This window comes from Anaerotaenia torta (assembly GCF_050433395.1).
Taxonomy (GTDB): domain Bacteria; phylum Bacillota; class Clostridia; order Lachnospirales; family Lachnospiraceae; genus Mobilitalea; species Mobilitalea torta.
This window is the reverse complement of the sequence record NZ_JBNPXH010000001.1, coordinates 456,881-572,223: the sequence shown is the minus strand read 5'-3', so window position 1 is coordinate 572,223 and position 115,343 is coordinate 456,881. Positions and strand designations below refer to the sequence as shown.

Annotated in this window: 107 protein-coding genes and 1 tRNA gene (1 of these 108 cut by a window edge); 24 read left to right on the top strand and 84 right to left on the bottom strand. The window is 43.7% G+C overall.

Features of this window, described 5'->3' with window-relative positions:
• The 3 genes from HNQ56_RS02515 to HNQ56_RS02505 all read right to left on the bottom strand — a co-directional run.
• Window positions 1-603: the beginning of an extracellular solute-binding protein gene (locus HNQ56_RS02515; protein WP_429142431.1), read on the bottom strand. The gene continues 1,104 nt to the left of window position 1, outside the view; only the first 603 of its 1,707 coding nucleotides appear in the window; its start codon is at window positions 601-603; the stop codon falls past the left edge of the window.
• A 113-nt stretch (window positions 604-716) separates the two neighbouring features.
• Complete coding sequence (locus HNQ56_RS02510; RefSeq protein ID WP_429142429.1) at window positions 717-1,586, bottom strand: carbohydrate ABC transporter permease; 870 nt, start codon at window positions 1,584-1,586, stop codon at window positions 717-719.
• 17 nt (window positions 1,587-1,603) lie between these two features.
• The gene (locus HNQ56_RS02505; RefSeq protein WP_429142427.1) at window positions 1,604-2,578 is read right to left on the bottom strand and encodes an ABC transporter permease; all 975 of its coding nucleotides are present in this window, start codon (window positions 2,576-2,578) and stop codon (window positions 1,604-1,606) included.
• A 379-nt stretch (window positions 2,579-2,957) separates the two neighbouring features.
• Between HNQ56_RS02505 and HNQ56_RS02500 the strand changes: the two genes are divergently transcribed.
• The 7 genes from HNQ56_RS02500 to HNQ56_RS02470 all read left to right on the top strand — a co-directional run bounded on the left by HNQ56_RS02500 (window position 2,958) and on the right by HNQ56_RS02470 (window position 10,324).
• Entirely contained in the window at window positions 2,958-3,755 is a 798-nt protein-coding gene (locus tag HNQ56_RS02500; protein ID WP_429142425.1) for an AraC family transcriptional regulator, read from the top strand.
• 101 nt (window positions 3,756-3,856) lie between these two features.
• Window positions 3,857-4,741: an AraC family transcriptional regulator gene (locus HNQ56_RS02495; RefSeq protein ID WP_429142423.1), complete on the top strand. Its 885-nt coding sequence runs from the start codon at window positions 3,857-3,859 to the stop codon at window positions 4,739-4,741.
• A gap of 14 nt (window positions 4,742-4,755) precedes the next feature.
• Window positions 4,756-8,301 (top strand): glycoside hydrolase family 2 TIM barrel-domain containing protein, encoded by a 3,546-nt coding sequence (locus tag HNQ56_RS02490; protein WP_429142421.1) that lies wholly within the window; start codon window positions 4,756-4,758, stop codon window positions 8,299-8,301.
• Between the two features lie 222 nt (window positions 8,302-8,523).
• Window positions 8,524-8,793, top strand: coding sequence for a type II toxin-antitoxin system RelE family toxin (locus tag HNQ56_RS02485; protein WP_429142419.1), 270 nt, complete (start codon window positions 8,524-8,526; stop codon window positions 8,791-8,793).
• Between the two features lie 17 nt (window positions 8,794-8,810).
• A complete protein-coding gene (locus HNQ56_RS02480; protein ID WP_429142417.1) occupies window positions 8,811-9,023 on the top strand; it encodes a hypothetical protein in 213 nt (70 codons plus the stop codon).
• Between the two features lie 256 nt (window positions 9,024-9,279).
• Window positions 9,280-10,032 carry a hypothetical protein gene (locus tag HNQ56_RS02475; protein ID WP_429142415.1) on the top strand — a complete coding sequence of 251 codons (753 nt, stop codon included), beginning with the start codon at window positions 9,280-9,282 and terminating at the stop codon, window positions 10,030-10,032.
• Between the two features lie 130 nt (window positions 10,033-10,162).
• Window positions 10,163-10,324 carry a hypothetical protein gene (locus HNQ56_RS02470; protein WP_429142413.1) on the top strand — a complete coding sequence of 54 codons (162 nt, stop codon included), beginning with the start codon at window positions 10,163-10,165 and terminating at the stop codon, window positions 10,322-10,324.
• 129 nt (window positions 10,325-10,453) lie between these two features.
• On the opposite strand, the gene HNQ56_RS02465 is transcribed toward HNQ56_RS02470, so the two are convergent.
• From HNQ56_RS02465 to HNQ56_RS02440, 6 genes are all read right to left on the bottom strand, one after another.
• The gene (locus HNQ56_RS02465) at window positions 10,454-12,427 is read right to left on the bottom strand and encodes a right-handed parallel beta-helix repeat-containing protein (protein ID WP_429142412.1); all 1,974 of its coding nucleotides are present in this window, start codon (window positions 12,425-12,427) and stop codon (window positions 10,454-10,456) included.
• A gap of 90 nt (window positions 12,428-12,517) precedes the next feature.
• Window positions 12,518-14,290, bottom strand: coding sequence for a sugar ABC transporter substrate-binding protein (locus HNQ56_RS02460; protein ID WP_429142410.1), 1,773 nt, complete (start codon window positions 14,288-14,290; stop codon window positions 12,518-12,520).
• Window positions 14,291-14,329: 39 nt separating this feature from the next.
• Entirely contained in the window at window positions 14,330-15,247 is a 918-nt protein-coding gene (locus HNQ56_RS02455; RefSeq protein WP_429143002.1) for a carbohydrate ABC transporter permease, read from the bottom strand.
• Between the two features lie 39 nt (window positions 15,248-15,286).
• Window positions 15,287-16,216, bottom strand: coding sequence for an ABC transporter permease subunit (locus HNQ56_RS02450; protein WP_429142408.1), 930 nt, complete (start codon window positions 16,214-16,216; stop codon window positions 15,287-15,289).
• 246 nt (window positions 16,217-16,462) lie between these two features.
• Window positions 16,463-17,230, bottom strand: a complete 768-nt coding sequence (locus tag HNQ56_RS02445) for an AraC family transcriptional regulator (protein WP_429142406.1) — start codon at window positions 17,228-17,230, stop codon at window positions 16,463-16,465.
• A gap of 314 nt (window positions 17,231-17,544) precedes the next feature.
• Window positions 17,545-18,963: a family 43 glycosylhydrolase gene (locus tag HNQ56_RS02440; protein ID WP_429142404.1), complete on the bottom strand. Its 1,419-nt coding sequence runs from the start codon at window positions 18,961-18,963 to the stop codon at window positions 17,545-17,547.
• Between the two features lie 302 nt (window positions 18,964-19,265).
• Here HNQ56_RS02440 and HNQ56_RS02435 point away from each other — a divergent pair, with 302 nt between their 5' ends.
• From HNQ56_RS02435 to HNQ56_RS02410, 6 genes are all read left to right on the top strand, one after another.
• Window positions 19,266-19,994 (top strand): ThuA domain-containing protein, encoded by a 729-nt coding sequence (locus HNQ56_RS02435; RefSeq protein ID WP_429142402.1) that lies wholly within the window; start codon window positions 19,266-19,268, stop codon window positions 19,992-19,994.
• Window positions 19,995-20,256: 262 nt separating this feature from the next.
• Entirely contained in the window at window positions 20,257-22,254 is a 1,998-nt protein-coding gene (locus tag HNQ56_RS02430) for an ABC transporter substrate-binding protein (protein ID WP_429142400.1), read from the top strand.
• Window positions 22,255-22,352: 98 nt separating this feature from the next.
• Window positions 22,353-23,354 (top strand): ABC transporter permease, encoded by a 1,002-nt coding sequence (locus tag HNQ56_RS02425; RefSeq protein ID WP_429142397.1) that lies wholly within the window; start codon window positions 22,353-22,355, stop codon window positions 23,352-23,354.
• On the top strand, window positions 23,354-24,481 hold the full coding sequence (locus HNQ56_RS02420; RefSeq protein ID WP_429142395.1) for an ABC transporter permease: 1,128 nt from the start codon (window positions 23,354-23,356) through the stop codon (window positions 24,479-24,481). The genes HNQ56_RS02425 and HNQ56_RS02420 overlap by 1 nt, the downstream gene beginning before the upstream one ends.
• Before the next feature lie 14 nt (window positions 24,482-24,495).
• Window positions 24,496-25,500, top strand: coding sequence for an ABC transporter ATP-binding protein (locus HNQ56_RS02415; protein ID WP_429142393.1), 1,005 nt, complete (start codon window positions 24,496-24,498; stop codon window positions 25,498-25,500).
• 1 nt (window position 25,501) lies between these two features.
• Entirely contained in the window at window positions 25,502-26,512 is a 1,011-nt protein-coding gene (locus HNQ56_RS02410; RefSeq protein ID WP_429142391.1) for an ABC transporter ATP-binding protein, read from the top strand.
• Between the two features lie 119 nt (window positions 26,513-26,631).
• On the opposite strand, the gene HNQ56_RS02405 is transcribed toward HNQ56_RS02410, so the two are convergent.
• The 18 genes from HNQ56_RS02405 to HNQ56_RS02320 all read right to left on the bottom strand — a co-directional run bounded on the left by HNQ56_RS02405 (window position 26,632) and on the right by HNQ56_RS02320 (window position 44,644).
• Entirely contained in the window at window positions 26,632-26,934 is a 303-nt protein-coding gene (locus HNQ56_RS02405; protein ID WP_429142389.1) for a type II toxin-antitoxin system RelE/ParE family toxin, read from the bottom strand.
• On the bottom strand, window positions 26,927-27,190 hold the full coding sequence (locus HNQ56_RS02400) for a prevent-host-death protein (protein WP_429142387.1): 264 nt from the start codon (window positions 27,188-27,190) through the stop codon (window positions 26,927-26,929). The genes HNQ56_RS02405 and HNQ56_RS02400 overlap by 8 nt, the downstream gene beginning before the upstream one ends.
• 154 nt (window positions 27,191-27,344) lie before the next feature.
• Entirely contained in the window at window positions 27,345-27,956 is a 612-nt protein-coding gene (locus HNQ56_RS02395; protein WP_429142386.1) for a DNA-3-methyladenine glycosylase, read from the bottom strand.
• Between the two features lie 26 nt (window positions 27,957-27,982).
• Window positions 27,983-29,032, bottom strand: a complete 1,050-nt coding sequence (locus HNQ56_RS02390; protein ID WP_429142384.1) for a hypothetical protein — start codon at window positions 29,030-29,032, stop codon at window positions 27,983-27,985.
• A 15-nt stretch (window positions 29,033-29,047) separates the two neighbouring features.
• Complete coding sequence (locus tag HNQ56_RS02385; RefSeq protein ID WP_429142382.1) at window positions 29,048-31,255, bottom strand: DEAD/DEAH box helicase; 2,208 nt, start codon at window positions 31,253-31,255, stop codon at window positions 29,048-29,050.
• Entirely contained in the window at window positions 31,249-33,159 is a 1,911-nt protein-coding gene (locus HNQ56_RS02380) for a site-specific DNA-methyltransferase (protein ID WP_429142380.1), read from the bottom strand. Before HNQ56_RS02380 ends, HNQ56_RS02385 begins: the two co-directional genes overlap by 7 nt.
• 208 nt (window positions 33,160-33,367) lie before the next feature.
• Complete coding sequence (locus tag HNQ56_RS02375; RefSeq protein ID WP_429142378.1) at window positions 33,368-33,961, bottom strand: uracil-DNA glycosylase family protein; 594 nt, start codon at window positions 33,959-33,961, stop codon at window positions 33,368-33,370.
• 26 nt (window positions 33,962-33,987) lie between these two features.
• Window positions 33,988-34,545, bottom strand: a complete 558-nt coding sequence (locus tag HNQ56_RS02370) for a flavodoxin family protein (protein ID WP_429142376.1) — start codon at window positions 34,543-34,545, stop codon at window positions 33,988-33,990.
• A 434-nt stretch (window positions 34,546-34,979) separates the two neighbouring features.
• Entirely contained in the window at window positions 34,980-36,107 is a 1,128-nt protein-coding gene (locus tag HNQ56_RS02365; RefSeq protein WP_429142374.1) for a beta-galactosidase trimerization domain-containing protein, read from the bottom strand.
• Window positions 36,094-36,828: a pyruvate formate lyase family protein gene (locus HNQ56_RS02360; RefSeq protein ID WP_429142372.1), complete on the bottom strand. Its 735-nt coding sequence runs from the start codon at window positions 36,826-36,828 to the stop codon at window positions 36,094-36,096. The genes HNQ56_RS02365 and HNQ56_RS02360 overlap by 14 nt, the downstream gene beginning before the upstream one ends.
• Window positions 36,829-36,840: 12 nt before the next feature.
• Window positions 36,841-37,794, bottom strand: coding sequence for a phosphotransferase family protein (locus HNQ56_RS02355; RefSeq protein ID WP_429142370.1), 954 nt, complete (start codon window positions 37,792-37,794; stop codon window positions 36,841-36,843).
• Between the two features lie 30 nt (window positions 37,795-37,824).
• Window positions 37,825-38,166, bottom strand: a complete 342-nt coding sequence (locus HNQ56_RS02350) for a hypothetical protein (protein WP_429142368.1) — start codon at window positions 38,164-38,166, stop codon at window positions 37,825-37,827.
• Between the two features lie 168 nt (window positions 38,167-38,334).
• A complete protein-coding gene (locus HNQ56_RS02345) occupies window positions 38,335-39,699 on the bottom strand; it encodes a phenylacetate--CoA ligase family protein (protein WP_429142366.1) in 1,365 nt (454 codons plus the stop codon).
• Entirely contained in the window at window positions 39,699-40,436 is a 738-nt protein-coding gene (locus tag HNQ56_RS02340) for a TetR/AcrR family transcriptional regulator (RefSeq protein WP_429142364.1), read from the bottom strand. The genes HNQ56_RS02345 and HNQ56_RS02340 overlap by 1 nt, the downstream gene beginning before the upstream one ends.
• A 174-nt stretch (window positions 40,437-40,610) precedes the next feature.
• Complete coding sequence (locus HNQ56_RS02335) at window positions 40,611-40,913, bottom strand: hypothetical protein (protein WP_429142362.1); 303 nt, start codon at window positions 40,911-40,913, stop codon at window positions 40,611-40,613.
• Between the two features lie 122 nt (window positions 40,914-41,035).
• Complete coding sequence (locus HNQ56_RS02330; protein WP_429142360.1) at window positions 41,036-41,926, bottom strand: carbohydrate ABC transporter permease; 891 nt, start codon at window positions 41,924-41,926, stop codon at window positions 41,036-41,038.
• Window positions 41,927-41,938: 12 nt separating this feature from the next.
• Window positions 41,939-42,790, bottom strand: coding sequence for an ABC transporter permease (locus tag HNQ56_RS02325; protein ID WP_429143000.1), 852 nt, complete (start codon window positions 42,788-42,790; stop codon window positions 41,939-41,941).
• 171 nt (window positions 42,791-42,961) lie between these two features.
• The gene (locus HNQ56_RS02320) at window positions 42,962-44,644 is read right to left on the bottom strand and encodes an extracellular solute-binding protein (RefSeq protein ID WP_429142358.1); all 1,683 of its coding nucleotides are present in this window, start codon (window positions 44,642-44,644) and stop codon (window positions 42,962-42,964) included.
• Between the two features lie 383 nt (window positions 44,645-45,027).
• Between HNQ56_RS02320 and HNQ56_RS02315 the strand changes: the two genes are divergently transcribed.
• Together HNQ56_RS02315 and HNQ56_RS02310 are read left to right on the top strand one after the other, a co-directional pair.
• On the top strand, window positions 45,028-46,785 hold the full coding sequence (locus HNQ56_RS02315) for a sensor histidine kinase (RefSeq protein WP_429142356.1): 1,758 nt from the start codon (window positions 45,028-45,030) through the stop codon (window positions 46,783-46,785).
• Entirely contained in the window at window positions 46,786-48,435 is a 1,650-nt protein-coding gene (locus HNQ56_RS02310) for a response regulator transcription factor (protein ID WP_429142354.1), read from the top strand.
• Between the two features lie 255 nt (window positions 48,436-48,690).
• Here the strand turns inward: HNQ56_RS02310 and HNQ56_RS02305 are convergent, their stop codons facing one another.
• Window positions 48,691-49,980 carry a glycoside hydrolase family 27 protein gene (locus HNQ56_RS02305; protein ID WP_429142352.1) on the bottom strand — a complete coding sequence of 430 codons (1,290 nt, stop codon included), beginning with the start codon at window positions 49,978-49,980 and terminating at the stop codon, window positions 48,691-48,693.
• A 237-nt stretch (window positions 49,981-50,217) separates the two neighbouring features.
• Between HNQ56_RS02305 and HNQ56_RS02300 the strand changes: the two genes are divergently transcribed.
• Window positions 50,218-50,985 carry an AraC family transcriptional regulator gene (locus tag HNQ56_RS02300; RefSeq protein ID WP_429142350.1) on the top strand — a complete coding sequence of 256 codons (768 nt, stop codon included), beginning with the start codon at window positions 50,218-50,220 and terminating at the stop codon, window positions 50,983-50,985.
• A 23-nt stretch (window positions 50,986-51,008) separates the two neighbouring features.
• Here HNQ56_RS02300 and HNQ56_RS02295 read toward each other — a convergent pair whose 3' ends face one another.
• From HNQ56_RS02295 to HNQ56_RS02240, 11 genes are all read right to left on the bottom strand, one after another.
• A complete protein-coding gene (locus tag HNQ56_RS02295) occupies window positions 51,009-51,575 on the bottom strand; it encodes a GNAT family N-acetyltransferase (protein ID WP_429142349.1) in 567 nt (188 codons plus the stop codon).
• A gap of 153 nt (window positions 51,576-51,728) precedes the next feature.
• Window positions 51,729-52,316 carry a plasmid pRiA4b ORF-3 family protein gene (locus HNQ56_RS02290; RefSeq protein ID WP_429142347.1) on the bottom strand — a complete coding sequence of 196 codons (588 nt, stop codon included), beginning with the start codon at window positions 52,314-52,316 and terminating at the stop codon, window positions 51,729-51,731.
• 423 nt (window positions 52,317-52,739) lie between these two features.
• Window positions 52,740-53,651 carry a flavodoxin family protein gene (locus tag HNQ56_RS02285; RefSeq protein WP_429142345.1) on the bottom strand — a complete coding sequence of 304 codons (912 nt, stop codon included), beginning with the start codon at window positions 53,649-53,651 and terminating at the stop codon, window positions 52,740-52,742.
• 466 nt (window positions 53,652-54,117) lie between these two features.
• Window positions 54,118-55,071, bottom strand: a complete 954-nt coding sequence (locus HNQ56_RS02280) for a GNAT family N-acetyltransferase (RefSeq protein WP_429142344.1) — start codon at window positions 55,069-55,071, stop codon at window positions 54,118-54,120.
• Entirely contained in the window at window positions 55,058-56,089 is a 1,032-nt protein-coding gene (locus HNQ56_RS02275) for an aminoglycoside phosphotransferase family protein (protein ID WP_429142342.1), read from the bottom strand. The genes HNQ56_RS02280 and HNQ56_RS02275 overlap by 14 nt, the downstream gene beginning before the upstream one ends.
• 140 nt (window positions 56,090-56,229) lie before the next feature.
• Window positions 56,230-56,454: an RNA polymerase sigma factor gene (locus HNQ56_RS02270; RefSeq protein ID WP_429142340.1), complete on the bottom strand. Its 225-nt coding sequence runs from the start codon at window positions 56,452-56,454 to the stop codon at window positions 56,230-56,232.
• 93 nt (window positions 56,455-56,547) lie between these two features.
• The gene (locus HNQ56_RS02265) at window positions 56,548-57,660 is read right to left on the bottom strand and encodes an aldo/keto reductase (protein ID WP_429142338.1); all 1,113 of its coding nucleotides are present in this window, start codon (window positions 57,658-57,660) and stop codon (window positions 56,548-56,550) included.
• A gap of 315 nt (window positions 57,661-57,975) precedes the next feature.
• Window positions 57,976-59,193, bottom strand: coding sequence for an MFS transporter (locus HNQ56_RS02260; RefSeq protein ID WP_429142337.1), 1,218 nt, complete (start codon window positions 59,191-59,193; stop codon window positions 57,976-57,978).
• Window positions 59,194-59,749: 556 nt separating this feature from the next.
• On the bottom strand, window positions 59,750-60,481 hold the full coding sequence (locus HNQ56_RS02250) for a permease (RefSeq protein ID WP_429142335.1): 732 nt from the start codon (window positions 60,479-60,481) through the stop codon (window positions 59,750-59,752).
• Window positions 60,478-60,960, bottom strand: a complete 483-nt coding sequence (locus tag HNQ56_RS02245) for a permease (protein ID WP_429142333.1) — start codon at window positions 60,958-60,960, stop codon at window positions 60,478-60,480. Before HNQ56_RS02245 ends, HNQ56_RS02250 begins: the two co-directional genes overlap by 4 nt.
• 23 nt (window positions 60,961-60,983) lie before the next feature.
• Window positions 60,984-61,298: a cupin domain-containing protein gene (locus HNQ56_RS02240; RefSeq protein ID WP_429142332.1), complete on the bottom strand. Its 315-nt coding sequence runs from the start codon at window positions 61,296-61,298 to the stop codon at window positions 60,984-60,986.
• A 114-nt stretch (window positions 61,299-61,412) separates the two neighbouring features.
• Here HNQ56_RS02240 and HNQ56_RS02235 point away from each other — a divergent pair, with 114 nt between their 5' ends.
• Entirely contained in the window at window positions 61,413-62,060 is a 648-nt protein-coding gene (locus HNQ56_RS02235) for a Crp/Fnr family transcriptional regulator (RefSeq protein ID WP_429142330.1), read from the top strand.
• 73 nt (window positions 62,061-62,133) lie between these two features.
• Window positions 62,134-62,742 carry a cupin domain-containing protein gene (locus HNQ56_RS02230; RefSeq protein ID WP_429142328.1) on the top strand — a complete coding sequence of 203 codons (609 nt, stop codon included), beginning with the start codon at window positions 62,134-62,136 and terminating at the stop codon, window positions 62,740-62,742.
• Between the two features lie 207 nt (window positions 62,743-62,949).
• Here the strand turns inward: HNQ56_RS02230 and HNQ56_RS02225 are convergent, their stop codons facing one another.
• The 24 genes from HNQ56_RS02225 to HNQ56_RS02110 all read right to left on the bottom strand — a co-directional run bounded on the left by HNQ56_RS02225 (window position 62,950) and on the right by HNQ56_RS02110 (window position 88,303).
• The gene (locus HNQ56_RS02225; protein WP_429142326.1) at window positions 62,950-63,339 is read right to left on the bottom strand and encodes an arsenate reductase ArsC; all 390 of its coding nucleotides are present in this window, start codon (window positions 63,337-63,339) and stop codon (window positions 62,950-62,952) included.
• A gap of 6 nt (window positions 63,340-63,345) precedes the next feature.
• On the bottom strand, window positions 63,346-64,401 hold the full coding sequence (arsB, locus tag HNQ56_RS02220; protein WP_429142324.1) for an ACR3 family arsenite efflux transporter: 1,056 nt from the start codon (window positions 64,399-64,401) through the stop codon (window positions 63,346-63,348).
• Window positions 64,388-64,714 (bottom strand): ArsR/SmtB family transcription factor, encoded by a 327-nt coding sequence (locus HNQ56_RS02215; RefSeq protein ID WP_429142322.1) that lies wholly within the window; start codon window positions 64,712-64,714, stop codon window positions 64,388-64,390. The genes arsB and HNQ56_RS02215 overlap by 14 nt, the downstream gene beginning before the upstream one ends.
• Window positions 64,715-64,839: 125 nt before the next feature.
• Entirely contained in the window at window positions 64,840-65,283 is a 444-nt protein-coding gene (locus tag HNQ56_RS02210; RefSeq protein WP_429142320.1) for a DUF3021 family protein, read from the bottom strand.
• Window positions 65,280-65,714, bottom strand: coding sequence for a LytTR family DNA-binding domain-containing protein (locus HNQ56_RS02205; protein ID WP_429142318.1), 435 nt, complete (start codon window positions 65,712-65,714; stop codon window positions 65,280-65,282). Before HNQ56_RS02205 ends, HNQ56_RS02210 begins: the two co-directional genes overlap by 4 nt.
• 406 nt (window positions 65,715-66,120) lie before the next feature.
• Window positions 66,121-67,425, bottom strand: a complete 1,305-nt coding sequence (locus HNQ56_RS02200) for an alpha/beta hydrolase family protein (protein WP_429142316.1) — start codon at window positions 67,423-67,425, stop codon at window positions 66,121-66,123.
• A 57-nt stretch (window positions 67,426-67,482) separates the two neighbouring features.
• On the bottom strand, window positions 67,483-67,722 hold the full coding sequence (locus HNQ56_RS02195) for a hypothetical protein (RefSeq protein ID WP_429142314.1): 240 nt from the start codon (window positions 67,720-67,722) through the stop codon (window positions 67,483-67,485).
• A gap of 229 nt (window positions 67,723-67,951) precedes the next feature.
• Complete coding sequence (locus HNQ56_RS02190; protein ID WP_429142312.1) at window positions 67,952-70,138, bottom strand: ABC transporter permease; 2,187 nt, start codon at window positions 70,136-70,138, stop codon at window positions 67,952-67,954.
• 5 nt (window positions 70,139-70,143) lie between these two features.
• Window positions 70,144-70,824 carry an ABC transporter ATP-binding protein gene (locus tag HNQ56_RS02185; RefSeq protein ID WP_429142310.1) on the bottom strand — a complete coding sequence of 227 codons (681 nt, stop codon included), beginning with the start codon at window positions 70,822-70,824 and terminating at the stop codon, window positions 70,144-70,146.
• Between the two features lie 74 nt (window positions 70,825-70,898).
• Entirely contained in the window at window positions 70,899-72,083 is a 1,185-nt protein-coding gene (locus tag HNQ56_RS02180) for a sensor histidine kinase (RefSeq protein ID WP_429142308.1), read from the bottom strand.
• Complete coding sequence (locus tag HNQ56_RS02175; protein WP_429142306.1) at window positions 72,080-72,751, bottom strand: response regulator transcription factor; 672 nt, start codon at window positions 72,749-72,751, stop codon at window positions 72,080-72,082. Before HNQ56_RS02175 ends, HNQ56_RS02180 begins: the two co-directional genes overlap by 4 nt.
• Before the next feature lie 149 nt (window positions 72,752-72,900).
• Complete coding sequence (locus tag HNQ56_RS02170; RefSeq protein ID WP_429142304.1) at window positions 72,901-74,703, bottom strand: M56 family metallopeptidase; 1,803 nt, start codon at window positions 74,701-74,703, stop codon at window positions 72,901-72,903.
• A gap of 56 nt (window positions 74,704-74,759) precedes the next feature.
• Window positions 74,760-75,122: a BlaI/MecI/CopY family transcriptional regulator gene (locus HNQ56_RS02165; RefSeq protein WP_429142302.1), complete on the bottom strand. Its 363-nt coding sequence runs from the start codon at window positions 75,120-75,122 to the stop codon at window positions 74,760-74,762.
• A 281-nt stretch (window positions 75,123-75,403) separates the two neighbouring features.
• Window positions 75,404-76,165, bottom strand: coding sequence for a Fic family protein (locus HNQ56_RS02160; RefSeq protein ID WP_429142300.1), 762 nt, complete (start codon window positions 76,163-76,165; stop codon window positions 75,404-75,406).
• A 76-nt stretch (window positions 76,166-76,241) separates the two neighbouring features.
• Window positions 76,242-77,063, bottom strand: coding sequence for a CPBP family glutamic-type intramembrane protease (locus HNQ56_RS02155; protein WP_429142298.1), 822 nt, complete (start codon window positions 77,061-77,063; stop codon window positions 76,242-76,244).
• Between the two features lie 14 nt (window positions 77,064-77,077).
• On the bottom strand, window positions 77,078-78,046 hold the full coding sequence (locus tag HNQ56_RS02150; RefSeq protein WP_429142296.1) for a phosphotransferase family protein: 969 nt from the start codon (window positions 78,044-78,046) through the stop codon (window positions 77,078-77,080).
• Between the two features lie 170 nt (window positions 78,047-78,216).
• A complete protein-coding gene (locus HNQ56_RS02145; protein ID WP_429142294.1) occupies window positions 78,217-78,777 on the bottom strand; it encodes a hypothetical protein in 561 nt (186 codons plus the stop codon).
• Between the two features lie 139 nt (window positions 78,778-78,916).
• Window positions 78,917-79,219 carry a hypothetical protein gene (locus HNQ56_RS02140; RefSeq protein WP_429142293.1) on the bottom strand — a complete coding sequence of 101 codons (303 nt, stop codon included), beginning with the start codon at window positions 79,217-79,219 and terminating at the stop codon, window positions 78,917-78,919.
• Between the two features lie 240 nt (window positions 79,220-79,459).
• Window positions 79,460-79,711, bottom strand: coding sequence for a DUF5131 family protein (locus HNQ56_RS02135; protein WP_429142292.1), 252 nt, complete (start codon window positions 79,709-79,711; stop codon window positions 79,460-79,462).
• A 117-nt stretch (window positions 79,712-79,828) separates the two neighbouring features.
• The gene (locus HNQ56_RS02130; RefSeq protein ID WP_429142290.1) at window positions 79,829-83,122 is read right to left on the bottom strand and encodes a TrmO family methyltransferase domain-containing protein; all 3,294 of its coding nucleotides are present in this window, start codon (window positions 83,120-83,122) and stop codon (window positions 79,829-79,831) included.
• A gap of 16 nt (window positions 83,123-83,138) precedes the next feature.
• Window positions 83,139-84,050 (bottom strand): AraC family transcriptional regulator, encoded by a 912-nt coding sequence (locus HNQ56_RS02125; RefSeq protein WP_429142288.1) that lies wholly within the window; start codon window positions 84,048-84,050, stop codon window positions 83,139-83,141.
• A gap of 18 nt (window positions 84,051-84,068) precedes the next feature.
• Window positions 84,069-85,499, bottom strand: coding sequence for a 23S rRNA (uracil(1939)-C(5))-methyltransferase RlmD (rlmD, locus tag HNQ56_RS02120; protein ID WP_429142286.1), 1,431 nt, complete (start codon window positions 85,497-85,499; stop codon window positions 84,069-84,071).
• A gap of 52 nt (window positions 85,500-85,551) precedes the next feature.
• Entirely contained in the window at window positions 85,552-86,496 is a 945-nt protein-coding gene (locus HNQ56_RS02115) for a 3'-5' exoribonuclease YhaM family protein (RefSeq protein WP_429142284.1), read from the bottom strand.
• A 418-nt stretch (window positions 86,497-86,914) separates the two neighbouring features.
• Window positions 86,915-88,303, bottom strand: a complete 1,389-nt coding sequence (locus HNQ56_RS02110) for a S1C family serine protease (RefSeq protein ID WP_429142282.1) — start codon at window positions 88,301-88,303, stop codon at window positions 86,915-86,917.
• Window positions 88,304-88,687: 384 nt separating this feature from the next.
• Here HNQ56_RS02110 and HNQ56_RS02105 point away from each other — a divergent pair, with 384 nt between their 5' ends.
• The 3 genes from HNQ56_RS02105 to HNQ56_RS02095 are packed head-to-tail and all read left to right on the top strand — an operon-like array spanning window position 88,688 to window position 93,287.
• Window positions 88,688-91,066, top strand: a complete 2,379-nt coding sequence (locus tag HNQ56_RS02105; RefSeq protein WP_429142280.1) for an endonuclease MutS2 — start codon at window positions 88,688-88,690, stop codon at window positions 91,064-91,066.
• Between the two features lie 25 nt (window positions 91,067-91,091).
• On the top strand, window positions 91,092-91,820 hold the full coding sequence (locus HNQ56_RS02100) for a response regulator (RefSeq protein WP_429142278.1): 729 nt from the start codon (window positions 91,092-91,094) through the stop codon (window positions 91,818-91,820).
• Window positions 91,821-91,874: 54 nt separating this feature from the next.
• Window positions 91,875-93,287, top strand: coding sequence for a sensor histidine kinase (locus tag HNQ56_RS02095; RefSeq protein ID WP_429142276.1), 1,413 nt, complete (start codon window positions 91,875-91,877; stop codon window positions 93,285-93,287).
• 159 nt (window positions 93,288-93,446) lie between these two features.
• Here HNQ56_RS02095 and HNQ56_RS02090 read toward each other — a convergent pair whose 3' ends face one another.
• The 6 genes from HNQ56_RS02090 to HNQ56_RS02065 all read right to left on the bottom strand — a co-directional run bounded on the left by HNQ56_RS02090 (window position 93,447) and on the right by HNQ56_RS02065 (window position 98,954).
• The gene (locus HNQ56_RS02090; protein WP_429142274.1) at window positions 93,447-93,944 is read right to left on the bottom strand and encodes a tRNA (cytidine(34)-2'-O)-methyltransferase; all 498 of its coding nucleotides are present in this window, start codon (window positions 93,942-93,944) and stop codon (window positions 93,447-93,449) included.
• Between the two features lie 120 nt (window positions 93,945-94,064).
• Window positions 94,065-94,532, bottom strand: a complete 468-nt coding sequence (locus tag HNQ56_RS02085; protein WP_429142272.1) for a chemotaxis protein CheX — start codon at window positions 94,530-94,532, stop codon at window positions 94,065-94,067.
• 70 nt (window positions 94,533-94,602) lie between these two features.
• Window positions 94,603-95,772: an aminotransferase class I/II-fold pyridoxal phosphate-dependent enzyme gene (locus HNQ56_RS02080; RefSeq protein ID WP_429142270.1), complete on the bottom strand. Its 1,170-nt coding sequence runs from the start codon at window positions 95,770-95,772 to the stop codon at window positions 94,603-94,605.
• Complete coding sequence (locus HNQ56_RS02075; protein ID WP_429142268.1) at window positions 95,769-96,251, bottom strand: Lrp/AsnC family transcriptional regulator; 483 nt, start codon at window positions 96,249-96,251, stop codon at window positions 95,769-95,771. Before HNQ56_RS02075 ends, HNQ56_RS02080 begins: the two co-directional genes overlap by 4 nt.
• A gap of 61 nt (window positions 96,252-96,312) precedes the next feature.
• Window positions 96,313-97,326, bottom strand: coding sequence for an AIR synthase family protein (locus HNQ56_RS02070; protein WP_429142266.1), 1,014 nt, complete (start codon window positions 97,324-97,326; stop codon window positions 96,313-96,315).
• 17 nt (window positions 97,327-97,343) lie between these two features.
• Window positions 97,344-98,954 carry a VanW family protein gene (locus tag HNQ56_RS02065; protein ID WP_429142264.1) on the bottom strand — a complete coding sequence of 537 codons (1,611 nt, stop codon included), beginning with the start codon at window positions 98,952-98,954 and terminating at the stop codon, window positions 97,344-97,346.
• A 400-nt stretch (window positions 98,955-99,354) separates the two neighbouring features.
• Here HNQ56_RS02065 and HNQ56_RS02060 point away from each other — a divergent pair, with 400 nt between their 5' ends.
• Complete coding sequence (locus HNQ56_RS02060; protein ID WP_429142263.1) at window positions 99,355-99,915, top strand: hypothetical protein; 561 nt, start codon at window positions 99,355-99,357, stop codon at window positions 99,913-99,915.
• A gap of 37 nt (window positions 99,916-99,952) precedes the next feature.
• Here the strand turns inward: HNQ56_RS02060 and nth are convergent, their stop codons facing one another.
• The 3 genes from nth to HNQ56_RS02045 form a co-directional block, all read right to left on the bottom strand.
• Complete coding sequence (gene nth / locus HNQ56_RS02055; protein WP_429142261.1) at window positions 99,953-100,633, bottom strand: endonuclease III; 681 nt, start codon at window positions 100,631-100,633, stop codon at window positions 99,953-99,955.
• A 104-nt stretch (window positions 100,634-100,737) separates the two neighbouring features.
• The gene (locus HNQ56_RS02050) at window positions 100,738-102,549 is read right to left on the bottom strand and encodes a B12-binding domain-containing radical SAM protein (protein WP_429142259.1); all 1,812 of its coding nucleotides are present in this window, start codon (window positions 102,547-102,549) and stop codon (window positions 100,738-100,740) included.
• Between the two features lie 78 nt (window positions 102,550-102,627).
• Entirely contained in the window at window positions 102,628-102,852 is a 225-nt protein-coding gene (locus tag HNQ56_RS02045) for a sporulation initiation factor Spo0A C-terminal domain-containing protein (RefSeq protein WP_429142257.1), read from the bottom strand.
• A gap of 187 nt (window positions 102,853-103,039) precedes the next feature.
• On the opposite strand from HNQ56_RS02045, the gene HNQ56_RS02040 reads away from it, so the two are divergent.
• Both HNQ56_RS02040 and HNQ56_RS02035 read left to right on the top strand, forming a co-directional pair.
• The gene (locus tag HNQ56_RS02040) at window positions 103,040-103,297 is read left to right on the top strand and encodes a helix-turn-helix domain-containing protein (RefSeq protein WP_429142255.1); all 258 of its coding nucleotides are present in this window, start codon (window positions 103,040-103,042) and stop codon (window positions 103,295-103,297) included.
• Between the two features lie 140 nt (window positions 103,298-103,437).
• Entirely contained in the window at window positions 103,438-104,328 is an 891-nt protein-coding gene (locus HNQ56_RS02035; protein ID WP_429142253.1) for a DUF2156 domain-containing protein, read from the top strand.
• Here HNQ56_RS02035 and HNQ56_RS02030 read toward each other — a convergent pair.
• From HNQ56_RS02030 to mazG, 12 genes are all read right to left on the bottom strand, one after another.
• Window positions 104,325-104,816, bottom strand: coding sequence for a putative ABC transporter permease (locus tag HNQ56_RS02030; protein WP_429142251.1), 492 nt, complete (start codon window positions 104,814-104,816; stop codon window positions 104,325-104,327). The genes HNQ56_RS02035 and HNQ56_RS02030 overlap by 4 nt on opposite strands.
• Window positions 104,817-105,115: 299 nt before the next feature.
• On the bottom strand, window positions 105,116-106,948 hold the full coding sequence (gene ftsH, locus HNQ56_RS02025) for an ATP-dependent zinc metalloprotease FtsH (protein ID WP_429142996.1): 1,833 nt from the start codon (window positions 106,946-106,948) through the stop codon (window positions 105,116-105,118).
• Window positions 106,949-107,025: 77 nt separating this feature from the next.
• Window positions 107,026-107,550 carry a hypoxanthine phosphoribosyltransferase gene (hpt, locus tag HNQ56_RS02020; protein WP_429142249.1) on the bottom strand — a complete coding sequence of 175 codons (525 nt, stop codon included), beginning with the start codon at window positions 107,548-107,550 and terminating at the stop codon, window positions 107,026-107,028.
• Window positions 107,504-109,030, bottom strand: coding sequence for a tRNA lysidine(34) synthetase TilS (gene tilS, locus HNQ56_RS02015; RefSeq protein WP_429142247.1), 1,527 nt, complete (start codon window positions 109,028-109,030; stop codon window positions 107,504-107,506). Before tilS ends, hpt begins: the two co-directional genes overlap by 47 nt.
• Window positions 109,031-109,135: 105 nt before the next feature.
• Window positions 109,136-111,427 carry a stage II sporulation protein E gene (spoIIE, locus tag HNQ56_RS02010; RefSeq protein WP_429142245.1) on the bottom strand — a complete coding sequence of 764 codons (2,292 nt, stop codon included), beginning with the start codon at window positions 111,425-111,427 and terminating at the stop codon, window positions 109,136-109,138.
• A gap of 434 nt (window positions 111,428-111,861) precedes the next feature.
• Window positions 111,862-111,935 (bottom strand) — tRNA-Met (locus HNQ56_RS02005).
• A gap of 48 nt (window positions 111,936-111,983) precedes the next feature.
• Complete coding sequence (locus HNQ56_RS02000) at window positions 111,984-112,271, bottom strand: FtsB family cell division protein (RefSeq protein WP_429142243.1); 288 nt, start codon at window positions 112,269-112,271, stop codon at window positions 111,984-111,986.
• Window positions 112,272-112,438: 167 nt separating this feature from the next.
• Window positions 112,439-113,119, bottom strand: a complete 681-nt coding sequence (gene yabQ, locus HNQ56_RS01995; protein ID WP_429142241.1) for a spore cortex biosynthesis protein YabQ — start codon at window positions 113,117-113,119, stop codon at window positions 112,439-112,441.
• 9 nt (window positions 113,120-113,128) lie between these two features.
• Window positions 113,129-113,416: a sporulation protein YabP gene (gene yabP / locus HNQ56_RS01990; RefSeq protein WP_429142239.1), complete on the bottom strand. Its 288-nt coding sequence runs from the start codon at window positions 113,414-113,416 to the stop codon at window positions 113,129-113,131.
• A gap of 97 nt (window positions 113,417-113,513) precedes the next feature.
• The gene (locus tag HNQ56_RS01985) at window positions 113,514-113,753 is read right to left on the bottom strand and encodes an RNA-binding S4 domain-containing protein (RefSeq protein WP_429142237.1); all 240 of its coding nucleotides are present in this window, start codon (window positions 113,751-113,753) and stop codon (window positions 113,514-113,516) included.
• 190 nt (window positions 113,754-113,943) lie between these two features.
• Window positions 113,944-114,219, bottom strand: coding sequence for an HU family DNA-binding protein (locus HNQ56_RS01980; RefSeq protein WP_429142235.1), 276 nt, complete (start codon window positions 114,217-114,219; stop codon window positions 113,944-113,946).
• A 119-nt stretch (window positions 114,220-114,338) separates the two neighbouring features.
• Window positions 114,339-115,040 (bottom strand): nucleoside triphosphate pyrophosphohydrolase, encoded by a 702-nt coding sequence (gene mazG, locus HNQ56_RS01975; protein ID WP_429142233.1) that lies wholly within the window; start codon window positions 115,038-115,040, stop codon window positions 114,339-114,341.
• Window positions 115,041-115,343: the final 303 nt, after the last annotated feature.

Sequence of the window (115,343 nt, the reverse complement as noted above, 5' to 3'; positions counted from 1 at the left end):
ATTGGCCAGACGCGCTTCCAGTGCCCAGATTGTTCCTTTCTCCGGATCCCTGTCCCAATACATATTGGATTCCTGCAGCCATCCCCACAGATTGGGAAGCATATCCTTATAGTCTTCAACATAAGTGCTTAAATCCATTACTCCGCCCATATTAGCATAGGTCTGAATGGTGGGATAATCATAGGTCAGGCAGACGTCCGGTGCATCGCCGGCGGCCAGCAGGTTGTTGATCTGATCCTTCTCTGTCCAGCGGGGAACCGGTACATAGGTTACTTCCACGTTATGGTCGCGGAGCATTCCCTCCTTGATGAAATCAGTGAAAAAATTATCCTCCGGTTTGGAGCCGCCGTCATTGCCGCGCTCATAAATCTCAACCGTTATTTTTCTTGTTTCTACAAATCTGCCGTTTACAATTTCCGCATTCTCCTCAGGCTCCTGCACCTCAGGCGTAGCCTCTGCTTCCGGCTGTTTTTTCTCTTCTTCCTTCGCACCCTGGGTGACCGTCTGATTACCCTGATCCTTAGGGGTTTCCTTGCTGCCACATGCACTCATCATTGAGACGGCCAATGCACAAGCCAACAAGATAGATAGCATTTTTTTCATAAGATACCTCCTGACCATTATTTATATTATTTGACCAATTACGTCCATACTCAGTGCCGGCAATGTCGGCAGGGCTACTCCTTTACCTAAGAAATATCCAAAACTGTATCTTACTATTCTTTAATCGCTCCCAGCGTTACGCCAGCTATGAAATACCGCTGCAGCCATGGATAAATCATTATAATAGGTATGATTGCAATCATTACGGCTGCTGCCTTCAGAGTCTCTGAGAGTCCCGGCGTGGTAAAGCCCTCCTGGGCTGCGACCTCCACTTGCATCATACTGTTCAATATGTTATATAGAAGAAGCTGAATGGGATAGAATTTTCTATTGTTCATATACATTAAGGCATCGGAAAATCCGTTCCAGCGGCCTACGGCATAGAATAGGGAAAGGGTAGCCAGCACCGGTGTGGACAGGGGAAGATAAATCTTCATCAATATTTGCACAAAGCCTGCGCCGTCAATCTGGGCCGATTCCCGAAGACTCTCCGGGATGCCGAACAAAAAACTCTTCATGATGATCATGTTAAACACGCTGAGACATCCGGGAATAATTAAAACCGCAGGCTTATTCATCAGGTCCAGATCCTTCATCAGAAGAAAGTTGGGAATAGCACCTGCATTAAAATACATGGTGAGAATGATCAGTCCGTTAAAAAATCTCTTTCCTTTGAAATTATCATAGATCAGAGGATATGCACAAAAAACGGTCATAATCATGGCAACGACTGTATAGATAACAGTGAGTATGGCTGTCCAGGCCAGAGACCATATATATTTGACATCCGACAATACCGTCTCATAAGCGTCCAGATTTAGACCAACAGGAAACAGCAGCACTTCATTTTTAATCAGAGCTTCCGCCGAGCTTAGGGAACGTGCAAAAACATTGAGAAGCGGAACGATACAAATGATTATAATGATGACACAGATAGCAGCAACGATCCAATCTCCCAGTTTGGTTGATTGCGATTTAATCATGATTCTTACCTCCCATATTACCAGACTCCCCGCTCACCGAATTTCTTAGCAATGGCATTGGCCATAAACAAGAAAATTACACAGATTACCGATTGGAACAGACCGACTGCGGTAGTTAAGGAGAATTGCAGACCTTTTATACCGTTTGTATAGACAAAGGTGGATATCACATTGCACACACCGTTCACAAGCTTATTACCCAGGGCAAAGGGACGGTCAAATTCGCTGCCCAGAATGCGTCCAAGGCTCATGATCAGCAGAGTTACAATGGTTGGGCGCAGCCCCGGCAGAGTAATATGCCATATCTTTCTGATACGTCCCGCCCCATCCACGGCAGAGGCCTCATAAAGTTCCGGATTGATTCCGGTAATTGCTGCCAGATAAATGATGGTATTCCAGCCAACGCTCTGCCAGATTCCAAGAAATATATAGGTGAAAACCCAATGTGTGGGATCATTCAAAAAAGGTATGCTCTCCAGTCCGATACGATTCAATAATATATTTACAAAACCGTTAGTGGGGGCAAACAATTGCAATGCCAGACCCGATATAATAATCCAGGACAGGAAATGAGGCATGTACACAATGGTCTGGGTAATCCGCTTAAACCGTTTGAAGGCCAGCTCATTCAGCAGCAGAGCCAGAATAATGGGAGCAGGAAATCCGATCGCCAGATCAAGAAAATTAAGGAGCAGGGTGTTCCGCAGGGCATAGATAAAATCCCTATTGGAAAAGGCTTTGATAAAATATTCAAAACCGTTGTTTTTTGCCCATTCCATCTTCCAGGCACTCTGGACGATACTGAACTTTTTAAATGCAATCTGGATATAATGCATTGGAATATACTTAAAAATCACAAAATATATAAGCGGAATTGCAAGCAGTACATAAAGGGTCCAATAACGCCTGATATAGCTCATTGATCTTCGAATTTTTACCGAAATAGTTCTCTTCGGAGTAGGTCCCATTGATACACCTCTTTCTTTACTCATCCAATATCCTCCGGTTACAAATTGCCGCCCCCGCTAAGACTGTATTTCAGAGGCCCAAACACCTTTAGACATAATGCACATCTATCCGTTTGTGTAATATATACATAAAATCATTTTAAATTATTGATTTTTAATTCATTATAACAACAAACTTTATAAAAGAACATGGTTAAACTATTGAAATAATGTAAAAATCAAGGATAATTTATTCAATTTTAATCTCAGACAGGACAGTATACATAAGTAAAATGATTGACACAGTCTGTTTATTCATATAAACTTAACGATAGTGATGATTGCTATTTTACGCTTATCTTTTCCGAATTCTATTTATAGAGGAACTTGTATATATTAAATCTGTATGTAAGGAGGGCTGCCGGTGGATGACGAATTCTTAGATAATATTATGGTGACGATTGAATATTTTAACCACAGGATTTGTACCCCCGCATGGTCAATCAGTGACACTGTTATTTCCTTTGTTGACATTACCTATGTAGTAAAGGGGCAGGCGGAGTACACAATAAACGGCATCAAATATACCGTATCCTCCGGTGATCTTCTTTGTATCCCGCCAGGAAGCCAACGCTCCGCCGTAAGCTGTCCGGAGGATTTGATGGAATGCTACAGTATTAATGGAATGGTTCGGGATATTAACGGTAAAGATTCCGCTATCCCATTACCTCTCCTTTGCAATATCGGTCTGCATAAGGATATTATCGCTTTATATAATGATCTGAGCTCTGTTTGGAGGCTGCGGGATCCCGGATACCATCTTAAAGCCCGGGCTTTGTATATGATGATACTTCAGCGGTATTTTCAGCTTATCGTATATAAGAAAGACACAAGCATCATCGACAAACGGATCAAGAAAGTTTTGCATTATATGTCAAACCATTATAATGAACCTATCACCGTCCAGCAGATGGCCGAACTGATCAATTTAAGCGATATGTATTTCGGCAATCTATTCAAACAGGAAACAGGCATGTCATTCCGTAAGTTTCTGACCATGATCCGGATGAACCGTGCCGAAGATATGTTATACAGCGGCGAGTATAGGATTACAGAAATTGCAGATGCCTGCGGTTTTTCAGACGTGTTTTATTTCAGTAAGATATTTAAAGAAAACCGTGGCTATGCTCCCTCCACCGCCCTTCGGTCAAAGAAAAAATAAATTGTTGTTTTTTGTATAATCTCAAATTACCAGAAACAATCAGTTTCACTTTACTAATTTAAATATGACAATATTTAATAATTTAATAGGAGGAGAAGGATATGATTGAAATACTGAATGGTATTAGAGAGACGGTCTCTTACTCCGGCAATCTTGGAGCCCGCCTTTTTCTTAACCAGGAAGCAGAGGATTACCCCATTCATTGGCATACCGCAGTAGAACTCATCATGCCCCTGGTCAATTATTATACCGTAGTTGTGAACGAGGTTCCCTATGTCTTGCAGCAAGGGGATATTATCATTATTCCCTCCGGTGAATTGCATCAGCTCTTTGCTCCTGAGGAGGGGAAACGGATTATATTTCAGTTTGACTATTCCCTGCTGAACCGCCTCCACGGCTTTGATTCCACCTTTCAGATGTACCATCCCTGCCATGTTGTGACCGCAGATAAATATGGGGACATTCACGATATCCTATACCAGTTCCTGCTGGATATGAAGAAAGAATTCGAGAGCAATGCCGTATTGAAGGAGGCATCCATCTATTCCATGATAATACAGTTTTTTGTAGCTCTGGGCAGAGTATTTGTAAACGGAGATACCCGCTTTCCCAATATCAAAAGATCGAAGCATCATGAATATATTGAGAAGTTCCTTACCGTCTGCAATTATATACACGAGCACTGCACCGAGAATTTAAGCGCGGATGATCTGGCCGAACTGGCCGGCTTCAGTAAATTCCATTTTACACGGCTGTTCAAGCAGTTTACCGGCATGACCTTCTACAATTATCTTAATCAACAGCGGATCATGTATGCGGAAAAGCTCCTTGGTGATCCAAATCTCTCTATAACGGAGGTGGCCATGTGCGCAGGTTTTACCAGCATTTCAACTTTTAACCGCTTATTTAAGGCTTATAAAAAATATACGCCCTCGGAATACAGGAACCTTCACGGCCCCCATTCCAATATGTCTGTGAATTTTTAAGAAGGAGATTATCCATGAACAGCACAAGATTATTTAACGACAATTGGTATTTTTCCAAACAGCTCCTGTATACCAGCCTTGAGAAAATAAACGGACCGGAGATTCTCTGGGAGCCTGTAAGCCTGCCCCATGATTGGCTTATCTATGATACGAACAATCTTTATGAAGACGGTGAGGGCTGGTATAAGAAAGCCTATGAGATAACAGAGCTTGGGCCGGATACTCTGACGGTTCTCCGTTTTGAAGGGGTCTATATGAACTGTTCCGTCTATGTCAACAACAGTCTGGCCGGAAGCTGGAAATATGGTTATTCCACCTTTGAAATTGATATCAGCCGCTATCTTACGGTCGGAACCAATCTGATTCTGGTACAGGTAATGCATGAATCTCCTAATTCCAGGTGGTATTCGGGAGCAGGTATCTATCGCAATGTCTGGCTGAAGACCCGTCCCTCCACCCACTTGGCCTCAGATGGAATTTATATCTCTACCAAACAGGATGGCACGGAGTGGTTGGTGGAGATCACTGCAGAGATTAGCTTGGGCGCACAGAATACACCGGACGGCCTGGAACTGCGGCAGTGGATTGCCGATGAGAAGGGGCAGATTATCGCCCGTTCCGAGTCGTTGATTTCATCCGACCATAAGGGGGCAGGTGTTATAAATGACGAAATGTTGCTGACAACCTGCCATCAGCTTAAAGTTTCCAATCCCAGGCTATGGGATATTTCCTCGCCCGCTCTCTACCGTTTAAACATCCAGTTAATCTCAGCGGGTCGGGTAATCGGCGAGGAGCATCAGACCTTCGGCTTCCGAAGCATTGCCTTTGACAGTAAGAAGGGCTTCTTCCTCAACGGCTCTCCTCTCAAGCTCTATGGTGTATGCCAGCATCACGATCTGGGATGCCTTGGCGCGGCGGTTAACCGGACCGCTCTCAAGAGGCAGCTTCTGCTCCTGCAATCCATGGGCACCAATGCTATCCGCACCGCACACAATATGCCTGCGGTGGAGTTAATGGAGCTGGCAGATGAGATGGGGTTTCTGATCGTATCCGAAGCCTTTGACATGTGGGAAAGGAAGAAGACCACCTATGATTATTCCAGGTTCTTCAACGAGTGGGCTCCCAGGGATGTGGCCAGCTGGATACGCCGTGACCGCAATCATCCCAGCGTAATCATGTGGAGCATCGGCAATGAAATTTATGACACTCATGCAGATGAACGCGGCCAGGAATTGACCCGTTGGCTGATGGAGCTGGTAAAGGAGCATGATCCAAGGGGTAATGCTCCGGTTACCATAGGCTCCAATTATATGCCCTGGGAAAACGCCCAGAAATGTGCGGATATCGTCAAGCTGGCCGGTTACAATTATGCCGAGAGATATTATAATAAACATCACAAAGAGCATCCGGACTGGATTATCTACGGAAGCGAAACCTCTTCCACAGTACAGAGCAGGGGAATCTACCATTTTCCTCTGGTTCAGCCTGTTCTATCGGATGATGACGAACAGTGCTCCTCTCTGGGCAACAGCTCCACCAGCTGGGGTGCCAAAAACACGGAGCAATGTATCATTGATGACCGTGATGCCCCCTATTCCCTGGGACAGTTCATCTGGAGCGGGTTTGATTATATCGGTGAGCCCACACCCTATCATACGAAGAATTCCTATTTCGGCCAAATCGACACCGCAGGCTTTCCCAAGGATTCTTATTATATATACCGGGCAGAATGGACCAGTTATAAGGAGTATCCGATGATTCATATTTTCCCTTACTGGGATTTTTCAGAGGGACAGTTGATTGATATCCGGGTATGCTCCAACGCTCCCAAAATCGAACTCTTTTTTAACGATATCTCCCAAGGGGTATGCTTCATTGACCATGCCCATGGGGACCGGCTGCTGGGCGAATGGCAGCTCCCTTACTCCAGGGGAATTCTGAAAGCAGTCGCCTATGATGAAAATGATCTCATGATCGCAGAAGAAATAAAATCCTCCTTCGGTGATGCCGCCGCCCTGATACTGACACCGGATAAAAAAGAGGTCAATGCCGACGGACAGGATCTGGTTTTTATTGAAATAAGTGCCGTGGACCATCAGGGTCTCCCGGTGGAAAACGCCAATAACAGAGTACACATTACCCTGGAAGGGCCGGGCTGCCTGCTGGGCCTTGATAACGGCGACAGCACGGATTACGACCAGTACAAGGGAACCAGCCGGAGAATGTTCAGCGGAAAGCTCCTGGCTGTGGTGTCAGGCACCTTCTCTCTCGGAGAGATTACCATAACAGCGGAATCGCCCGGCCTTGCGCCTGCGCGGATGACCATCAGCGCGATTCCCGCTCCCATCACCCCCGGAAGCTGTGAACCCATGGTCTCCCGAACCAGAGGCAAAATGACAGGGTGTGCAGACACATCCTCCGACGATATCCCGCGGGACAATGAGGAGCCCTCTGTACACAATGCCGGGAGAGCTTCTGCAGATAATAGCGCAGAAATTCCCATCCGTAAGCTGGAGATCATATGTCCCCAGGGAAACAAGCTGACAAAAGATATGCCTGTCCTCACTGCACAAGCAATCATCCATCCGGCATCTTCCACCTATAAGGATGTCCAGTGGAGGATCACCAACGTTGCCGGAATTGATACTAATATTGCATCTCTTAAGGCGAGCGGCACCATGGCAGAGATAACCGCCCTGGGTGATGGAACTGTCTACCTTCGCTGTTCCGCTAAAAACGGAGCTGATAAGGTGAAGCTCTACTCACAAATGGAAATCTCCATCACGGGAATCGGTACTGCCAGTTTAAATCCCTATGCTTTCCTCTCTGCCGGCCTCTATACCCATGGCAGCGATAATCTGACCAACGGCAATGAACGGGGCGTCGCTACTTCAAGGGATGGCCGGAGTGTGATCAGCTTCGAACGGCTTGACTTCGGGGACTTCGGCTCCGACGTGCTTATCCTGCCGGTCTTTTCCCTGGATAATGAAGAGTTCCCCATTGAAATCTGGGAAGGAATACCGGACAGTTCGAATGCCTCCCTTCTGACAACAGTTACTTATCAAAAGCCTAGCATCTGGAATGCATATCAAGAGGAAACTTATAAGCTTCCAAAGAGGCTGAAAGGTCTTACCACACTGAGCTTTGTATTAAACCGCAAGATTCACCTGAAGGGCTTCTCCTTCATCAATTATGATAAAGCTTATGAGCGCCTGAGTTCTCTGGATCATACCCACATCTACGGAGACAGCTTCGCTATAAAGGAAGATGCCATTGAAGAAATCGGGAATAATGTATCCATTGTATTTGAACATATGAACTTCGGTGAAAAAGGCTCCGACATGCTGACTCTATGCGGCCGCTCTCCTCTTGACAGGAATACCGTCCATGTGCGTTTCCACGGACGGGAGGGGGATCGGATGGAAATTCTTGAATTCCCCTATTCCGCCGACTATACGGAGCGGGAATTTCACCTGCCTGCCATAACCGGAGAACAGACCGTCACCTTCGTCTTTCTGCCCGGCTGCCAGTTTGATTTTCAGTGGTTTCATTTTCAATAAATCCAAAATTCTTAATAATGAAATGATACAAGCCATGGAGCCGTCCTTACAAGACAGCCCCATTGGGCAAGGTCACGGATAATGGAGGTGCCGAGTTTATCGGAACGGGTCATAAGACCAACAATAATAACAACAAACCACTACCGATAAAACTTTTGACTGTCTAGCATGCTAAAGCTTGAAAAATAACTTTCTGTAAACTATACTGTAAGTAGAAAGGCGGTGGATATATTGCAGATAGAATATAGTAAATCAGCAGTTAAAGCAATTAATTCTATGGATAAATCCACAAAGCAGAGGATAAAACTAGGAATTGAGGGATTAACAACACAACCACCAACTGGTGATATAAAGCCGCTGCAAGGTTATTCTGATAATCATTATCGCCTACGAATTGGTGGATATCGCATTATTTACAAACATTTAATGGATAATTCAGTTGTAGTATTGTATATTATGGACATTGGAAGCCGTGGCGATATATACAAATAGAAAGGCAGGTGTTATATATGTCTTCAATAGCAAAACAAACTATTGAACTACTTGAAATGTTACCTGAACAAGAACAAGAACTTGTCAATGCCCTGATAAAACGTATGGTTTTGGCTTGGGATAGCGATTTTACAAAGCTGACACCTTTTGAACGGCAAAGGCTAGAATTAGCTGAAGATGAAATTGTAAAAGGTGAAACCATATCACACAATAACATTAATTGGGAATAATACAATGATTATTTAACATTTATTCGAAACATAGGGATATTGGATATATTCATAATCCGGTATCCCTATGTTAAATATAGTACAGTTTAAATCTGTTGCTCAAAGCTTATCCGCAGTAACAGATGCATCTTACCTCAAATACACTGATGGGCTGACCTTATATGATTTGTGCACACATACATATTATTATTTATAGAAATACTGCACACGATTATATTAATATATTTTAAACTTTCCGGTGCAAAGGATTTAATTTATGAGCAAAAAAAATATCATTATTATTACCATATGCGCATTATTATTCTCAATTATCTTCGTGTCCATCAGATATGACGATGCAAATATGGAGTCCCCTCTTCTGGGTGAAGCTGTTTCAATACCCCCGCGTGATATAATTACGCCAACGAATACTCCTTTTTGTTATCCGCATTGGTTGATGATAAATGAACATCTTGTTGAGGTTGAGTTGGGAGTATATCACAAACAAATTTCTCCAACCATTCAAGAAAAAATAGACTCCTCTGAACCGTTAGGTGTTACGGCGGAGCCGGTTGAAGCGAGCGAGTTTCCAAAAGAAGAAATGCAAACTAATTTTATGAAAAAGGGCTGTCCCATATACTACTATAAGGATGATACCGAAGAGCTTTATATCTTTATAGACTGCGATAGGGATACTTATTGTTATTACGTGTCCCCATGCCAGGATACACCAACCAATCCTCCCGATACCGTTCCTCCCGGATTGGTGCTGAATGGGAGGCTGATTTTACTGACGGGAAGACACGTTCAAATTTCTCCAAGTATTCAAGAAAAAATAGATGCCGCAGAATTGCTGGGGATTACAGTGGAGCCGGTTAGTCCGAGTGAATTTCCCACGGAGGAATTGCAGACGAATTATATAAAGAAAGGCTGTTCTATTTATCACTATAAAACTGATTCAGAAGAAGTCTACATCTTTATAGACTGTGACAGGACAACTTATTGTTTCTATAATACTCCATGGGAATAGATGCAGAAAGAAAAGGTAATCCGCGTTAGCAATCCTCCAATAAGGATGTTTACGAAAATCATAATTGTTTAGCACACAGCCAAACGATCACCGATGAATTGTAAATAATCTTTATTGGAGGGTTTGCCTTATGGCAAGATTTGAATTTGAATACACAGAGATTGATGAACAAAAGCCGGGAATGTACCGGGAACTGTTGCTTACATCAAAATATCAAAGAAAAAGTGATGGATTAAACAATCCATCAACTTTTTCGTACGTTGAATATCGATTTTACGTTAGTCAAAAATAGTTCCATTCAGATATTGACTTCCACCCATCTCATATTGAGGTTCATATAGGAAAAATGGATACGAGGTTCCTATGACCGCAGGCCCATGATACTGCCTTGCCTCTTCTTTATACCGCTTTTTGAAGCCGCCTACAAAGAGCTTTCCTGATGTCTGATATCAATATTGATCACCATCGAGTCCTCTAATTCTGAAAAAGGTCCGGGAAGCCTTTGCTTTCCTTCTGTCTCAATGCCAAAATAATCATTGGGTACCAATTCACAGGAATCGACTTGGTTTATCAGGGTTACTTCGTTTAAATCAGGCTTCCGGCCTTTTTTAAACGGCATTATATTCCCCTGAGAAGATGGTTTCTTAATAGTAAAGGTATACTTTTCCGTATCAACAGATACCTCCAGCCTGCCTTCTGATGAGTTGAGATCAAAACCATAAAACTCTTTCCAGGCAGAAAGGTCCAGACAGGCCTCCGGAGCGGGATATAAAACCCTCAGATATCCCCCCGGCATGTTCAGAAACAGATTGCCGTCCGATTTATTCTTATCCGTCGGGAACTTAATTGCGGCCTCACCGCAATCATAAAATATATTATTATATATTCCTGCATCACGTGAGGTACCCCCGCGGCCTGCCCGGTCAATTCTGAATGCCACGGTTTTAGAGAAATAGCCTGCACTTCTGCATTTTCCTATAAAGTTATTTACAATCCGAAGATGATCCGTGCCCTCGCCATAGACAGCATAGCCGTTCACCGGACTGTTTTCCTCCATCTTATACCACCCGGAGGAACCCGGCTCTGACGACAGCAGGGCTTCGTCAAAACGGCCTTCGATATTCCAGAAGATATTATTATCAATCAAATTGACACCATCCCGGCTGCATTCTATAAATATGGCTTCCCGCTGCTGAATACCGTCAAGGAAAAGATTGGACGTAATACGATTGTTTTCATTTGCAACATCCAGCCATAGGTGATCTGCACGCATCGTCCTGGTAAATATATTCCTTCTGATCAGGCTATTGCGGCAGCAATGAGCCTTCATGCCCCCCGCTTCCCAGGAAAGCTCCATCTTCTGCCATCCGGTTCCCTTAATCAGATTATCCTCAATCAGAATATTCACAACAAATAACGCAGCAATAGCGCATACCCCTGCATCATAAATTTTGCAGTTCCGTATAATATCATATCCCAATATCTGATCTGTCTCCATGGTATGATGCCAGCATTCATTTCCAATATCTATGCCTACCGCGTTAGACCAGTCAATGGTGCAATCCTCGATAATCCAATGGTGTCCCCGGTATGCTGATATCGCTCCCCTTTGAGGTACCGGAGCCCCTGTGGCGGCATGGGAACAGATAAGTCCCTTGACCTTGATATAAGATAAAAACGGTATCTCCGGCGCAAAGCACTGCTCACGGCAAGTCAGCTCAATCAGGTGATTCTCAGGGCAGTCATCATTCTCAAGCCTAAAGTGAATGGTTTGACCATTGGCCTCTACCCAGTATGAGCCGGGTATCCGGGACATATGATGATAGAGAGGAACCTGAACCAAAGGCTTTCCGTCACAGAAAACCATACCACGGCGGTTTAAGTACGTAGTCATATCTGTTTTATCATATTCAATGAATAATCTGTCATGCAGTATATTCACTGCACAAAAAGGATTATAACCTCGAAAAACATCCGGATTCAACTTCGTTTCCCATATCTGGGGAGTGAATTCCGATTTTTCATCCCACGGTTCAGCGCTCTTCCTCCAGCCTTCGCTTTTTTTAAACGTTTCTGCAATCTCGGAAGCCTTAATAACTACTGCTTCTCTATTATAATTTTCATATATAATCATCTTGTCCGGGCCTTCCCCTCCTCTGGCAGGACGGACACACTCCCGGTAAATTCCTTCATGAATGAGCACTCGGGTACCGGGTGCCGCTATGGCTGCAGCAGCATTTATTGTTTTAAAAGGACGCTGAAAGCTGCCGTCATTTTCATCGGAAGCTTCCGAATGGTTTGCGGATACATGAAGCTCGCGGGTGTATTCTGCCGCAACCTCCCAGCTGGTAAAAAAGCTCCCGTCAGGAAGACGTGAAGTAAGATCTTTGCTCATATAACCTCCTTATCCAATGAAAGGGGGGTACTGCACCCAGCCCCCCTTTACACTTAAAGTAACAAAAGTGCTACTCTTTTTGTTCCTTGATTAATTTGCTGCCAATGCCTTTGCTCTTTCATCCACAAGCGCCTTATACTTATTCTTATCAAACTCTACCAGGGTAACCCAGTCAAAGCCCTTTAAGTCTTCCTTCAGATTGTTCCATATCTTGTCAAACTCAGCCTGGTCTTTCGCAAAAATCATCTTCCAGGAAGCATCGCATACTAACGGCTTGCAATTACTTCTAATCAGCGATATATCGGTGGAGTCCGGTACCAGATTAACATTTACAAAGGGAACGACACTTATAGTGCCTGTCTTAGTCAAATAAGCAACCGGGTTCTCTGCACCAAATCTCTCACCCCACTCTTTTATTGTAGTGGTTTTCGCCTTTTCAACCTCTGCGGGCCAATACATTGACGAATAAGTTGTATTGTTCAAAGGGTTCTTTGAGATTCCGGCTACCATCCATTGATTAATTTGGAGCATTCCATCTGCATACAGACCGCCTCCAAACTCTTCCGGTACAGGTGAATTATCCATCAGAGCAGTCTCACCTGCGGCGGTACGAACAAAACCGTTACCATCCGGGGCATTCTCATAGGTAAAGCCATAGATACCTCCATGGATTGCCTCAAGTCCTTCCGGGCTGGACATCCAATCCAAGAGCATCATAACTCTTTCTTTTTTCGCGGGATCATTGGTTCCGCAGGCAAATGCCCTGCCGCTTCCAAAGTAAGGATCTGAGGGTTGGTATATTGACATATCGGCAATCGGCGCCATAATATAGTTTTCACGATTATTACCGCGTCCTGTTGTATTCCAGAAACCCTGCTGCCAGTCATTCCAGATAAGAAATGCACGCTTGGAATTGAACTTATTATTAACCGAATCCCAGTTCTGTGTTCCCGAGTCGGGATCGACAACCCCTGCCTGGTTTGCATCAAAATAGAATTGGAGGATCTTACGGTATGCACCGTTGTCATCTGTCAGCTCAAGCATATTTCCCTTTGCATCCAACAGAATAGAACCGTTTACCTCCTGCCCGTACCACTTGGTAAGCTGATTTACATTCTCGATGGAGGTACCGTCCCAGTCAGGCCAAAGTGTGATACCATAGCTCGGGTCTCCTGCCGCATTGGTCGGATGTTTATCCTGAATGGCCCGAAGTACCGATACCAGATCCTTAAGATTCTTCATCTCCGGAGCGCCGACCTCTGCATAATAATCCCAGGGAATCGTCGGTGCAACACCCGGAATCGTCGGAGAGAAGGTAGTCGGGCTTGTATTGGCCATCTCACAAGGCCATGCATAATAGGAGCCCTCAGCGGTCCCTTCCAGGGAAGCATTATAGTAATCTAACTGGGTCTTGAACATTTCATAGGAAGTTAATTTCTTCATTTCCTCGGTAATGTCAACGATAAGTCCCGATTTAATGCAGGCTTGAATATCCGCATTATCAAGAACTACCAGATCACCCAGAAATCCTGCTGCGGAACGTGCCGCGAATATATCGCCGCCTGCCACCTGAGGGGCAATAATATTAAGGGTTATATTGAACTTTTCCTTTAAAATCTTTGCAGTCCATCCCGGCTGCTCTCCCTGAAAGTTTGCAGGCTGGGAATACACTTCCAGAGTCATTGGCGCTAAATCGGACGGTGCCTTTGTAGCCTCAGGCTCATTCTCTCCGCTTGAGGTGGGAGTATTGGTTCCTGAATTGGGGTCTGATTTCTGGCCTTCCTTCTTTGTGCACGCCGTAGCCAGCATAGAAAGCACCAGCACGGCAGCCATAATAACGGTGAGCTTTTTCTTTAATCTCATTTTTTCTCCTCCTTAAATAGATAATGCATTTCTATTTTGCTATCCCTTAACTGCACCGATCATGATCCCCTTTACAAAAAACCTTTGAAACATAGGATAGATCAGCAGTATGGGTAAAGCCACAATAATTGTCACTGTCATTCTGATCGATGTTTGCGTTTGAGCATTTGCAACCATAGCTTCCGCACTGCCGGAGGTGGCGTTGATGATCGCAGACAAGGATTGTGATGACTGTAAATATCTATACAGAATAAATTGAAGCGTGTAATATTTCTCTTGGGTCATAAGCAGCAAAGTATCTTGAAATGAATTCCACTGTCCGACTGCCGCAAATATTGCAATGGTTGCCAGTATCGGCTTGGAAATAGGTAAAATAATCTTAAAAAAGATTTTCAGAACACCGGCTCCGTCACAATCTGCCGCCTCCTGCAATTCTTTCGGCAGAGATTCTATATATGTTTTCGTTAGTATGATATAAAAGGGAGAAACCACGGCAGGTAAAATATATCCCCAAAAATTATTGGTCAGCTTCAGATTCATCATGGTCAGGTACCAGGGAATAATACCTGCATTGAAATACATGGTTATTACTACAACGCGATACCAAAGCTTCCTTTTCCACATCGTTTCCCGCGTAAACATATATCCCAGGAATGCCGCGAACAGTACAATCATCACTGTCCCGATGACTGTTCTTGAAACAGATATGAATGCAGCCTGACCCAAGCCCGGGATTTTAAAGGCATCCATATAGTTTTGAAGGTGCATCTCCCTTGGAAGCCAGATAATGGCTCCCTTTTCACTTAATTTATTGTTACTGATGGTATTAATAAAAATATAATAAAACGGATAAGCACAGACAAATGCAAACAAGGTAAAGATGGTATAGGTTGCCACATCCAGGATACGGTCACCAATGGAATGACTTTTTATTTTATTTCGTTTATCCCCTATCATAATAATTTTTCTTCTTGCCATCGCTATGTCGACTCCTTTTTAAATAATACTTTGCTTACGTACTATTTTAGAAAATGTGTTAGCGCCAAACAACAGCACCAGACTAACAATGCTCTTCAGCATGCTTAGTGCTGTCGATACAGAATAAACAGGCGGCTTACTGGTGGAGAGGTTATAGACGTAGAGATCCAGAACCTGTATATACTCCCTGTTCCAGGAATTCTGAAAAACAAAATATTGCTCCATACCATTATTCAAAAAATTAGATATATTCAAGAGTAATAGTACGAAAAAGGTAGGCAGCAGGCTGGGTATCGTAATATGCCAGATACTTTTCAGGCGCGTTGCACCATCCACCCTTGCAGCTTCATACATTTCTTCATCAATGCCGGCTATGGCTGCGATATACATAATTGCCGCCCAGCCAAGATTCTTCCAGGTAAGCCACAGCCACATCTTCAACCACATATGATCGCTTGATTTCATAAAATCAATCGGCCTGGAAATCAACCCCAGACTCTGAGCCACCGTATTGAACATGCCGGTATTGCTCATTAAGAGGAATGCGACTGAATAAACTAAAACCCAGCTTATAAAGTTCGGAAGTGTAGTAACTGTTTGTACAAATTTTCGAAAGGGTGTCCACTTTATTTCATTAAGAAATATAGCAAAAAACATTGGGAGCCATGAGAATGCAAGGGAGATGCCGCTCATGGCAAATGTATTTCTCAATACTTCAAGGGTTTGTTTGATGTAGGATTTACTCTGAAAGAGAATCTTAAACCATTTTAAGCCCGCAAAGGAATCCCAGGAAAAGGGCAAGGGCGGTTGATAATCAAAAAAAGAATAGATCCAACCGTAAAGCGGATAATATGAGAAAACTGCTACAAGTAGCAAAAATGGTGTAATGAGTAAAAATTCTTTGTAACCTCGTATTTTCTTTCTATTGCTGATCGTTTTCGTTTTCATTTCTCCTCCTCGCTGATGCATTAGAATTGCTTGCCAGCCGATATAATGCCAATGGCTCCGGTTTATTAAGTATTACTAATGATCTAGTTTATCATTCTCTGGATCATATGTAATAGTGCATCACAAAACTCTATTATCCCTGCATTTTGTTGTAAGATATGAATATACTATGCGATTTTACTTCCATTTTCAATGATATATATATCGTAGTTAATGATGCATCTTCACATTGTTTTTCCCTTTGCTCTACTTATTCCGGCTGTTTCGGAAATGATTCGGAGTGCTTCCGGTTACTTTTTTAAATTGACGGAAAAAATGCTCTGTATTCCGATATCCGCACAAGGATGCAATCTCAGCTATCGTATAGCGATGATATAACAAATATTTTTTTGCCAGGTCGATTCGGCTGTTGATCACATCCTCCATACAGTTAACACCAAAGGTTTTTTTGTACAAATCCTCCAGATATCCGACGCTGATATTCAATTTGTCTGCCATCTGCGTAACCGCCCAATTTTCATTGGGCTTCTGGTATATTTCCTGTTTTAACTCGCACAAACTTTTGTATAGAGGACTTATTTGCTTATAGTTATAAGATTCCAAAAGCTTATAAAATAATGTTCTTAATAAACCGTCTATCGTAATATCCTTATAAGCATTATTCATAATATGCTCTGTAACAAGCAGTTGGAAAAGCTTGTGGCAATAAGAAGGATCGTGAACTGCAAAGGGTATCCCGCTGGGCAGCGGAGATGCGATAACATAGGGTTCATCGGTATCAAACCGTATCCAATCATTGGAATATTGTCTTGCACAAGCCCGGTAATATATCTTTTGCTTCGGTTTATACAGGACTGCACAATTGGGAGGATATTCCTGATATTCATTATCCACATAAAATACAGCCGGGGTATGTGTCAGTACCAGCAGCCAGCAGTCATGTCCTTCGGGAACATCAAATTCAAATGTTTCCGAATGTGTGGCATCATATTCAACGTATCTGATATGATTCATAGTCACCTTCCTTTCTTACAAAGCTCCATACAGAATAGATATATATCCATAAAACGATACCTCATTTTAGCATATATGCACAAATAATAATTCATGCAAATTATATCAAAAACCACTACAAAGTATATATGTGCATAATCTGTAGTGGTTTCATCTCTTTTTTTATTTATTTTTACCAATTGCTTGTAAATTCGGCAAAAGTGTCCGCATCCCGAATAATAATGACGTATTTTCATGTTTTTATGATCTATTTAAAGCTGTGTCATAGATTAAAATTGATGCGCTTATTCAACAGGAAAACCAATAATTGGTATTTATATGCCCAATGTAAAAGAAGCCAGACTCGCGCTTCCCTGACCGGTATAAGTAAAATACAATGCATGAATACCATCCGGAATTTTAATATCAGCCGCATATTCCTTCCATACATTTGAGAACTCAACGGATATTTTACCCAATACCGCTCCGTCCCAGGAAGTTCTCACCTCAAAATCGCCGCGGCAATATCCCCGTACCTTTATTTTGACTGTGTTGATCCCGCTGCAGTTAAAATATTTAAAGCCTGCCGTAGCAGAAGCTTTCATATTTGCAATATAGCCGATTTCTTCATCACCATCTTTTCCATCCTGGGTTATTTTAGGAAATTGATTGTCCATCCAGGAACCGGTAAAATCGGTATAAATCGATTCCTTACTGCAGAACAGATTACAGGCCAGATATGCAGGATACTCTCCGCAGCCATTCAAAGGTCCGTTATTGGAACCGCAGGAGGTCATTTCCACTTGGGGAATCCTTCCATCCTCCAGAAATTCGATCCGTTCCATACAACCCTGTCTGCTGAAATTGGTTCCATTGGTATGTCTGTGATAAAAGATATACCAGGCTCCGTCTATCTCAACGATACTGCCATGATTATTGCCGCCGTAATACATAGGCTTCTCTGCGGGTTTGTAAGAATCGATATGCAGGTCATTGTTACTTACTATCACACCCTTATAAACAAAATCTTTTGTAGGAAACCGGCTGGTGGCATAACATAATTCATGCATCACTACCGAGGAATAAATAAAGTAATAGAGATCGCCCCGTTTTCGGATAGAAGGTGCCTCAAAGAACTCGTGTCCTTCATAACCGCTGCCCTTGCTGTAAGGTTCACTGGGAACGATTATAACCGGGTCCTCGATTATGGTAAGCATGTCCGGGCCAAGCACGGTTGCCATTGCTCCTGTTCTTGATCTGTCACCCCTGCCGCAAAAGCCTGTATAAAGATAGGTTCTGTCACCTTCGGTCAGCACTCCGGGATCAAATTGCGGTTCATCGCCTTCCCTCTCCCCCAGTCTGGTCCCGTCAGAATAATGAACATACCCGTAAAATTCAAATCTGCCGGTTGGCTTATCGTTCACAGCAACGGACACAACAGAACGTTTGCTATCAACATAGAACAGATAATATCTGCCGTCCGGTCCTACCGAAACATCCGGTGCATACAGGCAGCTGTCCCGGTCATCATTGTTTTCTACATCCTCCGTCTTGTAAATAATTCCTTCATACCGCCAGTCGGACAGATCGTTTACGGGTGCCGACCAGGTGACATAATCATTCAAGCAATATGCGTACCCGTTAAAACGATCATGAGAGCCGTAAATATAGACTCTGCCATTAAATACATAAGGCTCGCCGTCGGGTATATATTCCCAGGATGGAAGGTACGGATTAACCCCTTGTTTTCTCATTATTCTACACTCCTTTATTCAATAATCTGTTGATTGCTATGATTACTATTTTAATAAGTATTGATGATTAAAACAATGATATATACTGAGCATATAATGAACTATTTTTAGAAAGCGTTCCGATATTGCTACTTTATGGTGATTATTAGAAGGGTTAAAGTCAATAAATAAAATTTATAATTATGGCACTTATTTTATAATTGATATATAATACAAATTGCCGGAAGCTGCTTTTTACTTCCGATATGGTTTTCTGATATCAGCAGAAAAAATATGGATAGAACAGGGAAAGGAGCTTGTATATGAGTAAGATAAGAGTAACGGTATGGAATGAATATTTGCATGAAATCGAACTGGAAGAGGTTGCGAAAATCTACCCCCAGGGAATACATGGATGTATTGCCGGATTTTTAAGGGAGGCAGGCTATGATACCAGGACGGCTGTTCTGAGACAGCCGGAGCACGGGCTCACCAAAGAGGTACTGGATGAGACCGACGTGCTGATCTGGTGGGGACACGCGGCTCACCATGAAGTGCAGGATGAGATTGTGGATCGTGTCCATGAATATGTTACCATGAAAGGAATGGGGTTAATTGTACTGCATTCGGGGCATGCCTCAAAAATATTCCAGAAGCTTTGCGGAATGGATACCGGTCTGCTGAAATGGCGGGAGGACGGACAGAAGGAGATTCTCTGGGTGACAGATCCCTCCCATCCCATTGCCAGGGGGCTGGATGAGAAGATCATCATACCTGCCGAGGAGATGTATGGGGAGCATTTTAACATTCCTGCGCCGGATGCCCAGGTCTTTATCAGTTGGTTCCAGGGCGGGGAAGTGTTCCGCAGCGGATGCTGCTTCCACCGCGGAAGGGGAAAGATATTCTACTTCAGACCCGGACATGAATCCTTCCCGGTATATCATATGCCGGAAATACAGAAGGTGATTATCAATGCGGTGGATTGGGCACATACCCCGAAGCTGCCTGAATTTACTTACGGAAATACCAAGCCGGTGGTAACCTTTTCATAACAGGATACCCCTTAAAAAACAGAATAACAGCCCCCCTTGGCTTTGCGGCAGTTCAAAAGCCAGGGGACTGTTATTCTGTTTTTTAAATATGCACAAAACAATATATTAAAACTTCAATTAATATACAATATAACGAATAAAATAGCAAGAAATACAATGTATCCCGTCCGATATAGCAAATAGTGCGTAGATTATTCGCTCTATGATTGTTATTATATAACCATAATAAAGGCTAAATCATTTTATTAAAGGAGGAAGATTTATGAAGAAAAAATGGGTTACAGTTTTATCATTTTTATGTGTAGCAATGCTGTTATTTACAGCATGCAAAAAGCCAGATACGCCCTCGGATAATCCGGAACCGCAAAAGAAGGATGAGGCTACGGCAGCCCCTACCAAGGCGCCGGAGGTTACCGTTGATCCGGCAGAGCTTTCACAATTTAAAGAAGCTCCCATGCTTTCAGAATTAGTGAAAAGCGAAGCTATTCCTGTTGTAGAAGAACGTCTTCCAAAGACAGAGGATATTATGGTTGAACCCACTGAAAGCATCGGTGTATACGGCGGAAGCTTAAATCGTACTCTTTCCAGCGCGGGAAATAAGTCCTGGGCTACCGGCAAGCCAATTGAAGAAGGTTTATTCCGGTTCAGGGAGGATGGTACCGTAGAACCTAACGTTGCAAAAGGCTATGATGTAAATGATGACGCAACTGTTTACACCATTTACCTGCGCGAAGGTATGAAATGGTCTGACGGTGTGCCTTTTACTTCAGATGACTGCATCTTTTTCTACGAACACATGGCCTTAAAAGAAACCTTCGGCAAGGCTTTATGGGATTGCTTTAAGGCAGAGGATGGAAGCATCGCCAAATTTGCGAAGGTAGATGATTATACCTTTACGGTATCCTTTGATATAACAAGACCTAATTTTATTGAAAACGTCGCTATTAATGCAAAATGGCTCTATGCACCGGCACATTATCACAAAGAGATACTTGCTGAATTTGTAGGCGAGGAAAAAATGGAGGCGTTAGCAACCTCATTAGGTTATGCGGATGCAGCGACTATGGGTCAATATACAGGATATTACTTCTGGAATATTCCCGGACTTCCTACTTTAAATCCTTATATCCTTTCAACGGAGGAAGGAAAGAGTGATGTAACGGGTACTTATTTTGAATTTGTTCGTAATCCATACTATTGGAAGGTAGATTCCGAGGGAAACCAGCTTCCCTATATGGATAAAATAGCATATACTCTGGTTTCTGCAGAAGGTGACCAGGAATTACTGAACCTGTTGGATGGTACTTCTGATATGATGGCAGTGTCCAGGGCAGATATTGTTAACATACAGGCAAGAGGTAATATTACAATTAATACCTGGAGCTCCGTAGCATGGAGTGATATGGCTTCCCAGCTTCAATTAAACCAAACTGTGAATGATTTAAAGAAGAGAGCACTGTTTGCAGAAAAGGATTTCCGTCAGGCTCTTTCCATCGCAGTGGACAGAACAGAGGTTGCCGCACTTCTCACAGAAGGCTGGATACCAGGGGCACAGGCGGCTCCCCAGGAAGGTCTTTTAGGATATAGTGAAGCATGGAAGCGTAAATGGACGGAATATGACGTGGCAAAAGCAAAATCTCTGTTAGAAGGCTTAGGCTTAGTGATGGGCGCGGACGGATTTTATGATTTTGCCGACGGAACAGATCTGGTTATTAATATGAAAGGCTTTACCGGCTCAGGTGCCAATGAAGCTTATGTCATTCTTGAATCTTATTTTAAAGCAGCAGGTATTAATACAACCTTTAGGGATTACGAAAGAGCAACCTTGGATAATGATTTATTAGCAAATGATTATGACTGTATTCTAGGACCGGTTGCACCCGCGTCAACCATGAGTATTATTCTAAGACCGGATACCATCGTTCCCGTAAGAAACTATGCCGCATGGTACGGCTTAGTGGGTGAATGGTATACCACCAAAGGCGCATCCGGCGTAGAACCTACGGGAGATTTACTTGAGCTGTGCAACCTGTATGATAAACTGAAAGCAGCAGTTACAGAAGAAGAACAGCTTAAAATCGCATTGGAGATGCTGAAATTACATGAAGAAAATGTATGGATTATCGGATATGTAGATGCAGCTCCCACCTATCATGCGGTAAATGATAGAATTAAGAATTTTCCCCAGACTTCTGTTTGGAGCGATGAGTTCCGTGATTTAGGCATCGGACATATCCAGACATGGTATATTGCTGAATAATGAATGAATAACAAGGGGCTGTTGCAATTTTATCCACCTATTGCAATGGCCCCGATGACGAAAAGAAGCAGGTCGGCTTTGGAAGGACAGGTAATTATATGGTACAATATATCCTTAAGAGAATTTCATTATTTATTCCAACCTTAATACTCATATCTCTTATTATCTTTTTTGTTATTCAACTGCCGCCGGGGGATTATGTGAACAGCTTAATATCTGCCAGAACGGCAGAGGGCGAAGTGTTTACAGCAGAAGAAATAGCCCAGTGGAGAGAGTATTATGGTTTAGACGATCCCTGGCATGTACAATATTTTAATTGGACCAAAAATATTATTACAAAAGGGGATTTCGGCTACTCCTTCATTTATGGTCAGCCGGTTTGGGCGGTTATCTCAAGAACTGTCGGGATGACAATTGTATTAACTCTTATTATAACCATTTTTCAATATGGAATTTCTATTCCCATTGCAATTTACAGCTCTACCCATCAATATTCCATCGGAGACTACATCGTTTCATTTATCGGTTTTTTCGGCCAGGCAGTTCCCAACTTCCTTCTTGCCATTGTACTGATGTATTGGTCCTTTCAAATGACGGGAAGTGCAAACCTGGGGTTATATTCCACAGAAATGCTTCAAAATGGAATTCATTTTTATAACCTGGGAGAGTTTTTAAAACGTCTTATCATACCGGTAATTGTAATTGGTACTGCCAGTACCTGCGGTATTATAAGAACTATAAGAGCGCAGATGCTGGATGAGCAGTCAAAGCAGTATGTATTGGCGGCAAGGTCAAAAGGCATTTCAGAAAAGGTTATTATCTATAAATACTGCTTACGGGCTTCCTTAAATCCCGTGGTATCCGGTATCGGAGGAATGCTTTCCCATTTGTTTTCCGGCTCAACCGTAACAGCCATGGTTTTAAACCTTCAGATTTTAGGGCCTGAGCTGTTAAAGGCATTGAAAGCACAGGATATGTACCTGGCAGGAACCATCGTTATGGTTCAGGCAGTTTTAGTAGTGGCAGGAACCCTATTATCCGATATTATGCTGGCCTGGCTGGATCCAAGAATCAGATATACCGCAGGGAGGGATGAATAATGGTATTTGGAAAAAAGAAAGTAAATAAAAGTGAATCCTATTATTTAGCTTCCCAATGGACTCTTATGGCAAGAAAGCTAAGAAAACATAAGCTTGCTAAAATTAGTATGTGGATTTTAGGATTATTATATATCGGTGTTATTTTTGCAGGCTTTATTGCCCCTTACGGATTAGAGGATTACGACAAAACATATCAAAACACAGCTCCCTCTAAAATTCATCTTTTTCATGAAGGAGAATTCGTCGGCCCTTTTGTATATTCCGTAAAAAAATATAATAATCCCGAAACCTTCCGTGTGGAAATCACGGAGGACACTTCCGAATATTACAAATTAAAGCTCTTTGTCAGAGGCGGAGAATATAAGATATTAGGTTTGATTCAGTCTAATATCCATTTATTCGGCACAAGTACAGGCTCTGCCGGCGGCACCGGGGGCAAGGTTATGCTCTTTGGGTCCGACCAGCTGGGAAGAGATATCTTTTCAAGAATACTTTACGGAAGCCAGATCTCTCTAACCATTCCCTTTGCCAGTGCAGCCATAAGCTTTGTACTGGGTATTACCATCGGCAGTATTTCAGGATATTTCGGCGGAGTCATTGACAACGTGATACAGCGGATTATAGAAGTAATCGGAGCGATTCCCAGCATCCCTTTATGGATGGCAATGTCAGCGGCCATTCCGGCAGGTATTTCAACCATCCAGATGTATCTGTTTATTACGGTCATTCTCTCTCTGATCAATTGGTGCGGTATCGCCAGAGTCGTTCGCGGTAAATTTATGTCTTTAAAAAATGAGGACTATGTTATGGCGGCAAGAATCGCCGGAGTTAGGGACGGAGTCATCATATTAAAGCATTTAGTTCCCGGATTCTTAAGCTATTTGATTGTTAGTATTACCCTTAGCATTCCTTCCAGTATTATCGGTGAAACCTCCATGAGCTTTTTGGGGCTGGGCATCCGGACTCCTGCAACAAGCTGGGGCGTATTGCTGGATGAAACCAAGAATATCGCTAACTTCTCACAATATCCTTGGAAGATGATACCGTTATTCTTCGTTATTGTTGCAGTCCTGGCATTTAACTTTTTAGGTGACGGCTTACGGGATGCGGCAGACCCATATAAGTAGACAGGAGGGATCGCTTGAATAATAAAAATGAAACCCTAATTGAAGTGCGTGACTTTAAGGTTAATATAAAATTAGACGAAGGAACCATTAATGCAGTGAGAGGTGTGAACTTTTCCATTAAAAAGGGAGAAACCCTGGGAATCGTAGGAGAATCCGGCTGTGGCAAAAGCCTTACCAGCAAAGCCATATTGGGGATTAATGAGAAAAAATGCGTGTCAGAAGGGCACATTTTCTTTGAATCCGATGAGAAAGGGATGATTGACCTGATCTCTTTAAATCCAAGGGGAAAAGAGATCCGAAATATAAGAGGAAAGCAGATTTCCATGATATTTCAGGAGCCCATGGTATCCTTCTCACCCATGTACACCATCGGCAATCAAATTAATGAGTGTACCAGACTTCATATCACAAAGGATAAAGCAAAATCCAAAGAAATATCCCTGGAGATAATGAAAAAAGTGGGGATTGCCAACGCTGAAAAAAGGTATAACCAGTACCCTCATGAATTTTCCGGCGGTATGCTTCAAAGGGCATTAATTGCCATGGCTCTTGTATGCAAACCCAAGCTTTTAATTGCCGATGAGCCTACAACGGCCCTTGATGTAACCATTCAGGCACAAATATTAGAGCTTATGAAGGAGCTTCAAAAAGAGTTCGGTATGTCCATCCTCTTTATTACCCATGACCTTGGTACGGTATCTAAAATGTGTGACAGGGTTGCTGTTATGTATCTCGGGAAAATAGTAGAGACTGCCCCCATTGATGAACTATATGAAAATCCCCAGCACCCCTATACCAAAGGGTTAATCGGTTCCGTACATAAAATCGGAACAAAGAAGACAGAAAAGCTGTTTTCCATTGAAGGAACCGTACCCCTGGCTATGAATCTTCCTCCCGGATGCGGATTCTATGACAGATGCAGCGAAAGAATCGAAGGGGTCTGCAACAAAAGGGAGCCTGTATTAACAAACGCAGGGAATCAGCACGAGGTAAGCTGCTTTGCCAGAGGAGGGATGTAACGTGGAAAAAGATTATATTTTAGAAGTAAAGAACATCCATAAACGATTCACCTCAAAAAAGGTATGCGTAAAGGCAGTTACCGATGTAAGCTTTCCTGTTAAAAAAGGAGAAACCATTGGCATTGTAGGGGAATCCGGCTGCGGAAAAACCACCTTGGGCAGATGCATTGTAAGAGGAATTGAAGCGTCGGAAGGTCAGGTAATATATCGGGCAAAGGACGGAAGGGAATATGATTTCTTAAGTATCGACAAGAAAACCATGAAGTCCATACGAAAAGAAATCCAGATGATATTTCAGGACCCCTATTCCTCCCTTGATCCCAGAATGACCGTGCTTGATATCATAAAGGAACCGTTAAAGGCCAATTATCCTAAAATGCCAAAGGCGGAGATGGAAGAAAGGGTAAAGGATATTGCCGCAAAGGTAGGGCTGAATACTTCTTATTTGATGAGATACCCTCATGCCTTTTCCGGCGGTCAAAGACAGCGGATCGGAATTGCAAGAGCATTGATATTAAGACCTCAGATTATCGTATGTGATGAGGCGGTATCGGCCCTTGACGTATCCATTCAGGCACAGGTGATTAATTTGCTGCGGGATTTGCAAAAGGAGATGCAGCTGACTTATTTATTCATCAGCCATGACTTATCGGTGGTAGAGCATATCTCTGATAAGGTGGGCGTTATGTATTTAGGGAAATTAGTCGAATTTGCAAAAACAGAAGAGATGTTTCAAAAGCCCATGCACCCTTATACGGAAGCCTTATTATCCGCTGTACCCGTGGCTGACCCTAAAATAAAGTTAGAACGCATCCCTTTAACGGGTGAAATTCCGAACCCTGCAAATCCGCCTTCCGGATGCTATTTCCATGAAAGATGCAGATATTGTATGGATAAGTGTAAGACAGATGTTCCTGAATTAGAGGATGTGGGCGGGGGACGGCTGGTATCCTGCCATAGAGCAACAGAGCTTAAGCTCCGCGGTTTTTCTTACCAGGAGCAGATTTCTTAACTCGTTCCATCCCACATAGAGACAACCCCGGAATAATCAGGCTTTCGCAGCTCTGAAAATCGCCCGGGGTTGTTTTTATATGCGTTGGTTTTGACAGCCTCAATAAGATGCCTGCATAATTATATATTACGTCTTTGGTATTGGATCGTAACAACGTAAACCGTTTTATTTTCTTCCTCTATTTTGAAGATCGCGACGTAATTGTCAATGAGAAGCTGCTTATAACCTTTCCCTGCATATCTTCCTTCCATTCTGTCCTGATGCATTTGTGGAAATGTATCAAGTAATAGTATCGCATTTTTGATTCTTGCTGCCTGTCCTTTTGCGTTTTCCGGAGAAAGCTTATCCACTGCAATATATTTATAGATTTTATCTAACTCATTTATTGCTTTCGGAAAAATTTTGACAGTATATTTATCCAAAGTACTTTTTCTCCAATCCAGCAAAGACATCAGCGGCATCCATCGGCTCGGCTCCTGCAGCTACATCCTTCTCTGCTTCGTAGATTGCTTGGTCAGTTCTATTTATGCCCACAAGCATATCATATAATTCCGAACTCATAACTACAAGATCACTGTATCCATTTTTTGTAATAAAAATAGGTTCCTGTACTTGGTGCGCAATATCTGAAAGTTCACTTGTTTTTCTTAAGTCTTTAATTGGCATAATAAGTGGCATTTACATCAACTCCTTCCGAATGACATAATTATATCATAATTATGTCCGTGTTTCAAGTGAAAAACACGAAAGGCATACTCAGTATTCATGAATCCTATGGCAACACACTCTTTCACGTACTTTATTATCAAAATCTAATAGACTTTGTGCCGCTCTATTTTACAGAAACATATTCGTTGCCTTCTACATAAAATCTCCAGAGGTAGTCCTTCGCTTCCTCTGCATAGTCAATCCCTACCCGTTTTGTTTCTACTATTTCAAACTCCTCATTCCCGCCTTCTTCAACATATAATTCATTTCCGCACAGATCTACCCCGTTAAAGCTTCTGTCTAAGGACAGCGCACCGCACAGCCTTCCCGGACCGCTGGTAAGACCCCTTCGCTGGCTTTTTGTGAGCTGTTCATAAGGCTTCCCAAATCTCTTATTCGCCATCCACTCAATTCCCTTCAGGGGTTCCACAGCCCGGATCAGCACCGCCTGCGGGGTTCCTCTTTTATTCGTAACTATGTTAAAGCAATGATACATGCCATAAATCATATAGATATAAGAGAATCCGGGCTCCCCGTACATGACCTCCACTCTGGGCGTCCTCTTGCCCCCATAGGAATGGGCAGCCTTATCTATCACTCCCATATATGCCTCTGCTTCCACAATCCTGGCTGAAACTCTCTGCCCCTCTATCTCGCGCACCAGCACCTTTCCCAGAAGCTCTTTGGCAACAACGACAGAATCCCTGTCATAAAATTCCCTGTCCAGCTTTTTCATTCCACTATTTCCTCTCTCTTTCACAGCTACACTGATTTCATATCATAGGTTCTATTGCAATCAAAGCATCTATAGTAATAGGAGCAATTTTTCTTGCTATCACAAAGGAATAAAGGATTTCCGCATCCCTTACAGAATTTTCTCTCCCCGGCAAAAAGCCTGGTATAGGCCATCGCATGATCAAATTCCCAGATCCGGCTGTCTCCGTTTATCTCACAAAAGGAAGTCCGGTCCGCTATGCTATGCATATAATATAAGGCTTTTCCTGACTTGTTTCCCGGCATTTTAAGCAAGCAGGGCTGTTTGAAGAAATCCTCCTTCAGCACATAGCCCGGAATATAAAGCTTATTCGCATCATAGTCAAAATATAATCTGGTATAAACATCGCTGGCATGATCAAATTCTATCTGCATCAGCCTCTTTAAGAATACTTCATTGGTCAGCTTAGGAAAGTCTTTTTGATAGTTGTCCTTTACATAGGAGGCGTAATCATAAAAGCTCTTGATTTCCTCATTGGATCTGCAATAGTGGGGGTATACAAAGAAATCCCACCGCTCAATATTCTTAATGATCCTCCCGTAATCCTCCTCTGTTCTGGGAATCGATCCGCTGGTACCCTTGAAATCACCTAAATTTCCTTTTAAAACCGAGGATTTAATCTCAATGGAGAATAAACCGCTTTCCTCCATTTCCCTCTTTAAGTCTGTGCTGATAATGCCCAAATTATTACTTCCCGCAACTTCAGCATTAATCTTTTCAATATATGCCTCCAAAATACCGGAAGGAGTCCCTGCCTTGTAGACCAGTCCGTCAAAGGGGGCATGACTGAGATAATGATCCCCTCGAAAGCTGTCATAGGATAAAAATCTGACATCGGTGTATTTTTCAATAAATTTCTCAAATGCAAATTCGGCTTTCTTACCCTGGATAGTGTCTCTTTCCAGCTCTGACCTTTCCCGCCCCTTTTGCCATGTATTGGTCGTATGACTTAGCAGCAATTCTATTTCTCTTTTATTTAATCCATCATCCGACGGTATATCGCAGACTCCCGCGCCGTCTACAATAAAAATCTCCATTCCATCCACCTCATGCTAAAACTCATCCGTAAGTGCAACCCAATGCTCGTCCGACATATCCCCGGTAAAACGGGTATAATTGATATACAGCTCATTATCCAGGTCACGGACAAAGCCCCACCTTACGTTCTTATCTTTTGCGTACCGCTGAAAGGCATTAAATTTATTCTCAATCTGCTTATCAATGTTCTTATCCTGCCCTCTGGATTCTCCGCCCTTCGTCTCAATAATCCAGACCGTGCCGTCCTTCTTCCTGGCTATATAATCGGGGTAGAACAGCCATTGCTTCTGAAAAGCATCCACATAAACAACGGAAAAGTACTGCTGCCCCGTATCGCCGTTTTTATATACCCAGTCCAGACCTTCCATGCGTTCACAATACCGCTCAAACAGCTGTTCCGAATTGCTTCGGACCCTGCTGGTTGAAAAACCGGAGGTATATCCCTCATAAGCATTGGAGAGAAAATCCACTTCCTTCTTTACCGTGGGATCGTATTGGAAGAAATCCTGCTCCGGTATTTTAAAGGTTGATTTTTTCGGATTGATGATAGAACCCTGTGCTGCCATGGTGGCTGTGACCTCCCGCAGCTCCTGCTTTAAACGATGGACATTATTGATGATGAAGGCATAGAATTCAGCCGTGTCCAGCGTCAGCAGCTTTCTGTAATCCGTGCCGCCCTTTCGGAATAAACGCTCCAGGACAGTCTTGACTTTAGCGCTTTGCATCCCGATTGCAGACTTAATTTCATCCACGCTATGCAGCAGAAGGATACCATGCTTATGCGTATTCACTCTGCTTCTTGTTTTATGGTAGGCTATGCTCTCTGTCAGCGCATCGCTGCGGACGAATTCGCCGTACAATGCCTTTCCAAGGATTTCATCGCCAAAGACATACCCGGCATCAGAAAGCAGATTCTTGTTCTGTTCTTTTCCCCCGGCCAGCTTGTATTTTGCCGCAAAAAAATCGTGAACCTTATTTAAAACCTCCCGTTCCCCCAGACCGTCCGCATCCAGATTGCGGCTTTCCTTCTCCAGTGTGAAGGTCTTACACTTGTCCTTAAGGAATAACCGGCGTACCTCATAAGCCCTGTCCATTTCCGACAGCAGGCCTGCCTTATACTGCTCGTCAAAGGTATAGACATAGCAATAATCCAATATTTCATTATCATAGTGCCTGGCTTCCGGCATGCGCCGGATTCTGCCTATGGTCTGAATCTGAAAAGCCTCCGTACCCCCTTCCCGAAGCTTGACCAGAAGCTTGGCCCGAGGACAATCCCATCCTGTGCTGATGGCCTGTTTCATTAACAGAAACACCGGTGAGGCGTTATTCTCCGTCAGATTCTCCGGCAAATCTCTTTTCTCTTCCGACATCCACTTGCTGACCATGCCATTCTCATAGGTATAACCCATAGCCTCCAGCTTTGCTTCCACCGCTTTTATGGTTTCCGGCCGGCCGTTGGGGAACTGAATCAATACGAGAGGACGGATCTTCCTTCCCAAAGCCGTATATTGCTCGGCGATCATCTTCCGCTTCGCATCGGCCAGCTCCAGCAGGCATTCGTAATCATTGGTAATCTCCATATTGTCTGTGATGCCTTCATTAATGCTGATGGCCTTGGTTATGAGGCCTGCATCGATTACATCCAGTTCGTCGATTTCATAGAACTCATACCGGCTATTTTTTACCGTTGTGGCGGAGACTCGGAGGATATGCCGGGCTGAAAAGGCATCTATGACCGCCTTTGCCTTGCTGGTATTGTTGGAATGCTCCTCATCAATTATCACAAGGAACTCGGTTCCGTTCCGGTGTGCTCTGGCAATCTGGTCAAACAGGTTCTTCCCCTCGCTGTCACGGATGGCCGTGTTGTCTTTTTTGGTCACAAGCTCCCAGTTAATGAAGGTGGTGCTTTCTTCTTCAAAGCCATTTTGCAGAGCGTCCATCAGGCTTTGGGTTTTTCGGGAGGGGGTAAGTCTGCGCATCTTTTCACAGCTCTGCTCCTCCAGATTGCCTTTTCCCGGACATAGCCACAGGAAAGCCGTCTTACGGTTTACCCTGCTCAGATATTCGTCTATGAAATCAATTAGAATGATTGTTTTTCCCGATCCCGTGGGAGCCTTTACCATGATGGTTTCTTTGCTGCCGGGAGCGTAGGACTTATCCAGAAGAAAATTTACGCATTTCTCCTGAAATTCAAAAAGGCCATGAGGCAATCCTGCTACCATATCTCGCCAGCCTCCCTTAATTCAGACATAAAGTAATACTCCGGAATCATATTGATCCGGGCATCGGAAAATAATTTTTCCTGGCTCGAGGTGAGAAGGACGTCCTTGGAAATATAAAGCATCCTGCAATCAGTATACCGCTGCCATTCTGCCTCCAGCCGGTCGGCATCCTCATCGGATAGAAGGAGGAAACAGCTCCCGTTATTGATATCCGATGCTTGCTCCAGACAAATCATTTCCTCCATATGCTTCAGCAGCTCGTCCCCCAGGAGACCGTCAGCGGATTTTGGCACCCATCCTGTTTTATAGTATTTCATATTGGCTTTCATGCCCTGCATTTCCTTTAGATGGGTCAATCCCAGAAGCCGCAGGCAGTCATTCTTAATCTCCGTTTTGAACTTAGGATAGACGCCCTCGTTTTCCTTTCTTATCCCTTCTATTTCCTTCAGCAGTTCTCCGGCATTTTTCAAATCCTGAAGGCTTAATTTATGCTCATAGAGAACCGTAGCAGCTGTTTTATTGAAGTTATAATTGAAAATCAGATCATGGCACCGCTTGTAGGTTATTTCCTCGCATATTTTGTTCTGGTTATTGGTGCATAGGATGAACCTTCGCTGCCCGCCATCCTCGGCATTCAGTTCAAGGACTGCCTGGGCTGTGGTTCCGCTTCCGGCAAAGAAGTCCAGGACCACAGCATCCCTGTTATAGTGGTTTTTGAGCAGTCTTTTTATTAACTCCACCGGCTTGGAATAATCAAAATCATCCTTCAGGCCAAACACATCCAAATCCTTCTTTGCATTATCATTGGAATATTCATTTTCAATTAATCCGATGGAGCTTAAGGGCTTGGTCCGTTTCTTATACTCAATACAGTACTCCCCCGTACTACTATTTTTCTCTATCTTTGCATTCAGATAGGTCTTCGTATAGATTCTCGCCGTCCCGTCATTCTTACGCTTGATCACTACAAATCCATTGTTATATCCAAACTCGAAGAGCTTCTTATTCCATCTCCAGGCCCAGTCCGCCCGCCGGTGATCACCTGCCTGCCGGGTCTCCCATGCAGCTTGATCCGTTCCGGGATAGAATACTTCTCCTTCGATCTCTAATGCATAATCCAGGCTGGCACTATAGGATAAGCTGTCATAGTCCAGGGTCTGGTTTAATTTATATTTGCCCCGTTCCTCCACCCACTCATCCTCGTTGCAGAAGGCAGAGTCCACATGCTCCTCCATGACGAAAATGTCCTGGTTTCGCTTTGTATATACCAGCACATAGTCATGATTTTTGGAAAAGGAACCTGTTGTCTTGCCGCTTTTCTTTGTTATCCTGGGCAAGGTGATCACAAAATTTCTCTCAGAAAAAATTTCATCCAGAAGCAGTTTCAGGGCAGACTGCTCGTTGTCATCGATGGAAACAAAGAAAAGGCCGTCGTCCGATAGAAGCTGATAGGCTATTTTTAGTCTTTTTTCCATAAAGGACAGCCATTTGGAATGCCTGAATTTATCTTCCGAATCTATGAATTCATCATTGTAGGTAAAATCGTTGTTGCCTGTATTATAAGGCGGATCAATATAAATGACATCGATTCTGCCCCTGTGGGTTTTCTCCAGAAGCCGCAGGCTGTGCAGGTTATCTCCCTCCAACAGAAAATGATAGGGTTCTCCGGGAGCGGCTGTAATTTCCTTCTCGCGTACATCTATCCACACAGGCACCTGGGTTTTCATCTTGATATCCACATTTTCCTCATGTTCTTCCCAGATCAGACCGTACTTCTTTGCCGTCAGCTCCGTTTCAATCTCATTCAGTGCCTTTATAACTTCATCATCGTCTTTGTGCTCCTCTTTTATGGTATCCAGAAACGCAAGCATTCGATGTCTTTTTTCCTGCGAAAGATTCGCCATAACTCTTCCTCCTGATTGTCGAAATGTATCGCATAATCATATACCCATGAACGCGTTTATGATTATGCTATGGCACTATATGCCATGATGCGCACTCCCTTAGGTCGGCAAAGGTATGCCTTACCAGTAATGTACGCCTACTATATCATACGTATTGGATAATACATAGTGTACTTTTTGGTGTACTTCTCTCTACTTCCATCCATTCTCAATCTCTAATGCTTAATACCTTATGAACTGCCTTCCGTATCTCATGAATTCTATCTTTTTCAAACTGGGGATAGTCCTTCAGCCATTTTACATTGAGAGGAGACGGATGAGGCAGTATATATGCCGGCTTTCCGTTGATTTCCTTATTCTCAAAGGCCAGTGACGTGATTTTCTCTCCCGGAAAGAAAAACTCTGCCGCAATTCCGCCGATTATAATATAGATTTCATTATTTACCAGCTCCATCTCTTTCACAAGCCACTGCTTCGAGCATTCCTTCGGCGGGCGGCGGTCTCCTCCTCCCGGCGCCTTACCGGGGTAGCAATGCGCCATAGACACAATATAGAAATGATCCGGATTGTAGAAATCCTCATATGATATTTGATACCACTCACCCCTGAGCTTTCTTCCGCTGATATCGTTAAACGGTCTTCCTGTTTCATGTACGGTTTTCGACGGAGCCTGACTGATCTGCATGATTCTGGCATTCTGATGCCCCAGCACGATGGGACGAGGTTCAAAGCCAAAGATATCCTGGCACTGCCGGCACTGCAGTATTTGACGATGTAACTCCGCAAGCTTGCTGCTATCCATCCTTCTTCACTCCTGTCTATCTCAAATTAAAATGTATCCATTTGATTGAGCCTGCATGCGATATCTTTCATTTTAATCATTGCATTAAGATCATCTTTTGCAGGCTGCTTGTCCGTGTTTAACGAAAGAACAATATTTTCTTCCTTCAATCCCGCTTTCATATGCTTAAACATCCACTCTGCCACAATTCTGGCTGGTTCCGGCCCGCCGTCCCCGCCGCCCACAAGAATTAAAACGCCAACCTTGCTTCTAATATCCATTTCATCCCTCAGAAAACGCTTAGCAGCATAATATGACTGGAACCGGCTTGCCAGGCTGACCATCGGGCCGGTGAGATTAGACATGTACAGCGGCGACGCAAGGACAACGGTATCAAAATCGTCCTTATAAATCTGCGCCATATCATCCTTAATGACACAGCCTTTTTTCTTCCAGCACATCCTACAGTCTATACAGGGCGCTATTTTATCATAATACGCCGAGATCTCAACAATCTCTCCCTTAAGCTGCTTTTTTAACTCTGCCAGCAGCTCCGAAGTATCCCCTCTTCTTCTTGGAGAACCGTTTATTATTAATGTTTTCATTATATGACGACCTTTCTATATATTACAGGAACATAATACATGTTCCTGTAATCAGGATGTATGACACAGATGAGATTGTTCTCATGATTTATATTACAGGAACATAATACGTGTTCCTGTAATCAGGATGTATGACACAGATGAGATTGTTCTCATGATTTATATTACAGGAACATAATGCATGCCCTGTAATCGTGGGTGCTACGTAGATGCAGTTATTCTAATAATCTGTATTATCTCATATTCTGCTGTAAGCTTCTTTCCATTAACTATTCTGCTATCGATTTCTATAAGCTTTATCTTATCACAAATAGCCTATAGGATACTACCTGTTTTTTGTTAATTTGAATTTTGCAGCAGTAAAAACAGCAAAAAATAAAACAATAAGAACCGCTCCCTATTGAACAAGAGCGGCTCCAGGTTTCCTTTTCATATTATTCTGCACTATCTTTTTTCCAATGATATATTTGACCCGCGGAAGGTGCAATACTCATATAAAGCTTTCTGCCTTCATAATTGCTTTCATCTATTCTTTGTTCATCATGAAACTCCACACAGATATCCGTCTTTTGATAGGTGTGGTTTACAACAATAAGTACATACTCCCTATCCGTCTCCAGCAATCTGATCACAGGTGCCAGCAAAATCTCCTGTTCCTCAATGTCCGAAATATGAATGCGTTTTATTATGTCATATCCATTTTTATGGAACCAATGTATTAATAATTTTCCCGTTTCGGCTTCTCCGGTATGTTCATAGCAGTATCCCGGATATGTCCCAATCCATATTGCTTTTCCCTTGCCAATTCCAAACTCCGTAACAGAAGGCTCTCCATCCGGAAATTCCGCTAATACCGCTGTCTGTTCGCCGGGAATTATTAATTGGCGGTATAGCTGCCCTGTAAATTCCCCCAAATCATCCTTACCAACAGAGGATATCTTTCCAGATTCAGGTATCGCTTGAATCTCCTTGTGGTGAATCCCAAACAGGGTGTTCAGAGCCACGCCACCCTGCTCTAACAGGCCATCCTGCCGGTACAATCCAGGGCAGGCCTCTGTGATTAAAACACCTCCCAGTTCAACAAACCGATGGAATATGTCAACTTCCTTCTCTGACAAAACCAGTGGCATAGGCAGATAGAGTGTTTTGATTCCGCTCAGCAATAATTCTTCAATATAGTCTTCGTGAAAGAATCTGACAGGTATCCCAGCCATATATGCCGCTTTATATACGCCGCTGATGCTTCCTGCATACAGCTCTTCTTTTCGATCTGCCGAAAAACAAAGCAGCTCACTATGCCTGGAGACATAGATGGCATTCATGGGCATCCTACGTCCGGCACCATCAAGAACCGGCTGATTTAAATGGGCGGCTGCCCTTCCTGCCGCCTTACTCCTCTCCGTATTCTCTCCCAGAAATCCTGTTAATCCAAACCCAGGCAATTCAAGCCCTGAAGGTTCCGGAGCATACTGCCAGTATACACTTCCCTTGCCTCCGGCCACAGCTGTATTCCAGTTCCAAAGCGTCACATCTCGTTCATTCGGAACCTCACCGCCTAACAACCCCGGTTTTCCTCCTCCGCCTTGTAATTCCACCAAAGGTCCCGCTTGCTTCCAGATCCTTGATACCAGGTATCAGCGTCCAATCCATAATGGGATCATATCCCCCCCGCATAACCAGCTCTAATATTTTCAAGGTATTTAAGGAGCCGCTTGGCGTTCCGAAGCTGTAATGATCAAATTCTATCTCACCGCAGCCGAGGGGCGTATAGGATTCTGCTCTGGCTCTGTCTACATGGAAGGCTTTCATCAGTCCCGGAACCAGGACATCATCATTATATAATAGGGGAAAGGTTCTCCCTTCTTCGATGCATCGCATACAGGCATCCCAAACCTCTTTCGGCGTATCCTTGTTAAATCTTAATGTAAATTGGGGTAATATCTCCTTCACGGTTCTGCAGGCCTCCGCAGCCACCAGGCATAAGCGGTCCGCATTCTCCGGATTTCTTCTTCCATAGCCGCCCACAATAACCCGGCAATCCGTCTCACTGTCCAGGCTGTCAATCTGCCTGAAATAGCTCTGAAGCATCTCCAGGGCTTCCTCTTCCGTGATGATATTATTGTCAATGTCATGGGCATACCAATCGCCAAGGTATACATCCATTCGGCCAAATTGCAGCAGAGGTGACATGATGCCATATATCCACGCCAGCTGCAGCGCCTCCAGCATTGATCCCGGTGCCTTATGGCTGATATTCTTCAATGCATCCGCCATCTTCTCCATGCTTTTCTACTTCTACTTAAGAAAAGGTGCAAAAAATCCCCCTTGCCCATCGGACAGCGATTCTAAACAGCGGAAGGGCTCCCAATGCCGGTATCCATTCTTTTCCTCGGTATTTTCAAGCCAAATTTCCATTCTCCGCTGCGATATGAGAATGGCAAAGCCCAGAAGCAGATCGACATCCTCTTGACTGTTCAGCATCGGTTTTGTCATATGGATCATTTCAGTCTGAAAATCTATTAAATCGCTGCTTTTAGGAGTATCCGCCACATCATCGACGGTTTCCGGACCAAAACCAAACCTCAAAAGAGAATAAAGATCGAGCTGGGCCGGTGCAATTACCGCGTGCTCAAAATCCAATAAAGAGGCGATCCCCGCATCATTCCAAATCATGTTGTCCATGGTCATATCGCCATGATTGAGTACTTTTTCTGCTTTTGGTAAGCAGGTAAAAAAACGGTTGAGTGTATCCGCTAAAACCCTGCCCTGCACCTGATTAATCATATTCTTTTTTACAAGATCTTCTGTGCCCAATAGGGACTCTTCCCGGCGAAAGGAACTATACCAGGCTCTTTCCGCCGCAATCCCCTTTGCCTTATTGATATCGGCGGAATGAACGGCCTGTAAAATATCAAATGCCTGCCGGAACCCTTTTTTTCTTTGCTGCCAGGTCAGCGAAGCCCATACTTCTCTTAAATTGATCCCGGGGATTTCCCTGGAAAGACTCCATTCGTATCCATCCGTCACTCCTGTGGCTATATTCACAGGATATCCGACAATATCAGGTAATATCTTTGATAATTCCACTTCCCGGCGAAGCCTGCTGCCATTCTGCGTGACGGATAGCCTCAGAACCAATCCGCCGGCTAACCAGGTTTTATTTGTCCAGCCATTCCCTGTTCTGGCTGCTAGAAAATCAATATCATATCGGCCGAATATTTCGGCAGCAATTTCTTCCTGTCTGTTCATTTTCTTCTCCTGCCGTAATATAGTTCTACTTCATACTGTAAAATTGACAAAACCTATGCAATTATATTTATCCGCAGCATGAAAGCCTATACTTTCATAGAATTTAACCGTGTTCGGCTGATTTTCTGTCAGCAAAACTTTTTGATAAACAACCCTAACGATCCCCACCAGAAGGTGATTGGCGTAAGCTCCCAAGATACATAAGGAATGTGCATATGCTTGCCTTAACATGTCGGGTTTCTCATAATAATTACTCCAGCCGACAGATATATATAACGAAAGTATCTCCGCCTCGTTATACTCTTGATATTCTCTTATCTCTATGTTTTGCATACAATTCCCTCCTGATGAATTCCCCTTTTCATTCTTCATACCCTCCCTATTCCATCCCATGCTTTTATCCGTCTGTTAACAGTTTAACCCTTATCATGATTATTTCAAGCGTTAATTTAATGAATGCTGTTCCTCCCTGCCGGTTTTTCCAGAAACAGAGCCTTGCATCGGTTTTAAGATGCTGTAAATAATGCAGCCGCCTGTTTTTCAGCCAACATTTATCACATGTTTAAACTTACCGCTTTGAGGGTGCTGTTGTGGCTCTTCGGCGGACATAAAAATCTCTACATGATAGATGCCATGGAAGGTGAGGAATTTCCTTAACGCAGTGCAGGCAGCTTCAAATGCTTTCTCTTTGCTGTATCCATCGCACGGATTAACTCTTAATTCCAGCCTATTCCCCTTATAAGCCAGAATTTGAAATCTTTGAATTTCATGAATCTCTTTCAATATGGCATAGATAACAAGAGGGGCGATTTTTATGTCTTTCCCATCCTCCAAAAACGTAATAATATCATCCACACGCCCTTCAATTGTCAGCCAGGGAGAGACATTGCCGCATGCACAAGGTTCATGATGCATCGCGATACGGTCCGTAACCTCATACCGGATGAAGGGCTGTGTATAATTATATAAGTTGGTGAGCAGAATTTTATCAGACTGTACGCCGTCAGGAATCGGTTTATTATCCTTATCAACAGGTTCCACAATCACCCAGTCTTCATTGATATGGAAATGCTGTTCTGTACATTCACAGGCAATGGTTCCTCCTTCGGTACAGGAATAATTAGTCTGAACATAACATTGAAATGCTTCTGAGAGCTTCTCACGCAGCTGGTCACTTAAATACTCTCCGCCTGTCATAACAATGACGGGGCTGATATGAAGACGACCGCTCTTCTGTTCCTCCATAAGAAGCTCCAAAATAGTCGGATATCCCCCGAGCATAGCTGGTTGAAAGGCATTCAATTCCTCTACTATCTGTGATATTGGCAGCAAGGCGCTGGTTACGGCCATCTGCTTTTTCTTCCAAGGCATCGCAAGTAATCTTGAACGTATGGAACTGTTGCCCAGGTAGAACCCGCCTGTGGCAAACACCCCCATTGTTTTATTTCCGGCCTTCACAAATGCTTTCAGATCCTGCTTTCTGGCAAATGCCCGTGTCGCACTGATGCCTCCCATTACATTATTGGTAGTCCTGTCACAAAGCATTACCAGAGGATTACCCGTAGAACCGCTCGTTGTAAATACCAGATACTCCCTCTTGAATTTGCGCCCGATGTTATCAAGGTCTTTCATAAACTCTTCAATATCGGAACGTTGAATAGAGCGGTCTGTTATCCAATCATTGAAACATGACATTAACTCCTTCTTATTTGTCGGTGGTAAATCAGCAAGCTGGAAGGTATCACCAATCTCTTTGTATAGCTCTTTGTAATAAGGGCTGTTCTGTTTTGCATAACTTACGAGCTTATGAAATCGTTCCTCACGAATTCCTGCCTTTTTGGTTTCATTCATATTTTTATATTTCCAACATAAAAACATAGCTTTTAAAATACCGATTTTCTGCATCAGACTTCCTCCTTCACCACACCGTATAACATAAAATCTATCTGCTCCTTTATCTCTGCTTTTATCCGTTCCGACTCTTCAAAAAACCGATCCGGCGTTTCTTTATAAACTTCTAAATATCTGTTAATGATTGCTCCAATATAAAGGCTAAGGGCCCCTGCTGCCTTCTCCGGATCTGTTTTTTTCAAATTGAGGACAGCCACTGCCTCGGCCATTATCTTTGCTGATTTTTCCCTGGTCTTTATTGTATACTTTGCCAGTACTTTATTCTTTTGGTCAAAAACCTGACTGTTGGTCTCACGTGCCGCCATGTTTACCAGCCGCATCTCTTCCCTAAACTTTCGGCAAACATCGAACTTCTCCTCCATAAAGTTGAAAATAATATCATAAAAATCGCTTGCTTTCGCTCCCGACTGCTCTATCATAAGTCGTTCCAATGCCTGTTCTAAACAATAAATATAGAATTCTTTTTTACTTCCGAAGTAGTGGAAGAGAATTCCTTTCGATATCCCGCAGTCTCTTGTTATTGCATCCGTACTGGCCTCCGAATATGATTTTTTAGAAAATTCAGATATTCCGCCTTTTATAATGATGTTTTTTTTATCCTCTGCTAATTTATTAAATGTCTCTCTCATTCCATACACTCCTGTATACCTTTGTACACGATTATTGACTGAACGGTCAATCCTTATAAATCTATCATATATCATATTGACTCGATAGTCAATTACTTTCAAAAAATATAACGGCCTATCTTAAAGTCTGGTTATTCAGAGTCTTTATGATATGCCGTTTCTTAATTACAGTGTAAAATATCTTTTATTACATTACGATTAGCACTTGATTCTTAAAGCATGTAAGGAATATTACTGTGTCTGTTAAATTTCATTCGCCGTTAGGTCAATTTAGTGTTATTCTACAATAAAATTTTCTACTGCTCTACCTAACGCCTTTGCATTCTCACCCAGTTCCCTGGCCAAAACCTCTAAGTCGTTAATAGCATCCATCTGACTGTTTGTAGTCTCTCCCACTGATAAGGACGCTGCTGCCGTCCTATTAACCGCTTCCTCCTGCTCCTTTACTATATTATCTGCTTCTTTAGCTATATTTACCGTATCTTTCGTCTGCTGCTGAATATCTGTAATGATATTCTCCACTTCACGAACAGAGTGTACGGATTGATCTGCCTGCTTCTTAATTTCTTCTGCCACCACAAAAAAACCATTTCCTTTATTTCCTGCACGGGCAGCTTCTATTGCGGCATTCAAGGCCAGTTTCTAATTGGTTTTACTAATATCACTCTTTAAGCAGCAAAGGATCTCTTCCCTACGGCAGGTTACCCCTTTACGCTGCCTAATACAAGCCCCTTGGTAAAATACTTCTGTAAGAAAGGATAGATCAGCATAATTGGAATAGCTCCAAGGAAAAGCTGCGCCGCACGTCCTGTTCTCGCATTCATCATGGATAATAGCTTTGTATAATCTGTACCCGATTTCTGCATGATCTGTTCAAAGCTCTGAAGCAATGTCTGCAGATAACTTTGTAAAGGATAGTTCGCCGGACTATTCATGTAAATAATGCCGTCAAACCAGGAATTCCAATGCCCTACGATGCAGAATAATCCTACCGTTGCTAACGCCGGCTTTAACACAGGAAGAAGAATACGGATCAGAACCCTGAAGGGACCGGCTCCGTCAATTCTCGCTGCCTCTTCCAATTCCTCTGGAAGTCCTCTGATAAAATTCATAAGAATAATCATATTATATACAGGTAATGCGCCCGGAAGAATTAATGCCCAGATCGAATCAATCAGTTTCGCCTTTACAATAATTAAATAAGTGGGGATCATACCACCATTAATCAGCATAGTAATTACGAAGAATGTCATGTATATATTACGTCCTGCTAACCGTTCCTTTGTCTTTGACAATGGATAAGCGGTCAATACCATAAGTGTAATATTTACGGCTACACCTAATAATACTCTTTCCACTGATACCATAAGTGATTTAAAAAACTTCCCGTTTGCCAATGCAAATTCATACGCTTTTGTCGTGAAGTCAACCGGCCAGAAACCAACCTTTCCTGCTGTCACGGCGGCGCTTCCGCTGAAGGAAACAGCCAGCATATTGATAAAGGGGAGCACACAGATTAAGGATGTTATAATTAATATTGAATAGTTTATCATGTTAAAAATAGTTCTTCCAACACTTTTATATTGAATCATCTTTCCCCTCCTTTAGAAAATCCGATACTTCGCTACTTTATCAGCAAGAATATATGATAAACCAACCATGATGCAGGATATCAGAGATTTAAACAGCCCTACTGCGGTGGCAACAGAATACTGTGCCTGTTTGATACCCAACCGATATACATAAGTATCAATAATATCAGCAGAGCTGTAGACAACCGGTGAATACAGGTTATAAATCTGGTCAAAGCCTGCATTCATAACATTACCCAGGGCAAGAACGGTCATCAGGATAATAGTAGGCGCCAGTAATGGCAGGGTGATGTAAACCGTCTGCTTCCAGCGCTTTGCTCCATCCACCATAGCAGATTCATAAAGACCTGGATCAATACCGGTAAGAGCGGCGAGATATACTACTGTCCCAAAACCAAACCCCTTCCATACATCACTTACGATCATAGTCCAGGGAAATATTTTGGAGCTCCCCAAAAAATTAATCGATGATATACCAAATGCCGAAAGTGCACTGTTAATAATACCATCCGATGCCAGGATATCCATAAGTATACCAGCCATGATAACCCATGACAGGAAATTGGGTATATAAACCAGGGTCTGGAAAACACGCTTAATTCTGTTATGGAAAACCTCATTCAGGAGTAAAGCAAAAGTAACCGGTACAATAATTCCTCCTAATATCTTAAAGAATGCGATATAAAAAGTATTCCATATTGTTCGGACAAAATTAGGTTGACTAAAAACGTATGTGAAATTCTGCCACCCAACCCATTTAGAGTGAAAGCCTAATCCGGGATTGTATTTCTGAAATGCTATGATTAAACCGTAGAGAGGGATATAACTAAAAATAAAGATCAATACAATTCCCGGCAATAACATAAAATGTAACGGCCATTGCCTTTTTAACTTCTTAAACATCTGCATCCTCCTTAATATTTAAGACTAAATTACATTCGAACAAATTATTCGAGATACCGGCCATTTTTGTCATAAGCTTAAAAAGGAGGGAACCGGGAGAAAATCCCCTTGTCCCCTCCTTTAAAATCTTATTTATTGATTACCGTATGCATCATTCATAGCCTGAGTTGCTTCTCCGCCACCCGCTGCATGCCAGTTTTGTACTACTGTATCAAAGTAATCAATGCTTTCTTCACCCATAATAATCTTTGTGAAGCCTTCGGTTAAAAGGTCATCAAGAGTTGTACCATAGTTTAGCAAGGTTTCCGGAGTTGCACCCCATAACTCTGATTTAATGTACCTATTATTATCAAGTACCTGAGTTGCTAAGCCATAAGCCGTCTTCGGAGCACCCTGCTGCAAGTAATCACCCGTTGAACCAGGTGTCCCATTGGTCTTGAACTCAACACTGTTGTTATATTTCTGCCACATACCGCTTGTTGTAAAGCTTGAGGTATCTCCATCAACAAGTGCCTTGGATACATGCTGATACTGTTCATAGTCACATGCCGGATTGAGAACACGGAATGCTCCAACTACATGTGCCATGTCATTATCCGTAAATGCAGAGATTGTTTCCTGGTCTTCTTTTCCGGTTGATTCATCCAACATATAGCCATAGAAGTTGATTAATTTAATTGCTGCTTCCGGGTTCTTACACTGCTTACTTACCACGGTATAAGAGCCATTTGCAAAAAAGATTGATTGGTATACATCCTTACCATCTGCGGATGGCATTGCATAAGGGTAAAAGATTGCATCTACACCATTGTTTGTCACGGTATCTACACCCGGATTATACCCCCACCATTGATAAAATGGTTGGATACCTGCTTTACCGGCAACAATATCACTTTGCATTGCATTAAAATCTTGTGTAGCAAAATCAGAATTTAAAATGCCCTGCTTGTACCAGTCTGCCCACGCAGCAAGGGCTGCCTTCATTTCAGGCTGTACGGAGCCGTATACAAGCTTTCCGTCACTGCCTCTCAGCCACATATCGGGATAAGCGTGCCAGGAAATTGCTGTAAGATTAAGATAATCCAGGGTTTGATCAACAGCAATACCATATACGCCGTATTTCTCCATAAAGGTCTTTGCTATATTAATCACATCATCCATTGTCTGAGGATCTGCAAGTCCGCATTCTTCTTTCCAGTCATTTCTGATCCAGATATAGTCAGGCTGATCGATAATACCCCAGTGCATCTGAGGAATACCATATAATCTGCCGTCCTTTTTACCAGATTCAAAGCTGTCAATATCCTCCTGCATATAGCCCTTCACACGTTCTGATGCATATTGATCAAATACCTCCGTTATATCCTGTATCAGATCCGCATCAACCAGCTGCTGTAACTGAGCCGCATTTACATGGAATACATCAGGTAAGGTACCGGATGATATGGCAAGATTTAATTTTGTATCGTATTCATCACTTACCCAGTCGGTTACCACTTCAACATTAAACTTTTCCTTATAGGCTCTGATCCAGACATTGTTGGTAATATCGTCGCCTTCCGGATATTTAGCTGATGCATATTCTGATGTCACAGTATGTATTGTTACCGGTTCATCATATTTACTAAAAGCCAAATCTTCACTGCTTACCGCATCTCCTCCGCTCTCGCCTCCTGTTGGGTTTGCTGCATCTGCCCCTTGATTCGTCTCTGCTTTAGTTGAATTGGAATTGCCGGCTTCTTTTTTACTATTACAACCGGCTAAGGAAACAACCATACAGACAACTAATAATACTGCAATTAACTTCTTTTTCATAAGATTTACCCTCCTTGTGTTTATTCGTTACGATATTAGTTTAGCAAGTGAAGCATCTGTTTAGTAGTCCAAAATCTTTACATTTGTATAATAATTTTACTTGTTTACCGATGCTAAATCCTGGGACTTTACATGAAATCGTCTTATTTGTATAATATTTTTACATTTGTATAATTTCTATACATTTTTACACAAAACAGCTTTTTTCTTATAAATTCTGCCTAAATACAACTACAAGTAGATTATGTTTTATGCTATACTTATATACGGTAAAAGTTCAGCCTGGGGCTGGGCAAAGGGCACGGGGGATAAGTAAAAGGGGATCAGAGAGCTACAGGCTTAACTTAATGACACTATACATTGAATTCACGAGGAGAAAAGCAATGAAGTTAATTAAAAAGGATATCATATTAACAAAAATCATTATACTTTTTCTGGTCATCGTAATACCTATGATTCTCTTCAGCAGCATAAATATGATTAAGAGCAATAACCTTCTGATCAATGAAACAATCAAATCGATTAGTGAGAAAAATCAGACCTTTGCCAATAATCTTGATAATGAGTTCAATACCATTAGTATTTCTGCCTCCAATATCACAGTCCACTCGAAGGTTCGCAAGCTATCTTACCTCAGTGATCTTATGAGTAATTACGAAAAATCACAAGCAGTTCAGCAAATACGGGAATATATCAGCAGTATCAAGGAGAGCAGCAACCTTATCCATAATGTCAGAGTCTATATCCCTTCCGTAAGAAAGGCATATAACTCATCACACTATAGAGGCGGAAGAGAAAAACTGATTTTTGAAGGAGGAAGCTATCAGGATATTACCCTTGACACGTACGAAAACATTATAACCTTAAAAGAAAACAATCCATTTCCCATTTTATATACAGACAATGAACTTATTATTATTCGTTTCCCATCTATAAAAAATCCGGCCAATATTGCTGAAGTGAATTTATCCGCAGATCATTTAGCAAAACGATTAGAAGCACAAAGCATGTATAGCAATGCCCTGTATCTGTTTTATTTGGAGGACAGCTCCTATGAATTGGATAATATACAGGATAATACTTTTTGTAATTTGGTAAAAAATGCTGTCTATAGAAACGGAGTGGCAGATATTAAATATAAGAATTCGAGCTATGAAGCATTTCGTTCCCATCTCGAATTCTCTCACTCGTATTACATACAAATTATACCGGCGAACACCTTGGCAGAGCCTTATCGCCTGCCCATCCTCTACTCCATATTTTTTATAATATTTATGGTCTTATGTGTTCTGCTGTTTTCATACGGTGTAATTAAATTAATTCATCATCCATTAACAAAATTAGTACATGCTTTTCAGGCAGTGGAAAAAGGAAATCTGCAAATTCGCATCAGTGAGACCGAACAAAGTGAATTCAGCTATTTATACCAGGGCTTCAATAAAATGACGCAAAATCTGGAAGCAGTAATTGATGAAGTATATAATCAGGACCTTCTTTTACAGAAGGCTGAATTTAAGCAGCTTCAAGCCCAGATAAATCCTCATTTTTTATACAACAGTTTCTTTATGCTGCAGCGTATGATCCAATATGGGATACAGGAGGAAGCGATTCAGGTATCTAAGGAATTGGGTGTATATTTTAAGTATATTACAAGAAATAATTCCGACTTTGAATTATTCAAGGACGAATACCGGCATGCAAAAATCTATTCCAGGATACAATCCATGCGTTTTGAAGACAGAATATCAACCGAATTCGGAGATCTTCCTAAAGAATATGAAAATCTCCAGGTACCCCGGCTAATCTTGCAGCCTATTATCGAAAATGCTTATAATTATGGCTTAGAGAATAAAATCAGCGACGGTTTGTTAAGAGTACATTTTACACCAAAGGAACGTGGGATAGAAATTGTAATTGAAGACAACGGAGATCATTTAAGTGATGAAATGATTCATCAGATAAATTGTAATATTGAACAATCAAAAAATCTCATTTGCACGAATGAAGTAACGGGGATACTTAATATATTTCGTAGAATACGAACTTTTTATAAAAATAGCAGTAATTTGTCCATAAGCCGTTCCGACCTTGGAGGTATGAAAGTAATTATCTTTTTGACAGAAAGAAGCGAGGAAACATAAATGAAAAAAATATTAATTGTAGATGATGAGCATCATATTGTAAATTGGCTGGTGGAGCTATTCGAAGAGCAAAAAGAAATGGAATTGACTATTTTTAAGGCTTATTCCGGAATAGAGGCTATAAATATCTTAAAGGTAACTAAAATAAATATCATACTTCTGGATATTAATATGCCCGGAATTAATGGTTTGGAATTGGCTGATAAGATACTTTCCGATTGGCCCGGCTGCCGCATCATATTTTTAACCGGATACAATAATTTTGATTACGTCTATTATGCAAATAGACATAATAACATATCATATCTTCTAAAAACTGAGCCTGATGAAGAAATTATCAATGCTGTTTCGAATGCGATCCGTTCGATTGATATGGAAATTAAAAATATCGAATTACAGAATCAGATTATTAGTAAGGAAAAACTTCTTAATTATCTTTTTCAAAAGGATTTTTTACAAGATATTATATTGGGAAAACAAATAAATCAAGTACAGGAGCATATGGATTGGTATGGTTATCAATTTCCATTGGATTTATTCAAACCTGTTTTTCTTTTGTACGGGAAATGCAATCCAAAAGATGATACCCCATTCTCCTTTGAGCATAATAATTTTATCCTGAAGCTGATGCAAATTACAGATCAGGTGTTATATAACAAATTTCATTATGCTATCCTTGATTATGACAAAACCACAGTGTTATGGTTTCTTCAACCATCCACTTTATATAAAGAATATAACCGTCCGGCGCCTGTTATTTATTTAAAGGAATGCTTCGATGAATTGATTTTCTCAGTTCAAAATAATATATCCAGTGAAATTATGCTGATTCTTTATCATAAAGAAATTCCGATTGATAGGTCGGGCAATATCTATCAGTCATTGAATCAATACATTTCTTTTACCTCGCCGGCATTATTCACACGCTCCTTTGGTATGCTTTTCGGTGAGGAAGAGGAGCGGATGATTAATGCGTATAATAGGAAATCTATTCAGTTTAATCAATGGGATCTTCAAATAGGCTATCTTTCGGCTTATTTAAACAATGGTGAAGAGAAGGAATTTCTAAAAGTGCTTAAGGGAATTTCCTTGTCAAGTTGTAATATCAAAAGTATGCACTATCTGCCCCTGATTAGTATTTACCAAAGAATTTCCTCTGCGATTATAAGCTTTATCAGTCAGAGGAATTTAAACGAAGTAATTGCTCAACAAATAGGGTTATATTCTTTGTTCTATTTGAAGGATTTCAAAAGCTGGACAGAAGCATTCCGTTACTTGGAAAGGATTTCAACTATATTATTTAACTTGACTTCTAGTGCACTGATCGATAAAAACCAAAAGCTTGTCTCTACGATTAAGAATTACATTAAGGGTCATTTATCCGACGATTTAACTCTTACTGTAATCTCAGACTATGTAAATTATAACAGTTCCTATGTCTCTCGCCTGTTTAAACAGACAACCGGATTAAGTCTGTCCGAATATATTAGCCAATGCAGGCTTAATAAGGCAAAGGAACTGTTAAGTCAAACCAGTGACACTGTGCAGGTGATAGCTCAGAAGGTTGGATTTGACACCTCGCAATATTTTTCCATGGTATTTCGAAAGGCAGTCGGTATATCTCCAAGAGATTTTCGAAACCTGGTCTGATGAGCTTTCTCTTTCCTCCTTGATTCCTCATAAATCGTAACAGTTCAGATGGCAATGTCAATGGCATTGGTTCAGATGGTGACCGGGCTGAGCTGTTACACCAAAGGTTTCAAATATATACGGATTTTATAAAATAATATAACTCCTGCCGATTTATTGTCTCAACTGAATCATCAAGAAACAGTTTAACTAAAATTCGACCGGAGTTATATATCCAAGATAATATATAAACTTTCTTCTGCGAATACTATTATATTAATTTACCAAACGATATAATTTTGCCCCATGTGACGATACCATCGTGTTTAAAATCTGACCAGAGGCTTCCCGCTTTTCTTTACTCCATAATTCTTCAAGCGTATATCCCCCAAAATATTCCAATTCAACCTCTTCGGCAGCTATGCTAATCTCCCGCTCCTCATCGCTGAGATTGAAGACAGCCAGATAATATGCATTCTCCTCGGTATCCTTTGAAAACCATACCGCCTGCTGCCTGTCCCTCATGATCTGCCTCGCTCCGGAGGAATGAGTTAAAAGCCGTAATACTTTTTCATTGGTTATCAGCTCCAGGGTCCATTGATCCAGCTTAGGCAGTTCTGCCCCTATCATAAGGGGAGAGCGGAAGATGCACCATAGGGTCATCATGGTAATCTGCTCTTCCTTCGTGAATCTGGTATACCTCTCTTCACCGAAGCCTTTGCCGATGTAAGCCAGGGGAAGCATATCACAATCCGGATAGCAGCCCTCCGAAACATGGTTCTGCCAAAGCTCACACCGTTCAAACATATTGAGCAGAAGCGGCCAGCTATCCCAGAAATCATCTGTAATTCTCCACATGTTGGCATATTTTTCATAATGCCATGCCTTATTAATCAATGCAGGCCCGGGTGACAGACTTAGAACAATGGGACGGCCGGAATTCTGAATTGCCTTATGAAGCATTTCCGTTTCCTTCTCAGAGGATTTCATGTCATGCCTGCAGATGTCATCGCATTTTACAAAATCCACACCCCACTGGGCATAGAGCCGGAAAATGGAATCGTAGTACTCCTGTGCTCCTTCTCTGTCCGCCTCTAATCCGTACATATCCGGATTCCAGAAGCAGATATTGGAGGGATTAGCAATCTCATTGGCTGTCCGATCCGTTCCGTATATCTTTGTTTGAGTATGAGCTGCAATTCTGGGAATCCCACGCATAATATGAATACCGAATTTCAAACCCAAGCTGTGGATATAATCCGCCAACAGCTTAAAGCCCTGGCCGTTTGCCGAGGAGGGAAAACGATCGGGACAGGGGAGGAGTCTGGAGTATTCATCCATCTCAACCTTCCAGAAGGGAATATATTGATGCCTGTTTCTCTGTGTTCCTGTATCGTAGGCATACCACTGAATATCAACTACGATGTATTCCCACCCGTATTCCTTCATATGGGCCGCCATGTAATCGGCATTGGCTTTAACCTGCTCCTCATTCACCGTAGTATCATAATAATCATAGCTGTTCCAGCCCATGGGCGGTGTAAGGGCAAATTTATTTTTGTTCATGATACATCCTCCTTATAGCAATAATTTGATACGGATCCTATTGAATTATGTGCCTATATTGAGTATTATATTATTATAATTTTGGAACAACAAGAGTATTTATATGATAGGAAGGGTAATTTTTTGATGTCCAGGGAATATAGTCTGCCTTTCAGGCAGCCATTAGGCAATTACGGTTTTCTTAATATTGATTGTATAGCAGAACAATCCCTATGTATTAACGATTTGGGAATTGAATTGAGAAGAAAGGAATGCTATAGTTTTGATAACTCCTCCAGAGATTATCAAGGCTATCTATTTCAATGCACCTTGGACGGCTATGGCATCTACCATAGCCAGGGGACTCTCCATAGATTAACAAAGAGAAAGGCCTTTTTCATCTCCTTTCCGGAGAACAGTCAATATTACCTTTCTCAGGAGGAGGATGATACTGAATATCATTGGACCTTCTTTTATTTGCATTTCACAGGTCCGGCTGTAGAACCCTTCTTTACCCGGATCCGCGAAATAGCCGGTCCGGTCCTGGAGTTAGGAATCGACAGTGTACCGGTCAGCCTCTTTCTGGAATTATATGATACCCTCCAAAGCCAGCACAGGCTATCTCCTTATAGCGGCAGCGAATGGCTCTACCGGTTTCTTATTTCCTTACTGCGCAGCGTGGAATTTCCGCCATATCGAAGGGTTAGTCCTCACGTAACTTCTGCCATAGAATGGATGAGGAGAAATTATGCAAAGCAGACCAACCTGGAAGAGATGGGCCCGGAGATCGGGGTTTCCTATCCCCATCTGACAAGGCAATTCTGCAAAGAGCAGGGCATTACTCCGGTTCAGTTTTTAACCCAGCTTCGGTTGGAGCATGGAATGCAGCTCTTGCTTAATACCGATCTGCCCATTGAAAAGGTCGCAGAAGAATGCGGTTTCTCATCTGCTAATTATTTTACTAAGGTTTATAAAAAAGCATTGCATATCACTCCCGGCGAATATCGCCGGCAACACCGGGCCTAAGCTAAAGCATATATTTGTATCTTTTATTTGAAGTACTCATCCGAGAGGATGGCGTAGTTAACTTTATCGAACAGACCGTTATTGCATCTGAGTGCTTGCCGCATGGTACCTTCATAAGTCATTCCGCATTTTTGCATGACCTTGCCGGATGCAGGATTTTCACTGGCATGGTTGGCATGGATTCGATTGAAGCCTACTTCATTGAAGAAGAAATCCATGACTGCTTTTACAGCCTCCGTCATCAATCCCTGATTCCACCAGTTCTGCCCAAGCTCATATGCCAACTCTATTTGATTTAACCGGTCGTCCGGATGCATTCCAAAAAACCTGCCGATTACCTCGCCTGAGGATTTGAGCTGAATCGCCCAGCTATATCTGTTTGGTCTATCGTAAGCACCAAGCCATTTATCTGTGAACATCTCCGCAATATTTATGACGTCCTCCACACAGTGCATAGGCTCATAGCTTGTCCACTTCCAGACCTCCGGGTCACTCCAGCAATGATTATATATTTGTTCCAGATCATCTATGGTGAACCGCCTTAGAACAAGCCGCTCTGTTTCAATTCTTACGGTACCTTTGTGCGTCATGACATTAACCCCCTTCCTCATTTTTATCCTTGATGCCAGCACCGCTGTCTTCGCAGGCCTTGTTTGGTCAATTATAATGACTTAGCCTGGTTCCCTATCATGTGTCTGACTCAATTTTACATATACGCATTCTTCTTTTCGAATCATAGATCATTAGTCCTCGTAGACGCTGCTGCCGCTATAGCCACATACTCCACAGCGAGGTGAATTGCACACCGGCAACATAATCTCCGTCCCACATTCGTGGATTTCCTCACAGTCTTCACACAGGAAACCTGTTCCTTCATACATACATTGCGTACAGACTGATCTTGCTATTTTCTTGCCGCATTCTGAGCAAAGGAATTCCAGAGGGTTGTTTCTACCCAGAAGGGTAATCTTTTCTTTCTTCCAAGGTTCAATTTTGTAGCCGGAAACAGTGATAAGCAACTCTGTTGTTGAGCCAAAATCATATTCATATCCAATATTCATTCCTTTTTGAAGCATAGTCTTCAACTGGTATTTCATACTTTTTGCTGGTTCATCCCATAATCCCAAATCATCCGGATAACGTTCATAGGACTCTCCCAAGATCGTAAATGCACTCAAATGCCCACAACATTCTAACCATATATCCCTTAGAAATTGATCCACATCCTGTAAAGTTGTATTTTCCTTGCATGCCCCAACATGCTTTACCATCCCTGCTTTGGTATACTCTGCCTCACAATAGTTACATCGTCCCTTGCTTTGCGTTCCCATATAGTGGCTCCTTTCGTATTTTATATTTAATTGTCTCACGTGTCATAACAGTTCCAGTTTCCGCTCGATACCCTGCCTCATGTCTAAATAACCCGTTTCACAATCAACGACCTAAATTAATTCTATAATAAATTCAAGAACTTTTCCATATGCATTTATAAATCATAGTACCAGAGACGATATAATACTACATTTTTCCGTTTTGTCCGTCTGCTTCTGCCTTTCCGAGAAGATACAAAAATACAATAGCTGGCACCCGTAAAATAGGTATATTCAGGAGGATCTATTTTTCACGGTTTACCTATCTCATGATTCTCTCACTTCTTGCCATTTTCAAACATTCCAAAGACTCGGTGGTTTCAGAATAATTTTCCTTAAGTGCTTTACAATCAATTTCTTCATCATGGCCTCCTGGTTTAGTGTTTATTTCTCAGATGGTTTTGTTTGATTGCAAGCCATCCCGCGCTGCAGAATGGTACCAAATATTCCGGAAGCAATGCGTTTTATTCCATTAAGGCGGCACTTAAAATAATATGGATTTTTGTCCCAGCCTTTCTCAATCCAGTAACGTGTATCAATTCCGTTCAAGTATTTTGCTAATGCCTTCTGTACCTCAAAATTGATAAGACTGCTCAGCGGAGGCCTATAGCCTTGGGGTGTCCGCAAAAGCTTTATAAATCCTGATAATTCCTTTTTCGAGACCGGAGTATCAATGCTTCTAATCGTTCTTCCAACGCTGCCGGCTGGCATTGCTCCCCACTGAACCGCGACACTTCTAAGGTAGGAAAGCGTCGCTTTTAATCCAGACCCCTTTGTGGTGGCTACACAAATAACAGGTTTTCCATGCAACACCGGGCGATGATACCACTCGCAGGTCCGGTCGATAAAATTCTTCAGCTTTCCGGAAACCTGCTGCAAATAGACCGGTGAGCTGAGAATGATGCCATCGGCAGCTTTCATTTTTTCCATTAACAACTCCATATCATCGCGGTGCACGCAGCCACCACGAAGAATACATTTTTCACACCCTAAGCAATCTCCAAGATTAAAATCATAAAGTGAAAGTATTTCAACTTCGGCATCATTTTGGGCCAATTCCTGTTGTATTTGCACCAGCAATCTGTAAGTATTCATCTTTCGCCTGCTCGCATGGATTGCGATCACTTTTTTCATATAGTTCACCCCACTGTCCGTATAATTGATCGTCGGAAGCTTATTGTTTGATATTGCTCTGAAGGGGTAACCTTGATCAGGTTCAATACCGCCGGCAGTTTTTTCATGTTCTCTGGAGAAATCTTCGAAAAAGCGCTTCATACGACCGATCGCCTTATACAAGGCGGTGCCTCCCTTAAAATATGATAACATTATACAACTAAACGAAAAATAATCAAAGCCGAATTCAAGAATTAAGTGCGTTTCCGTGATGAGAAAACCCTTGATGCCCCTACTTTGAGCCACCCTCCTTATCTCCCATCGTTTGGGAATCACCTCTATCAAGCACAGGCACAGTGGTATATGTAAAAACAAGCTACTCATCTTAATTATTGGGATGAGTAGCTTGTTTTAATGTGTTTTTTATCTACAATCTACCTTCTATTATTGTGCACATTATTGAGAGAAATATATGGTTAACCTTTATTCATTTTTCAACTATTGATACCTCAATATAACTGCCTTTCTCAGCCAACCGGCATAAGTATTTCCTGCCTCCCTCTACACCGTTCTGAATGCTATGAGAATAGATGCATTACATAAAATTCCCCGCCATAGCCGCCCCACAGGGCGCAGAAGCAGCTAATCCCTATCTTGGCTTTGTAATACTGTGCTCATCTATCCGTCGCACCACACCATAAGTGTAAGCCGCAAAATATTTGATCCAGAACCCCCATGCTGTCGGATTAATGCTCTCAAAATCAACGCCAAGGCGAGTATATCCTTCCGCCTTTAATATGTGTACCGCACGATTTATAAGGTTTGAATAAACACCTTTTCCTCTATGTTCCGGCAGACAATAGGCACCGCCTATATGAATATAATCGTCAGCGTCAACAATAAATGTTTCACCATCCTTAAGTATCTTCAAGTAAGCACAGATTTCCCCGTTATTCTTCGCCGCGAAGAATCTTGAACCGTGCTTTGTATAGGAAGCTACGAAGCTTTCAAGCGTACTCGGTTTCCTGTTCATAAAAAATGGGCTCTCACACTGATGCTGATTCAACATTTGGTCAAGCGGGAAAACAGAAGTATTATCCTCCGGTGAAAGCTCTTCAAAAATATACCCTTTGCACGGAGGCACTTCTATCTCATCCATCATACGCAGCGCGTCAACTGTTCGCATACCGAAACCATAACGGTAGAATTGCTCCTGCGCTTCTTTGTCGTGAGCATATAGGCACACGGCATGGCTGGCCGCTCCGGCGTGCGCCCATTTTTCGCCCGCCGCCTGATACATGCGGGCATAGATCTCGGCACGTTTTGAACCGACAGCGCCGTTGGCACCCATTGGTGAAAAGACTCCTATGGCATCGGTGGAGCGAAAAGCGTTTTTGAATGGCGGCACACAACAAAGGAAGCCAACCATCTCACCGCCGTCAAAGGCTGCGACGCCAAGGCCATTTTCTGCGAACGGTGTCAGGTCGGGAACTGCTGATATGAGTGGCAGCACGGTAACAGAGCTACGCTCATCATCGTAATTTTGCTTAGCGATTCTTGCCGCCTGCTCGACATGGGTGGCGATAAAGTCAACGATTTGCATCACTATTCCTCATTTCATAGATTTTTTGAAGTGTATTGAGGTGCAGCGTTTTTTCGTCCTTTGTCTCTTCGGGCTCGTCGTCTGCGTTGAGATACCATTCAACAAGTCTATATCCAAACATAATAAGAATCAACTCGTAGACACAATGATCCGTAACATGAGATATGTCCGCATATTCTGAAAACCCTCTGTAATATGCCGGGATGCATCTGCGATAGTATTCAACCATGCGGTCAACATCAGCCTCATCAGCGATCAGGCTTGCGATATCCTCACCCATATAACCCCATCCAGCCGTATCCCAGTCCATGAGTACGATTTTTCCCTCTGAGCAGAAGATGTTTGCCACCCAAAAATCCCTGTGGCACAGCACAATGGGCAGCTTTTCAATGCGACTGAATATTTCATCCGAATTTTCATCAATGCTTATGAGCATTTCACAAATATGCTTCGGGATTTTGCAATCCTCGGAGCGTATATAGTCATATACAACATTCCAAGACCTGTAATGCAGATAAAAATCCTTTGCGTATTCAATCCTGCTTAAGTTTGTCAGGTTTTGCAGGAAAGCAGGCTGCCCGGCATATAGTCTGCCTTGGAAACGTCCCAATTCCTCGGCTGCGCGTTCATACATGTCGCCGCTCAGGTCCAAACCCGAAACACCGTCAATATATTCCATCCATAGCTGTATCTCATCTTCCTCATCGTTCATTTCAGCGCGGTAACACTTCGGCCAGCGGAATGAATCGGTGAAAGCCGTATTTAAGTCCGATAGATAAAGGTCATATTCCCTGCGCCATGAATCCGGGTCACCATAGCGCTCCCATTTCTTTTGTGTTTTCCAGACGACCTTGTAAGGCATGGATGCACCGTCAGAGGTTTCAGCAATACCCGTTATGAGCCTGACAGTACCCACTGTCCCGCCCTGCAGTTCTTCAGTCTGATACTCTGCCCGGACTATGGTTGTATTAAGCACTTTACTTAAAATGCTTGTCAATATTTCAGCTTTTATATTCATTTCTTAAAACCTCCGTTTTCTATGGATAGTACAGCAAAATCCATAGGCAATATTCCCCTTATGGGACAACTATATTATAGTCATTAAAGCACGGAAGATCAATGTAAAGAACAATTATAATAAGCGATAGCCAGTCCCTTTCACGACATGTTTGGTGCTGGACGAGGCAAGCCATATGTCTGTTTATTCAACACGGTTACCAGCCAATTCTTCGGATTATCAACCACCTTGCCCTTTTCCATTACAAGCAAAGCCGCCATGAGAGTTTCCTGCACCAAATCTTCTGCGTCACTAATATTCTGTAGCCTGTGCATTGCCGTCCGCAACAGGTAATCAGCATATTCTGTTAAATCAGTTTTATCCATTCTTCACAACCTCGTTTGAAAGCTTTCAATAAAACCCAGAGTTTAATTATATAGTCGCAGGAAACAACACAAGGTTTGGTGCTATCAATAAAATTAAAAAATATCTTTCTTCGCCAGCTTATAATCCGCGATTGCCAGCTTACGCCTTACATCAATCCCATAAGGGCATTCCGGTGTACATTTGCCGCAATCCGTACAGCGATCAGCCTTGACCCCCAGCTTAGAATAAAGATTCATCGCCATATCGCGGTTGCCAAACCAAAAGCGCAGCCGCTCCTTCAGGGCGTAATCAGAAGCATTGGTTACAATACCATCCGCCATTTGCCGGTCAAAATAGCCTTCATATTGGAAAATAGCCGTAAGGGGAATGCTCTCAGGGCAAACCATGCATTTTCCGCATTGCCTGCACACATAAGTGCCCAGCTCAGGAGCGTTCGTATAGATATCCTCCACCTCTTCCTCAGACATTGGTTCAAATTCATTGGCATAACGCAAATCTGCTTCCAGCAGCTCTCTATTGTTAATACCGGCAACGACGATGGATACCGGCTGGCTGAAGGCATAGCGAAACGCCTGCGGAGCAGAGCGCCACAGCAAACCGTCCGCTACCGGCTTCATTAAGATAACGGCAGCATTCTTCTTATGTGCTAATGGCAACAGCACCTCCTGTATCTCCGGGAAGTTAAAATGATCGTAATAATTAATGGTGGTCATCACAGCATCAAAAGGATATTCCTTTAATGCACGGATTAAGACGTCGGGTTGTCCATGCATAGAGATTCCTATGTGATGAACCCGCCCCTCCTTCTTTGCCTGCATTGCGCCTTCCAATGCCCCGCCGGGAGCAAGAATCCGATCCAGGTCCTCCATGGTTCCCACGGCATGCATAATGAAAAGGTCCACATAATCCGTTTTAAGGTTACTTAAGCTGCGGTTTAAAGAGGCTAACACCCCATCCCTGGAACGTTCTCCTGACTTTGTTGCCAGAATGAATTCCTTTCTTCTCGCCGATACACATTGACCGATCTTTCTCTCTGATTCACCATCCCCATAGCTGGCAGCAGTTTCAATATAATTACCGCCCTCGTCCAGATATCGGTTTAATAGATAATCAGCCTCGCTTACGGGAATTTCCAGCAAGTGAAAGCCGCCAAATCCAAGAATTGAAGTGTGTAAACCCGTACTGCCAAATGGTCGTTTTTGCATAATCATCCTACCTTTCATAAATAACTATAATCCTATCCTATGATTTTATTGTATCCTTCGCCGGTAACAAGGATGCCGCATGCCATTAATCCCAGAAGCCGTTCAAAATGCTTTCCATAGTAATGGGGGCGGAATTCAAAAAATCCCACCCCGGCATCCAACCACGAGCCTATCGATATGTATTGATTATGTACCGGCTCGATGTGAAGGCCTGGCACGATATATCATCGATACTAATATCCTCCGTCAAGTGATCTTCCATGTATTGTATGGCTCTCGATAAACTTTGTATCCAGTTCATAAACCGCTCTCCTTTCAGGAGTACGATTTACCTATCTCAATCAATGAACGCGCCCGAAGCAGTGCAAAGCCGCTGATGAATATCACCATACCGGACCCAATCAACAGCCACTCTATTCGCACCACATCACCCAGGGGTCCGAACACAACCATTCCCAGGGGCATTGCCAACCCGCTGAACATCATCATCACGCTGAATACACGTCCCATTTTGTCCGGCTCGATTTTGCTCTGGAGCAGCGTCATACTCGGCGTGTTAAACAACGGCATTGTAGCGCCGCAGATGAGCATTACACCTAAATACACCCAAAAATTCGGCACCATACCCAGCAGAAAACCTGTCAAACCGAATAAAGCACAAGCCATCACAATAGTGTGCGCCTTATTTTTGAAGCCGCCCCATACAGAAATCAATATGCCGCCTGCCACCGCACCAATGGAGAATACAATTTCAATGGCGGTCAGCCGCCAAACATCATCGCCGAAGGTACGGGCCGTCTGAAGCGGAGTAAGCAAAGCAGAGGGCGACGCAAAAAAGCTGAAGAACGCACTGTAAATAATAATAAGCTTCAGCCACGCTTTGGAATTGATATACCGCAAGCCCTCGCGCAGTTCGTGCAGGTACGCCTTTATCCCTTGCTGTATCTCCCCTGTATGCGGAACGCCGGACACCTTAACAAATATCAAAACTATGCTTATGCCTATGGCCGCAGTCACCACATCAATGAAGAAAATATGCTCAATCGGCAGGAACGACAGTAACGCACCAGCCGCCATCGGTGCGACGAACATATTCAGTGACTGGACGGAGCTCTGTATGCCGTTGAACCGCTGCAGACTCTCCGTCGGTACGATTTGCGGTATCATTGCGGATACGGCGGGCTGCTGTATCCCCTGTCCAAACGACCGTGCAACTACTACTATGAACATGAGCCAGACATTTTTGTAGCCGGAGATATACGCCACCGCCAAGCCGAGCGTTGTCAGCGCGATACACGCATCGGATATTACGATAAGGTGTTTGCGGTTATACCTATCTGCCCATACGCCCGCAAACGGTGAAATCAGCGTCATTGGCAGCAACGCAGCGCAGGTGAACAGCATCATAATCATACCCGATTTAGTTTCAAGTGTGATCTTCCAGGTTATAGCATGTTGTACGAGCATCGAGCCGAACATTGACACGAACTGCCCAATAATATATAATGTTGCATTACGTTTCCAGTTAGTCATTTAAATCCTTTCCCTCTCTGCAGCCAATCAAACGGATGCATTTTATCAATTATAAAATCTATGAGGTATCTCCCGTATCAATATCCCATCTTCTTAAGGATTTCGACCGCATCACAAACCATACCGGTACAGGTCATGAGCACACGAATGAGTTCTCTAAGTATTTCATTTCCTTGGTTGACATAGTATTACCTCGAAATTACTTTAACACACAATAGTTGCAAATTACAACAGTCAAATTTATTTTTCTGCTTCTTGATCTGCGGTACCTGGAAGCACTGCTCTAAATCTAAAACCGGCGATATCTTCCTTTATATATAGATCTTCTCTAAGGTATCCGTTTCCTCGGTTATACACATTAAACAAAAGGCTATGTATGAATTCCCGAGACTAAAGAATACAAAAAACGCCGTTCGTTTTGCAGTAACGGCCAAAACGAACGGGCGTAGAATTCTTTTATAATACTCTGTTTTTGAAGCATGATCTTTAGACCCTGAATATCCATATATCATACCAACTGCCATAAATATACCAGTTACCGCTCCGCACACCTCCCTTAGCCTTGAGTATCGGCATATTCTTCATTATAGGATATAGCCTTTACCGGACACGATTTTATTACATCCTCCAGCTTATCCATATCTAGCGCCTCATAGGATTTTACCAGCGCCTTTTTGTTTTCCATCCCGAACAGTTCTGAATAGTTCCTTGCACATAGGGCACAGCCCATGCAGGCGTCCCGGTTGATATGAAGGCCAGCCTGTGTCAGCACCTCGCCCGGCAAATCCTTATCTTTTATCATTTTGTCTGCTATCCATGAGAAAATAATGATTGCAATAATGGTAAACACCCATCGGATAACCATAAACTTGGGACCTAAAAACTTCGCTTCGTTGATGAGCATGGGAATTTTAATGACAGCCCACGAACTTAATATAATGATAATATTCCGAAGGGAAGCCCCTTTTTTACGGAGCATAACACACATTGGAAACGCAGCATAAACCGGACCTGCCGATATACTGCCAACTACAAAAGAGAGAAAAACACCTTTCGATTTAGCACTCTCACCCAAATACTGCATGATTTTTTCCTTTGGAACCCATATGTCCAAGAGTGCCGTCAGAACGAAGATGACCGGCATAATCATGAGCATTTCTTTGATATAATACCCGCTGCTTTTCACCGACTCAATTCCCATTACGGGGTTTACAATAAACATGGTGATATAGGCTAAGGCTACAACTACCAGGAACAGATTTTCTTTTAGCTTTTTTATCATTGTCATATGATCACCCCCATTACAAGTGCAATTGCAATGGCGAAAAGAAAGCTAAGTCCGTTGCGGATTGCGGTAAACTTTACTCCAAAGGATTTCCTTTCGAGGGGGAATGTAACCACGCCCACCATTGTCAGTGTTGTCAGAAAAGCAACAGACGGAATCACGCCAACTCCCGCATGGATTAGTGTACCCACCAAGGGGAAGGCAATAAAAGCAGGAACCAGCGTGATTGTGCCAAGCAACGCCCCCCCAACTGTTGCCAGCAGGACAGACCGGGTACCCAGGAAGGCGGCAACTTCTGCCGGCGGAATAAGTGTTAAAATCAGACCGATTGCAAAAATAATGGAAAGAATGCTCACTACCATCCCTTTTCCCATTCCAAGCGCCATTTTAAGCGCCTGTTTCGTTCTCACCTTGTCTTTGGCAAGGGAAATCCCAAGAAAAATCAATGTACCAACCCATATTGCCACCGTGAAAATATCCATATAAAGCCTCCCTCAAAATCAAGTTACTTTCCCGGTGCCGGTGCCTTTACGACAATCAGCTCCAGGATTTCATCATGCTGGTTTTTAACATTCATTTTAATCCCCTTGGGGATTTTCAAGATGGTTCCTACGGGATACTCATGGATTTCCTGTTCGTCCAAACCAATGGACAGCAATCCTCTTATCACTGCCATGTAGACATTGGAATTGGAAAAATGCTCCGGCAGCCCTTCGCTTTTACCCAGAATCATGTGATTAACATTTACATTTTCATCGGCAATCACCTTTTCAATTGTGTGCGTGTCATTTTGCACCATTCTAAAGATTTGTTCAATCATTTTAGCTCCTCCTTTTTCTTTTACAGGTACCTATATTATAACGTTTCGATTTCCTCCCAGATAGACACATAGGTTTCTTTTTGCTATAATATTTTAGAGAGGAGTGATATTACTGTGATAGAAACGATTAAGGCTATACCGCTGTTTGCGCAATTACCATCGGATAAATTAAAGCGGTTAATTTCCGATCATCAATTGTATTTGAAGAACCATTCCAAAGGTACCACTGTTTATAATCAAAAAGATCAATGTAAGACATTTGATATTGTTATATCCGGCAGCCTTGTTGCATATTCCCTTTTAGAAAGCGGTTCGGCAATGACAATGTTTGAATTCTCCAAGGGACATATGCTGGGGGCAAATTTACTGTTTGGCGATACCCATACATATCCGTTTACAATATACTGCCTGTCCGATGCACAGCTTTTACATATTACTAAGGAAGCGGTATCGAATTTTTTACACGACTATAATTTTACCATGCAATTTATCGGAATGTTATCGCTTAACTCTCAGAAACTGAATCGGAAGATTACAATGGCAACGCAAAGGACTCTTAAAGAAAATCTTTTAGAATACCTTAGACAGCAATCCATCATACAACACTCAAATGTCATTGTATTACCCATCAGCAAAAAACAACTTGCTGATTATCTTGGTGTGCAGCGTCCATCTTTGTTCCGGGAACTGAAAAACCTCAAGGAGGAAGGCATAATAGATATTTCCAATCGAACAATTTGCTTAAACATATTCAACAACTAAAGCCCATAATCTAATACCAATCCATGTAATCACACATTTTTAAACACAGAGCATATACTAATGTCATAAGCCTATGAAAGGAATGATCCATATGTATAACGGACCAGCATATCCATGTCCTTATTGCGGCAATATACCAATGCATGCCGCTTACAATATGTATCAGTACCCATACTCTACTAATACCCCAATATATAACTTGAATTTAAGGAGCCAGTTTCCTGATCAATCTCTTCCTTATGTTGAACAAGCCCAGGCCGGTAACCCAATTGTATTAAATGATTATGGGCCTAATCCTTTTGTAGTTAATATTGAAGAAGCTACGGAACAGAACAGGAATTTCCGTACCTCTTTATGGACAGGGTACTATCTGCAGCTTACTTTGATGAGCATCAATGTCGGTGAAGACATAGGCTTGGAAATCCATCCGGACCTTGACCAGTTCATACGCATTGAAGAAGGTCAAGGATTTGTCAGAATGGGTGACAGACAAGATAATTTAGATTTTCAGGCATATGTCCGTGATGATTTTGCAATCATCATACCCGCCGGCAAATGGCACAATTTATTCAATACAGGCAATACACCGCTTAAATTATACTCTATTTATGCGCCGCCTCAGCACCCATTTGCTACAGTTCACGAAACCAAAGAAGATGCAGAAGAAGACCATACCCGCTAATATCAAATCAGAGTCTGTTCGGACTTAAGGCAAACTGGGGCTGTCGCAAAATGGACTTGCTGAAAAATATTGCATAAAAAATGCGTCTCGACTAAGCTTCAAAAGCTGTTTCAAGGCGCATTTTTGTGCTATTAATAGGATTATCTTGTATAAATTGCTATCACCGATTCATTTTGCGGCAGACCTAGTCTGTACTTTACTTCGTGATCATAAGGTGAGCCCTGCTAATTCTTTTATCCTTACTTCTATCATTGTTATAACCTTAATAAATTCCTCATCACTCTTGCCTGTCGGGTCATCAAGTCCCCAATCCGCGCGATACTCACAGGGCAGGAACGGACATTCTACATTGCATCCCATTGTAACAACGATATCCACCGGCGGAATGTCGGATAGCAGCTTGGGATACTGTGCCTTTTCCATATCAATGTCATAAAGCTCTTTCACGAGCCGCACAGCGTCTTGATTGATCCGCGGTTTTGTTTCTGTTCCGGCTGAATAGCCATCCAGTACATCCCCTGCAAAATGCTTGCATAAGGCTTCTGCAATTTGCGAGCGGCAGGAATTATGCACGCATATAAACGCAACCTTTTTCATACTCCTTTACCTCCTAACAGGAAACCATCCTTTCGTTTTGTTTATAATACTAACGAGTAACAGCATGACGGGCACTTCGGTCAGCACACCGACCGTACATACGAGGACAACGGGAGAAGTCGGTCCATAGAGAGCAATGGCCACAGCAACCGACAATTCAAAAAAATCCGACGCACCAATCATAGCGGCAGGAGCCGCTATGTTATGGGTCTGTTTATACACCTTGCACATGATATAGGCAAAAGCTGCAGTGATGACGTTTTGCAGGATTAACGGTACCGCTATAAGCAGTACATGAAGCGGATTGCTTAAAATAGCATCGCCTTGAAAGGTAAAGATAATAATTAAGGTCAGAAGCAATCCAACGGTAGTAATTCCATCAAACTTGGGAATGAAATTCTCATTAAAGTGTCCAATGCCTTTTTTCTTTACAACAATATTTCTGGTTAAAGCCCCTCCAATGAGCGGTATTACAACAAACAATACAATGGAGAAAAACAGAGTATCCCAAGGCACAAACATATTATTTACGCCCAACAGGAAGGAAACAATAGGCACGAACGCCACAAGGATAATAAGATCATTGACCGCCACTTGTACAAGCGTATGTGCGGGGTCGCCCTTTGTGAGATTACTCCAAACAAAGACCATTGCAGTACAGGGGGCGGCTCCAAGCAGAACCGCTCCGGCAACATAGTTCTTAGCGAGATCGGCGGGAATTAAATTTTTGAATACCACATAAAAAAAGAAAGTTGCCAGCCCAAACATCAAAAATGGCTTAATCAGCCAGCTTGTTCCGCTTGAAATAATCAAACCCTGCGGATTTTTTCGTACATTTTTGATTGATTGAAAATCCACCTTCATCATCATGGGGTAAATCATAATCCAGATCAACACGGCAATGGGGATGGATATCTGTGCATACTCAAAACGTCCTAAGAAATCAGGAATAACAGGAAGGAATTTACCTATTAAAATACCTGCTGCCATGCAGAGCAGCACCCACAGGGTCAAATACTTTTCAAAGAAGCCAATATCCGGATTTTGCTTATTTTTCTCCACAGCTACACACCCCCTCCTTGCAAATGCAATCTTCTTTGCCAATGGTGATGGCGCGCAGGAAATTTTTGAACTCCTGCATATTTTCGCTGTTCAATGAATAATACATCCACTTTCCTTCTTTGCGTCCGTTTACCAAACCGCAATCACAGAGGATTTTCATATGGTGGGATAAAGTCGGCTGCGTAATATTAAACTTCTCTAAAATCTTGCAGGCACAAAGCTCGCCGCAAGACAGCATATCCACAATCATAAGCCTGTTCCTATCCGCAAGTGCTTTGAACAACCTGACTTTTTCAGCATATTTGTCTTTCATCTTGAAACCACCTCACATAGATACTTATCTATGTATCATTATATAGGGTTATATAGATGATTGTCAATGTATCTTGAAAACAAAAAGACGGTAATAGCACCGTCAGCTTGTTCGCTATTCATCTTTCATACATCGTTTCGAATATCTGTGTCCTGCAGAGATTTGAGCGTTTTATTGATTTCATCGGCTTCCTTTTTGTCAAGCAGCCAGCTGATCAGGTTGACTGCAATATAAACGGCGAAGACTGCCAGACCAAAAAAGGATGACTCGGCAGGGCTATGGAGAAGCCCGGTCCAAAATCCGAATGCGATCAGCATCGCCTCAAGCACAATGACGTGAAACACCTTACGGACGAGGGCCTGCCGCAATGACAATTCCCTGCGGGAATAGGTTACAAATGAAGGTACGAGGCTAATAAGCCCAAAAATAAGGGGAGAAAAAAATCCTTCATAGCCAAACCTTGCAGTCGGGTCAAGAGACAGCCCCAAAACGGCGATCGCCGCCGTCACGCAAGTGGTAACGATAAAGTATTCCATCAGGCACCTTTTCAAAAAGACCTTAAAACTCATACGCTCTCACCTAACAATCTCTTTTTTAGCTCCGGCACATACTGCCGGGAAATGATAACTTCCTCGCCGTTAAACATCGTTGCCGAAAACCGCCCGTTCAAGATTGGGCGAACATGATCAATTTTCATCAGATTGACGACCTGAGATTTTGAGCAGCGGAAAAACCTTCGGTTTTCATACAACCCAGCAAATTCGTACAGCTTGCATTTGATCTCATATACCTTTTTCGCCGTATAAGCAAAAACCCTGTTTTCAACAGCTTCAACAAAGAAAATATCCTGAAGGGGAATCTGGCTCGCTCTTTCGTCGGAATACCCCGCAAGTGTGGCGCCAACCGATTTTATAAAGGCAAGGATACTTCTCACTTCTTCGTTTATTTCGTAACATTGGATTATTGCTCGCTCTTCCTTATCCTTGCTAATCTGATTCACAAGAACTTTCAACCTGCCACCTCGCAACCATAAATAAGCTGTGTTTCCCTATCCGCCGCCAATCTGTTTTCCCTTTGCGGCGGATAAGTTAATCGGCAATCATCAGCTTATCACCGGGGTTCAAAAGCATGACAATTACCGATTAATTATAGCATATTTCCGGCAGCGATTTCAAGCTCGCCATGTGATTTAATAGCTTTAAAGATGTTCCTATGCTACAGTTCACAGGTAGCCAGGCGGCACTCCACCAAGTCACTTTTACTTGCCTTACCTTCGTGCGTTCAAAACGCTCCGCTTCACAAGATGCACTCAGACGGTCTGCGTAAAAGTGACTTGGTGGAGTGCCGCCTGGCTACCCTGTGAACCAATGTCAGTAAGTTAAGCAGGGACAGGGAAGAGGATATGCTCAATATTCCGTTTTCAACTGCAGCGTTCCGGTGTCCTTGAGCGTGTAATTAAAAAAGTCCAGCACGATATCATTCATCGTCTTAATACAGTAAGAGCTGTCAACCTCTCCCGTTCCGAGCATGCGTGCAAATGTCGGGGAAAAGAGCGGAAGATCAGTAAAATTCAAGTGTCCCGAGTCGCGAATAACAATATCATAAGCTTCCGCCGCATGTGCGCTGGCAGAAAGATTGTTATAGGCCGTACCCAACTGCCGGGCATCTTCGTAATGGCTGTCGTTATACAGGTTCAGCAGTGGAACCGGATAGGCTTCCCTGGTCAGGATTGCCTGCCCGTTTTCAAATCCGGTTTCTTCGCCGATCATCGTACCGTCAATCACGATCACCGCATCCACATCGGGCCGCTCCCGCCCCATTTGTGCCGCTGCCGCGCCACCAAGTGAATGTCCGAACAGACCAATTTTATCTTCGTTGATCAATGCCCCGATGGATTCTGGTATTTCGCCCTCCACACGGTTCAGGATTTTATTCAGGACAAAATTTATATCGTCGGTTCGAAGGGCCAGCCATTCGTGAGTTTTGGTGTAAGTCGCTTGGTTATCATAATCGCCGTTTGTGATGTTGACGGCATCATTGAGAAATGCTGTGTTCACAAACGTCATGCTGCCGTCCGTGTGTTTTGCAAAGAAGGCCTGGTAGCTATGGTCTATGCTGCAGACCACATACCCGTTGCTGGCGAGGTCTTCAAAAGTGGAAATATTGCTGCCGCGATAACCGAATGCGCCATGTGAAAATACGGCAAGCGGGAAAGTGTCTGTACCTTTCTCAAGATCCGGGTACCAGAACTGAACTGTCAGTTTTCTGTTTTCGTCCGTCCCGGAAAAAGGATCGATACGCGAGTCATCTACAAAAGTAACGCTTGTGGTATTCACGGCATAAGAGCCTGTGGGCGCGACCGGCGTAAACTGCGGAAACAGAATGCCGGGCAGGATCAAGAATGTCAGCATGAAACAGCCGTTGACGCAGGAGAGAATGGCCGTTGATCTCTTATATTTCTTTTCGGACACGGGTTTTCTGATAAAAAATACGGCGCTGAACACGGCGAGAATCGCGAGGAGAATAAACAGGCTTATCCAGCGAAATCCCCACCAGTAAACACCCGTTGCCATAAGTAAAGCGAATATTATGAAGGCGGCGATCCGTATGACGTGCTTTATCCTCGTTTGTCGATCTTTTGTGACAATTCTGTAAATAAGAAATCCTAATTGTGCGCTCAATGCGATAAATAATGTTATGATCCCAAGCATAAGTAACACCTCTTTTTCTATTTGTTGTACGGAGTATAACTCATGCTCTTTTGCTTATCAATAAATTTGCCTGTAAGTTGCATTAATTCGTTGTAAGTTACAAATCTCTTCGTAATCTTCAGCAAACTCAAGAAGTCTTTTTCCGCCTTCGACAAAATCCTTGCAAGCTACCACCACCTTTTCTTTCCCTCGTGAATCGATATAGGTTCCCGGCAAGGTTTCCTGTGTTTTAAATCCAAGAAAAGCAAAAAATATGACAGGCAAGATATTCACTGATATATCCTTTGTATAACTCATTTCCTTATTGCGGCTGGGTACTGGGGGAATTTCAGCATATAACCGCTTCCTTTATAAAGAATATTACAATTTTACCTCTCATTCACGCCAAAATAATATCGACAAATTCCTGTTCTCATTATTCACACCAACAAAAGATATCCTAACCATCCGCTGTCTTGATGCCTTTGGACTTTCTAGTATCTGCATTATTAGTAAAGTCTAATGTGAAAAAGCTTAACTATTCTAACTAAACCATAGCATCATTCTGCAACGCCTCACTCAAATTACACTGCAAGAGACGCTTTCCGCCAATATAATATGCCAATCCAATAAATACAAAGATAAAAAGGATAAATATCATGATAGGAAGTACTGGCAGCACGGGAAGGAGCTCTGCCGGTTTCAGATAGCTTTCTGTGATTGCGAATATTGTAAACATGACGGCAAGAGGCACGGTAATCAGCAGTGGCCGGCCTGCAATTGTAAATACTTCAATCCAAAGCATTTTCTTTATTCCTGCCGGTGTAACACCTACCGAAAGATATCTGGCAAATTCCCGCTTTCGTTGATACAGGAAGCCTAAGGTATGAGAGAAAATATTCGCAATTCCGATGAGCGCCAGCAAAGCACAAAGCGCACCCACGATAGTCTTGTATCCCTTCCATAAATCCCTTTCTTCTATCTCATCCTGAATACGATTTGTGATATCTACCTTATAGCTATCGGACAACCTCTCCCGCACATCGCTTTCTATCTCAGACACCACGGAATCATCCGATGCCAGAATCCGTAAGCTTATATCCGTTTCAACCTCGGGCACCCATAGTCCCAATTTCCCCCATAGGGATGCCGGAATAATCTGAACCAAAGTATAATCCTCATATTCCTCACGCAATACCGGTTCTTCCTGCGTATATGCGAGCTGCTTAATCTTGCCGCCTGTTTCCTTTCCAGTCTCGTCGGTAAGCAATATATCCTGTGTGGTTTCCTTAATGAAAGGAATATATTCCGGGTATCGAAAGTTACTGTTTATACTGTCCCAGATACGGTTCAGCACAATAGCCCCATCCATCCCCGGTTCCACCCCTATCTGCCTGCAATATTCCTGAAAGCCATTATCGTCCAAAATTACAATAGGCACTTTCACAAGCCATGCTCCAACGCCAGTCATCACCCCAGCGGAGCCTGCAACGGCTCGAATGCCTCCCAATGCCTGAAGCTCAGGAGATAGCTGTTCTTCCCTGATTACGGTATAGGCGACTGCCTTTTGATAGGCGACACAGCTTTCCACACCCGCAATCTCTTTCAGCTCGGGCAGTTCATCGAATTCTTCCATATTAGTATTTTTTACGGTTGCCATTACATCCCAGGAATCCTTGTACCTTTCAAAATAAGTGTGCTTTGTGCTGATATTCGATAATGTCACAAAGATCAGGAACATGGTAAATGCAAAAAAAGAAAGCGTGAGTGAGATAGTAGAAATTCTAAGCTCCTTTCTTCTTGCTTTCAGAGCATTACCGGCCAGCTCTCCCTCTACTCCAAAAAGCAAAGAAAGTATAAAGGAGTGCTTCTTTTTCTTGAATGACTGTTCCGATACGGTATGGATTGCCTGTAAAGGTGTTATTCTGCTCATCCTCCTTGCCGGGAGCCATGCAGACAAAAGCACAGTCAACAAAGAGGCAAGGACAGTAACCACAAATACCAGAGGATGATAATGCAGCACAACAGGAATACTTTGATACCCTCTGCCAATCTGCTTTGCAAATTCCAGGAAACAAATGCAAAGCCCGATTCCTCCAAAGCTACCCATGAGCACAGGAAACCCACACAGCGCAAACGCCTCCTGGAGCAGACAGACTTTAATCTGTCTGGGTGTAGCTCCGATGCTTGACAAAATTCCAAGCTGATGTATGCGTGCCGTCATAGATGCAGCAAAAGCATTCCGAATCATTAAAATCAATGAAATACAGGTCACCAGCATGACAAAAATATAGAAGCCAAGTAACAGCGGCGGCTGTTCATCCTGTGGATCAAAAATCAAATACTGGGACAGCAGTTTATCATGATAGGAGCTTTCCGATTGTGTCAAACCCGGCAGTGCCGCAATCTGCGGCAAATCGTTGTAAGCATCTCTCATATTTTCAAAATAAATATCTGCTACTGTTTGTCCGCTTTTATCCAAATAAGTTTCTATTCTTGTGACATTTGCAAAGCTTTGAATCGTTTCTATGTCTGAATCTGTTATTTTGCCAACCAGTCTTCCCTGCCAGTCGCCTTCTTCATAGATAATCTGGTCGATATTATACTGCCACAGATTATAGAACAGACTGCAAATCAAGGACAAAAACAGAGTAGAGACAAGCGCCGCTACCATGATGGAAATACTGGATGCTTTGTTTTGTTTGATATAACTGATTGAATAATCCTTCCACATAGCCGTCACCTCCTGCGATTGTCTGCAATAATACGGCCATCCTCAATCGTAAGGATGCGATCTGCTTCCAAAGCAATTTTTTCATCATGGGTGATCAAGAAAATTGTCTGTTTCAGATTGCGGTTTGACAGCTTTAGAAGATCAACAATCTCTTTTGAATTCTTTTGGTCAAGATTTCCGGTCGGTTCATCTGCCAGCACAAGTGCAGGCCGATAAATCAGAGCCCGTGCAATCGCCACCCTCTGCTGCTGTCCGCCGGAGAGCTGATGCGGCAGCGCCTCCAGCTTATCTTCAATCCCCAATATGCGGATAATGTTATCAAAATACTCCTGATCCGGCTTTCGCTTATCAAGAAGCATTGGCATGAGGATGTTCTTTCTGACAGTCAGGGTAGGAATAAGATTATAAAACTGATAGACCAACCCGACCTTTCTTCGCCGGAAAATTGCAGCATCGGCAGCACTCAGTGTTCCAATATTAACACCATCCACCACAACCGTACCTTTTGTCGGACGGTCAACGCTCCCCAAAATGTGAAGCAGGGTCGATTTTCCAGAACCGGATGAGCCAATGAGCGCGACAAATTCTCCCTTTTCAATGGACAGATCAATGCCATTCAGGGCAGCAACACGGTTACTCCCTTTCCCAAAGATCTTTTCCACATCATTACATTTCAGTATCTCCATAATGGACCTCCTATGACATTGTTTCTTACTGTTCTTCTCTGAACAGTTTTATCATAGCAAAGTAAAGTGACATCTTAGTGACTGTACATGCGTATTTCAAAACAGGCACCACCATTTGGAATGTTCCCGGCACTGATTATTCCATTCTGCATTTCGATGATTGCTTTTGCCAGAGAAAGCCCAATCCCTATCCCGCCATCTTTTGCATTCTGGCCGCGATAAAAGCGTTCAAAAAGATGCGGAAGATCCTTTTTGGCAAAGCCCTGTCCCTCATCCCATATCCTTATCTGTATATATAAAGGATTCTGCTCATAGGAGCAGTGAACTGTCTTTCCTGCCGGAGTGTGCTCCATACAATTTTTGAGCAGGTTCATGATTGCTTCCATTGTCCAATCTAAATCTGCAGTCATTTCGATTTCACCCATATCCGGAATATCAAGCGAAACTCCTGCTTGTACAAACAGCTCCTGCAGATTATCAGCAGCAAGCGTAAGAACTGTAAATACATCCACCGCTTTTAGTTCCAGTGCAAGTGTACCTGCATCGATGCGTGACAACAGCAGCAATGCTTCCTCAAGATGTGTCAGCCGTCTCAGCTGCTTCTGGATCTGTTCCAGGTATTCTAGGGAAGGATATTCTTTCATCATCTGGGTAGAAAGAGAGATCGCTGTTATGGGTGTTTTGAGCTGATGAGCTATATTGGAGAGATTTTCTGCAAAATTGCTTTTCGCTTCCAGTGCGGCATCCTTTGTCTGGCTTAATGTCGTCACCGTTTTGTATATCTCGTCCTGCAATCTGGAAAAATCATCTTCAGATACTTCCAGAAGCACCTCCTGCCTTCCCATATTCACTTTTTCCAAATAACCGGTCAATGCTTTTATGTGTAAAGCTTCCTTTCTATGCCAGTACCAGAAAGCAAATAAAAACAGAAAGCCGCCAATCACAAAGCCACATACGGCAAGAAGGACTATGTATCTTTGAGGGAATTTAAAAAAATCAGACTCCCGGTAGCCTAAGGTCCGCAGGATGTTTTCATCTTCCTGTACTGTCTGTTGGTTTTTGTGTTCCTTCAAAATCTCCAATATTGTCTGTGTTGTCTCTGGCCGTTCTTCCATTACTCCTTGACAAATACTCCCCATCATCTGAAACTGCATATGGCTATAATAATTTGTCAAAAACACTGCCGTAAAAGATACTGCAATCAGGCTCACAGACAGCACAAATATCACTGTCAAGCCTGTACTTTTTCTCCCGTTCATACTGTGTCCTCCATGCGATACCCAAAACTCCTGATTGTTTTCAAGCAGGAGGGCTGATGAAGCTTTTCTCGCAGACGCTTCATGGTGACAGTCAGCGTATTGTTATTCACATAGTTTCCGTTATTGTCCCATATCTGTTCAAGCAGTCGTTCTCGCGTGACCGTTTTCCCTTTATTTATCAGTAAAAGCAAAAGTAATTGATATTCAGCCTGACTTAAGCTGATTTCTTCCCCGCCGCAAAAGACCATCATCCGGTTCCGGTCAAGGGAAACAAATCCGCAGGAAAGATAATTGTCTGACACATTACCTGCCCTGCGGAGCAACGCACAGATACGAGAATACAAAACATCCAGTTCAAAGGGCTTTATTACATAATCATCCGCACCATTCTGAAATCCGGAAACAATATCACAAGCATCATTTCGAACAGTCAGAAAAACAACCAGAAGCTCAGCCCATCTTGAGCGAATCCATCGGCACAGCATATCTCCCCGTCCATCCGGCATATTCCAATCCACCAGGACTATCCCCGGCACATGATTCTGCAGAGCCTGCCTTGCTTCTGCAATCGTTGAAAATATGGAAACTCTACAATTCTTCTGCTCAAGGTACTCTTTTACAACCCGAGTAATATTTTCATCATCCTCAATATAGTAAACCTCAGTCATCCTTCCGCCCCCATTTTACGATATCTCAAACGTCCATCTGTTTTTTCGCATCTCACGAAACAATCCAAACTCCCGCTATTTTCACCGTTCGAAATCCATATTACAGCCTTGATTACCTAAATTATATTTCGGAAGTTTAAAAAAAGCAACTATAGCACAGTAGGTACTGGAACAATGGGTTCAAGTAAAGATTGAATTGCAGGCTCCAATCCTAACTTACCTGAAACTTCTCCCGTCCAAAGAGTTCCAACAAGTTTTAATGAATCGCTATTTCGCAATACAACAATGAGTGGCCTTCCCATGCTGCTTGCTTCTTTAAGCCATCCCTCCTCATCTACATCCATTCCGCCAGCCAAAACTACTTTACTCAAATCTTCAGGAAGTAATCGGTATTCCAATGCATAAACATCAATGGGAGCATCTGCCAAGCTATCGAAGGTTTCTATTAACTCCAACCGTGTTATCTTACTATCGATTATATTTACTTCCGGGTTTGATTCATAGTTTACAATATCTTTATTTATAAATTCCCATGCAAAACTGGTGATTTGACCATCCATGTTATCATCCTTCGTATTCAATTTTATACCTGCGGCTTCACCATTACTATCACTTAGTTTCTCTAACCTAAATAGCCAGCGAATATGGCGGTTCTCCTCATTATCGTACCCTACTGCCAATAATACATCTCCGTTTTTTAGCTGAATCACCAAATAGAAGGTCTGGTTATCATCGTTGGGATCTGCCAGGTAAATCAGTTTTGCTTGGCTGATTGCTTCATGAGCCTTGTCATAAGGCGGATTGAACAGTGCGTATAACTCCTTTTTGCTAATTTTATAAGTGTATAGCCCATTGTGCATATTCCAATCTTCGTCAGTGATCTGTTTACTGTAAAGCTGATAGTCCGATGAAATAGAGTACTGAGGTGCGGTATCCAATGTATAACCAAAGGAGTACATAGGTGCTTGGTATAGAATTTCTTCAACTCGATAGGATGATCCATTAAATGATGGTGAAGATATAGGATTTGTCATAAATCCAATTCCAACTGCTGCCATAATGATAATTGAAAAAACAATTACCCAAAATCGTGGCTTTTTATAATTTAATACGTTTTTTATTCTCCCTTTTACATTTCCCTCGCCAAAAGCAAGGGGACTTCCATTTAATATATGAGTTCCAGCAGCAAGGGACAATAGTGAATTCGTATAAGGCTTTTTAATTTCTTCATTCATTTCTTTCAGTACTCTTTCGTCACAAGAAAGCTCCATATCTGTACTCATTAACATGAACGCAATCCATACAAGGGGATTAAACCAGTGAACGGACAAGATCAGAAAAGCTAATATTTTTATTATATGGTCTGTTCGATGGATATGGGTCTGTTCATGTAACAAAATATAACTTCTTTCTTCAGCTTTAAGTCCAACCGGTAAATATATCTTAGGTCTTATCCATCCAAGTACAAATGGAGTTTTCATATTCTCAGCTTCGAAAATATTCTTCTCTATCAACTTTGCACTTTTTAGCTGTCCTGTTAATTGTAAAACGGACACTAAACTGTAGATAAGTAATACAATGATTCCTAGAACCCATATACATGCTCCTATTTCTATATAAATCTGTAACGGATTTACACTTGCTCCAGTAGCTGGTCCAGGAAGTGATTTACTTAAGAATGAATCAACTACTTCTATCCCACTATTAATCTGTGGATTTTCTTGATAGATGATATCATGGGGGATTGGTACAGTATTTGTATTCCATGGCATAAGACTAAATATGCTTTCAAAGGAGAATGGAATTATAAGGCGAAAAGCAACCACACTCCATAATGCATAGGAGATGACTTTGGGAGCTTTTTTAAGTAGCAGCCTGATAAGTATTACAAAAAGGATAACATAACTTGCCGTAAGGCTCATATTTAAAACAGTAAGAAATAGTTCACTCATTATTACACCTCCCAGTCCAGCGGATCATTTATTTTGAAATTAACGAAATTTCTATCTTAACTGGACTTGTGTTCATCAATCAATCTTTTCAACTCTTCAGCCTGATGATTACTTAATTTTTTACCACTGATAAAAGCTGTTAGAAATTTCGGCAAAGACCCTCCAAAGGTATCTTCAACAAAATGTATACTTTGTTTAGCATAATATCCATCCTTTGAAATCAGAGAAGAAACCACTGCATTTTCATTTTGAAAAATACCCTTTTCACATAACTTTTTAAGTACTGTATATGTTGTGGACTTTTTCCAATTCATCTCTTTTTCACTTAGCTTCACAAGATCGCCGGAACCAATCGGTTCGTTCCGCCAAATTAATTTCGCAAATTTTTCTTCACTTTCTGCAAGTTTATATTCCTTCATGATAAACCTCCTTGGTCTATTCAGTATCGACTATATTATATAGTCTATACTCAATAGACCCAACTGTCAATGATGACTTTTAAAAAATTTTGCAGAAATAAAGGCCGTAAGTGGTTCTATGTTTTAATGGAATCTACTTATGACCTTACAAATTTCACACCATTCCTCTATAATGACCGAGATGGTCTTTAAGAACATAGGCAAGGAATTTAAATACTAATCCCCAAAAAATAGCGTCCTTTGGTTTTCCAAAAACCATAAGACGCAAATTTTTGCTTTATTTATTGTTGCCGGCTCATATCCTGGCTGACCCCGGTAGTAAGCTCCGGAAAGAAGTAGGATACCATCACCTCGTACTGATCCTGTGCTGAGAGGCAGGTATCTGTAAGATATCCCTTTTCTGTCTTATATTGATTCAGTCCCCGGTAGTAAAACAGCTTATGTGCCTCATCGATAATAAAAGGCAGGATATCATTTTTCAGGCATTCCTTAAACATTATGACCCGGCCTACCCTCCCATTGCCGTCCTGGAACGGGTGGATACATTCGAACCGGTAATGGAATTCGAGGATGTCCTGTATCGTTTTATTCTTTTTTCCATGGTAATCGGCAAGGAGCTTCTGCATCTCTCCCGCCACCTTGGCGGGAGATGTCGTTTCTTTATCCCCGACCATATTTTCTCTCGCTTTATAATTACCGACACGGAACCATTCCTTCCGCTCGTCCGAGGTATTCCGTTTCAACAGCCGGTGGAATTCCTTGATCATTTCCTCGGTCAGCTCTTCATCCGCATGGGTGAGCATGTAGTCAAAGCAGGCAAAATGATTCACTGTCTCAATGATATCGTCCACATCCGCCGTTTCATCCGGCTGCGTGTTTATGGTATTGGTTTCATATATATAACGGGTCTGATCCTCCGAAAGGCGGCTGCCTTCGATCCGGTTTGAATTGTAGGTAAGTTTGATCTGTGTCTGGTGATACAGACTGCCTTTGAGCTTCATCTCCTTTTCTTCCCTCAAAAGCTCCAATAATCGTTGTTTCATTTGCATCCCCCCCTTTCTGCTTCTTAGCATCTATTAGTATACCACAATTTTACTATGCTTTCATCTGCAATCTTATCTAAATCGGAAAAATATCTGGGAGTCCAAAAAAGCAAAACCGTATAGCATCAACCGTTCCATGAGCAATCATAGCTGACGCTATATCACGCTTCCTTTGTAAAATCGCAAAGGGAAGCGCAAAAATAACCAAGTACAGAACCACACTTATAATTCCGGATACAAAGCCTTGGTTGATAAATGTATCCGGAGTATGTATTAATACATGGGGAACCATCATCATAAACCAACAAGTAAAATTTTCACGCTTATTTTCAATACTGCCTCTCAATAAACTGAGGCAGAATGCAAAAAACAATGTTCTCATGGCGATCTCTTCGAGTATGGCAGGGCTAAGTGCCACGAGAAAATTCATGATATGAATGCTAAATTTGGGCTCATTACTTGAAATCATAAGAAAATAATTTATAGTGCCCCAGATAACACCGGCCCCCAGTCCCCAAATCAAACTGGTTACTATGCTTAATTTTTCCTTTTTATTTATTATTTGTAAGCGTTTTTCCCCGTAGCTTTCAAATGTACTAAAGACAGCAAAAGACGATAAGACCGTTACAGCTACGGCTAATACCGATGACATCCCGCCTGTTTTAATATACGATAATAAAACCAATAATCCAAGCAGGGCTGAAACCATCATGCTTTTCCGACTTGGGAGTTTATGTTTTAGTAATAAAAAGGCCGACAACAGCATAGCCCATATATCCATGACAAGCCACATTCTCTGCGCTGCTCCCCAAACTCCTTTCACAACCAGATTAACACATAACAACACGATGAATATAGCAAACATAATCCAAATAGCTTTAAGTGACTTATGTAACATGTTTCTATCCCTCCTTAACGGGATGATATTTTCAATAGCTCTCTATATTTCTCACCCAATAATGACGTTGCCCAGAGATAGGAATCGGCTGTTTCGTATCCTCGATAAACATGTTCCTGCGCAACAATCATGAGCAAATAGAGATCATACCATAGAATCCTTTGTTTTTCTTCGTTTGTGAATTCCTCAATTTCGTATCCCTTTAAAAAGTCAGCCGATTGGGCATAGGACCGGAATCCTACTTCCATAAGCGAATCGCCCCACAGGCAACGCTCCCAGTCAATTAAGCCTGTAAACTTTCCATCATCAACGAAGATATTGCCGTCCCATATGTCCCAATGCACTAGACGTGGTGTTAAAATACTCTGGAATATTACCCGATTTTTTTTGAGTAATTCGAGTAGCTCACTCGAGGAGATGGTGAGGTCAATATTTTCTTTCTCTGCATCCATTAGTACCGTTTTTATCATTGCAGAAAAAACATCAAACCAGTTATCACCTTGCAGTTCCTTTTGGCCGGGATAACCAAAACTATCATTTGTTATTTGGTTAATCTCTTTATTTAAAGAACCCACCAGATGATTAATATGGCTTATTTGCTCAGAATTCAGGGAAGACTTTTGAGAAGATAAGCTTTTTCCATTTATCCTTTTCATAAAAAAATAAGGAGAGCTGCAAAGTGTGCAAGAGGAATCATAAAACTCCACTTCCGGCAATGGAACTTTGGTTTTTTGTGCTGCCAATTGCATAGCGCGTACTTCCGCTTCCATAATATTCTTTTCATAAGTCATGACAGTTACTTTAGGGTCAGGGGCTATCTTGAGTATACTTTGACTTCCATCCTCAAAAGAAACTTGGTAAGCGATATTGAAATAGCCTTCTGTCAACTCTTGTATGTTCTTCAACTTTCTTTTCGGAAAGGCATTGCGGGCCAGCTGCATAAGTGTGGATTTACTTTGAATGTTTTTTGTTAAGTATGTCATATTACCTCCTTTAATCATTGTCAATCATGTCCTTTGTAATCGCTAAAAGGCATTCCACAAAAACAGAAAGAGGAATACGCATCCCCACGCATTTCCGGTGAATTCCTTTACCAGCAACATACCATATACAATAATAAATATGGTAAGCGTTTCTATCATACCTTCGGCAGTCACACCGATTGCACCATGAATAAGGATACACAGCACCGCACAAACAAAGGCCCCCCAGTTAAGCCATCTTGATTAATTTTATCACTGATTACCACATAATTAAAGCCTTCAAAGAACCCCCAAGCGAGGGCAGTTATCAGTATCCCAATAATGTTTATGGGAAAGCCGCTTAATAATACATCTTCCGTCGTCCAAACAGATTGAAACGGCAAATAGCTCGTTATTTGCCCGGTGGACAGCATATAAACAATATAAGGGACAAAACATAGAGAACATAGAACAATAGATAAACCAGCTCCTTTTTTATTAAGACCATAAGTAAGGAGATTTTCTTTTCTGAAAATTGACACAACAACAATACCTAAGCCTGCTAAACCAAATTGAAATACGGCACCCAAAAGCACACGTAAAAGGATATTGATGTCATTATTTTTTATAACCATAACAAATTGATCTTGGAGTGCCGTATAGATTACAAGCACTGCTAAAGATATAATAGCTATAATCCATAGATCCACGTCTACTTTTCGTTGTTCTAGCGTTAATTCTTTTTTTGTCATATTGCCCTTCGTATTCTTTATAGAGCAGTTTCGAACCCTATTTATTATTTTATAAGAATGATTTCCTCGTCCACTTATCCATCGTTTCGAGTTGCTCGCCATCTGCATATTCTTACTCTCTAAGTTCAGGTGGAACCTCCTATTTAATGTTTTCTCTAAGCCCTCTAATCAAAAATATTACTAATATGATGATCGCAATAGCCATTATTAATAAAGGGGGAATAGTCAAATTCCTAATCCAAAGACCAGGATTATCTATTCCATGAGCTATGAGTTTCTCAATAAATATTGGAACAATTAAGGAATACAGCTTTTCTATAAGCAATAAAATAAAAAAGTATAATCCACCTCTATACAGAATGTTCTTCTTAATCCCCTTGGCACATACTATAATACCTATTACAGAACAAATAATAATCAAGATATTCAAAACTAATGACATCTTCGTAACCTCCAACACTTATATTAATTTATATAATAATCAAGGTAAACAAATCACATACTAAACATTCAAAGTTACTGTTCTTATATGCCGATAAATCAGCTGAAGTACCTTCGTTTGCAATTTGTATTGCCCACCCTTGACAAAGTGCGTACCGCATTGACGAAACTCAAAGGAAACATTATTTCGGATGCATTGCTCCCTAATATCCAATACCCAGCTATAATCCAGTATTCTCGCTTAAGAATCAGATTCTCCACCCACTACAACAAGTTCGATGTCGTTTAAGTATTGTTCAATATGTATATTCTCTAAAAGTGGTTGTGCCGTTATACACTTGTGCTTTATAGGAAGTGATTTCAAAATCTCCAGTTTATAGTCTGCATTTTTCTGATTCTCAACCGTACAGCATACCACAACATTGTCATAGCCATCTCCCCAGTCATCGGGAACGCATCTAGCAAAACGTTCAATTCTTTTTGTCAGAAACAAAAATGCGCAGTCTGTTCTTTCGAGGCTTTAATCCCCGCATCGTATAGTTGTTCTATCAATATATCCAGTTTTATTTCACAGAAGCCATTTCTAGACATTCTTTACTTTGAGTTGGCTTCAACACCATCCTTCCTTTAATAGATACCCTCCTTTCTCTCCGCCTTCAGGTCCTAATTCGATAATATAATCTGCCTTTCTGATGATCCTCGGATTGTGTTCTATCACAACAACTGTCGCACCCTTCGATGTAAGTTCACGGATAATAAAGCTCAGCTTATCAACGTCAGCATCATGAAGCCCCGAAGTTGGCTCATCCAGAATATAAATCGTACCATCAGCCTTACTGTCACAAAGCTCTTTTGCCAGCTTGATTCTCTGAGCTTCACCTCCTGATAAGGTTGCTGCACTTTGCCCAAATTTGATATACGAAAGTCCAACCTTACAGAGCATATCCAATATTTGATATATACTGGATTCATTTTTGAATATTTCTTTAACTTCTCTGATTTCCAAATCAAGCAAGTCAGAAATCGAATATCCCTTATGTTTTATTTTCAATACAGATTCTATATATCTCTTACCCTTACACTTATCACAGGGAACATAAATATCCGGCATAAAATGCATTGGAATTGCTATTTCACCGGCACCCTTACAAGCTTCACACTGTCCCTTCGGACTATTGAAGCTAAAATGCTCTTTTGTTAGTTTCGTTTTTTTTGCTTCGCTTAACTTGGAGTAATAGTCTCTAATCAAGTCAAAAGCTCCGGTATATGTGCCTGGGGTAGATCTGGAGTTTTTACCAATAGCCTTTTGGCTGACGTAGTATACATCAGAAATACATTCAACCCCTGATATGCTATCATACTCTCCACCTGTATCCACGCTTTTTCCAAGTGCCTTTACTATGGCTGGAAACAATGTTTTTGAAATCAGACTGCTTTTCCCTGATCCGCTAACTCCAATGACACAAACAAATTTATTGAGAGGTATGGAAACTTCAATGTTTTTAAGATTATTTGCTCTTGCACCCTTTAGTACAATTTTTTTATTTTCTTCAATGTCTGCACTCCTAACGGAGTATTCGTAGTCTTCAATTTCATGTATCCTATTCTGTTCAACCATATCTGCGCTTAATAACTGACCACCGTATTGTCCTGCGCCGGGACCGATCTCAATCAAATAGTCCGCCATTTGAATCAATTCTTTTTTATGTTCAACGACAACAACCGTATTTTTCAGCTTTTTCAAGTTCTGAATCGCTTCAATCAAGAAAAGAAAATCTTTTGGATGCAACCCTCTGGAAGGCTCGTCCATGATATATAGAATATTAGAAAGCCCCGACCCAAATTGATTGGCTATTTTCAGTCTTTGCGCCTCTCCACCGGACAAGGATGGGATACTCCGGTCCAAATTAATATATCCAAGTCCCACTTGTTCAAGTTTCTTGAGTTTTGCGATTATTTTCTTTAAAATATCTCTACATTTTTCTCGACTGTTCTCATCAAGGTTTCCATATGTGGAATGGCACCATTTCCGCAATACAGTAATGTTCATTTTCGCAGCTTCCGGATATCTCGTGCTGTCTATGCTTACCAATCGACCCTCTTCAAGCAGCCTTTCACCTTTACATCTACTACATTTTTTATTTACAATAAATCTATCAATATGTTCCATGGACTTTGACGTACTATTTTCAACTAGTAGTCGCTGCAGTATATTGATCACGCCTTCGACTGGTCTAGTAATTGTACCACTTCTACCGTTGGTATTTTCATAATTCAGTGTTACCGGCCGTCCATTGCTGCCATAAAAAATTTGCTTCTTGTATTCTTCTGACAAATCTTTAAAAGGCACCTCCAGATCCTCGTTCATATCAATTGCCAACGCCAGGACCTCGCCCTTCATCCAGTTAGCATTAGGCTTTTCTCTATGTTTTCTCAGGTTCCCCCACCATGGAGAGGCTCCGTCCATAATAGACAACTCAGGATTCGTCACAATTAAATCAACATCTACCTGGAGCTCCTCTCCAAGACCTTTGCAGACAGGGCACATATACTCAGGATGATTGTAATTGAATACAGCCGGAGTAAGCGTGAAGAAAATCGTACCACAGGTATTGCAGACATTATTCCCCGGAACGATTTCATTACAATTCGGGCAAACCCGCTCCCCAATTGTAGCAAACAGCAGTCGCAAGTACTCACCGACTCTCGTAACGGAAGCAACGGTTGATCTCGGATTCATCCCCAAGCTTTTCTGCTCAATCGCAATTGAAGGTTGAAGCCCGGTAATTTTTTTGACCATAGAATCCTTTAAATCGGTTCCCATGAATGCATTTGGTGCAATCAAATCCATAAACTGTTTCTGGCTTTCATGATATATGGTGTCAAAAGCAAGGCTTGATTTTCCACTTCCGCTTACGCCTGTTATTACCGTAATTTTTTCTTTCGGAATCCTGATAGTTATATTTTTCAAATTGTGAATTGAGGCACCCTCAACGACAATTTCATTTGAGTCCGTATCTTCCTGCTCAAAAATTTCATTACGATCCAATTCTTCAAAATAGTATGAGCTCCCATCAAACGCTGCATTATTATCAACAAATGTCTCTATATCGGGAATATCATGAAATACTTTACGATCGGTCCAGTGACCAACCCATTCCGGAACCTTCGCGCCGCAAATATCTATTTCTTGATATGGCACAATCTGCAGAATCATAGAGTGGGCAAATCCGTCAAATCCCAAAACCGAAATACTCCGGTTATACGGATCGATTGATTTGACTTTTACAATAGTAGATGCTAAAGGATTGGGTCTTACGGGTGATCTTGTGGCAAACACACCGCATCTGGGAGCGTTGTCATAGGGAGGATTACACATTGAATGACTTCGATACCGCTTATTATCAAAACGGTCAAACCACCATATCACTCTCAGAAATGCTCCTTCTTTTATCTGCTTAATGGATTTTGTAATTGCATCTGCTGAAGCATTTTCCGACTCCTGAAACTGAATGACCCCACCATTATGCGCGCTGAGAAATTTTCCTATCGGTTTTCCCTTGAATAATAACGGTTCAAGATCTTTCTCTCTCAGAACGATCCCCTTGTCATAGCCATCGGCTTTCTCTTCACAAGGGAAATAGGGTTTAATGTCTACCAGCTCACCCACAAGCCGATTGTCATCAGATTCTATAAGCATTTCACCGGTTCTTCCCTGTATATTAACAATCCTTGCTAAATAACAATTGAAACCATGATTCTCCTTTGTGAATACAACGCAATGACTGAAATGATCTAAATTAATTAAAGCGTCTTTAAAATCCCTTTTGATCGTAATCGTGATCCTGTTGCTTTCCGGATCAAATTTATGATTCCCTATTTCCTGAAACTCTACCTTTTTCACCTGATATCCGCCTTTCCTACAGAGGGGTTATCGGTATGAATATTTCAACAACCCTCCTTGTATGATCATCTTCTTTTTCTTGCAGTGGATAATACTCAAAGCAAAGCCTGTCATCAGGTAAATACCCACTGTCCGGAAGCCACCCGGAAATCATGTAATTCCATGCACCCTGATATTCATCTGCTCCAAGCAGAAATCTTCCGACAGCATATCGACCACCTGCAAGCTCCATACAACCAAACTCACCCTGATTAGCCACTTCATCTTTAATGGACATGCATACGCTCAATCTTAGCTTTTCTTCCGCTGTCAAATCACTATAATCATGATACACGACAAACCACTTTGTCTCTTGCCTTACCAGTTTGTTTCTGTCAGCAAAAAAATACAGCTTGGTAAAAAGCTTGGAAAACAAGTCAGAATTGCCTTTATATGCACCGGTATATCTTGTGTATAGTACTTTAAACGGCTCCACAATTTGAATCGTGAGTTCAATAGGATTATTGTAATACGAATCATTTGTGAATACTTTTCCATTCGTGCGATTTTCATTAATCATTTGATTGATTTCTAAATCATTCATATTCTTGATCTGACTGGCATTCAATTGATATTCTTCTTTTAATGCTTTTGCAAAGGATGCTTGATTTGAAAAGCCAACCGAAAGTGCAATATCCTGTATTGTTTGTTTTCGGCTGCTTCTAAGAAGAAAAATCGCCTTTTCAAGGCGAAGTCTTTTAACAAAGCTGTATAAGCTTTCGGATGTGAACTGCTTAAAAATCCTTTGAAAATGGTACTCGGAAAAAAACGCAATTTTAGAAAGCTTCTGAACACTGATTTCTTCGTCAAGATGCTTTTCTATATAATCCTGAACTGTATTTATTTTTTCAATATAGATTTGCCTTGATTCATTTACTGACGCTTCCATATTACTCCCCACTTTAGGTCAATCCCCTATGTCATCTATATTTTCTCCCTTTTTTCCATCCTCCACACCACTGCGCTGCATCAGAATCACGCACTCCACATGGGTCGAATGCCCGAATTGATCTACCGCTCTCACCTTCACCAATTCAAACCCTCTCTCACACAGATACTTCGCATCCCTGGCCAGGGTTGCCGGATCGCAGGAGATATACACCAGCTTCTCAGGCTCCATCATGACAATCGTATCTAACAAGCTCTGGTCACATCCCTTTCTCGGAGGATCCACCACAATCACATCGGCATAAATATTCTCTTCCTTATTCTTTGCCGGAAGCACTTCCTCCGCTGCCCCGACAAAGAACTCCACATTATCAATCTGGTTCAGCTCAGCATTCTTCTTCGCATCCTCAATTGCCTGGGGGATAATCTCTACCCCGTAGACCTGCTTCGCCTTCTGTGCCAGGAACAGAGAAATCGTACCAATCCCGCAATACAGATCCCATACCGTCTCATCCCCCTTCAGATCGGCATATTCCAGAGCAATCGCGTACAGCTTCTGTGTCTGAACCGGATTCACCTGGTAAAATGACAGCGGCGAGATCCGGTATCTTATAGATCCGATATAATCCGAAATATACGGCTCTCCCCAAAGAGGTATGACCTTGTCCCCCAGAATCACATTCGTGCGCTCCCGATTAATATTCAGGCAAATACTTTTCATTCCGGCGATTTTCTGTAATCCCGCAATCAGCTCGTTCTCATGGGGCATCCGTCCGCCGTTAAGCACCAGGCATACCATCACTTCACCGGTCTTAAATCCTACCCGGATCAAAATATGACGAAGCAGCCCCGTATGATTTTCTTCATGATAGGGCTCAATCCGGTGCTTCTCCAAAAAGGAACGCAGGAATGTAATAATCTCTTCATTCACCCTCGCTCCGATATAGCAATGACTGGTATCAATAATCGAATGGGTCCGCCCCGCATAAAAGCCGATGGCAAGGCTGCCGTCCTTATTCCTTCCCACCGGATACTGGGCCTTGTTGCGATAATAATAAGGCTCCTCCATTCCGCAGATAGGCTCCATCGTAAAATCATGAAAGCCCCCGATTCTGGTAAGGCAGCCTCGCACTTTATTCTCCTTATACTCCAGCTGCTTTGCATAATCAATATGCATCAGCTGGCAGCCGCCGCAGCGCGCAGCAATGGGACATCTGGGCTCCACCCGGTAGACGGAGGGCTCCAGCAGCTTTACAAGCCTGGCATAGCCGTAGCTTTTGCCCGTCTTCATCACCTGAACCAGCGCCCGGTCTCCCATGACAGTATCCTTGACGAACAGCGTATATCCCTCATACCTGCCGATGCCCTCTCCCTCGGAGCCGATATCCTCAATTGTAACCTCGACCTGATCATTCTTCTTCAATACTGCTGCCATAGCACTCCATTCCATACTCCATCTTTAAACACAGCTCCGCATCACCGGAGCTGCCCTTCTCTGCTTCCTATCCCTTTGTACTCCGTCTGATATTCGACTCAAAAAGCTTCTGATATCCCAGCCATTCCGCTTTAGGATCTGACATTAACAGCTCTGTAACCGTCTGCATCTTCGCATCCGTATTATCTGCAAAATGCAGTGCCATGGCCTCTGCTATGGCCGGCTTCTTAGGGGAGCCATATTCCAGTTCCCCATGATGCGCCAGAATACAATGCACCAGCTCATTGGAAAGCTTGGCGGGGAATTTATTCATCGTCTTTATATGGTTTCTCACCATACTGGCTCCAATAAAGATATGCCCCAGCATCTGACCGTCATCGGTATAATCATTGGCAGGAAAATCAGACAGCTCCTCCATCTTGCCGATATCATGAAATAAAGCGGCAGTAATCAGCAGATCCCTGTTCAATACAGGATAACTGGAGGCATAATATTCACAAAGCTTTACCACACTCAGGGTATGCTCCAATAATCCGCCGACAAAGCTGTGATGTACACTCTTTGCCGCAGAATGGGTCTTAAAGTTTTTAACAAATTCCGTATTTTTAATAAAGAAATCCTCTGCCAGGGCTCTCAGATTCATATCCTTAAGACCAAGGACAAATTCCTTGATTTCACGATACATTACTTCTACATCTTTAGTTGTCACAGGAAAATAGTTCTCTGGAGAGTACTCCCCTTCCCTGCCCTTATAAATTCTGCTGATATTGAGCTGGAGCGCATCTTGGAAGCTGGTCACTCTCGCATCAATATGTACAAAGTCCATGGCCTCATACTGCTCTATCTCACTGCTAAAGTCCCAAATCTTGGCGTCAATGGTTCCCGTCTTATCCTGCAGCAGCAAGGATGCATATGTCTTGCCGCTCTTGCCGGTCAAAATTTGCTTTGACTTACACAGATAAATCTCATTCTTAATAAAATCATTCTCTCTTAAATCCTGAATATACCTCATTCTTCTATACCTTTCTAATTCATCACTTTACACTTCCCGTATCCTATCATCCGCAGATCAGGAACCCAAGGGTATTATACCATAGTCGCAAGCTCCTATGGTATGGCACTCCGTGCCAGGGTGTGCACTCCCTTCGGTCGGCACGGGTATAATATCTGTGGATATTATACCATGTCCGCAAGCGTCCATGGTATGGCACTTCGTGCCAGGATGCGCACTACGCTTCGCTCCGGCGCACACGCATAAATGCGTGAGTATAATCTCTATCGACATTATACCTTAACCCCCAGAATATATAAAGCACTAAATTGCACCATCCCTAATTTAATCGTTACCGTTCAGTCTGCGGCAGAGAGGAGACCATAATAAAAGGATGCTATTCCGATGAATTCCCATCTTCCTAACATCCTTCCTTCTTCTATCTTTGTTTCTCCGCAAGAGTAACCTTAACTTCCAATTCCTTCTGGCCTGCTCCGGTGGTTCGCTGTATTTTAACCGATACCTCCTCCCCCGGAAGAAGGGAAGAAATTACACTGTAGAAATTATTCGTATGGGTTATGGTCTGCCCATCCACCTGGAAAATGATGTCTCCGCTCTGTATCCCTGCCAGGAACGCCGGGGAAGCCTCCCGGACTTCATTGACATAGATTCCGGCAGTTATCTCAAATTCCTTCTTTACCGCATCGGGCATGTCTATGGTTTTAACTCCAAAATATACCCTTGCCCGCCGATTGCTCATATTGGTCAGAAAGGTCTTTAATTTGCTGATACCGATTGCCGTACTAAGCCCCGCATCCATCTCACCTTTCAGGGTTCGGGTAATCAGACCGACCACCTCGCCCTTCATATTCACAATAACGCCCTCGCTGTTCTCATTGTCGGTAATATCCGTATTGAACAGATCCAGCTTGTTATCCGTAATATAGGCATGGCTGTTTCTGCTGGAAACGATCCCTGTCTCCATGGAACCGGTATATCCGTTGGGGCTGCCCAAGGCCAAAATCGGGCTGCCAACCGTCAAGGTGTAGGATTCCCCCAGCTTTGCCACCATAAGGCCGCTCATATAAATGGGCGGGATCTTCTCCAGAGGAACGGCAATCACCGCCAGATTCAATTCTGTTTCATAATCCTGAAGAGTGGCATCCACTGTAAAGTTATCCGAAAATCTAACCTGAATAATATCGGCATCCTCAATTCTCTCCAGACTTGTTAAAATCAACAGATCAACATTATTGTTATGGATAATCAGACCGTAGGTCTCCTTAGCCAGCTCTACACTCGTCCCGAACCATACATCTGTTTCATCCGTAATTCCCACCACCGTAACGATGGATTTCTCAACCTCTGAAGATATCTTGCGTAATCCGTTGAAGATACTGGTATAGTCATCCACATCCGCATCGATAGGCCGTTCTATAATCACAGTCTCCGGCTCCGGCTGTGTATCCTTCGGGGCATCGGTTACAAAGTTCTTTGTCTCTTCTCCCTTTTCCCCCTGCTCTTCACCGTCCTTGGATTCACTCTGCTTCTCCCCCGGCTCCCCTGTCTGCGCATTGGCCTGGATACCGTGGTCATCGGGATTCAAGGTAGGAAAATCCGCGGGTGTCTTTGTCTCCTCTTCCTTATGCAAAAGCCCATACAATCCTGGTTCTGTCAGCACAAAAGTAATGGCAGCGATCACTCCAAATACAACTGCCAGACAAACCGTCATTATGATGGGCATGATTTTTTTCCGTAATTTCTTGCGCTTTTTTTCGATTACCTGCTCTTTGATAAATTCAAAATCCTTTTTATCGCTCCCAGACATCCTTATTCTCCTTCAAGAGACAAATTACCAGTAGGATTCTTATAATACTTATGTCCTATTTTAGCAGTTACATATGAACATAATATGAATTATCTGTAAACAAACACTTCTAAGATTATGACACATAACCCCAGTAATTTCAATAGCAATTGTGCAAATTGCATAATATTAGTTACCGTTCAGTCTTTGGGCACAGCCGGATCGGATTTCCCCCCTGCACAGATTGGACGACACAAGACCAGGTTCGTATCCGGTAAAAGATTCTCCTAATTCATAAATTGTAGTTTTATTTTTTTACAACATAAGGTAGAATAGATATAGTATCTTTAAACCACAGGAAGAACGCTGTCCCAGTACAGCTTACAGAAAGGCTTGAACCGCATCATGAATGAGAAAGCATTAAGAACCCTGGAATATAATAAGATTATCGATAAATTATCCTCCCTGGCCGGTACCGGCTACGGAAGGGAGCTGTGCTCCCAGCTGCTGCCGCAGACAGATCTGGAGACGATCCGGGCCCTGCAGCAGCAGACCAGCGATGCGCTGTCCCGGCTGCTGCGCAAAGGAAGCGTCTCCTTTAACGGGATTCACGACATCCGTCCCTCCGTTATGAGGCTGAAGATTGCCTCCTCCCTCAGTGCGGCGGAGCTTCTGCATATCAGCTCCGATCTGGATGCCGTCCTGCGCATCAAGGCCTATGGGGGATATACCGGCAAGGATAGCGAGGCCATGACAGAGGATTCCCTAACGGAGTTCTTTGCCAACCTGGAGCCTCTGACTCAATTAAATAACGAAATCCGCCGCTGTATCATCTCGGAAGAGGAGATTGCCGACGATGCCAGCCCTGCTTTAAAGAGCGTCCGCCGGGCTATTAAGAATGCCAATGACAAGCTTCACAACGAATTGGGCTCCATCCTCAATTCTTCCCGCAACCTGCTTCAGGAGAATATTATTACCATGCGTAACGGAAGATACTGCCTTCCTGTCCGCTCCGAATACAAGAACCAGTTCCAGGGAATGATCCACGATCAATCCTCCACCGGTTCCACCCTGTTCATTGAACCGGTTGCCATCGTCCGCCTGAATAATGAGCTGAGGGAACTGGCAATCCGGGAGCAGGAGGAGATTGAGAAGGTACTGGAGGAACTCAGCAGTCAGGCCGCAGAGCATTGTGACAGCCTGAACTATGACTTCCACACTCTGTCCATGCTGGATTTCATCTTTGCCCGAGCCGCCCTGTCCAAGCAAATGAAGGGTACCGAGCCCCGCTTTAACCAGAAGGGGCTGCTGCATATCAAGAAGGGCCGTCATCCCCTGATCGATGCCAAGAAGGTGGTGCCCATTGATATCATGCTGGGCAAGGATTTTACCATGCTGATCATCACCGGCCCCAATACCGGCGGTAAGACCGTCAGCCTGAAGACAGTGGGACTGCTGACCCTTATGGGCCAGGCGGGGCTTCATATCCCTGCCTTTGACGGCTCCGAGCTGGCTGTATTTGAAGAAGTATACGCGGATATCGGAGATGAGCAGAGCATCGAGCAAAGCCTCAGCACCTTCTCCTCCCATATGACCAATATTGTAAAGATACTGGAAAAGGCAGATGCCAATTCCCTGGTTCTCTTCGATGAGCTTGGTGCCGGAACCGATCCGACCGAGGGTGCCGCTCTTGCCATGTCCATCCTGTCCCATCTTCACAGCAGGGATATCCGGGTTATGGCTACCACTCATTACAGCGAGCTGAAGATTTACGCCCTGTCTACCGAAGGGGTATCCAATGCCTGCTGTGAATTTGATGTGGAGACCCTGCGTCCCACCTACCGGCTCCTAATTGGTATTCCCGGCAAGAGTAATGCGTTCGCCATTTCCTCGAAGCTGGGACTGCCGGATTATATCATTGCGGACGCCAAGGAAAGAATCGGACACCAGGAGAAGAGCTTTGAGGATCTGATCAGTGACCTGGAGGCAAACCGTGTGACCATCGAACGGGAGCAGGAGGAATTAGCCAGGTACAAGCAGGAAATCGAGCAGTTAAAGAAAAACCTTGCCCGCAAGAGTGAATCCCTGGATGCCAGCCGGGAACGTCTTATGAAGGAGGCCAAAGAGCAGGCTGCCGCGGTTCTTCAGGAGGCCAAGGAATTCGCAGACCAGAGCATCCGCCGCTATAACAAATGGCTCCAGGAGGGCGGTCATATTAAGGATATGGAAAGTGAGCGGGCAGACTTAAGAGAACGCTTAAGCGGAAGTGAGGCTCCTCATTCACAGCGGAAGCAAAAGCCGGACAAGGCTCCTTCCGCCAATAAGCTTAAGATCGGAGATTCGGTCAATGTCATCAGTCTGAATCTCAAGGGCACCATAAGCACTCTTCCCAATGCCAAGGGGGATCTCTATGTCCAGATGGGCATCCTGCGCTCCCTGGTGAATATTAAGGATATCGAACTAATTGACGAGGAGGTTATCACTGCCCCCGGCTATAACAAGACCCAGAGCGGCAAGATTAAGATGTCCAAGTCCGCTACCATTCACCCGGATATCAACCTCATCGGCAAGACAGTGGACGAGGCTCTGTCCGAGCTGGAGAAATATCTGGACGATGCCTATCTGGCTCACCTGCCCCAGGTAACGGTAATCCACGGCCGCGGCACCGGAGCCCTGCGAGGCGCCGTCCATGCCCGCTTAAAGAAGCTGAGCTATGTAAAATCCTTCCGCCTGGGTGCCTTCGGTGAGGGCGGCGAAGGCGTAACCATAGTTGAATTTAAATAAGTTTTTGTATTGGAAAGGAGTCTCTATGATTGCAAAGCAGAAAATACTGATTGTAGATGATGATGTCAATATAGCAGAGCTTATATCCCTTTATCTTACAAAGGAATGCTTTGATACCCGGATCGTACACGACGGCGAGGCCGCTATCCATGAATTTGCTTCCTACCAGCCGAATCTGGTGCTCTTAGACCTGATGCTGCCGGGCATCGACGGCTATGAGGTATGCCGCGAGATTCGCAAGACCTCCTCCGTTCCCATCATCATGCTTTCCGCCAAGGGTGAGATCTTTGACAAGGTCCTGGGACTGGAGTTGGGGGCGGATGATTATATCATCAAACCCTTCGATTCCAAGGAGTTGGTGGCCAGAGTGCGGGCTGTGCTGCGCCGTTTCCACCCCGGCAATGCCAATGCGGCGGAAGAACCCGAGGCTCCCGCCCCTACCGGCGACTATGTCGCCTACAGAGATCTGATGATTAACCTCAGCAATTATTCCGTCCAGTATCTGGGCGAGAATATAGAAATGCCGCCAAAGGAGCTGGAATTACTGTATTTCCTGGCGTCCCACCCCAATCAGGTCTTCACCAGAGAACAGCTTCTGGATCACATCTGGGGTTATGAATATTATGGGGATACCCGTACCGTGGACGTTCACATCAAGCGTCTGCGTGAGAAGATCAAGGATCACCAAGACTGGAGCCTGGGGACTGTCTGGGGAATCGGATACAAGTTCGAAGTAAAGAACCAGAAAAAATAACAGGAATAAAAAAGACAGGAACAATTGAGATAAAAAAGAAAGGCGGTGAATACCATGAAAAAGACTCTCTGGTCCAGATTAATCATCTGCTTTCTTCTGACCGGCTTCATGGTGTTTCTGCTTTTGAATACATACGGTATGAGGCTGCTGGAACGGCGATTGAAGGACAACAAACAGGATCAGCTGCTGGATGAGGCCAAGCTGATCGAATCCGAATATATGGCCAATTTCTATAATTCTGAGATGTCCCTGGGCAATCTTAACGTACCATTGCGTTCCATCGACACCTTTCTGGGCATCCGTGTGTGGATCGTGAGCTCCAAGGGAATCATTATGGCTGATTCCTCCTATTCCAGAAATGCACAAGGGCGGGACATCAACGAATTTGATCCCTCCCTTCTGGAGCGTACCATAACGGAAAATGTGTATTATGAGGATATTTTCTATGAGCCCATGCTCAGTCTGACCCACCGGATCAACGTGAACTTCCGGCTTAGGGGCTATATCATTTTGCATACCTCCCAGAAGGAGATCACCAACGAGACCAATTATTATCTGGATGTCATAAACATCTGCTTTCTGGTCTTCCTGCCCATGCTCTTCCTGCTCTTTGTCTATATCTACTACATTACCGCAGTTCCCATGCGAAACCTGATGAAGGCCGCCAGGGAGTACTCCTCCGGCAATTATAGCTATACCATTCCTTCCAGGGGACTGAGCGAATACCAGGAATTAGGAGCCGCTGTCTCCTACATGGCAGGGGAACTGAGCAAGCTGGATGATTACCAGAAGAAGTTCGTGGCCAATATCTCTCATGACTTCCGTTCCCCCCTTACCTCCATCAAGGGCTATGCCGGTGCCATTCTGGACGGAACCATTCCCCATGAGATGCAGGACAAATATCTTAATATCATTTTATTTGAGACGGAGCGTCTGACCAAGCTGACCTCCGGTCTCCTGGAGCTCAACAGCTTTGAAAACAACGGAACCTTTCTGGATATCACGACCTTTGATATTAATCATATCATCAAAAAAACCGCAGAAGCCTTTGAAGGCGCCTGCAGGGATAAAAAAATTACCTTAAACCTGGTATTCTCCGCCAGGCAGACCTATGTCAATGCAGATATGGGCAAGATACAGCAGGTGCTTTACAATCTCATCGACAATGCCATCAAGTTCAGCCATGCCAACTCCAAGATCCGGGTCAGCACCGAAGAAAAGGGGGAAAAGGTATTCGTATCTGTTAAGGATTATGGCATCGGAATCCCGAAGGATTCCATCAAAAAGGTATGGGAACGCTTCTACAAAACCGATGTCTCCCGCGGCAAGGATAAGAAGGGCACCGGCCTCGGGCTGTCCATCACCAGGGAGATCATCCAGGCACACAATGAAAATATCAATGTAATCAGCACCGAGGGTGTGGGAAGCGAATTCATCTTTTCCTTAGCCATGGCTCCGGAGGAATAATCTCCGTAATTACATTTAAGCCGGGAAGGGGCGGCAAGACATCCTTTTACTTGCCTTTCCTTCGTGCGTTCAGGACGCTCCGCTTCACAAGATGCACTCAGCCGGTCTGCATAAAAGGATGTCTTGCCGCCCCTTCCCGGCTCAAATGTAACCATGTTTCTATGCTTCGTCCCAGCTATGGCGGTGAAGCTGTCCTTCCATGCGCATTCCCTCGAAATTATTTTGCCGCAGGGCTTCGTACAGGATAATTGCAACCGAATTGCCCAGGTTAAGGGATCGGATATCACCTATCATGGGAATCCTTATGGTATTCTTCTTATGTTCCAGCAGCAGTTCCTCCGGTATTCCCGCGCTTTCCTTTCCAAACATGATGTAACAGTCCGGATCGTATTCCACCTGGGTGTAGGAATGCTGCGCCTTTGTGGTAGCCATAAAGATTTTAGCTCCGGGATTCCTGTCCAGGAATTCCGGAAAGTTTTTGTATACTGTAACATCAAGGTCCTTCCAATAGTCCAACCCGGCCCGCCGGATCTCCTTTTCATCCAACCGAAAGCCCAAGGGTTCGATCAGATGCAGCCTGGTGCCGGTGGCTACGCAGGTTCTTCCAATATTGCCGGTATTGGCCGGTATCTCCGGTTCTAATAACACAACATTCATTCCAGCCTCTGCTCCTCCTTCAAAACAATGTCCTTACGTAGCAGTGCATTACGGGGGTATTATGTTCTCCGCCTGGACCCCCCTCTGCACTGTTACATCCTTGCAAAGAAAAAAGGTGACCTAATCACCTTTAATCGCAATATGTATCTCAATCTTTTTATGATCCCCATATTCCAGCGGTATGCAGATATTGTGCGCATAAGTCGTACTGAAGGTCATTGTACCGTTACCGATGGTAGGCGGGGTTATATCAATCGCAATTCCCTTCGTGGAAAATATGGTTGCAGTATTGCCCATAATCATATTCCCCAGCTCACAGATTGCACTTTTAGCCAGATCATCCATCTCCATAACCGGCATCATGATCATCTTTGAAGCAATATCACAGGCAACGGGATCCTCAAATGCAATCATTGCCTGTCCTTTCATTGTACCTGTAAAGCCAATCAGAATAAGTAATGTATTGTCAAAGAAAGCCGGATTCTTTATGTATGGTCTTCCTATCGCGGCATCAACAAAACACATTTCCTTCAGTATTTTTGTAGCAGCCATTAAGAACGGATTAATATGCTCTACATTTACGGCCATTTGCGTACCTCCTAAGTATTTTACTTATTGTATCATAAATGTTATACTATTATCAACTGAACTCTTACAATTAGTTCAGCTGTCTGTGCCGTTCTACAAAGTTCTCCATCCGCTCCAGGGCTGTCTTCAAATTTTCAATGGAATATGCATAGGAAATCCTCAGATACCCCTCTCCGCAATCGCCAAAAGCCGTTCCCGGAACCACGGCAACCTTCTCCTCCTGCAAAAGACGGGTGGCAAATTCATCCGAGGTCATGCCAAGGCTTTTGATACAGGGAAACACATAAAATGCCCCATAGGGCTCGAAGCAATCCAAGCCCATCCTGCGAATGGCGTGAACTACAAATCTGCGCCTCTTATCGTAGGCATCCCGCATCATTTCCACATCGCCATCCCCGTTTTTCACTGCCTCAAGACCTGCATACTGGCTCGTGGTGGGTGCGCACATAATGGCAAATTGGTGTATCTTAATCATTTGCTCCATAACCAATGCCGGACCTGCCGCATAGCCCAGACGCCAGCCGGTCATGGCATAGGATTTGGAAAAGCCGTTGACCACAATGGTTCTCTCCTTCATTCCCGGAAAGGAGGCAATGGACACATGCCTGCTGCCATAGGTGAGCTCCGAATAAATCTCATCGGAAATCACCATCAAATCCTTTTCTATAATGAGATCTACCAGCTTTTCCAGATCTGTGTGATCCATAATAGCTCCTGTGGGATTATTGGGATAGGTCAGAATTAATACCTTCGTCCTAGGAGTAATGGCAGCCTCCAGCTCCTGTCTGGTAAGCTTAAAATCATTCTCCCCCTTCAGCTCAATCACTATCGGAACCCCTCCGGCAAGAACCGTACAGGGATGGTAAGATACATAGCAGGGCTGGGGGATCAGCACCTCATCGCCCGGATCCAGCATGGCACGAAGAGCGATATCAATGGCTTCACTGCCGCCCACCGTAACGATGACCTCCTTGTTATAATCATAGTGTAAATCAAATCTGCGGTCTAAATAATTGCAGATCTCTATCTTCAGCTCCTTCAATCCGGCGTTGGAGGTATAGAAGGTCTTTCCCTTTTCCAGAGAATAGATGCCCTCCTCCCGTATATGCCAGGGGGTATCAAAATCCGGCTCCCCCACGCCTAAGGAGATAGCGTCCTTCATCTCGCTGACAATGTCAAAGAATTTCCGAATTCCGGACGGCGGTATGTTCACAACTGTTTTGGACAGGGGATTTCTCAAGGCGTAATCAACATCCTTTCATCGTGCTTGGTTTGAACCAACGGCAGACCATGCTCTTTATATTTCTTTAGTACAAAATGCGTACCCGTGCTAAGAATCGCTTCCATAGGAGCAAGCTTCTCCGATACAAAGGTGGCCACCTCCCTCATGGTTCTGCCCTCGATAATCACGGTCAGATCAAAGCCTCCCGACATCAGATATACCGACTGCACCTCGTCAAACTGATAGATTCTCTCGGCAATCTTATCAAAGCCCAAGCCTCGCTGGGGTGTGACCTTGACCTCGATCAATGCGGTCACCCTTTCACAATGGACCTTATCCCAGTTAATCAGTGTCGGGTACCCGCAGATTACGGTCTCATCCTCCAATTCCTTTAAGGTGGTCACAATCTCTTCTTCGGTGGTGCCCAGCATAACGGCCAGATCAGCAGCGGAAATCTTACTGTTTTTATCAATTGCAGTCAAGATTTTTTCTCTCATTCAAAATCCTTCCCTTCCCCTGTGAATTTTTTATCCTTATATATAATCAAGCATTCTTTCCTCAGGAATTCTTTCCTGGAGAATGCATTCCCATCATTACCCGGTACAGCTCGTCACTTTTGGGCGGCTCCAGGAAACGTCTTTCCCCGCCGTTGATAATCATACGGTCATTTCCCTCCGTAATCCGGCCGATGACCGCCGCGTCAATTCCGCCCGCCTCCAGCCGGTCCACCAGATAATTTGCCCGGTCCGTCACCATCAGCATACATCCGCTGGAGATCAGCATATACGGGTTAATATCATAAAATTCACAGATTTCCACCGTTTCCTGCTTCAGCAGAATCTTCTTCAAATCAATTTCCATGCCTACCCTGGAAGCCGCTCCGATTTCCCACAATGCTCCGAAAATTCCGCCCTCCGTCACATCGTGCATGGAGGTTACACCGCATTCTCTGGCAATCCGGGCTTCCGGCACCACAGAGATATGATTTATCATCTTCCTGGCACCCTCCAGAAAGCTCCGGCTGTACCGGGCACGAAGCTCTTCTTCCCTGGCTGCCGCTATGATTGCCGTTCCTTCCAGACCGGCCCATTTGGTCATAACAATTTCCTGACCCGGCCTGGCTCCCGCAGTTTTGATCATCTCACTGCGCTTCATCTTCCCCACACCGGTAACGGTAATAATTGGCTGGCACACCGCTCTGGTGATCTCGGTATGCCCGCCGACAATCTCAATATCCAGCTGCTCACAAACCGCCTCCATATCCTGCATGGCAGTTCTCAGCTGCTCCTCTTTCGTTCCTTCCGGCAGGAGAACCGTAAGCATAATACCAATGATCTCGGCTCCATTGGAAGCAATATCATTGGCTGTGATATGAACTGCAAGGGTTCCGATATCCTGTACCGTTCCCGTAATGGGATCCGTCGAAAGAACAAGCACCTCATCCTCAGCAATTGCAAGAACGCTGCAATCCTCGCCAATGGCGGGACCAACCAGCACTTCCTCACGCCTATGCCCTATTTGATTTAAAACGGACCTCTTCAGGACCGCTTCCGGTACTTTCCCCACGTTCATACCTGACCTCCATAATGTCAATCATACCAGGATTCATCCCAGACATCCGCCTGGATCTGTCCTTGAGGATTCGCAAGATTGTCCGCCTCTGACTCGTCCTGGGTCTCATCCCCTGAAGCATCCGGCTCATTTGTATCCGGCTGGGTATTATCCTTTTTATCGTTGTCCTTTTTCGTATCCTTCTTATCGGCAGAGTTTTTCGTATCCTTCGGATCCGTCGTCTCTTCCGGTGTCTCTACCTTCTTTGTTCCAATGGTTACATACTTGGGAGCCGGAGCATAATTGCTCTTATTAACCAGAACTCTGCTGACCTCGATGCCATTCTCATATACAACCTTGTACAGCTCGGCTTTATAACCGGTATGGGCCGACTGGGTCACCTTGCGATAGCCCTCCGGCTGGTTCGGATCCTTCGTGATTACATCCGGCGGAGGCGCGGTCTCGGACAATATCTTCGTCTCATACTCCACGGTCCGGTTCTTATTATCCCTGGTCTCCTTTCCCCACAGCTTAAAGGTAATTCTTCTTCCCTTTGTAGTAGCTTCAATCACAATGGGCGCATCCGTGTTATTCTTAAACTTAAAATCCTTATAAGTTCCTGCAATTGCCGCATCTCTGGATAAATCCACATAGCTGATGGTCATGGAATGGGGCTGACGTTCCACCACTTCAAGCTCCGCATTCAGCACCGCATTATACAGCGTAGTGGTTACCTGACAGGCTCCTCCGCCCACACTGTCAATTACCTTCCCCTGTAGGTAAGCTCCTGCGACATAATAACCGTTTTCCTTGGTGAAGGGGGTCAGGTATTTGTATCCGGAGAACACATCTCCCGGATATAGTACGGCATTATTGATCAGCCTTGCCCCGTTGGCCAGGTTTGCGGCTCTTCCTTCTGCCGAATCCGTATATTCTGTGGTAAAGGTACCAATCACGGTGTTGCATTGCTCCACCACATCCCTGGTATAAAGCGGCATATCATCCTCAACCACTGCTTCCACAACGATATCCTGACGCTTCCAGGAGTCCAGGGCTTCTGAAATCGCATTAACCGTGGCATCAACATTCACTTTTCTTCCGACAACATGATCCCCGTAGATAAATTTACCGTTCTTTCTGGTAATCGTGGCGTTAACGGGAGCCACATTATACGAGCTTACATCCACCTCAACAATGTCTCTGATCTTTGTTTTGTCATAAATGAAGGAAATAGGATATACAATATTCCCCTGCTCAATGTCCTTCATATCCTTATACTGCTTGATCAGATTACCGCTGGTTCCCAGGGACAGCGCGGTATCGATATTGTCATTCTCCTCCATCTCATAGCCAAGGGCGCCCATGGTGGTATATACGATATTCTTACCCATCAGGATGGCGACACCCTTGTTCCGCAGCCCTTCCACGTAGTCCCGCACCGCAGCCTCAGCCTGCTCTTTTGTCATTCCGCTGACATCAACCTCATCTATAAATACGCCCTTTACAATGGTCCTATTATTCTCTTTTGCAGATGCGTGCATTACATTCCCCGCATATAAATCAGACTGGTACAGCAATTCCCTTGTGATAAACAAAAAGGAAATGGAGAGTAAAAAAATCGCGAACTTAATAATTTTCTTCCTGCCCATATTCATCCTCCTTTTCTAAATGGCTAAATCCTTCTGGAGCCTTATTTTGTTACATTTGTGACTTCTTCCTATTTTAACATAAACCGAAGATTATTCAAGTTTTTCTTTCAGGCCATATTTTTAGAATGCCGTGTTACAGCATTCCTTCGTTGACTTTTCCGGAAGAATTATGTATATTTATAACACCCTAGTTCAGTACGCTCAGGATGGTCGGCAACGTCATAGCCAACACCAATATAATGATTATGATTGTCGATATAATTTTTTTTGATTTTTTATTATAGAAATTCATTCATTTCACCTCTTTTTAAAATTTTTGTTTGAAAGGCTGTGAACCCTTATGAGTCTTCCTATCACCTCCGCACTTATCCTTATTTTTGTCGTATGGCTGCACTACGAAATGAAAAAGGAAAGCAGGCTGTCCAAGAAAACCCTGGACCTCTTCTGGCAGAAGGAGCGCGAATCCAACCTGGCACGCAAGAAGGATATCTCCGGGCTGGATTATCTTACGGTATCCCTTGATTCCCTTCCCATGGAAGATATCGAAGACGACACCGCCAATTCATACCGGGATCTTATCCGTAAGCTGTCCGGCCGCAGAATGACCAATCTCTGCGGTCTGACCAATACGGAACTCAAGTTCCGGTACGGTGCGGCGAATCTTGCCCTTCTGACCGAGTATGATAACAACTACACTTCTTTTGTAAGCATGCTCCATAAATGGGCCGTGCGGCTGGCAGACAAGGGCTTTATCTCCCGCGCCCAGACCGTGCTGGAATTCAGCATTTATTCCTGCCGGACAGATGTCACGGGATCATACCGCCTGTTAGCCAGGCTGTATCACGAGCAGAACCGCCCGGATAGAATTGATTCCATTGCCGAGATGATATCCCGAACCAAAATCAAACAAAAGGAAGATCTGATCCTGGAACTGAACACCATCAAAAACAAACCATTTTAGGATGCAAGAATTATTCTAAGATATTTTGACCATTCTATCAAGCTTTTTTTACGGTAAGACCGGAAGCTTTGCTGTAATACGGACATTCTTCCTTCAAAAAGCACTCCTCACACCTGGGATTTCTGGCCGTGCATATGGTACGGCCCAGGGTGATAATCTGAAGGTTATAGGCAATCCACTGCTCCCTGGGCAGAAGCTTCATCAGATCAAACTCTATCTTTACCGGATCTTCCTCTTTTGTAAAGCCAAGCCGCCCGGAAATACGCTTTACATGGGTGTCCACAACAATACTTGGCTCATGAAAGATATTTCCCCGGATGACATTCGCTGTCTTCCGTCCGACTCCCGCAAGGCTGGTCAGGGCATCCATATCACCGGGAACCTCTCCGTTGTATTTCTCAATCAGCTCTTTTGCACAGGCGATGATATTCTTCGCCTTATTTTTATAAAATCCGGTGGAATGGATGTCCTTCTCCAGCTCCTCCTGGTCCGCATCTGCAAAGTCCTGCAGACTCGTATATTTCTGATACAGATCCTTCGTTACAATATTGACCCGCGCATCCGTGCACTGCGCGCTCAGAATCGTGGCAATCAGAAGCTGCCAGGGATTATCGTGATTTAAAAAGACCTTATATTCTGTGGTATATTCCCGGTTCAAAGCGGATATAATGCGATCCACCCTCTCCCGCTCCTTCCTGGATATCCTTTGAATTGCCATCTGTCTTGATGCCTCCTTTTCTCTAACATACCCGCAAAACGTACATTTTATGAGCCTGCGTATTTATTTTATAAATACATATGCCGGTATATACAATCCCGCAATTATGTCCCTGAATATCCTTCCAGAACCGTAACCGCTGCCGATTTTGTAATGGGATCCCTTCTGCTGTAATCAAACAGAAGAACCTGCTCTTTTTTTATTGCATTTCCCGCCGCAGCCGATGCCGCGATATCATAAGTAAATTCCTCGATGTGAAGCTGAAGCTGCCGGGAGCCTTGCTCCCGCGAATACTCCCTCCTGTACCGGTCATAGTATTCTTTATAGTTCTTACCTGATCTCTCTCCGGCAAAGGCCGGTCTGCTTTTGCTGTCTTCCCTCAGAAACAGGTCCATCAGGAGAATTTCTTTAAACAAGCTGCTCCTGTCTCGTTTCTTCTCATCCGCTTCCTCCGTCAGAACACCGGCCGCCTTCTCCTGAAAGAAATCCCACAGCAGCTCATAACGCTTTATCCTGCTGTGAGCCTGAGCATCCATACCAGCGCTTTCATAATAATCGTAAACCGCCTCGTACATCCTCATCGCGGCAGGAAAGAAATGCTCCAGATACTCCATGGCATACTTAAACTGGCCGCTGTTATAATAAATCTCCACCATCTCGCAGATACCCTTCAGCTTCAGCAATTCTTCAAAGGACAGCTTCTTCGTACAGAGCACCTCGTAGGGGGGATCATCCCGGTATACAATACCATAGGACCTGCTTGCTTCCTCCATGGGGGAACCCTTCAGCACCTTTAAAAATCCCAGCTGAAGCTGGTCCGGCCTCAGCTCGTACACCTCTTGAAAGGAACGCTCAAAGGAGGTATAGTCCTCATGGGGCAAGCCCGCAATCAGATCCAGATGCTGATGAATATTTCCGCTCTCTCCGATTCGAAGAACATTACGCTTCAGCCGATTCAAATCCGTCTTTCGCCGGATCGCCTCCACCGTGTCCGGATTCGTGGACTGAACCCCTATCTCCAGCTGTATCTGGGCGGGACGAAGCGTTGCCAAAAATGTAATCTCATCCTCCTCCAGCAGATCCGCCGATATTTCAAAATGAAAATTAGTGATGCCATTATCCTGCTCCTTAATAAAGCGCCAGATTTCCATGGCATGGGCCTTATTACAGTTGAAGGTTCTGTCCACAAACTTCACCTGGGGAACCTGCTGATCCAGCAGGAACTTCAGCTCCTTCTTCACCAGGCCGGTATCCCGGAGCCTGACCCTCCTGTCGACAGAGGAAAGGCAATAGCTGCAGGAGAAGGGACATCCCCGGCTGCTCTCATAATAGATGATCCTGTTTTTAAAATCCGTCATATCTTCATAGGGAAAGGGAATCTCATTCAGAGACATGGGCTGCCTTGCCTCTGTGACCAGTATGTCCCTTCCTCTTCGAAAGGCAATTCCTTTGATTCGCTCCAATCCGGTATCCGTCTCTTCGGCATCCGCCCCTCTGGTACCGGCTTCCTCAGAAATACCGCCGCAGGAATAATACCGGGCCAGCTCCAGGAAGGTCTGCTCCCCTTCTCCCAGCATAATACCCTCCAGCTCACAGTTCTTCAAGAGACGGGCCTCGGCATCATAAGACACCTCAGGGCCTCCGAGCCACAGTCTGGCCTCCGGCTGTACCTTATGCAATTCCTTTGTAAGCTTGAGAATGATATCAATATTCCATATATAGCAGGAAAAGGCAATCACATCCGCATGCTCCTGATAAATCCCCTTCAATATATCCTCCCTGGGATGATTGATCGTATATTCCGCCAAAGATATCTGCCCCGTAAATCCCTGCTGCCGGGCATACGCCCGAAGGCTGTACACTGCCAGATTAGAATGGATATACTTGGCATTCACCGCCACCAACAACAATTTCATGATCAATCCCTCCTTATCCGGTTCATTATAGTAACTATCATCATAGCATAATTTACACCGAATAAAAACAGGGTATTACTATTTTTTTCTGCGGCCAACCTCTTTTGCTGCATATCGGATGAACTCCTCCGCCGTAGGCACTTCCCCTACCCGCGGAACCCTGTCCTGGTACTCCCGGGTAATGCTGTCCACCGGTGTCATTCTGTAGGCCGCATTGATTGCCTCCTGCATCTCCCGCTTTACTTCCTCAACCGTAACTCCATTTTTTCTCGCAATCTCTCGATAGATGTTCCTCATGCTCATATTCATTCCTCCGATATGTACGGTTTAGATGCCTGAATCGCAGCCTTGATTCGCCCGGCATCTTAATCCCTGGTATGGTTGTCCTTGAAAAAATGGACCTGTATTAGTCCCATTATAGCAAGAAATACCATTAAAATAAAGCACAAAAGGACTAGAATAAGTCCATACCTTTTGAAAGGATTTTTGTATGAACGAACAAAAGATAAAAACAGACTCTTCCATTTTTATTGGCAAAAACATACGTGAAATTAGAATCGCAAAGAAGATAGGTCAGACTGAACTGGTCCGCCTGCTGGATTTACAGGGCATTTCTATCACACGCGAATCTCTGGTAAAAATAGAGCGGGGAATACAGCATATCTACGCCTCTCAGCTAAGAGCAATTAAGGATGCCCTGCATACCACTTACGATGAACTATTAGAACAAAGGGGACAAAATGGATAAAACAGCATAAACCGCGGCACAATAACAAAAACACTCTATCGGTGCCATATGGACAGTTTCGACATAATATGATATAAATAAAGACATACGCTGCCGGCAGCGTAATTCTTTATTGTATTCAATAGACTCAGGAGACTTTTATGCTAACATTTGATCCCATTACTGCTGATAATATTTGTAAAGCAGCGGAGTATTTCAAGTATAAAATCAGCCGTACCAGCGACTATACCATAGGCGCCATGTATATGTGGCGAAGCTTTTATCAGACCAGTTTTACAGTTTTTGATGATATGATTTTATATAAGGTGAAGTTTTTAAACCGGACCTCCTTTACCCTTCCCGTGGGCGGCGGCTCCCTGCTAAAGGCAATGGAGGCCATTAAGGAATACTGCCGGGAACAGGATCTCCCCATGTGGTTCTGTACGCTTCCCGAGGAAGCCGTTTCCATTCTGGTGAAGGAATTCGGCGGCATACAGCCCTGTTCTTCCAACCGTGACTGGGCAGATTATCTCTACCGCGCGGAGGATCTGGCCGATATGGCCGGAAGGAAATTCAGCGGTCAGCGGAATCACATTAACAAATTCAAGAAGCTGTATCCGGATTACTCCTACCACCGGATCACGCCGCAGAACCTCCCAAAAATAATTGATTTTTTGATGGATTATGAGAAAAATCACGGAAAAGAAGCCTCCCTGGCCCAGGAAGAGCTGGCCCATGCTCTGGAGCTCATCCCCCGCCTGGAGCAGTTCGGCCTTCCGGGCGCCTACATCCAGGTTGACGGGGCGATTGTTGCCATAGCCATCGGCGAGATCATTAACGATACCCTGTACTGCCATATCGAGAAGGCCAACCGGGACTACCCCGGCTCCTATCAGATGATTGTTAAGGAATTCTCCGGCGATATGCGCAATACCTACGGCATCCAATATATTAACCGGGAGGAGGATGTGGGAGATCCCGGTCTGCGGACCTCCAAGCTGTCCTATCATCCGGTTGCACTGCTGGACAAGTATTGTGTGCTGATTCCCTAGAGGAATTTATAACGGGGCTTCTCCTCCTTCATCAGCAGATACCGGAGATAATCATCCAGCACAATGGCAGGCAGGGACAGCAGGAACCAGAGATTGGTATACAGAAGGCAGATTTGCCCGAGAAAATTATAAGGCTGCCGGGAATAATCCCATACCCCCAGCTTCAGCCACAGGTTAACCACAACTCCCACCACCAGCTCGACGGCGGTAATAATCAGTGCAGAAATGGCCATCTGGCTGACAATGGACATCTTCCAGGAATAAACCTCATTCAAAGAACCGATTAGCACAAAGCAGATTCCTCCCGCCACCAGCATGGAGACATGGGAATAACCCCGGCTTATAATTTCAATTCCTCCATAGAGAAAGCCTCCGGTCAGGAATAAAAAAGTATATTTCAAAAAGCGATTGTAAGTTAACAGCATAGCTCCCTCCATAACAGCACTGTTCATGGCAGTACTGTTTTTATAATACTGTTTTTTATCCATCCTTCCGGTTCAGTATATGCAGAATCCTGCAAAATTATCTCGATTTATCGCTCTGGGAAAAACTCGCAGTGCAGAAAACGGTAAAATTTATTTTTGGACAGTAAAAAAGGACAGTTATGGGACTGTCCTTTTTCGGAGAAGGTATTTTTGTTACTTATGGGGGGTGTAGCAAAAACTATATAATGTATTGGGGTTTACAAACATAGTATAGCATGACATTCAAAATAAGTCTGCACAAACATTACAAATTTCCAATGATTTTTTCGTCATTATGCACAAATCCGTATTCACGCTCCTTCTTACGCCTCTGTGCTTTCCGACACCTTCCTTGCATCGAATAAAGCCTCAAACTCTTCTCTGGTAATCCGCTCTTTTTCCATCAGAAGATCCGCACAGGCATCCAGTATATCCCGGTACTCTGTCAAGACGCGCTTTGCTTCCCTGTAACAGTCATCAATGATGGATTTCACCTCATCATCAATCCGGTTAGCAATATTCTCACTATAGCTTCTGGTATGCGCCAGGTCTCTTCCGATAAACACTTCATCATCATCGGAATCGTAGTTCACCATTCCGATGGCATCAGAGAAACCATAACGGGTAATCATGGCTCTCGCGGTCTTGGTGGCAACCTTAATATCCTGGGAAGCCCCGGTAGTAATATCATCAAATACCAGTTCCTCCGCAGCCCTGCCGGCCAGATCCACAATGATCTCCTGACGCATTCTGCCCCTGGTATTAAACATCTCATCTCTTTCCGGGAGAGGCATGGTAAAGCCCGCCGCTCCGTTTCCGGTGGGGATAATGGATACGGTGTAAACCGGCCCCACATCCGGCAGGATATGGAACAGAATCGCGTGACCCGCTTCGTGGAACGCGGTGATCCGCTTCTCCTTCTCGGTGATCACCTTGCTCTTCTTCTCCGTGCCAATTCCCACTTTAATAAAGGATTTCTTAATATCCTCGCCGGTGATATAGTTCCTGTTGTCTCTGGCGGCGCTGATAGCGGATTCATTCATTAGATTCTCCAGATCCGCGCCGGTGAAGCCGGCTGTGGTCTGGGCCACCTGCTTCAGATCCACATCGTCACCCAGAGGCTTTCCTTTGGCATGAACCTGAAGGATCTCTTCTCTTCCCTTCACATCCGGGCGGCCTACGGTAACCTTACGGTCAAAGCGTCCGGGACGAAGGATGGCGGGATCCAGAATATCCACACGGTTTGTTGCCGCCATGACAATGATGCCTTCATTTACCCCAAAGCCGTCCATTTCCACCAGCAGCTGGTTCAAGGTCTGCTCTCTCTCATCATGACCGCCGCCCATACCGGTTCCTCTGCGTCTGGCAACCGCATCAATCTCATCGATAAATACGATACAGGGGGAATTCTTCTTGGCGTCCTCAAATAAATCCCTTACACGGGAAGCACCCACACCGACGAACATTTCTACGAAGTCGGAGCCGGAGATGGAGAAGAAAGGAACTCCCGCCTCTCCCGCAACAGCCTTTGCCAGCAGGGTCTTACCGGTTCCGGGAGGTCCCACCAGCAATACTCCCTTGGGGATGCGGGCTCCAACCTGGATATATTTCTTAGGTGATTTCAGGAAATCAACGATTTCCTTCAGCTCATCCTTTTCCTCCTCCAAACCTGCTACATTCTTAAACGTCGTATGCTTATTCTCCTCCGTGGTCATCTTGGCGCGGCTTTTGCCAAAGTTCATCACCTTGCTGTTTCCTCCGCCTACCGATGCCTGATTGGATAAAAAGGAAAATAATACGATGATAATAATAAATACCAGGATATATGGCAATACCGATGTCAGAAACCAGCTTGGCTTGGAGATGGTATGAATCGCCGTGTCCACCCCGGCTTCTTCGGCAAGTGTCTCAATCTCCCGGATATCAAGCACATGAAAACTAACGCTCTTTCCACTCTTCAGGACAGCGGTAACATCTCCAATGTGCGCCGTTTCATTGGGATAGATCTCAATGGATTTCACCTGGCTGTTCTCTATATCCTTCACAAATTGTGTTTTGCTGTATTCATCCTGACTATTTAATTCAAGATGATTCGAGATATAAAACGTAGCAATCACAATCAGCAGAATGATAATGTACCAGCCGTATCCCTTCATCTGTTTTCTCACTAAACAACCTCCTTTATCACTATACTGGCAGAAGAGGAAGCCCCTCCTGTCATTAGAATTCTTTTTTATTCATTCTCAACCACACCTACATAGGGTAGGTTCCGATAGAACTGATCATAATCCAGACCATAGCCCAATACAAATTCATCGGGAATTACAAAGCCGACATATTTCACATCCACATCCGTAACCCTTCTGTCCGGCTTATCCAGCAGGGTGCAGATCTCCAGACTCTTGGGTGCCCTGGCCCCAAGAAGATTCTTCAGATGAGCCAGCGTATGTCCGGAATCAATAATATCCTCCACAATAAGTACGTTCCTTCCCTCAATGGATTCATCCAGATCCTTCAGAATACGGACTCTCCCTGAGCTGACCGTTTCGCTTCCGTAGCTTGATACGGACATAAAATCCATGGTAACCGGAAGCGTAAGGCGTTTTGCCAAATCACAGCTGAAGAATACGCTGCCCTTCAAAATCGAGATGAGGTGAACCGTTTCCCCTTTATAATCCCTGCTGATCTCCTCGGCAAGCTCCCGTATCCTCTTACTGATCTGTTCCTCCGTTATCATTGTCCTTATCGTATGCTCCATACTGCTTCTCCTCCATATCAAACATTTTTATCACCAGTATCCTTGTTGTTGTTTCATCCACCTTATATCTTTCACTCATCCGGTCTTCCCTGCCGGTAATCCACATGATATGGCTGCCGTCGGCAACGAGAAGTCTGCTGTCTCTGAGCCTGCGGGGAACCTTATGATCGATAAAATAATCCTTCAGCTTCTTGCTGCCGCCTGAAGCGTTAATCTGAAGGTAATCCCCTTCTCTTCTTGTTCTGATTTCAACAGCATTTTCTATTTTATCATAATCGAACCATTTCGTACAACTACTTTTCGGAATAAGCTGGTTATTTTTACTGCGGATCAGCTCCGCCTCCACTAACTTTGCACCCGGCAGGACCTCTGTTCTTCCCGGTATCTTAATCTTAACGGGTTGGAAGGATTCCTGCAAGCCGTTTTCCGCAAAATTTCCTCCGGTCTGTTTCTGGGCCGGCTTCTGTATTACGATATCACCGTATTCCTGTCTGGCTGTAAGCCCTCCGGGCAGATGCACCTGCTTTCCGCTCTCCTTCTCCAGCAAGGACAGCACCGCCTCCACATGCTTCGCCTCCAGATCCTTCCCGCCGCCTGACAATTCCTCCAGAATCAGCCGGATGATGCCCTTTTGAATTACAATATGCTCGCCGCCCAGCTCCCGGATGCCTATCCTGCAGCCGGCTTCTTCTCTCCGCAGCAGGGCCTCACAGCGCCGCCGGATATTGCCCCTTATAAAGTCCTCAATTTCCCGCAGCGTTCCCGCCGCCTCGGCAATATGATCAATGCTTCGGGAATTAATCTCCCTGGAAGCATAGGCAAGAATTCTGTGCCGGATCTTATTTCTGCTGTAATCCTCTGTCAGATTGGTGGAGTCCGTAAGATACCCGATCCCCTCCCTGCCAAGATATGCCTCGATCTCCGATCGTGTAACACCCAGCAGCGGCCTGATTAAAATAATATCACTAAAATCTCCGGGAAAAGCCCTTACCGCATCGATTCCGGTCAGGCCGCGAAGGCCGGATCCCCGAAACAAATGAAAAAGCACGGTTTCGGCATGATCGTTTTTATTATGCGCAATTGCGATCTTATTACACCCGTAAGTTTTACAAACCTGCAAAAATGTGTCATATCGGAACTTTCGTCCGGCCTCTTCCTCACTCATGCCCTCCCGGTCCGCCAGAGCCCGCACATCGCAATGAAAACTCAGAAAGGGAAGCTCTTCCTTCCCGCACAGCTCTCTGACATAGCTTTCATCCCGCTCCGCTTCGTCTCCGCGAATCCCATGGTTTATATGCACGATCACCAGCGTCAGCTCATATTCACTCCGAAGGCATTCCAGAACATGCAAAAGACAGATAGAATCGGCGCCTCCGGATACCCCAAGGACAATCCTATCCCCTCTCTTAAGCATCTTATTCTCTGTTATAAAAGATCTTACTTCTTGCAGCATCTGTTCCTGTCCCATGATACTCATCATATTCCCCGGCCTGGTATTTCTGCCGGTCCGCGCTGTTCAAATCTGCGATAATAGCATTCTACCCCTTTTGCTCTTATATTTCAATGCAATATTTTCAAATTCCTTTTATTTCATCCATATTCCCGCGGTTATTACCGTCATATCATCCATGGGCACATAATTGCTCTGGGACAGGGTCCGTTCCAGAACACGGTTTGCTATCTCCTGGGGGTTCTTGCTCTTTATCTCCAGCAGCAGCTGCTCCAGAAAGGCTTCCTTATTCTCTCCGGGAATGCAGTCCAGCACGCCGTCCGTCACCAGCACAACAATATCCCCCTCATACAATTTCTTTGTTACGGTATCATAGTCCACATTACCGAACATTCCTATGGGCAGGGTTGTGGATGCAATCGTCTCAACCCAGTCCCCCCTCTTGATAAAGGTGGCGGCAGCTCCGATTTTGATAAATTCACACATACCGGTAAAGAGATTGATGATACTCATATCAATGGTGGAAAAAGTCTGCTTGTCGGATTTCAGCACCAGACTGGAGTTAATGAGCTTAATGGCAGTTTCCGCTTTAAAGCCTGCCTCAATCATCTGTTCCAAAAGTGACATCACCGTCTCGCTTTCCTCCCCCGCCTCCTTTCCGGTTCCCATACCGTCGGACAGGGCGATCATAAACTCCCCGTTCTCCAGGCGAAGAATAGAGAAATTATCCCCGGATACATTTTCCTTCATGGCTCTGGCAACGCCCGTCAGCACTTTGAACTTGGTATCCTCCAGAAAGCAGTAACTGTCATAATCCTTGGCTATGACGGACTTGGAGGCTTCGGATGCCTTCACACGGATGCCCAGAGCCTCCGAGACATACCCGGAGGCCTCTTTCGCCGTAATGCATCTTCCTCCCCTGCATGCGGCCGTCAGATACACTTCCTTACGCCTGTCCTCCCGTTCCAGTACCGTGATCTCCTTCACCATAATATGCTCCGATTTCAGCCTGTGGGCCACCCGTTCCTCCTCCGCCCGGAACACTTGATCCGCCTCATAGATCTCCCCGGTAATCTCCTGTATCACCCCGGATACCTCCCGAAGCTGCTCCGCGATCACTTCCCTGCTCTCCGATATCCTGCTCTGCCAGATCTGGTTCAGCTTGGCAATCTCAAACCCCCGGTTGGTCTCTGTTATAAAATCCTCCACACTGATGCAGCTGTCCAGAAAATGCATGGGGATATCCTCCTTCGTGATTTTCCCCTTCCTTTCCGCAACCTCAAACATCATACTGGCAGCCTGATAAGTCTCCTGAAAGCTGCTTTCCCAGCAGGAGGTGCACTGTTCACAGTTCCGGCACAGCTTTTCGGAGATTTCCTCAAAAATATGGTTGATTTCCTTTTGCTTCAGCCTAGTCTGCTTCTCTGTAATGGTATCCAGGGTCTTGGACAGCTTCAAAAAGGATTCGGCAAAAATCTTCATCCTCAGCCTGGCTATTTTTTTTAAATTTTGAGCGGCAAGCTGTTCCTGACGCCCGGTTCCGCCCGCCGCATCAACGCGGTAAATCATGCTGCCCGGCAGCAGAAGAAATACCAGGACCGCCGACAGCAGCGCCCCCATCTCCTTCGGCCCCATCACCATTTTCTCATTCACAATCCCGGTGGCAAAGGCGATAATCATATAGACCGCACCGCAGGAAAACCGCCCCATCTCGCGAAAGACCGCCGTAAGGATGCTCATCATGGTGAACATTCCGATATCCGCAGCGGAGGCTCCCCGCAGGCTCAGTGCAAAGCCGCAAAGGGCCGCTGTTATGGTACCCTGTCCGGCGCCGTATTTGTAAGTGAAGTACAGAACCAGAAAATATGCCGCTGTATGGGCCGGTGCCAGGTACTCTATGCCCAGATCGGGAATTGCATACAATAATACGGCGATAGTCAATGCCATGCTTACCATTTGCTCATTATTCATTCGGGTTCCCTTCCGTGCTTCCAGCAGATAATCAATTCCCTGACGGAATATTCCCGCAGAGATAAAAGCAATCAGACCTTCCAATACTGCCATGATAACATAACGGCTGACCGATCCCTCTGAGGCAACCTCCATCAAGGAGAAGAGGGTCAGACAGACACAGGGAATCAGATGAAGAATGGTCTTGGAGCTGCTCCTGTCCTTGAACAGTGGCGTCTCCATAATAACTAAAGCGGTGACCAGGGTTAGGGAATACTTCAATATTCCGGCTGTCCCCAGGCTGGTCAGGATACCGAATAACGCTACGGCCAGCGCCCAGCCCCCTCCGGTCCCCGCAAGATATGCCGCGGTAAAATAACCGACTGCCAATGGATTCATAGAATAAAAGGCTGCTCTTGCAACCAGGATACCGATCAGATGAATTAGTAACTTTTTTCTTTTCATAGTCTTCTCCAACTCCCTTTCCAGTCCTCAAGATGATAATCGTGCTGTAATTATAGGCAGGAGATTTTGAAATCTTTGTCAAAAGAGCTTCATCGGTTTAAAAAACTTTTTGACAAGATTTCCACTAAATGGGTGATATTCTCGAATGCAGGCGGTTAATTCAGATTAAGACCATGATAAGATGACAGCAAGCTGCCCGGTTTTATATTCAAAATAAAGAGTCCGATTGCTGACTCTTGCGCTGCCGCGCGGTTGCCTCCAGACAACATCTACCTATGCACAGAATGTGCATTTTGCGCGGCATGTGCATCCTGCGGGGCATTTTATCGTATAGGACAAACTTTCCTATACGAAAAAAGAGAGTTGTTTTCACAACTCCCTGATAATAACTTCTTCAGCGGCACCAACTGTAAAATAGTCTGAAGTTCATTTTCTGCATTAAAAAATAGCGAAGGACGGATTTGAACCGCCGACACTGCGGGTATGAACCGCATGCTCTCGCCAACTGAGCTACTTCGCCAAGACAACGAAATTAATTATAACTGCTTTTATAGTGGTTGTCAACCATTTATTTCTCTGCTTCAAAAAGAATCTCATCCTCATAGACAAGCCCCAGCTTCTCCCTGGCCATCTCCTCGATGTACTTATCCGTCTTCGTATATGCCTTATACTCCGCAATCTCTTCCTTGCGCTCCAAAGCTTCCCTCTTCTGCGCTTCCAGCCGGTTCAGCTTCAGCTCCGCCGCTTCCCGTTCCTGTCCCAGGCCTATTCTCCGATAGGATACAATTGCGCATAGTATCAGCACAACAAATGCTATCACACCTATGCCTGTCCCCTTTTTTTTTCTTCTTCTCATTTCATCCCATCTCCTGCCGATGCCCATCTTATTGCGGGCATATTTTTCTGAGCTTCCGATCCATTTCTCTGTCTTATGCTCCGGACTTCTTAATCTGCCGCTCTTTTGCGGCCTGATCTCCTACTCTTCGCTTCTTTCTGCTTCGATCTCATAATTCCCGTGTATCATTACCTGGCTTCTCTATTTCCCGATGCACCCAGCCGTCTGTTCTCTATTGTTTTATTCCCTGCTCTTTTATTTTCTGCTTTCCTGTTCACCAATTTCTTCTTTTCTAATCTCTGTTTTTCTAATCTCTGTTTCTCTAATTTCTGTTTCTCTAATTTCTGTTTCTCTAATCTCTGTTTCTCTAATTTTTGTTTCTCTATTTTCTCTACTTTCTCGGCTTTTTCACGTTTTGCCTTCTCTTGCTTTATTTTAACCGATATCCGCCATTTTTTCAATCGTAATATTAACCTATTATATTTTTTTCTGCTTGCGGACAGCAGCATTTTAACAAGCCGAACCGTCTGTTTTACGGCGGCCTGGAAGGGCTGCAGCAGAGTTTTGAGCAGCTTTGTTATGAGTTCGACAACAAAGTCGCTGACAGCAAAATGATAAAGTATGGAGCCCAGCATCATTCCCAGGATGGAATACCCGCGAATAATTCCGTTGTTCTCCCGATAAATCATGGAAAATATGAATATACTGGCTCCAATCCAGAAAATCAGATCCTGAAGCGCAACCAAAAAAGCCCCGTGCTTTACCAGCCTTCTTAATATCCTTAGTATATCATAAATTAATAAGAGTATTCCCCCCCACAGAACAGAGATCAGAAAGAATTGCAGTTCAACGGTGATTGCCGGATTCATAGATGCCTCCTACTTGAAAAGTCTTCCAAACAGGGATTCTGAAGACTTCCCTCCATTGGTGGAATCAGAATAGGTCAGGCTGTCAATGCGGCCGTCAATATCAACCTCTCCCTTCTCCAGGGTGAGCCGGTTCACATGCAGTTCGCTTCCGCGAATCATCAGTATCCCCTGTTCCGTCTGCAGCAATACTTCTCCCGCATCAAAGGATAATACATCATTTACTCCGGTAATTGCCGCGTTTTTTCGTGCTATGATGTTCAATTTGTGCCCTTTTAGAATTTGTTGCTTGTCATCCATAGAAAAAAAAGCCTCCTCATCCTTAAGAATATCATATCTTCTTAAGTATATGAGAAGACTTTATAAATCATGACGCTGCCAACTGCTTATGTTTTTTCTACAGGTATTTATAAAGCTCCTTTGCATCGTCCTTTCTTACGGTTTCCTGCACGTCCAGCACTTCTACTTTGACAGCTTTCTCACCAAAGCCGATTTCAATCACATCACCGGTCTTAACCGTTGCCGAGGCCTTGGCAGGCTTACCGTTAACCGTAACCCTGCCTGCATCACAGGCTTCATTTGCCACGGTACGGCGCTTAATCAGCCTGGACACCTTCAAAAATTTATCAAGTCTCATACCTGATCCTCCATAGCATGCACCTCGAAGGGTACATGCATTCTTCGAATGCATAAAAAAAGCAATTGACACTTTATCCTGCCAATTGCCGGCTCATAGCTTCCTTTTTAGAATCCATTTAAAAAGGCTGTTTTAAAGACCTACACCCCAGAGAGACCCAGAATTTAAAACAGCCCTTTTGCTTTGCCTGTTATGCGTTGATAACATCCTTTAAAGCCTTGCCAGCTTTAAACTTCGGTGCCTTGGAAGCGGCAATTTCAATGGTTTCCTTTGTTAAAGGATTTCTGCCGGTTCTGGCGGGTCTTTCGGATACTTCAAAAGTGCCGAAGCCAACTAACTGAACCTTCTCGCCCTTGGTTAATTCCTCTGTAACTACATCGATGAAAGCCTTTAATGCCTTCTCAGAGTCCTTCTTGGAAAATTCCGTTTTTTCTGCGATTGCAGCAACTAATTCTGCTTTGTTCATGGATTAACTCCTCCTCTAAAGTGATAATTTCATTTATTAAATCTTACGATTATTGTGCTTCCCTCTGCAAGTCATTTTGTTCCGCAGATGAGAACTCGTATAGATTCTACCCTCGCTTCTTAAGCTTGCGCGAAGATATCTACAAATCTATTTATAAACTTATTAGTGGCATTTGTCAAGGAATTTTCTGCATCTATTTGTAAAATACGAGATAAATTAACAACTCCGAACAGTACTTCGCCAATTTCCTCTTGAAAATCACTATTATTACCGGATTCTATCCCTTTTTCCAGCTCCTTCAGCCCCTGCTGCACCCTTTTCAATGCCTGCTCCAAACCTTCTGGATTCATCCCTGCTTTGGCTGCTTTTTTCTGTATTTTCTCCGCCCGGAGCATCGCGGGAAATGCCTTGGGGACCCCCAGAAGCTCCTTCACAATATCATCCGATCCCTTCTCCTGCTTTTTGATCTCTTCCCAGTTCTTCAGTACTCCTTCCGAATCCTCCGCTACGGCGCCGCCAAAGACATGGGGATGCCTGCGTATCATCTTCTCGGCTTCTCCGGTAATCACCTGATCTATGGTGAATTCCTGCTTCTCTTCCGCGATCACACTGTGAAGGGCAACCTGCAGCAGGACATCTCCCAGTTCCTCACAAAGATTGTCATTGTCCCTGTTATTGATTGCCTCAATGGTCTCATAGCATTCCTCCAGCAGACAGTTTCGGAGACTCTCGTGAGTCTGTTCCCTGTCCCAGGGGCATCCCTCCTCACTTCTCAGCTTTCTGATGATATCCATAAATTCCTCAAAGCGATAGCCTGACATGTCCGCCACTCCTTTTATCTATTGTATTTGTCTATCGACATTATATCACGGCCGCAAGCGTCCATGATATTGGCACTGCGTGCCAGGATGTGCACTCACTGCGTTCGGCACTGGATATAATGTCTATCGACATTATATCACGGCCGCAAGCGTCCATGATATTGGCACTGCGTGCCAGGATGTGCACTCACTACGTTCGGCACTGGGTATAATGTCTATCGACATTATATCACGGCCGCAAGCGTCCATGATATTGGCACTGCGTGCCAGGATGTGCACTCACTACGTTCGGCACTGGGTATA

What these genes read in the sequence shown, in the direction of transcription:
- HNQ56_RS02510 (WP_429142429.1), bottom strand. Translation starts at nt 1,586, where the DNA reads ATGATTAAATCGCAATCAACCAAACTGGGAGATTGGATCGTTGCTGCT.
- HNQ56_RS02505 (WP_429142427.1), bottom strand. Translation starts at nt 2,578, where the DNA reads ATGAGTAAAGAAAGAGGTGTATCAATGGGACCTACTCCGAAGAGAACT.
- HNQ56_RS02495 (WP_429142423.1), top strand. Translation starts at nt 3,857, where the DNA reads ATGATTGAAATACTGAATGGTATTAGAGAGACGGTCTCTTACTCCGGC.
- HNQ56_RS02490 (WP_429142421.1), top strand. Translation starts at nt 4,756, where the DNA reads ATGAACAGCACAAGATTATTTAACGACAATTGGTATTTTTCCAAACAG.
- HNQ56_RS02480 (WP_429142417.1), top strand. Translation starts at nt 8,811, where the DNA reads ATGTCTTCAATAGCAAAACAAACTATTGAACTACTTGAAATGTTACCT.
- HNQ56_RS02475 (WP_429142415.1), top strand. Translation starts at nt 9,280, where the DNA reads ATGAGCAAAAAAAATATCATTATTATTACCATATGCGCATTATTATTC.
- HNQ56_RS02470 (WP_429142413.1), top strand. Translation starts at nt 10,163, where the DNA reads ATGGCAAGATTTGAATTTGAATACACAGAGATTGATGAACAAAAGCCG.
- HNQ56_RS02465 (WP_429142412.1), bottom strand. Translation starts at nt 12,427, where the DNA reads ATGAGCAAAGATCTTACTTCACGTCTTCCTGACGGGAGCTTTTTTACC.
- HNQ56_RS02460 (WP_429142410.1), bottom strand. Translation starts at nt 14,290, where the DNA reads ATGAGATTAAAGAAAAAGCTCACCGTTATTATGGCTGCCGTGCTGGTG.
- HNQ56_RS02455 (WP_429143002.1), bottom strand. Translation starts at nt 15,247, where the DNA reads ATGATAGGGGATAAACGAAATAAAATAAAAAGTCATTCCATTGGTGAC.
- HNQ56_RS02450 (WP_429142408.1), bottom strand. Translation starts at nt 16,216, where the DNA reads ATGAAAACGAAAACGATCAGCAATAGAAAGAAAATACGAGGTTACAAA.
- HNQ56_RS02445 (WP_429142406.1), bottom strand. Translation starts at nt 17,230, where the DNA reads ATGAATCATATCAGATACGTTGAATATGATGCCACACATTCGGAAACA.
- HNQ56_RS02440 (WP_429142404.1), bottom strand. Translation starts at nt 18,963, where the DNA reads ATGAGAAAACAAGGGGTTAATCCGTACCTTCCATCCTGGGAATATATA.
- HNQ56_RS02435 (WP_429142402.1), top strand. Translation starts at nt 19,266, where the DNA reads ATGAGTAAGATAAGAGTAACGGTATGGAATGAATATTTGCATGAAATC.
- HNQ56_RS02430 (WP_429142400.1), top strand. Translation starts at nt 20,257, where the DNA reads ATGAAGAAAAAATGGGTTACAGTTTTATCATTTTTATGTGTAGCAATG.
- HNQ56_RS02425 (WP_429142397.1), top strand. Translation starts at nt 22,353, where the DNA reads ATGGTACAATATATCCTTAAGAGAATTTCATTATTTATTCCAACCTTA.
- HNQ56_RS02420 (WP_429142395.1), top strand. Translation starts at nt 23,354, where the DNA reads ATGGTATTTGGAAAAAAGAAAGTAAATAAAAGTGAATCCTATTATTTA.
- HNQ56_RS02400 (WP_429142387.1), bottom strand. Translation starts at nt 27,190, where the DNA reads ATGCCACTTATTATGCCAATTAAAGACTTAAGAAAAACAAGTGAACTT.
- HNQ56_RS02395 (WP_429142386.1), bottom strand. Translation starts at nt 27,956, where the DNA reads ATGAAAAAGCTGGACAGGGAATTTTATGACAGGGATTCTGTCGTTGTT.
- HNQ56_RS02390 (WP_429142384.1), bottom strand. Translation starts at nt 29,032, where the DNA reads ATGGAGATTTTTATTGTAGACGGCGCGGGAGTCTGCGATATACCGTCG.
- HNQ56_RS02385 (WP_429142382.1), bottom strand. Translation starts at nt 31,255, where the DNA reads ATGGTAGCAGGATTGCCTCATGGCCTTTTTGAATTTCAGGAGAAATGC.
- HNQ56_RS02380 (WP_429142380.1), bottom strand. Translation starts at nt 33,159, where the DNA reads ATGGCGAATCTTTCGCAGGAAAAAAGACATCGAATGCTTGCGTTTCTG.
- HNQ56_RS02375 (WP_429142378.1), bottom strand. Translation starts at nt 33,961, where the DNA reads ATGGATAGCAGCAAGCTTGCGGAGTTACATCGTCAAATACTGCAGTGC.
- HNQ56_RS02370 (WP_429142376.1), bottom strand. Translation starts at nt 34,545, where the DNA reads ATGAAAACATTAATAATAAACGGTTCTCCAAGAAGAAGAGGGGATACT.
- HNQ56_RS02360 (WP_429142372.1), bottom strand. Translation starts at nt 36,828, where the DNA reads ATGGAGAAGATGGCGGATGCATTGAAGAATATCAGCCATAAGGCACCG.
- HNQ56_RS02355 (WP_429142370.1), bottom strand. Translation starts at nt 37,794, where the DNA reads ATGAACAGACAGGAAGAAATTGCTGCCGAAATATTCGGCCGATATGAT.
- HNQ56_RS02350 (WP_429142368.1), bottom strand. Translation starts at nt 38,166, where the DNA reads ATGAAGAATGAAAAGGGGAATTCATCAGGAGGGAATTGTATGCAAAAC.
- HNQ56_RS02345 (WP_429142366.1), bottom strand. Translation starts at nt 39,699, where the DNA reads ATGCAGAAAATCGGTATTTTAAAAGCTATGTTTTTATGTTGGAAATAT.
- HNQ56_RS02330 (WP_429142360.1), bottom strand. Translation starts at nt 41,926, where the DNA reads ATGATTCAATATAAAAGTGTTGGAAGAACTATTTTTAACATGATAAAC.
- HNQ56_RS02325 (WP_429143000.1), bottom strand. Translation starts at nt 42,790, where the DNA reads ATGTTATTGCCGGGAATTGTATTGATCTTTATTTTTAGTTATATCCCT.
- HNQ56_RS02320 (WP_429142358.1), bottom strand. Translation starts at nt 44,644, where the DNA reads ATGAAAAAGAAGTTAATTGCAGTATTATTAGTTGTCTGTATGGTTGTT.
- HNQ56_RS02315 (WP_429142356.1), top strand. Translation starts at nt 45,028, where the DNA reads ATGAAGTTAATTAAAAAGGATATCATATTAACAAAAATCATTATACTT.
- HNQ56_RS02310 (WP_429142354.1), top strand. Translation starts at nt 46,786, where the DNA reads ATGAAAAAAATATTAATTGTAGATGATGAGCATCATATTGTAAATTGG.
- HNQ56_RS02305 (WP_429142352.1), bottom strand. Translation starts at nt 49,980, where the DNA reads ATGAACAAAAATAAATTTGCCCTTACACCGCCCATGGGCTGGAACAGC.
- HNQ56_RS02295 (WP_429142349.1), bottom strand. Translation starts at nt 51,575, where the DNA reads ATGACGCACAAAGGTACCGTAAGAATTGAAACAGAGCGGCTTGTTCTA.
- HNQ56_RS02290 (WP_429142347.1), bottom strand. Translation starts at nt 52,316, where the DNA reads ATGGGAACGCAAAGCAAGGGACGATGTAACTATTGTGAGGCAGAGTAT.
- HNQ56_RS02280 (WP_429142344.1), bottom strand. Translation starts at nt 55,071, where the DNA reads ATGCAAATCGTTGACTTTATCGCCACCCATGTCGAGCAGGCGGCAAGA.
- HNQ56_RS02275 (WP_429142342.1), bottom strand. Translation starts at nt 56,089, where the DNA reads ATGAATATAAAAGCTGAAATATTGACAAGCATTTTAAGTAAAGTGCTT.
- HNQ56_RS02270 (WP_429142340.1), bottom strand. Translation starts at nt 56,454, where the DNA reads ATGGATAAAACTGATTTAACAGAATATGCTGATTACCTGTTGCGGACG.
- HNQ56_RS02265 (WP_429142338.1), bottom strand. Translation starts at nt 57,660, where the DNA reads ATGCAAAAACGACCATTTGGCAGTACGGGTTTACACACTTCAATTCTT.
- HNQ56_RS02260 (WP_429142337.1), bottom strand. Translation starts at nt 59,193, where the DNA reads ATGACTAACTGGAAACGTAATGCAACATTATATATTATTGGGCAGTTC.
- HNQ56_RS02250 (WP_429142335.1), bottom strand. Translation starts at nt 60,481, where the DNA reads ATGACAATGATAAAAAAGCTAAAAGAAAATCTGTTCCTGGTAGTTGTA.
- HNQ56_RS02245 (WP_429142333.1), bottom strand. Translation starts at nt 60,960, where the DNA reads ATGGATATTTTCACGGTGGCAATATGGGTTGGTACATTGATTTTTCTT.
- HNQ56_RS02240 (WP_429142332.1), bottom strand. Translation starts at nt 61,298, where the DNA reads ATGATTGAACAAATCTTTAGAATGGTGCAAAATGACACGCACACAATT.
- HNQ56_RS02230 (WP_429142328.1), top strand. Translation starts at nt 62,134, where the DNA reads ATGAAAGGAATGATCCATATGTATAACGGACCAGCATATCCATGTCCT.
- HNQ56_RS02225 (WP_429142326.1), bottom strand. Translation starts at nt 63,339, where the DNA reads ATGAAAAAGGTTGCGTTTATATGCGTGCATAATTCCTGCCGCTCGCAA.
- HNQ56_RS02215 (WP_429142322.1), bottom strand. Translation starts at nt 64,714, where the DNA reads ATGAAAGACAAATATGCTGAAAAAGTCAGGTTGTTCAAAGCACTTGCG.
- HNQ56_RS02210 (WP_429142320.1), bottom strand. Translation starts at nt 65,283, where the DNA reads ATGAGTTTTAAGGTCTTTTTGAAAAGGTGCCTGATGGAATACTTTATC.
- HNQ56_RS02200 (WP_429142316.1), bottom strand. Translation starts at nt 67,425, where the DNA reads ATGCTTGGGATCATAACATTATTTATCGCATTGAGCGCACAATTAGGA.
- HNQ56_RS02195 (WP_429142314.1), bottom strand. Translation starts at nt 67,722, where the DNA reads ATGAGTTATACAAAGGATATATCAGTGAATATCTTGCCTGTCATATTT.
- HNQ56_RS02190 (WP_429142312.1), bottom strand. Translation starts at nt 70,138, where the DNA reads ATGTGGAAGGATTATTCAATCAGTTATATCAAACAAAACAAAGCATCC.
- HNQ56_RS02185 (WP_429142310.1), bottom strand. Translation starts at nt 70,824, where the DNA reads ATGGAGATACTGAAATGTAATGATGTGGAAAAGATCTTTGGGAAAGGG.
- HNQ56_RS02180 (WP_429142308.1), bottom strand. Translation starts at nt 72,083, where the DNA reads ATGAACGGGAGAAAAAGTACAGGCTTGACAGTGATATTTGTGCTGTCT.
- HNQ56_RS02175 (WP_429142306.1), bottom strand. Translation starts at nt 72,751, where the DNA reads ATGACTGAGGTTTACTATATTGAGGATGATGAAAATATTACTCGGGTT.
- HNQ56_RS02170 (WP_429142304.1), bottom strand. Translation starts at nt 74,703, where the DNA reads ATGAGTGAACTATTTCTTACTGTTTTAAATATGAGCCTTACGGCAAGT.
- HNQ56_RS02165 (WP_429142302.1), bottom strand. Translation starts at nt 75,122, where the DNA reads ATGAAGGAATATAAACTTGCAGAAAGTGAAGAAAAATTTGCGAAATTA.
- HNQ56_RS02160 (WP_429142300.1), bottom strand. Translation starts at nt 76,165, where the DNA reads ATGAAACAACGATTATTGGAGCTTTTGAGGGAAGAAAAGGAGATGAAG.
- HNQ56_RS02155 (WP_429142298.1), bottom strand. Translation starts at nt 77,063, where the DNA reads ATGTTACATAAGTCACTTAAAGCTATTTGGATTATGTTTGCTATATTC.
- HNQ56_RS02150 (WP_429142296.1), bottom strand. Translation starts at nt 78,046, where the DNA reads ATGACATACTTAACAAAAAACATTCAAAGTAAATCCACACTTATGCAG.
- HNQ56_RS02145 (WP_429142294.1), bottom strand. Translation starts at nt 78,777, where the DNA reads ATGACAAAAAAAGAATTAACGCTAGAACAACGAAAAGTAGACGTGGAT.
- HNQ56_RS02140 (WP_429142293.1), bottom strand. Translation starts at nt 79,219, where the DNA reads ATGTCATTAGTTTTGAATATCTTGATTATTATTTGTTCTGTAATAGGT.
- HNQ56_RS02125 (WP_429142288.1), bottom strand. Translation starts at nt 84,050, where the DNA reads ATGGAAGCGTCAGTAAATGAATCAAGGCAAATCTATATTGAAAAAATA.
- rlmD (WP_429142286.1), bottom strand. Translation starts at nt 85,499, where the DNA reads ATGGAATGGAGTGCTATGGCAGCAGTATTGAAGAAGAATGATCAGGTC.
- HNQ56_RS02115 (WP_429142284.1), bottom strand. Translation starts at nt 86,496, where the DNA reads ATGAGGTATATTCAGGATTTAAGAGAGAATGATTTTATTAAGAATGAG.
- HNQ56_RS02110 (WP_429142282.1), bottom strand. Translation starts at nt 88,303, where the DNA reads ATGTCTGGGAGCGATAAAAAGGATTTTGAATTTATCAAAGAGCAGGTA.
- HNQ56_RS02105 (WP_429142280.1), top strand. Translation starts at nt 88,688, where the DNA reads ATGAATGAGAAAGCATTAAGAACCCTGGAATATAATAAGATTATCGAT.
- HNQ56_RS02100 (WP_429142278.1), top strand. Translation starts at nt 91,092, where the DNA reads ATGATTGCAAAGCAGAAAATACTGATTGTAGATGATGATGTCAATATA.
- HNQ56_RS02095 (WP_429142276.1), top strand. Translation starts at nt 91,875, where the DNA reads ATGAAAAAGACTCTCTGGTCCAGATTAATCATCTGCTTTCTTCTGACC.
- HNQ56_RS02090 (WP_429142274.1), bottom strand. Translation starts at nt 93,944, where the DNA reads ATGAATGTTGTGTTATTAGAACCGGAGATACCGGCCAATACCGGCAAT.
- HNQ56_RS02085 (WP_429142272.1), bottom strand. Translation starts at nt 94,532, where the DNA reads ATGGCCGTAAATGTAGAGCATATTAATCCGTTCTTAATGGCTGCTACA.
- HNQ56_RS02075 (WP_429142268.1), bottom strand. Translation starts at nt 96,251, where the DNA reads ATGAGAGAAAAAATCTTGACTGCAATTGATAAAAACAGTAAGATTTCC.
- HNQ56_RS02070 (WP_429142266.1), bottom strand. Translation starts at nt 97,326, where the DNA reads ATGAACGTGGGGAAAGTACCGGAAGCGGTCCTGAAGAGGTCCGTTTTA.
- HNQ56_RS02065 (WP_429142264.1), bottom strand. Translation starts at nt 98,954, where the DNA reads ATGGGCAGGAAGAAAATTATTAAGTTCGCGATTTTTTTACTCTCCATT.
- HNQ56_RS02060 (WP_429142263.1), top strand. Translation starts at nt 99,355, where the DNA reads ATGAAAAAGGAAAGCAGGCTGTCCAAGAAAACCCTGGACCTCTTCTGG.
- nth (WP_429142261.1), bottom strand. Translation starts at nt 100,633, where the DNA reads ATGGCAATTCAAAGGATATCCAGGAAGGAGCGGGAGAGGGTGGATCGC.
- HNQ56_RS02050 (WP_429142259.1), bottom strand. Translation starts at nt 102,549, where the DNA reads ATGAAATTGTTGTTGGTGGCGGTGAATGCCAAGTATATCCATTCTAAT.
- HNQ56_RS02045 (WP_429142257.1), bottom strand. Translation starts at nt 102,852, where the DNA reads ATGAGCATGAGGAACATCTATCGAGAGATTGCGAGAAAAAATGGAGTT.
- HNQ56_RS02040 (WP_429142255.1), top strand. Translation starts at nt 103,040, where the DNA reads ATGAACGAACAAAAGATAAAAACAGACTCTTCCATTTTTATTGGCAAA.
- HNQ56_RS02035 (WP_429142253.1), top strand. Translation starts at nt 103,438, where the DNA reads ATGCTAACATTTGATCCCATTACTGCTGATAATATTTGTAAAGCAGCG.
- HNQ56_RS02030 (WP_429142251.1), bottom strand. Translation starts at nt 104,816, where the DNA reads ATGGATAAAAAACAGTATTATAAAAACAGTACTGCCATGAACAGTGCT.
- ftsH (WP_429142996.1), bottom strand. Translation starts at nt 106,948, where the DNA reads ATGAAGGGATACGGCTGGTACATTATCATTCTGCTGATTGTGATTGCT.
- hpt (WP_429142249.1), bottom strand. Translation starts at nt 107,550, where the DNA reads ATGGAGCATACGATAAGGACAATGATAACGGAGGAACAGATCAGTAAG.
- tilS (WP_429142247.1), bottom strand. Translation starts at nt 109,030, where the DNA reads ATGATGAGTATCATGGGACAGGAACAGATGCTGCAAGAAGTAAGATCT.
- HNQ56_RS02000 (WP_429142243.1), bottom strand. Translation starts at nt 112,271, where the DNA reads ATGAGAAGAAGAAAAAAAAAGGGGACAGGCATAGGTGTGATAGCATTT.
- yabQ (WP_429142241.1), bottom strand. Translation starts at nt 113,119, where the DNA reads ATGAATCCGGCAATCACCGTTGAACTGCAATTCTTTCTGATCTCTGTT.
- yabP (WP_429142239.1), bottom strand. Translation starts at nt 113,416, where the DNA reads ATGGATGACAAGCAACAAATTCTAAAAGGGCACAAATTGAACATCATA.
- HNQ56_RS01985 (WP_429142237.1), bottom strand. Translation starts at nt 113,753, where the DNA reads ATGAGACTTGATAAATTTTTGAAGGTGTCCAGGCTGATTAAGCGCCGT.
- HNQ56_RS01980 (WP_429142235.1), bottom strand. Translation starts at nt 114,219, where the DNA reads ATGAACAAAGCAGAATTAGTTGCTGCAATCGCAGAAAAAACGGAATTT.
- mazG (WP_429142233.1), bottom strand. Translation starts at nt 115,040, where the DNA reads ATGTCAGGCTATCGCTTTGAGGAATTTATGGATATCATCAGAAAGCTG.